Genomic DNA, 115,343 nt, shown 5'->3' with positions numbered 1-115,343 from the left:
TACATTACCAAACCCTATAATCGCAGCCAACTGAGTGCAGCGATTACGCGCTGGGCTCCTTCCCCGCCGGAGTCTCAATAACGCTCAGTAGCGCGTTAAGCTCATTCCGCAGTGCCAGCAATCGCTCCGGGGCGATGTTCAAGCCGCACAAAAGCTTATGCGGCACCCGTTCGGCCAACTCCCTGAGTTCCTCGCCTTGCCGGGTCAACGAAAGAGTGACCACGCGCTCGTCCTCCACGCTGCGCTCCCTGCGAACCAGCCCCCGCATAGCCAGCCGTTTCAGTAGCGGGGTAAGCGTGCCCGAATCAAGACGCAAGCGTGCCCCAAGGTCGGAAACACGGGTCGCCTGACCGGCCTGGGCGCGCTCCCAAAGCACGAGCATCACCAGGTACTGAGGGTATGTCAGTTCCAGCCCGGCAAGCAGCGGGCGATATCGGGCAGTGATCGCCCGGTTAGCCGCATACAGGCTGAAACAGATCTGGTTATCCAGTGCCAGTAAATCGTTCACGGGTCAGCTCGAGAGGAGTTTTTCAATATCGGCCTTGATGTCCTGGGGTTTGGTGGTTGGCGGATAGCGACGCACCACCTTTCCATCACGGCTTATCAGGAATTTGGTGAAGTTCCACTTTACTTTTTCTGAGCCCAGAAGACCTTTTGCCTCCGATTTCAGGAACTGGAACAAAGGATCTGCGTTTTCTCCGTTAACATCCACCTTCGAGAACATGGGGAAGTCCACACCGTAGTTCAGGCTGCAAAACTCGCTGATGGCAGCGTCATCGGCAGGATCCTGATTCATGAACTGGTTGCAGGGAAAGCCCAGAACCTCCAGCCCCCGCTCGCCAAGCTCCTTGTGCAAAGACTGCAACCCTTCAAACTGCGGGGTAAAGCCGCATTTACTGGCCGTATTCACAACCAGCAACACTTGGCCCTGATAGTCGGCCATCTTTTTTTCATTACCTTTGATATCTCGGACGGTGAAGTCGTAAACCGAATTACTGGCCACAGGTTTCTCCTTTTCAAAAACGTGAATGCCTGTCTGTAACAGGCAGACATCAGCATTGTGCACATTTAAATTGTGCACAATTTATTTCAAGACTATACAGCAAAATGGCCGCACGCAATTGGTTTATCGGGCATGAAATAACAGAAGATAGAGCTAACCCGCCATAATTGATCACAATTCCCCTGTTGCCGTTAGCCACGCCTCCGCTAGAATAGTGGTTTGCCCGAAAGGCATGCGCCTGATTTACGTCTACTGACTTAGGAAACCCGGCTCTTATGCAGAACTACTACAAATCCGCCAAACTGGATAACGTGTGTTATGAAATACGTGGCGTAGTGATGCGGGAGGCGCGCCGCCTGGAAGAAGAAGGTCACCGGGTGCTTAAGCTCAACATCGGTAACCCTGCCGCTTTCGAGCTGGATGTTCCCGAAGAGATCCAGCAGGACGTGATTTACAACATGCAACAGGCCCAAGGCTATGTGGAGTCGAAAGGCCTGTTTTCTGCTCGCAAGGCCGTGATGCACTATTGCCAGCAAAGGGGCATCGATAAAGTCGATATTGACGACATTTTCCTGGGCAACGGCGTCAGCGAACTGATCGTGATGACCATGCAGGCCATGCTCAACACTGGCGATGAAGTGCTTATTCCAGCGCCAGACTACCCGCTCTGGACTGCAGCTGTGACGCTCTCGAGTGGAAAGCCTGTGCACTATCGATGCGATGAGGAACAGAACTGGTTCCCGGACATCGACGATATCCGCAAAAAAATAACGAATCGCACCCGTGCGATCGTTCTGATCAACCCTAACAATCCCACCGGTTCAGTTTACAGTCCGGAACTGCTTGAACAGGTCATTGAACTTGCCCGCAAGCATAACCTGATCGTGCTTTCAGACGAGATCTACGACAAGATTCTCTATGACGGCACCCAGCATGTATCCACTGCATCACTGGCGGATGACGTGCTCTTCTTCACCTATAACGGCCTGTCCAAGAATTATCGTGCTGCCGGTTACCGCTCTGGCTGGATGATTATTAGTGGCGCCAAGCATTTGGCCAAAGACCTGATTGAAGGCATAGACATGCTCTCCAACATGCGACTGTGCGCAAATGTCCCTGCCCAGCTGGCTATTCAGACAGCGCTGGGCGGATATCAGTCAATCAACGATCTGGTAGCGCCAGGCGGGCGGTTATACGAGCAAAGGGAAACGGCCTGGCGGATGCTGAACGACATCCCCGGTGTAAGTTGTGTAAAGCCTCAAGGCGCCCTGTATCTTTTCCCGCGACTGGACCCTAAAAAATTCCCGATAGTTAATGATGAAAAATTGGTTCTGGATCTGCTGCTCCAGGAGAGAATCCTGCTGGTTCAGGGCTCTGCGTTCAACATTGATGACAAACAACATCTCCGGGTTGTTTTCCTGCCCCGCAAAGACACACTGGAAGATGCAATGGGCAGGCTGGGCAACTTCTTGACCAAATACCAACAGTAAAGGCACCGGCAAAAAGGATTTCGCTCATGGCCGACATCCACATTGAAGAGTTTTACAAAGATGCAGCCGTGGCTCTGGTACAGCTTTATAGTGCCTTTCCAAGGCGGGTAAACCTGTTTGTGGAAGATATCGCCGGACCGGACGAGCCGGATGAGTTCGGGCTGCACAGCAAGCGCCACATGGCTTGCTTTGGGGCACTGCTCTGGTTGGCAGAAGAAGGCTTTCTTCGATACGTGGACACCATTCGACAGGAGGCTCTCGATCAAGCGGTTCTCACGCAGGAAGCATTTGTCCGCCTGAGCTCCCCCGCACCGGACGTACTTGTTCAGGAGCTCAGAGGGCCAGAGCGCCCGTTAGAAACATCCTTGCCTCCGTCGTTACAGGAGGACCTGTCCAGCCATATACATCTGGTTCGAACTGCGCTCAAAGGCCGCCATTTTTTGCGTATCGGGCATGCTGTAAGAGCGACACTCTTTGCGGACAAGCAAAGTTGTTAAGCCGATCAACAGATCGCGCTCAGATTTTCAGCTTGAACCCGATGGCCCGAAAACTGTCTTGCAGAGATTTACTTGTACCTTTGAGCTGGACTTTCAAGCTGCAACATTCCCGCCGCACAGGGTAATCACGCCGTAAGAGATCAAAAGCTGCACCACGCTCGTCAACCGGGGCTCTCATGGTCTGACGCAAGCGGGCATCGTCCTGTCGTGGATCATAGCAAGCCCGCAACGCTATCCTTACCGCCGCACCCTCATCCGCTGCACTGGTAAACGAGACTTTGCTGAGGGCCGGTTCGGGCAAAAATTGACCTGCCGTCTTACGGGTCGGTAGCCCGAGGAATTTGCTCATCGCCTGGTATATCATCTCCGTTCCCCGAACCTTGCCTTCAAGGCTGTAGCCCGCGATGTGGGGCGTCGCCAGCCAGACCCTGTCCACCAACTCCGGACTGATTCGGGGCTCTTGCTCCCACACATCAAGAGCTACCAGTGGCGCGTTGGCCTGATCCAGCCGCGCACGCAGTGCTGCACCGTCAATGACCTCGCCTCTTCCGGCATTGATCAGAAGTTGATCAGGCGTCAACGCCGCAAGCTCTTGTTCGCCGATCATGTGAAAGGTGGGGTGAGCACAGTCGCGGGTCAGCGGTGTGTGGAGTGAGACGACATCGCACGCAAGCGCCTCGTCCAAGCCAACAAAGATTTGGGTATCGTCCTGTTCCTGCTCCGCCCTGGGCGGATCACAAAGCTTGACCTTGAAGCCGAGTCGAACAAGTTTGTCAGCGAGTTCACGACCGACATTGCCGACACCAACAATGCCTATGGTCTGCCTTGACCAGTCGTCAAGAGCAAGGCGCTCTGCCCGCAGAGACAATACGCTCAGCACATACTCCGCAACACTGTTGGCGTTGCAGCCCGGCGCCGCCGCAAAACGAACGCCCTTTTCCTCGAGCCAGTCCAGGTCGACGTGATCGGTTCCAATTGTCGTGGTTCCGACGAAGCGCACTGCGCTGCCTTCAAGCAAGGCACGATTTACACGGGTTACAGAGCGAACCAGTAGTACATCGGCATCTCGCACATCTTCGGCACTCATGGTCCGACCGGAAACCCGCCGCACTTCACCAACATCGCCAAAAAAGGCTTCCAGCAGCGGAATGTTCTCATCTGCAACGATCAACATAATCAACTCCCGCCGTGTCAGTTCCTGCGTGGACGCGGGCTGCGACCACCAGAACCCCGTCCGCCCTGCCCCTGTGATGGGCGACGACCGCGCTTGCGAGTAATGGGAGGATTATCCATTGCCGCCATCAACTCCTCTTCCGGCACCGCCGTTTTGAGTTTCTGGCTGATGTAGGCCTCGATGGCAGGAAGGCCGAATGAATCATCTTCGCCCGCAAAGCTGACAGCCACGCCGGCTTTGCCCGCTCGACCTGTGCGCCCTATACGATGTACGTAATCTTCAGCACTGTCCGGCAGGTTGTAATTGAACACGTGGGTAACCCCATTTACATGGATGCCACGCCCGGCGACGTCGGTGGCTACCAACACCTGAATGCTGCCCGCCTTGAATTGTTCCAGCGTTTTCAGGCGCTTCGCCTGGGCAATTTCACCGGACATGAGCGCCACCTTAACGCCCTGATTGCGCAGGTCCTCTTCAAGATCCCGGCATTGATCGCGGCGATTGGCAAATACCAGCGCCTTTTCTACGTCCGGGCGCTTCAGGTAATTGACCAGCACTGGCAGCTTCTCATCGTCACCCACCAGATAAACCGTTTGTTCAACCCGCTCCGCAGTTTTTTGCTCCGGCTCGATTTCCACAAATTCAGCGTTGTTGGTCCACATCGAGGCAAGATTGAGAACGTCCTGGTTGAATGTCGCGCTGAACAACAACGTCTGGCGCTCATCCTTTGGCGTGCATTTACGGATAATGCGCTTCACATCCGGAATGAATCCCATATCAAGCATCCGGTCCGCTTCATCGAGGATCAGAATATCGATCTGGTCAAGGAACACATCCTGTGAGCCAAGGAAGTCGATCAGTCGGCCCGGGGTAGCCACCAGAATATCCACAATGCCATTGTGCAATTGTTCGCGTTGTTTATCGTAGTGCATCCCGCCAACAACCGTGACCACTTTGTGGCCAGTATGTTTGCACAGCTCTTCGGCGTCCTTGGCAATTTGCATGGCAAGCTCGCGAGTCGGCGCCAGCGCAAGTACGCGGGGCTCAGAAGCAAAGCGATCGCCTTCCGGAATGGGGGTTTCAAGCAAGCTCTGTATCGCTGTTATAAGAAATGCCGCCGTTTTCCCGGTTCCGGTCTGGGCCTGGCCGATAAGATCTTCACACGCCAGGGTCCAGGGCAGTGTCTCTGCCTGTATCGGCGTGCAATATTCAAAACCAATGGCAGCAATGGCGTCCAGCAGGCGCTTGTCCAGATTCAGATCGCTGAATCTCAGATCGCCGGTGTGCTTTGGGTCAGATGTCATGGAGTCTCAGTTTGCCTCATAGTGTTCTTTTGCGAAATATGATGGAACCACACGCCCAACATCATAGTGCCAGGCTGCTCTGAAGGTATCGCCGGTTCCATAAAACGATTTCAGGGTATCAAAAAAGGACTGTGCCCGCTGCGGCAGACCTCTGTCCAGGTAGCCTTCTGCCTGTTCCAGCACCCTGCACCGAAAGCTGTATTCGTCAGACGCACCTTCTCCGGAAAGGTTATCCACACTGATATGGAAACGCGAGCCGGCAGCGACTGAAAACAACCATTCGATAGCTTGTGGTTTTACTTCAACCTGTTCAAAAGCAAGCTGCTGCGCAGATGTCCGGCCATCCGGACAGTACCAGTAACCGTAGTCGTGAAGTGTGCGCCTGTGCTCACCTGCAACGCACCAATGAGCTATTTCGTGCAAAGCACTGGCATAATAGCCATGGGCAAAAACAATCTGCGCCATATCTCCGGCGCTGCCTGCAGGCAGATATTCGGGTTCTTCGCTGCCTTTGACCAGAGTTGTCCGGAAAGCCTCCCGAAACAGGTCATTAAACAGCATGATAAGATCGTTTGGGCTGTGATTCATTGGGTGGCTATTGTGCGACTTTAATGCGTCCATTGCCAGTGGGAACTTTTGCCCGTCCACTGTGTCCACTGGCTTGCTGAACATTACCGGACAGGCAGTTCATCCAGCACTGTGACCTGTTCTCCAAAATACGACATAAACCGGGAAACTTCGCATTCCATGAGAGCTCTATCCACCACATCCGGCAGCATCCGCCGCGTCACGGGGCCATACAGCCTTCTTCTCATGTTAACGCTGTTGCTCACCGCAGCGAACGCTGCCGGGGCGATTGGTGGCAGCAACTCCCTCTTCGGGGGGCAGGGCAATCAATTTCTCCCGGTGGATGAAGCGCTCCCTTTCAGCCATACCACGGAAGGAAATGCCGTTGTGCTGTTCTGGGACATAACTCCCGGACATTACCTCTACAGGGATCGCATCAGTATCGAGGCTCTGGATGAAGGCGTGAGTGCGGGCCCATTGGAGTTCTCGAGCCCGGGAACTGAAACCGAGGATGATTATTTCGGCAAAACCACCGTTTTTTTCGACCCTGTAGAAGCAAAGATTCCGGTAACGCTACCTGACGGTATTCGCGAGGCCCGGTTCGAGGTCACTTATCAGGGCTGTGCGAAAGCGGGTCTCTGCTATCCGCCGCAGACTCGAGAGGTGCTCTTTTATCAGAGCCAGGATTCTGGCTCACAGCAAGGCGGAGCGGGCAAAAGCAGCCAGAGCAGCACAACTTCCCGAGCAGACACCAACTCAGCCACAGGGCTTGCCGGATTCCTTTCGGAGCAGTCAACTCTGGTGATTGCCGGCGTATTTCTCCTTCTTGGTCTGGGCCTGACCTTCACACCCTGTGTACTTCCAATGGTTCCGATCATTTCTTCCCTGGTATCCGGGCAGAACACACGTACAACGGGGCATGCATTACTGCTCTCAACCAGCTACGTGCTGGGAATGGCTCTTACCTATGCAGGAGCTGGTGTGCTTACCGGGCTTCTGGGCGCAAGCTTCAACCTGCAGGCGCAACTACAATCACCTTGGGTGCTAGGCGTTTTCGCACTGATGTTTGTGGTTTTTGCTCTCTCCATGTTTGATCTGTTCGAGATTCAGCTCCCGCGTTTTATCAGCGAACCCCTGAATGATGCCAGCCAGCGGCTCACAGGCGGCAGAGTTATCAGCATTTTCGGTATCGGCGCCCTCTCAGCATTGATTGTCTCGCCCTGTGTTTCTGCGCCTCTCGCCGGCAGCCTGCTTTATATATCCACGACGCAGGACGCCATGATCGGTGGCATTGCCCTTTTCTCCCTTGGTCTGGGCATGGGCATCCCGCTTATTCTTGTGGCCGTAGGTGGACGAAGACTTCTCCCGACGACCGGTCACTGGATGACCACCGTCAAACACTTTTATGGCGTCATGCTGATTGCCGTCGCTATCTGGTTGATTGAGCGCCTGGTTCCAGGCTGGCTAGGGTTAACACTCTGGGGTGGGCTACTTGCCATAACCGGCGTACAGCTGGGCGCCTTCGACGCAGCCAAAGCTGGCTGGGAACGCACTCGGAAAGGCCTGGGCTTGATCTTCTTTGCCTACGGGCTAGCTCTGCTCGCAGGTGCCGTTGGCGGCGCCAATGACCCTCTGGCTCCGTTAGACCCGTTTATCGCCAAAGCCTACACGGGCGAACAATCAGGCTCGACCACCGGCTCTGTCAACAGCCACGCTGATTTTGCCCGGGTAGAGAGTCCTTCGGAGATTGAGGCTATGCTGTTACAGGCCAGGCAGCAGGGCCGGCCCGTGGTTCTGGATTTTTACGCAGACTGGTGCATTTCCTGCAAAGTCATGGAACGCAACGTATTCAGTGATGCTGGCGTAGTTAATGCGCTCGGCCCCTTCACGCTGCTGCAAATCGATATGACAGATAATACGCCAGCTCAACAGGCCATGCTGGACAGCCTGGGGTTATTCGGGCCTCCGGCCATCCTGTTCTACGACACCAACGGTGAGGAGATGGCGCGCGAACGAGTTCTGGGCGAGATGAACCGGGATCAGTTCCTGAAACACATCAATGACTTGCCCGTATCCATCTAATCAGAGAAACCCGTTTCAATCGCCACGACGTATGAGGTAGATATAGCGATCATCCTGCTCTGCATGGCTCACCAGCTCATGTCCCAAAAACTGGCAGAACCGGGGGACATCGCGGGTCGTTGAAGGATCTGTAGCGGTTACCCTTAGAATTCTTCCCGGCGCCACATCTTTGATGCGCGTGTGAAGCAACATAACGGGCTCGGGACAGAACAGCCCGCAGGCATCAAGCTCGGCATCATACTCGACAGCAGTCACAAAACATCTCCCTCTATTCGACCTGTTTTTTCAGAAATACGTGCTAAATTACTGTTTATACCATTAAAACATCTGGAGGTTTGCATGATCCGGGTTCTGATTGAACGCCACATAGCCGAGTCACTTGAAACTGCTTACGAAGAACGCTCCCGCAAGGTTTTGCAACGGGCAGTTGCTGCCCCGGGATTTATTTCCGGAGAAACGCTGGTTGACAGTCATGACGCCAATCACCGGATTACGCTTGCCAACTGGCGCTCCGAGGCCGACTGGAATCGTTGGTACCAGTCTCAGGACCGCCGCAGCCTGATGGCCGAACTTGTTCCGATGATGGACAAGGATGAAGTCATAACAGTCCTCGAACAGAGCGGTGTTTAAGCGAAATACCCCCAGCCTGTGATCATTCGCATAATTTTAAACAGTTTAACAACATAGATTGTAGACGTTCGCTACACTCCCAGTCCTAATGTCTGTGGAAGCGTCTGATGTCATTTTTCGCACGGCTATTTTTTCTTCTGGCCTGCTGCTTTGCTGCGGCATCAGGGCTTGTGAACGCTGCGGTGCCGGGTTTAACAGCACCGCAGCGTTCAGAGTGTCCGGTGCTGGACGCGACCAACTCTCAGGCGCGCACGGCGATTATGCACTACGTGTGTTTCCACCAGACATCCCCGGGCGACCAGGCTCACAACGCAACCCGCCCTGACGAGCTGCCTGGCGACTTGAATTGGACGCCTTCCCGCGGGCACGAGCTGGTTTTCACCCGAACCAGTTCGGTGTACTGGGTACAGTTGAAACTCCGCAATAATGGAAGTGAACGCCGGCTCTGGTACCTCAACCTCAACTACCCGCTGTTGGATGAAGTCACTTTCTGGCAGGGCGACGAGCCCGCGGACGTTGTTGTCACCGGTGACCAGCACCCTTTTCGTTCAAGAGCAGTAGATTACCGGTATTTCCTTCTGCCGGTCACACTCAACAGCGGCGAAACCCGCACTATTACCATGCGCATACATAGCAGTGGCGCACTGAACATTCCATTACGACTCGAAACACCGGCAGAATTGATAGCCGAAAGCAACCAACTGGCGATTACCCACGGACTGTTCTTCGGAGCTGTTCTGGTGCTCGCCATATTCAATCTGCTTCTGCTTTTCAGCTCAGGAACCCTGTATTACCTGCACAACGCCCTTTATATGTTAGCAATGGGGCTTTTCCTGTTTGCCATGGGCGGTTTTGCCAACCAGTATTTCTGGCCCGAGAACCCCGAGTTCGCAAACACCTCCATCCCGTTGACCCTGGTTCTGTGCACACTGGCAATGACCCTGTTCGGGCGCTCTTTTCTGGATGTAGACAAATACACCCGTGCAGACAAAATGCTGAAAGCTATTATCTGGACCTGCGCCGGCTTTACCGGCCTGACTCTGGTTTTGCCTTACAGCCAGGCTATCCTCTTTAATACCGCTCTCGGGCTTGCCACCATATTCGTTCTTTCGGTCATCGCCATAAGCCGTTGGCGCCAGGGTTACCAACCGGCAAAATGGTATGTTCTTGCCTGGGCGGTCATGGCGGCCGGATCGCTGATCTATGCGGCTGCAGCGTTCGGATACCTGACGGAATTCCTGGCCCGGGAGTCGCTCATGCAAGTGGCGATTGGCGATTGGCGGCCAGATTATCCTTCTCAACTACGCAATGGTTCAACGCTGGCGGCTGCTCAGTGATAAATTGCTGGAAGTGGAGCAGGCCGCCCGTAGCGATCTGGAGTACAGGGTCCACGAACGTACTGCCCAGCTACGGTCAACCATGCGAGAGCTGGAGAATGCCAACCGCAAGCTCGCAACGCTAAGTCTCAACGACCCGCTGACCGGCCTTTATAATCGGCGCCACATGGATAACGTGTTGCCCGAGCTATGCGCCGAAGCCCGCAGAACAGGGCAGCCCTTCACTATTGCCCTGGTGGACGCTGATCATTTCAAGGCTATCAACGACACCTGGGGCCATGGTTTTGGCGATACCTGCCTGCAAATGATTGCGAGCATTCTGACTCGTCATGTGAAGCGCCCGCGGGATATCACCATCAGGTTCGGTGGTGAGGAGTTCGCATTGCTGTTACCCGACACAGACACCGTCGGCGCGCAAAGAGTATGCGAAGCTCTGCTACAGGATCTCCAAACCACCACCGTGAACGGGCCGGACGGCAAGAAAGCCTGCCTTACCTTGAGCGCGGGAATTGCCTCGCTGCTTCCGGACGAAGATCAACAGGCTCTTTTCGAGCGTGCAGACGGCGCGCTCTACGAAGCAAAGGCCCGGGGTCGCAACCAAACCGTTATTGCCGGAATATAAAGCGATTACTTTCCTTTCAATGCTGCATTTATTGTTCTTAGTCAAGTTTACCAAGTTCACCTTGAACGGCTCCGGGGCTATCATAGAACCTCAGCTTGCAAAGCGCTTTGGAAAAGGCGCCATGCTGTTGATTCGGGCGCATTTGACGGATATCAGGAGTTGATCCGTGTCATTGCAAACAGCTAATGGTTTCTCCATACTTGCGCCCGCATAATTCCCCACTCTGAACCCATTGGTAAGGCTATGAGCACACAAAATCCGAACCTGACATATAACTACAAGGTGGTGAGACAGTTCGCCATCATGACAGTGGTATGGGGTATTGTTGGCATGGCGCTGGGCGTGTTGATTGCAGCACAACTGGTTTGGCCATCCCTCAACCTCGATCTGCCATTTACTCACTTCGGTCGCCTGCGACCGCTGCATACCAATGCTGTTATTTTCGGTTTTGGTGGTAGTGCCTTGTTTGCAACATCGTACTACGTTGTTCAGCGCACCTGTCAGACACGACTGATTTCGGACAAACTCGCCGCCTTTACCTTCTGGGGCTGGACCGCAATCATCGTTTCCGCGGCGATTACCCTGCCAATGGGCCTCACCAGCACCAAAGAATACGCTGAGCTGGAATGGCCGATTGACATCGCCATAGCTGTAGTCTGGGTTACTTACGCCCTGGTTTTCTTCGGCACCATTACCAAACGCAGCACTCCACACATATACGTAGCCAACTGGTTTTACGGCGCGTTCATTCTTACCATCGCCGTACTGCATATTGGTAACAACCTGGCACTGCCAGTCAGTGCGTTCAAATCCTACTCGGCCTATGCCGGCGTAACCGACGCGATGATGCAGTGGTGGTACGGCCATAACGCCGTAGGCTTCTTCCTCACTGCCGGCTTCCTGGGCATGATGTACTACTTTGTTCCCAAGCAGGCCGGGCGCCCGGTTTATTCCTACCGCTTGTCCATCGTGCACTTCTGGGCACTGATCGCGACCTACGTATGGGCCGGTGGCCACCACCTGCACTACTCTGCTCTGCCAGATTGGGCTCAGACTGCCAGCATGATTATGTCCCTGATTCTGCTTGCGCCGTCCTGGGGTGGCATGATCAACGGCATGATGACGCTGTCAGGCGCATGGCACAAACTGCGCACAGACCCCATCCTGCGCTTCCTGGTGGTTTCCCTGTCGTTCTACGGCATGTCTACCTTCGAAGGGCCAATGATGTCTATCAAGACCGTGAACGCACTGTCTCACAACACTGACTGGACTGTCGGCCACGTTCACTCCGGCGCTCTGGGTTGGGTTGCAATGATCAGTATTGGTGCAATCTACCACCTGATTCCCAAGCTCTGGGGCCTCAAGGAAATGTACAGCGTTAGCATGATCAACGTGCACTTCTGGCTGGCGACAGTCGGCACCGTACTGTACATCGTCGCCATGTGGGTTAACGGCATCATGCAAGGTTTGATGTGGCGTGCAGTCAACGACGACGGCACCCTGACCTACAGTTTTGTAGAGAGCCTCGAAGCGTCCTACCCCGGCTATTTTGTGCGCTTCCTCGGTGGCGTCATTTTCCTCGCTGGCATGCTGTTCATGGCTTATAACGTCTACATGACCGTGCGTCAGAAAGAAGCGGCTGCCCAGGACAACGCAGCAGTTCAGGCGGCGTAACGGAGAGAGACCAGATGAAACACGAAATTGTAGAAAAGAATATTGGCCTGATGATTGTCTTTATCATCCTGGTCATCAGTGGCGGTTTTCTGGCGGAAGTGCTCCCGCTTTTCTTCCTGAAGAGCGTCAACGAGCCGATAGAAGGCCTTGAGCCGCTGTCGGCGCTGGAACTGGAAGGCCGTGACATCTACATCCGCGAAGGCTGTCACGTCTGCCACACTCAGCAAATCCGCCCGTTCCGCGCAGAAACCGAGCGTTACGGCCACTACTCCGTTGCGGGCGAATTCGTTTACGAGCGCCCGTTCCTATGGGGTTCCAAGCGCACGGGGCCTGATCTGGCCCGTGTTGGCGGCCGTTACTCAGATGCCTGGCAGCGCCAGCATCTGTATAACCCGCGCAGCGTGGTTCCTGAATCCAACATGCCTGCTTTTCCGTGGCTGTTCGAAGATGTTGTAAACCATAACGGCACTGCAGCCAAGCTTTCCGCACTGCAGACGTTGGGTGTGCCCTACACTGACGAACAGATCGCCGGTGCAGCGGATCAACTGGAAGGCAAGTTTGAAATCGAGGCCCTGGTCGCATACCTGCAACAGCTGGGCACCGTACTTTCAGACAAACGGTGATTTGATGGATATTAACGAGTTACGCGGCGTGCATACCCTTTTAATGATGGCCGTCTTTATCGGCATCATCTGGTGGGCCTTCAGCGCCCATCGCAAAAAGGCAAACGAAGAAGCAGCCCATCTGCCGTTCGATGATGACGAGGTGGAAAAGCGTACTCTTGAACAGGAAAAAACGGAGAAAAAACAATGAGTACCTTCTGGAGCATCTGGATCAGTGCGATCGTGCTCGGTACCGTCTTTGGCTGCTGGTGGCTTTTGCATGCCACCCGTAAAAGTCAGACAACCGATGTAGAAACCGACCGCACTGTAGGTCACTCTTTCGATGGTATCGAGGAGTATGATAATCCACTGCCTAAGTGGTGGTTCTACCTGTATGTCGCTACGTGCATTTTCGCACTTGGTTACCTGGCACTTTACCCGGGCCTGGGTAACTACAAGGGCTTACTGAACTGGACGTCGACCAATCAGTGGGAGGCAGAAGTTGCCGACGCTGAAGAGAAGTACGGTCCAATCTACGCGCAGTATGGTCAGACCCCGGTAGAAGAGCTGTCCAAAGACGCTGATGCACTCAAGATTGGCCAGCGTCTGTTCGCAAATAACTGCTCTGTTTGCCATGGCTCTGCCGCTCGCGGCCAGGTGGGCTTTCCCAATCTGACCGACGACGACTGGCTGTGGGGCGGAACACCAGAGGCTATCCTGGAAACCCTGCACAACGGCCGGATGGGTAACATGCCAGCGAAAGGTGTGATGCCGAACATGACCAACGAACAGGTCGACCAAGTGGTCAATTACGTTCTGAGCTTCAGTGGCCGTGAAAAAGACGCTGCTGCAGCCGAGGCAGGCAAAGCTATATTCGCTCAGGGCTGTGTGGCTTGCCACGGACCCGAAGGCAAAGGCATGACAGCTCTTGGCGCGCCCAACCTGACGGACAACGTCTGGCTATACGGCTCAAACTACGAGTGGATCAAAGAGACGGTTCTGCACGGTCGTCAAAACCAGATGCCAGCTCAGAGTGGGCGTCTGTCTGAAGATCAGATCCAGATTCTGGCTGCGTACGTTTACAGCCTGTCCAACTGACTTCCCGGCCGGGCCTTCAGCCCGGCCTGGTCTGCTCAACCCTGTGTCTGCGTGCGGGCACAGGCTTGAGAAGATCAGCAGCCTGAAAAGGCATCGCGCCCGCTTCAAGACTTCATCTGGAGATACCCATGAGTAATGAAATTCCGGTCAAACAGGTCGACCCCTCCTCGGAACCTTCGGGCAAAAACCAGAAAATTGAAACCGTCGACTTGTACGCCAGCCGGAAGAAAATCTATGCGAAGGAAGTAAAAGGCCTGTTCCAACGCATCCGGACTGTCAGCCTTTTAGTACTAATGGGCATGTACTTCCTGTTTGTCTGGTTGACGCTGGACGGCAACCCGCTGATTCATTTTGATCTGCCAGCACGGGAATTCCACCTCTACGGGGCCACATTCTACCCAAAAGACTTTTTCCTGCTCTCCGGCATGCTAATAATCAGCGCCTTCGGCCTGTTTTTCATTACCACTCTGTTTGGTCGCGTCTGGTGCGGCTACACCTGTCCTCAGACAGTGTGGACGTTTATCTTTATGTGGGTTGAAGAGCGAATCGAAGGCAGCCGCAACAAACGTATGAAGCTGGACAAGGCACCCAACTCCACAGAGAAAATTGTAAAGAAAACGGCTAAGCATCTAATATGGCTTGTTATTTCTTTGCTGACCGGGCTCACGTTTATAGGATACTTCTATCCTATAAGGGAGCTTACCGTCGATATATTCACCGTCCAGGCCAACGGTTGGGCCTATTTCTGGGTTGCATTTTTTACCATAGCCACCTACCTGAATGCCGGCTGGATGCGCGAACAGGTGTGCTTGTATATGTGCCCTTACGCCCGCTTCCAGTCGGTCATGTTTGACCCGAATACACGCATTGTGTCCTACGACCCCAATCGGGGCGAGCCCCGCGGAGGACGCAAAAAAGACGTAAAACCGGAAGAAGTCGGCCTTGGCGACTGCATCGATTGTGGGCAGTGTGTTCATGTATGTCCTACCGGCATTGATATCCGGGACGGCCTTCAGTACGAGTGCATCGGTTGTGCATTGTGCATAGACGCCTGCGACGAAATCATGGACAAAATGAACTACCCGCGCGGGCTGATTCGTTACACCACCGAAAACGAGCTTGAAGGCAAGCCGTCGAAATTACTGCGACCTCGTACGTTTGGTTATGGTGCGGTTCTCACAGCCATGATTTCCGCAATCATATTTGTGATCGCCACCCGTGTGCCAGCCCAGATGGATGCACTGAGAGATCGCGGAGCACTGTTCAGTTTTAACGGTGAGGGGCGCATTGAAAACTCCTATACCCTGAAAATAGTGAACATGTCAGAGGTTCCACAGACCTTTACACTGTCGGTAGAGGGCCTTGACGGCATCCGTATTCTGACCGAGACCCAAGTAAGCGTAGACAGCGGTGAGAACCGCTCTTTACCAACGGTTGTGGATGTTCCGCCTGAATCCATTCCACAATCAAATAACGAAATAATCTTCCATGCACAGTCTGAAACGGATACTTCACTGAAGCTGGAAACCGAAAGCCGATTTGTCGGTCCAACGCAGTAACCCTTCGGGGTCACTGTTGGTCACCTGTAAAAGACGAGACTGAGCAATATGAATCAAGACGTACCCGTAGCGCCCTGGTACAAGCAGCCCTGGTTCTGGTTCCTGACCATAGCTCCGCTGTCCGCCATTACCTTCAGCATGTTCATGCTGGTTGTGGCGTCGAACATGAAAGACACGATGGTGAGCGACGATTATTCGAAAGAAGGCCGGGGCATTAATCTTGAGATAGCCCGTGACCGCGCTGCAGCAGAGATGGGACTGAGCGCGGACATGGCGTTCGAAAACCGTAGCATTTTGTTGGATGTTAACACTCAACAGGGCCCGGCTGACTATCCCTACCTGATCCTTAACCTGTTCCACCCGACGCTGGCGCAGAACGACCGTACCATTCAGTTCCAGAGTGACGGCAACGGCCACTATACCGGCACAATGCTGCAGGATATCGAAGGTCGCTGGTATTACGAACTCCGCGGACCAGACAACCAGTGGCGCCTCAAAGGTGAGGCCTGGCTGCCCTCTGATGGCGATCTGCATATGGGTCCGAAAGGCTCTGCAAAAGGGTGACCCCCCTGGATTGCTTCCATTGCGGCGAACCGGCTGACGGTGAGCCGCCGATTACGCTTGAGCTCGATGGGAAACACCGTTTTTTCTGTTGCCAGGGCTGCAAAGCGGTGTGTGAAACCATTCACAGCGAAGGTCTGACCGGTTTTTATCAGCTGCGCACGGAGACGGCCGTCACTCCCCGCCAGCTGACTGACTCTGAGCTTGACCGGCTCAGGGAACTGGATCATCCCCTTGTGCAACAAGCCTTTGTTTCTCCGGTTAAAGGCGGCCAGGAAGCCCAGCTTCTGATTGGTGGCATCACCTGCGCTGCCTGCATCTGGTTGTTGGAAAATCACCTTAAAAAGCAACCGGGCGTGCTCTCCTTCTCCGTTAATCACACAACCCAACGGGCTCGACTGGTCTGGGCTCAGGACAAGGCTGCCCTGAGCGATTTACTGATCGCTATTCATGAACTCGGCTACACTGCCCGCCCTTATCAGTCAGATGCTGTTGAGGATCAACTTAAGGCCGAACACCGCACCATGTTGATCCGGCTAGCCGTCGCTGGCATTGGTAGCTTTCAAAGCATGATGCTGGCGTTTCCGCTTTATTTTGAATTGGTTAGCGGCCTTTCACCGGAGTTTGTGTCGTTTTTCCGCTGGTTCAGCCTGCTCGTGGCCACTCCAGTTGTGCTCTACAGCGCCGGGCCCTTTTTCCGCAATGCACAACGCGATATCAGAACCCGACATCTGACCATGGACGTACCCGTGGCCATCGCCATTGGCCTTGCTTACCTGGCCAGCGCCTGGGTAACCGTTGTGGGCGGCGAAGAGGTGTATTTTGAATCCGTCTGCATGTTCACGTTCTTCCTGTTGCTTGGCCGATATATAGAGGTGCAGGCCAGATATCGTGCAGGCCTTACAGGCAATGCTCTGGCGGGTTTTCATCCTACAGTAGCTACACGCGTAAACGGCGACCAAACCGAAATCATACCCGCCCACCAGGTGAAGCCCGGCGATGTGGTTCGGATCAGGCCCGGCGAAACCTTACCCATTGACGGTGTGATTCTTCGCGGCCAATCTACCCTGAACGAATCGGCGCTGACCGGCGAGTACCTGCCTGAAACCCGGGTGGCTGGTGACACAGTGCATGCGGGAAGTATCAACGGTGAAAACCCACTGGACGTTCAGGTTGTGAAATCCGGCGCCCAGACAAGGCTTTCCGGTATTCTGCGGATACTCGATCGCGTTCAGTCAGAAAAGCCGCCGGTGGCACGAATGGCCGATCGCATTGCCGGCAAGTTTGTCGGACGTGTTCTGATCCTTGCGCCTGTCGTCTGGATCGGGTGGTGGCTGGCAGGGGCAGACAACGCCTTCGATATTACGCTATCAGTTCTTGTCGTGACCTGTCCTTGCGCCCTGTCCCTTGCGACACCTACAGCGATTACCTCCGCGACCATTAAATTACGGCGTCTGGGCTTTCTGCCAACCCGCGGCCACGCACTTGAGTCCATGAACACCATAGACACGGTGATCTTCGATAAAACCGGCACCCTGACCCGGGGTGAGCTGAGCCTGATCGATACCCGGGTGGTCGGCAGCAAAGATAAAGACATCTGCCTGCGGATTGCCGCGGGTCTGGAGCAACATTCGGAGCACCCTATCGCCCGGGTCTTCCATAACCGCCCTGCGGCGTCCATAAACCAAGTGAACAACCATCTGGGCGGAGGGCTATCTGGTCAGTTTGGTGAGTGCGGATTTTTCATAGGCCACAGGGCCTTTGTTGCGCAACACACAAGCGCGCCGGAGCCCGAATCTGAAGCACACTCAGGTATGGAAATATGGCTTGCTTCCGAAGACGAGTGGCTGGCCTGCTTCCGGCTTGATGATCAGCCCCGGGAAGACGCAGCACAAGCGGTCAAAGCCCTGCAGGATGCGGGCATACGTACAATGCTGCTGAGCGGCGACCGCTCCGGCCACGTGCGCCAGATTGCGGACATGTTGGGCATTGACGACGCTATTGGCCAAGCATCTCCGGAAGAGAAACTGAACGTTCTTACCCGACTGCGGTCCGAAGGGCACCAGATAATGATGGTCGGAGACGGACTCAACGATCTCCCGTCGATGGCTGGTGCAGGCATTTCAGTGGCCATGGGCACAGCGGCCGATCTTACACAGCTCAAAGCCGATGCGGTTCTGCTCAATGGGCAACTGATGCAACTGGTAGAAGCATTGAGAACCAGTCGCCGTACACGCAAAATCATTCGCCAGAACATGACCTGGGCACTTGTCTATAACGTCTGTGCCCTGCCTCTTGCGGCCGCCGGCCTGGTTCCGCCCTGGCTTGCAGCCATCGGCATGTCTCTGAGTTCGCTGATTGTTGTACTCAACGCATTACGTCTTGGTTCGAAAACCCGCTCCGTCAATCCCGGCGGAGCACCGGAATTTGGCGTACAAGCCACGCCCTGATACCGTGAACGCTCGGCTTTAACTATGAGGTTTATTCCGTGGAAATCGTAATGTTCCTGGTACCGGTGATGCTGATCCTGGTGGTGATGGGCATTTTGCTGTTTTCCTGGGCCGTGAAAAATGGCCAATACGACGACCTTGAGGGCCCGGCACACCGGATTCTCTATGACGACGACAAAGACATGATCCCGGAAGACGCGCGCACGGATAAACCGGAACCGCCCGAGGGCCCGTCCGGTGAGGAAAAGCAACGTCCTGAGGACGAATCTCGCCGCTCATGAGCCCGGAACTGTATCTCAGCTATCCTAGTGCGTTTCTCATCGGGTTGCTTGGCAGCACCCATTGCCTTGGTATGTGCGGCGGAATAAGTGCATCTCTTTCCATGGCGCTGCCGGTTGGAAAGGGCTTTCGCCTGCGCCAGTCCCTGCTGTTGCTTGCCTTCAATTCCGGACGAATCGCAAGCTATGCGTTGATCGCAACGCTGGTTGCGCTATTAAGCACATCGGCTGCGAATCAATGGGCTGAGCTGGGCGTTGTACTGCGGTCAATCGCGGGCTTGCTACTGATTTTCATGGGGTTATCAATGGGGCAATGGTGGCAGGGCATCCGGTATGTGGAGCGTATCGGGGCACCGCTCTGGAAGCGACTTTCGCCCATTACGCGCAAACTCCTACCCGTCAATAACGCGGGTCAAGCGCTTGCGCTTGGTGCGCTTTGGGGCTGGCTACCCTGTGGGTTGGTATACAGCACGCTGGGCTGGGCCGCCTTGCAACCTACTGTCGGCTCAGCGGCACTCACCATGATGTTTTTCGGGCTGGGAACTCTGCCCTCAATGTTGGCGACCGGTTACGCAGCGAGCTGGATCAGCGGATTAAAAAGTAATCAGATGTTCCGGAAATTCACTGGCGCCCTGCTGATACTGTTCGGGCTGTGGACTCTCCCGATCATGGCATTGGTCGTCCATTAATCCGGCTCCAGGTCGGACTCTCAGAGGTTCAGAACATCCAGGCGTCCAAAATTCTGCTCAGGCTCCTGCGACGGCATGGCTGTCTGTACAACCTGGCCTGAAGCTCCCAAGCGCTTGCCCTCCCGGAAATCATAGATGCTTGTATCTGCAAGATGGGAGGGCTCAACATTGCGCAAAGCCCCGAACATACTTTCAAGCCGACCGGGGTGTTGCTCGTCCCATTGCTGGAACATTTCCTTGATAACCTGGCGCTGCAGGTTTTCCTGAGAACCGCAGAGGTTGCAGGGAATGATGGGGAACTGTCTAAGCTCCGCGTAGCGCGCGATGTCTTTCTCCCGGCTGTATGCAAGCGGGCGAATGACGGTATTGCGACCATCATCACTGTGCAGTACCGGCGGCATGGTTTTGAGCTTTCCGCCGTAAAACATATTCAAAAACAGAGTTTCCAGAAGATCGTCGCGATGGTGCCCAAGTGCAATTTTGGTAACGCCGTGCTCTTCAGCAAAATTGTAGAGAATACCGCGACGCAGCCTGGAGCAAAGCCCACAGGTGGTTTTCCCCTCCGGAACCTTATCCTTGACGATGCTGTAAGTATCCCGCTCAATGATGTGGTATTCGATACCCATCGCAGCAAGATACTCCGGCAGAACTTCTTCCGGAAAGCCAGGCTGTTTCTGGTCAAGATTGACGGCAATCAGCTCAAACGAAACAGGTGCGCTTTTCTGCAAATTGAGCAGAATGTCCAGCATGGCATATGAGTCCTTGCCACCTGATAAACAACACATTACTTTGTCGCCCGCTTTAATCATCGAGAAATCGGCAATAGCTTGGCCGGCTTCCCGGCGCAGACGCTTTTGCAATTTATTTTGCTCTGATTTTTGCGAACGCTCGTATTCTGAACTAAAGGCTTGATTAGAATTGGCAACTGTCGCTTCGGGCATATCAATCATGTTCATTGGGGGAGTGTTCATGAGATTATACGCATCCCATCATTTCAGGGACAGGACGCTGACATGGATATGTTGAGTTCAAACAAAGAACCCATGGGAAAACGGCAGCAGAACAGCCTTCGCAACCGCCAGGCCATTCTGTCGGCAGCACGCACCTGCTTTCAGGAACGAGGCTATGAGAACACAACCATCCGTGACCTCATAAAGCGTACCCATTTGGCTTCAGGTACATTTTATAATTATTTCAACAGTAAACAGGATATTTTTGCAGCCTTGCTGACAGAATTTCTTAGTGGTCTGAATAACAATCTGAGCCGCTCCCGGCGCTCTGCGAAGACCGCAGAAGAGTTTATCTATCGTTCCTATCAGGCACTCTACAGCGCAACAGCAAGGGATCCACTGGTTTATGAACTGGCCCATCGTAACGACCGTGCGCTGAGAGAGCTGTTCGGTTCCGGCATACTCGGGTTGATCATGATTTCGCTTGAAGATGACGTCCGAGACGCGATTGACAAGAACGTTCTGCCAGATGTTGACCAGGACTATCTTTGCGCTGCGTTTTTTGGCGTCGCCTACGAGACCGGCTTGATGGTTGCAGAACGAGTGCACCTGCACCCGGAGCAATGCGACGACGAAGTCGAGATGGCCACCGGTTTTTCAACGGCGCTTTTTATTGGCGGGCTCTCCCGACTGGCAGCCCTTCCCTGTCGGCGGTGACTACCCTAACATTAGCTTCATGAGAAATACGCCAGCGCCCCGGGACTGCCACCCACAACCCAAGCAGGGAACTCAACCTGACGCGATACTGGAACAGCAAATCCAGCATCTGCTCGTGGCTGTAGAGCATGAACTTCGCGATTCGCCGGAGGGCATGGACGAACTTAACCTGATCAAGAGAATGCAAAACCCACCTTGGCGGCTTTTCGGAAAGCTTGATTTTCAAGACCCGCAAAACCTCTATCCAACGCACTTCCTGCTTTTCCACGTGCTGTACCGCCTGAAGGATACCCTTGCAGAGGGTGGTGAAAGCCTGACTATATCTCCCATGCGGATTACCATTGACCGTCAGGACACAATCGGCGGAACCGGACTGCCCGGCGCCCCCGACAACCTTCGCAGTTTCTATCTCGATCTGTCCCAATATGAGCTCCCAAAGGATGCCATTCAGCAGATGATGAACAGGTTCTGGGCAGGCTACCAAAACACCGGGCCGTCCAGACCGGAAACTCTGGCAGCCGCAAACAGGCTCGGGTTCGATGCAGTCCCGGAAAGCTTCATTGTGGCAAAACAGGCGTTTCGTCGCGCGGTGATGCAAGCTCATCCGGATCGCGGTGGTGACAAGGACTCAATCCAGGCGCTTAACGAGGCTTTTGCCATTCTTAAAGCGCATTTCAGTCAGATGATGGAGCAGACATGAGAACACACAAAATCTGGATATCAGTGGCCCTGTCCTGTCTCGTGCTGGCGAGCTTCCCCGCAAGAGCCGATCTTGTGGTGCTTCAGTATCATCACATTAGCGATACTACGCCACCTTCCACCAGCACCTCGGCTTCCCTGTTTCAGGCCCAGATCGATTTAATCACGGAGCTGGGGATCGATGTTGTTGATCTGCATAGCGCCACGGATAACCTGTTTTCTGGCAACCCGTCACAGGGTCAGCGCATTGCCATTACCTTCGATGATGCCTATGAGTCGGTTTACAGCCAAGGCGCAGACATCCTCCGGGAACAGGGTTTGCCTTACACTATTTTTGTAGACACGGCAGCAGTGGGAAACCAAGGCTACATGACCTGGGCGCAACTGAAAGAACTGGCTGCACGTAACGGGGTCAGCATTGCCAACCACAGCGCCGGACACGGACACCTGGCAAGAAAGCCGGGAGAGGCAGAAGCAGATTGGAAACAACGGATAACCCGTAGCCTGGATTCCGCACAGGCGGAGTTGAAACAGCAATTCGGAAACGTCTTGCCCTTGTTTGCATACCCTTATGGCGAGTTTGACGAAGCTCTTGAAGCCGAGGTGGCCAAACGGGGCTGGTACGGGTTCGGGCAGCAATCCGGGGCTATAGGCCCACTTGCCGGGCAAACCCGTCTGCCCAGATTCCCCATGGCCAATGCCTACGGACAGCTCAACGGCCTCAAAGACAAGCTGAATAGCAAGGCGTTTCCCATAGACACCAGCCAGCTGCCTGATGGCATCATGACAGCTAACCCGCCAACACTTGTCTTGCCTCTGACGAAAGAGATTCAGCCCAACCGGCTGACCTGCTTCGCCTCAGGCATGGGCCGCATTGAGTTTGAGGCCGCTGATGACGGAATAAACGTCAAGGCACCGAAACCCTTCGACAGGCGGAGATTCCGGTATAACTGCACGCATCCTGATGACAAGGGCAATTTTTACTGGCTGTCGCAGCAGTGGCTGGACCTTAGCCAACCGGAAGACTGAACTGACTACCTTGCTTTCACAATGGTCAGCCCGAACTCGCCTATTCTGACATGAGGTATTTTTTGGGGGCCACGATCGGTTTCTATAACCGTCTGGCCCTCAAGGTCTTCATCACGAGTGAAGAGCAGCATCCAACGCTCTTTCGTGTTTTCTGGAACCGGAATCCGGGCCTCCAGAAAGCCGCGTCGATGCCAGTTCTCCGGCTCAAAATCCAATACCAGATCGGTTACCAGGCGCACAGGGTTAAGTTCGTTGTCCAGAAACACGACAGAAGGCACAAAAACGCCTTTGCTGGCGAAGGATCGCAGGCGAATAAGCTGCCCTTGGGGTCGATCCCCATCGGGAAAGGCTACCAGCTGATAGGGGCTTTCACCGGTCAGAAACCGATGGACCGGTGAGTCTTCAGTCAGGTAAATACCAAACTCTCGACCTTCCTGCCAACGTTCATGGTTTTTGCTATCCAGCGCCTGGCAACAGGTTTCGGCGAAGCGCTCCAGGTAATTGTCGCCAGCGCCTTCAATTCCAAGAATGGTGAAAACATCGGGGTCGTGCCCGGTCACTGGTTCAGATGGCTCCGCTACATCACCGGTTCGGTAGACACTTGCAGGAGTGGTTCCGGCGGGCGGCGCGACAAACCCTTTTTCCTCGTCCGTTCGAGTATCCGGCTGGTAGTAGGTGGTTCTTACGTTACCGTCGGCATCACGCCAGGTGAAATAAGGTGGTCTATCTGCTTCACGCTGGTATCCCCTGCTTCGTAACTCTTCGGCATCCGGATAATTCGAAGGCGTAAATTCTTCATCAGCAGATTTTTCCGCGGACCTGTCAGGAGATTTACCATTCAGGGCTTCCGGCCCGTCGGAAGCATCTTGCACCGGCGCGTCCTGCCCTGTGGAGGGAACCGCTGCGGGTGATGCTTCGCCTATGGGGGTATAGCGTACCCGGCCCTGTTCATCTACCCAGGTAAAATAACCTTCCCTCTCTGAGACCGTTGAGCCCCCTATCTGACACCCGGAAAAAACGGCCCCCAGAGCGGCAAAAACAACGGCTGTCAGAAATCTCTGTGTAGTCACTGAAGTGCCTTTTTAAGCTCAAAGTGAAATGCGGTCAGAATTTCTTCCGGAAACTGAGGCCTGCCATAACGACCCGAAGTGACGTTTTGACGTCCAATCCGGCGTAGGGATTGTAGATTATGTTGGTAATATTATCGCAGTTCAGGTTGCAGCTGGTATCCGCCGGGATGGATTCCACAGAATGCAGGTAACTGATATTCATATCGATTTCTGTATTCTTATCCCACTTGTACCCCATACCGACGCTGTAAAGGTTGGCGCCGCCAAAGGGCGCCATAACCGAGCGCTGATCATCCGGTATAACTGAATCCCGGATCTCGACACCCGCTCTCAGGTCAAGCCGCGATGAGGCATGAAATTCCATCCCGAAAGCCCAGTTCCATTGGCTTTTAAAACCCAGAGGCAATTTGAGGGTGTTCGGTGTGGCGTTATCCGGAGACAATATGCGCGCTGCGTTAAGGAACTCCAGATTCCGGTCGAACCGAAATAGAAACGCGTCCCATTGCTCGTAGTCCGTCCAGCCAATGTCAGCGTTCAGGGTCAGCTTCGGGTGTACGTCCACACTGATACCGGTCTGGAAATGCTGGGGGTACACCAGATCCATACTGACATTGCCGGCCTCCCGGGGAGCCCCCGATGGCAAGCTCAGAATGGCCGAGGTAATCGCACCCAGAACCGATCCGTTAACACTCTGCCAGAACCCGGACCAGTCATCGGTATACTCGATCTCGAAAGTGCCCTTCATATTCATTTCAGCTTCGGAGGTATAGCTTGCCCCCCAGGTAAACCAGTCCACCGGATCCCACATAACCCCGAGGGTGTAGGTGGGCGACAGTGTTTCCTGAACATTGATACTCAAGGCACCGATATCGTCCCATGGACCCACATTACCGCCGCAGAGCGCCAGCCAGGGTTGCAGTGGTTCATCGCCGCTTTCACAGTTGAATGCGTCCTGAAGAATTTCTGCCACACCCAGCAACAGGTTAGGCGCCCGCATATACTGATCGGCAGCAATACCCATATGGGACAAGTGAATTCCGGCGCCCACCGACCACTCATCATTGATCTTGTAACCAACGGTTGGCGCCAGGTATGTGGTGCGCTGCAACGCGGTCGCCTGAGGCTGATATCGGCCGGGGTCATCTGTATCGCGATAGAAACCCGCAGCTAACGGCAGATAGAAGGCATTACCGAAGGTGAGCTTTGAACCTGGGGGGTTGATGCTGAATCCAGCCGAAGGTGCTACCGCCGGACCCGGAGGCGTGCGCAGGATTCCGAAACCGGGGACATAGAGCGCAACGTTGTTGGTATGGCTGTGGGTGTTGGCAACCGGGTCTCTCTGTTTGCCGGTATTCGGGTCGATTTCGAGACCATCAATGCCAAATATTTCGTATCCATCCGGGGCCGTGAAATCGGCGTCAATATCCAGATAGATACTCATAAGGTTCACTTCGAACTGCCGACCCTCCAGCTTTGTCAGGCCCGCCGGGTTGTAGTGAATGGCCATGATCCCGGGGGGATCTGCTGTGACAGCATTGCCCAAAGCCAGTGCCTTGGGGTGGATAGTCAGGTTCTGCGCTAGCTGGGCCTGAGCGCCACACGAGAATGTCGTGGCGACCATTGCTGCAAGAAGCTGCCGCTGATAGCTGTTATGTCCCATGGAGTCCTTCCCTTCCCGTTAAGTCGTCAGCGGCATCAATCACTCTTTGAGGCCGGAGAAATTAATGGGCAGGGATACACCGAGGGAGAAGTCAGGGGCATCCTCGGTCAAACCAATACCAAGACTGGTGTTCACGATCGTGGTATCACTGATGCGGGTTCCCAGAGACATGCTGAGGAAGCCTGTCATCTGATCCTGAGCCATTGCCTGATCACCATTGGAGAATGTGAGCACGGTTTCATCGCTGTAACTCAGCTGGGCTGAAATACTCAGGGAGATGTCATAGGAGAGCGAATAGGCAAACCCGGCAGAGCCGGAAAGACCAAAACCAGGCTCGACCTCCTGCAATAGCCGAGCACCGCGAACCTGCTGCAGGTCTTCAGCAGGAAGGTTGTAAGTTGCACTGACAGAGCCGAACACAACAACCGGATCCAGCACCTTCGAAAGGCTTACCCCACCGCTGAACGAGTAGTAGCCACTGCCGGTTGAAAGCTGCTCATTAATGTCAATTTCGTAGGGGCTGACACCGGTCTTGCTGGTAAATGTGCCAAACAACGTTGTCGACATTTTACCTGGCACATAAGCAAAAGGTTGCCAGCGGCCAGTAAAGGACACATCACCAAGATCGTAGACGTTCAATTCGTCCTCGGTGTCGTACTTCACTACCAGAGGAATCCGAGCCCCGACGGTGAGGTTATCCAGCAGCCCATAATCGTAGGAAAACGCATTGGTGAAGTTGTGAGTTGCCGAAGGTACCACATCCAGATTGCGCACCGAGCCGTTTGTGATCGCAAGATCCAGGCGCTGATCGGCCGTATAGGAATAATCAAACGAGTAGTTAAGGGAGTGAGTCCCTTTCCTTTGCAACGAGTAATTCTTCTCGGCTGCCTGAAACACTTCCTCAAGCTGGCGCGACGAGTCTTTATCCCCCTCCTGTTTTGCGAGCGCGTCCCTCGCCTGATCTACACTGTCGTCCTGCGCCAGGGCAATGCCCGGAAGCAAACCTGCCACGGAAACAAGGATAAGACCTCGCACAAACCAACGATTCATCCTGACTCCCTTAATTTTTTATTGGTTGTAGTCCTGAGCCGGGCACTCCGCCCGGCAAATATTAATTGCGACGGTAATGCAATTGCTTTCGGGTATTCTCAACACTGCCATCCGGGTTATTTTTCTGCCTTTCAAGCACATTCTGGATGCGTCTGGCTGTGGCCTCATGAAAATCTGGCATGCGTTCCAATGCGAGCAATGTCATGGTCTGGTCGTCTATAAAACGCAGATCTTCTTCTTTGAGTTCCAGGTTATCCAGGGGCTTATCACTGCCCGGAAAAACAATGAAAAGCACGTTGTCGTCCCACTTCTCCTCAAACTGAGCGAGTGTGAAAGACAAGTTACCCACTGCTGGATCGGCCATATAAACCCGACCATCACGAATGGTTCTGAGTACAACAAAGTGCTTGAAGCCCGCGTGCTGGATAGGAACGATGGCCGGGTGATCGAGATCGATAAGGTCATCGATCGTCGCGCGGAAGCCGCCAGAGGGATAACCCAATGCGGTAACAAGGCGCTTCATATCGAGCATGGAGAAGGCACGACGCGAAACAATGCGCTCGCTCTCGCCGTAATGCAGCAGCCCTTCCATGACCTGTCGCTCGGAGAGAGATCGGCCCAAATAGAAATTCAGAACGGTTGTCAGCGCCGCACTGCCGCAACTGTAGTCGTATGCCTGGCGCACAATGTTGCGGAATTTTTGCTCAACCAGAGGCTCAATTCGGAAAACGGTGTTCAACTCTACAGGGCTGGAATCGACTTTTTGCTCAACAACAACCGCACCCTTTTCATAGGGCTCTACCACAGTAGCTTCCTGCACAATGGCGAATGTAAGAATGGACCCAGCGAGCACCAGCAGCATGTCAGACGAAATCCCTGTTATTTTGTAACCCGTGGCATTTATCGGATTACATTTTGTTACGGTAAGATACCGAAATAGCAGGGAGCTTAAAGATAACTGTGCCTCAAATCTGGCGCTGCAGCAGCGTTCGATCTGGTGGATGTTCGCAAAACAGAAAGGTTAATTCTGATACGGGACCAAGGCCCGGATATGCGGAAGTGCAGGCGCGAAAAAGTTCGTGCCTGCACAACAATCAGAGCGTAAAAATCAGGTCCATGAGCAGGTAACAAAGCAGAGTGACCACCACAATGCCGGCGATGTTCAACGCAAACCCCGCGCGAATCATGTCGCCTATCTTCATATGCCCACTGGAGAACACAATGGCGTTGGGCGGTGTCGCAACAGGCATCATGAACGCACAGCTGGCAGCAATGGCGGCCGGGACCGTGAGGAGCAGCGGCGAAGCGTCCTGAGAGAGCGCCAGAGCCCCCAGAAGAGGCAGGAAAGCCGCCGCAGTGGCCGTATTGCTGGTCACTTCCGTAAGGAAAATAATCACCGTAACAACCAGCGTGATCATAATAACGATCGGTAGTGCGCTTGCACCGCCCATGCTTGCGGCAATCCAGTCTGCCAATCCGGAGCTGCTGATAACCCCCGCCATGGCAAGACCTCCCCCAAACAGCAAGAGCACGCCCCAGGGAATGCCCTTGGCTGTATCCCAATCAAGCACAAAGGTCTGCTGACGTATATTGACCGGAATCATGAACATGGCAATGGCGGCCGACACCGCAATGCCAGTATCGGTCAGCCAAGGCGCAATATTAGCCGACAGCAAGGGCCGGAAAACCCATGCGCTGGCGGTCAATGCGAACACCACGGCTACCAGCTTTTCGCCACGGCTCATTTGGCCCATCGCCGTAAGTTCGTCGCGAATAGCCTCGCCAGTGCCTTCCTGAGTCGATAGGCCAAATTCCCTGCGCGTTAGCCACCACCAGACGAGGCCCAGCATAACTATGGCTACAGGCACACCCAGAAGCATCCATTGGGCAAACCCCACTGAAATCCCCTGAGTCTTGCTCAGATAAGCAGCCAACAACGCGTTGGGGGGTGTCCCTATCAGCGTAGCGATGCCGCCAATACTGGCGGAATACGCTATGGCCAGCAGCAGGGCCGTCGCATACCGCTGAACGTTCTCCGGTTGGCCGGAGCCCATCATGCCAATGACCGACAAGCCTATAGGCAACATCATGATTGCCGTCGCCGTATTGCTGACCCACATGCTCAGGAACGCTGTCGCCAGCATAAACCCGGCAATCTGACGTTTGGGCTCGCTACCAACGGCCTTCAGCGTCATCAAGGCAATCCGACGGTGGAGATTCCAGCGCTGCATCGCCAGACCCAGAGTAAAACCACCCAAAAAAAGAAAGATAATCGGGTGTGCGTAGGGCGATGTCGCCTGAGAGATGCTTCCCAGGCCAAGCCCCGGCACCAGCACAATCGGCAACAGAGCAGTCGCGGGAATCGGGATAGCTTCCGTTGACCACCAGGTTGCCATAAGAAGCATCAGACCCATTGCCGACCAGGCCTCCATAGACATGGACTCAGGCGGCGGCAAGAGCACAGTCATCAGAAGAAACCCGGCACCGAGAAACAGGCCAACCAGCCTGCTTTTGGGGTACCCTTGAGAGCCGCCGTCTGCGCACTCCGTCATCGCCCCGTTTTCAGACATGTAAACCCTCCGCTAAGCTCCAGAACGTTAAAGGCCAGGATAATGCCCGAACTCAACCACCGGAGCGAGTGCCTGCCGGCAGGAAACGACCAAACCCAGTACTCTTGCCCAAATCCGGTTCAATATTTCCTTCTGTAACCGCCGGGCGGCCATTAATAAGGACGTGTTTTATGCAGCCAGGCACACGGTTAACCATTCGCTGGAGGCCAAAATTTTCCATGTCAGCCCACTCAATACTTTCCAGGTTCTGATTAAGCCCCTTCGGATCGAGAACGGTAATGTCCGCCCGGTCACCCTCCCGGATATGCCCTGCCTCTATACCAAACCAGTCCGCCTGCTCGCCGGTAAGGCGATACACTGCCCTTTCAAGAGACATCACCGGCTCGCCCTGTTCCTGGCTTTCGAGAACCAACTTGAGAAACCGCAGGGGCAAATTGTAGAAAGCCATGTTACGAATGTGCGCGCCGGCATCCGAAAACGTAATCAACGCGCCAGGATCGGCCACCATTTTGCTCAGCCGATCCTTGCGATGGTTGCCCACAACGGTATACCAGCGAAGCTCGCGACCGTGGGATACGACCATGTCCAGGAAGAAGTCCACCACATGGATGCCACGCTCTAAAGCCAGCTCGGCGAAGTTCTGGCCAACAACAGATTTATCAGGACAGTCAAGAATGATGGCATCACCGAAATCCCGCTGCCAGACCCGGGGCGAAAGCTTCTCCCGATAGAACTTACGGAACTTGCGTCGATATTCTTCATCTTTAAGAAGTTCATTCCGCTCGAGCTGATCGCGAAGATCCAGCGCCATTTCACCGGCGCCAAATTCCTCAAACAACACGATGTCCATGCCATCGGCGTAGACGGTAAAAGGCGTAGGTAACAGTTGCCAACGAAAATTTCCGCCGAAGCTGTTTGCGATCCGGCTCACGAGGCTGGCCATGGGTCTGACCGTCGGGTTGCCCTTTAGGTCAATCATGGCAATGAGGGTTGTTTTCAGCGGTTTGCGCAACCAGCCCAGGGTTTCCCGGAGATACTGGGTCACCTGTAAGGGATTAGCGGCATTGGGCGCGCCCTGGTGCACCCGATCATACCGGCGTAGCAGACGATTAAGACGGCTAACTTCATGCCAGCGGGCATAAGTGCTGGGCAGGCTCTTGGACCATTCCCGGTCTCCATCTACCTTGTCCCACTTCAGACACATGGTCGATAAACCCAGAAAACCTTCTTGTAAGGCTTCCTCCAGCAGCTCTTCCATCTCCTTCTGCTCTTGTGCGGTTGGTTTTACATCCCGGTCTGTTGCACGCTGCAGGCCCATCACCGCAGTTCGCAGATCGCTGTGGCCGAGAAAGCTGATGACGTTGGGGCCAAGCGGATGATCCCGAATAAAGTCGACCCATTGCCTGGGTGTGTTCCAGCGCTTGTGCGCCTGAAGAATCGGCAGCACTTTCTCCCGTGGCACTGTTTCCACCCGAGTGAAGATATCAGAGGCATCTTCCGCCTCTGAACACACCATGCTCAGAGAGCAGCTTCCAATAAGAACGGTTGTTACACCGTGTCGCACAGATTCAGAGAGAGAGGGCGACACAAGTAACTCGGCATCATAATGCGTATGGGTATCAAGAAAGCCCGGCGTTACCCAGCAGCCACTGGCATCAATAACCCTGCGCGCCAGAGCCGGATCCGGCTCTTCGTCAAATACCTGCGCAACCCTGCCCTCTTGTACGGCAACGTGTGCAATGCGCGAGGGGCTACCCGTGCCGTCGAAATAGCGGCCTCCAATAATCAATGTGTCGTACTGGCTCACGGTACCTGAATCCTTTTTTTATTTTTAGTTTATAGACAGTCAAATCAGCTTACTCTTCGGCGCAAGCAACACAAACCGACGTATAAGGCAGTACCTGCAACCTTCTGGGATCAATGGCTTCGCCACAGACTTCACATTCTTCACCCACACCCTGATCAATGCGCTCAAGCGCCACCTTTATCTGAGCCAGCTCAATCCGGGTTTCCTCTTCCAGCGAATCTACAACCTCATCATTCTGTGTCTGTTGCGCCCGCTCTTCAGAGTCTTTGTCCAGAGCACCGTCCTTACGCTGCTGGTGCGCTTCAAAGCGTTCCAGCCGCGAAGCCAAATCCGCTCTCAGGGTTTCAAGTTCCGCCTTTCGATTGCTCATGCAACGCCTCCTCGGTTTTCAGACCGATCATTGGTTCTCTATAAAACACATTAGCGCCTTAGCCTTATGCCGGATTGATGTTCGTCACAATTGTGTCAATGTACCTCGGAGAGAATAGTACTTTACCCGCCGTCTGAACAAAGGAGCTGCTTATGTTGGGTCTGAACAAGCTCGGGAAAACCGCTAATCGGTTGGTCAGCACATTTGAGACGAAGGTACGCGAAGGCCAGCAACAGCTGGAAAAGTTGCTGGGAGATACTGGCGTTATGGATCACGCCAAGATCTCCACGGTGTCTGAAATGTCTGATGCCTATCGCGCCATGGCGAAAGACCTGTTACTGAACCCGTGGCGTTTCGTGGGAGCAGAGATGGACCTGGCCCGCAAACACGCAGCTCTCGGCTCTTATACCATCTCCCGGCTGACCGGGCTCGAGAAAGAGCCGGTTGCGCCGGCGGATATCGATGACCGGCGTTTCAACGCAGAAGAATGGCACAAGTATCTGCCGTTCGATGTATTGCATCAGGCTTATCTGATCAACTCTCGCGCTTTTCTGGACTGGGTAGAGAACATGCAGGGTATTCCCCCGGCCGGTCAGGAACAGATGCTGTTCTATGCTCGTCAGCTCACCAGCGCCCTTGCCCCCTCCAATTTTCTGGCGACAAACCCCGAGGCCCTGAAAATAACCTGGGAGCGCAAGGGTATGAACCTGGTTGATGGCGGGCGACAGTTTATCGATGATTTCCGTCAGAACCCGAAGCTGTTCAACGTCGGCATGACCGACCGTTCCGCATTCGAGGTGGGTAAGAATCTGGCAACAACGCCCGGGAAAGTGGTGTTTCAGAACGAGCTAATACAGCTCATCCAGTATACGCCCAGCACCGAAACCGTCAGCAAACGCCCGTTGCTTATCGTGCCGCCCTGGATAAACAAATTTTACATTCTTGATCTGACCGCCAAGAATTCCTTTATCCAATGGCTTGTGGACCAAGGGCAGACAGTTTTCATCATATCCTGGCGCAACCCGGGGCCAGCGCTACGGGACAAAGGCTGGGACGACTACATGGTCGAAGGGCCACTGGCCGCCATGGACGCCGTAACCGCCGCCACCGGTGAAGAGCAGATGAACCTCCTGGGTTACTGCATCGGCGGCACCCTGCTGGGCTCCACTCTGGCCTGGCTCAAGAAGAAAGGAAAAGACCCGGTCGTCAGCGCCACTTATCTGACCAGCCTGCTGGACTTCTCCGACCCAGGCGGCATTGGCGTGTTCATCAACGAGCACTCAATCCGTGGCATTGAACGCATGCTGGACAAAAAGGGCTACCTGGATGGCCGCGCCATGGCGTTCACATTCAACCTGCTGAGGGAAAACGAGTTGTTCTGGTCTTTCTGGACGAACAGCTACCTCAAGGGGCAGAAGCCCTCCGCGTTTGACCTTTTGTACTGGAATACCGATGGCACCAACCTGCCCGCGAAAATGCACAGCTTTTACCTGCGGGAAATGTATCTCAATAATCGCCTGGTACAACCCGACTCACTTACCTTAGCTGGAGAGAGCATCAACCTCGCTGAAATAGAGGTTCCGTCGTTCTTCCTTTCAGCACGTCAGGATCACATTGCCAAGTGGAAATCCACCTACAAGGGTGCGCTGGTTCATGGCGGTGATGTTCATTTCGTATTGTCCGGTTCTGGCCATATTGCGGGCGTCATAAACCCTCCGTACAAAGAAAAATACGGCTACTGGACGAGTGAGACGATGAATTCGAATCCCGATGAGTGGCTCGAAAGCGCAGAAGAGCATGCCGGGTCCTGGTGGCCGCACTGGCTGGAATGGATTCAACCATACGCCGGCGGGCAGGTTACAGCGAGAGTGCCAGGAGACGGAAAGCTAGCCGCACTGGAGGACGCTCCGGGTAGCTATGTTCGAGTGACGGCGGCCGAAGCCGCCAAGTAAACTGAGAATGAAAACAGTTGCTGTCCGACGCCAGCGGCCTTATCAAGAGCCGTTAGTCGGACAGCAACCGTCAGCCAGAAAGCAATTCAATCGGGTAACGGATCGTAGTCTGGTCGACTCCGGGTCGAGCGCCGAAATCCACAAGCAACAGGCGGCTACAGATCTTGTTCTCAAGGCCGGGCTCGCCAAGCGTTGACTCAACCACAGAGCACCGGGATACAGCGCCACTGGATTCGATCACCAGTTCAGGCGTGATACTGCCCTGCAGCGATGGCTTACGACGGAGTTCACGGTTGTAAATGCTGTAGATGGCCGATTTATTTGCATCCATGGTGCGCCGCAACTCTTCCTTGCTGCGTGTTCGGGAAGCCGTTTCCCGCTTTTCACGCCGGACAGCTTCTTTAACTTCAGCAACCCGTTCGGCTTCTGCCACTTCTGCTCTTTCACGCTCCACCAAATCAACCTGACGACTTTCACGCTCGAACGCTACGTCGTTCACTCCTGAACTGCGCGCATTCGTCGTGGCGCGGGCAGCCAGCGTATCTTCTGTTTTTCGTGTAATGGGGTTGGCTGTGCGCGTAACGGGCGCCTCCAACTTGACCGAGTTGGCCAGCGCACTGAGCTTGGACAACTCATTGCCCATTGCCAGAATGCCGCTGCTCTTGGCTTTTTCACGGGCCTTGGCGACGGCTTCGGGCTTGGGCTCTTCTTTCACCTCGGGCTTCGGCGGCTCTGGCTTTGGTTCAGGCTTGAGCTCTGGCTTCGGTGCAGGCTCTGGCTTGGGCGGCTCAACCGGCTTCTCTTCAGGTTTCATCTCGGGTTCTGGTTCCGGTTCCGGCATAACCGGCTTGGGCGGATCCTTTTTTTCGATCACCAGCTTGGCAAGCTGCGGCGGCAACGCCTCACGCTCTTGCCGATCCCGTTCCGGCAACTCGACCCAACTCACATAACCGGCAAAAACCACAAACAGGGGCGCGACAACCAGCGCCACACAGAGCAAGCGCCTGCGCTCGCCCCGCTCCTGACTCCAGGGTAATCCATACCGGTAATCCATCATGCTCCGGCCCCCGCTTTTGCACGCTGGTTAACCGCCAGAGATATACTGGCGTATCCCGCATCCACACAGGTAGACATGATTTTCTTGAGCAAATCGTAGGGCAGCTCACGGTCTGCCAGAATGGTAATCGCCCGCCCTGCTTCGGGTTCTGGCTGACCTGACCGGCTGGCTTGATAATCCAGCTCCTGCTTCAGACCCGGCTCTATCTGTCCGTCCAGAGCCTGCAATGCTTCCCGCTTGATGACTACGCGCCCGTTTACCAGAATATCCTGGTCGGTTACGGTCAAAGCAAGCACGTCTCCTGGCGGTTGCACCGCTGACGAATCCGGCAATTTGATGGTGCTGCTCTGGTTAAGCACTTGCACGTCAGACGACGAGTTAACCATCAGGAAGAACACCAGAATCGTAAAGATGTCCATCAGAGACACCAGATTCATCTTGCTCTGGCCCTTATTGCGCCGGTGATGGCGTTTCTGACGACGGGCTTTTGCAGATTCTTTCATGATTGCCCCCCGGCTTTCGGCGCCTCGTCAGTATCCGCTACCGGCGCGTCACCCAGTGAAATCTCGGGAAACAGCTCGGCTTCCACAACACTGCCCGCGACCACGGCATCATATGAACGAACCGTATCCATTACGGTAACCAGTGCCTGATACGAGGTTTCCCGTGAGGGCATGATAATCACGTCTTTTTTGTCCGGAACGCGGCTTTTGATCTCTTTCATGACGTCTTTGAGTTGAACGAAATCGTGCTCGCCGTTATCACCCTCGCCGTCAACACGAGCAATGGATTTGATGACCCCGCCCTGGTTATCCGCAACGACCAGCCTGTCGGCATGAATAACCACCTGTATCTGAAGTTCCTCAACGTGATCCGGCGTAAGGCTCTCGCCGGTCGGGAAATTGAGCTCCAGAACGCTGGTGTGGGCAAACACCATATTCAAAAGCAACACCGGCACCAGCACGATCATGAGATTCATGAACGGCGTGATATCGAGATCCGGATCGCTCTGTAATCGACGATGTTTCCGTCTCATAGCCTGAAATCCTTCAGCTGATTATCAGGCCAGGGTGCTGGCGTTAGTGCCTGCGAGAGCGCCGGCCGGTGCCGCCGGGGCAGAAGATGGCGCGCCTTGCGCCTGAGACTGGGCACCGGGGCGTGCGCCGGAACCGTCGCTTAACAGGTTAAGCACCTTGATGCCGGCCATTTCGAAGCTGTCGACAATCTCATTGGTTTTGGTTTGCAAAATGGAATGGATCAACAGCATGGGAATCGCCGACATAAGGCCGAACGCCGTAGTGTTCATAGCCACGGAAATACTCTGCGAAAGCAAGCTGGCTTTTTGTGCCGGGTCAGCTGCAGCAACGGCGGTAAAGGCTGCAATCAAACCGATGATGGTACCCAAAAGACCCAAAAGTGTGGCGATATTTGCGAGCGTTGCGAGATATTGAGTGCGCTTCTCAAGGCGCGGCATGACATCCAGCAGCCCCTCTTCCATGGCGTATTCGATGTCCTCACGACCCTGGCGACGAGCCAGTCGCTGCAGACCGAAAGCAATCATGGTAGACATACCGCTGCCAGATTCCTGAGCGTAGTTGAGCGCACCTTTGAAATCACGTTTCGAAATCATCTGATGCAGACGATTGAAGTCTCTGCGGTTGGTGATTTTCTGGGCAGACAGGTATACGTATCGCTCAATGGCCACAATGAGTCCGACAATCAGCACAATGGCGATCGGAAACATAAAAAAGCCACCTTCCTGGAAAAAGCGAACGGCGGTATCGATCATTTTCTGGGCACTCCATGGTCCGGGTTTTGTTCAGTCTAAGCGTTGCTCTACCCCAAAGGGGTTAAGTTAACGGAAGTCTTTGTTGCGGTTTGTTGTACTTTGCACTGCGGCACAGAAACACTGTGACGCACGTCTCACCGGACACTCTGTTTAGCGGTTGCCGCCTCTCTTATGAACGCATCGTGATAGCGAACAAGCCGTTGAAATTCATAACGCTCCAGAGGCGTAAAGGTTTGCTCTACCATCAATCGCTCATCCGGCGCCTGGAGCTCATCGACCTCCGGCGGCTGCCAAGGCACAAGATACATTACCGTAGGCACCTCCTGATCCCCCCGAATGCGGGTGCCCTCAATGGTGACTATTCCTGTCTCCTGGGCATAAACAGCCTGAAGGTCAACCAATAAAAGAACCGCCAGCAGCGTCGGTTTCACCAGGTGTCTCATGGTCTGCCCCCTACATCAGATTCTGTTTTTCGCATCAAAAATCCAGTCTTTCAGTTTCGGGTCGGGTTCGGCTGCGAGCGCCTTGTATTGTTCATAAAGCGGCAACGCCTGATCTGGTTCACCCAGATAAATATCCAGCAGAAACGCCAGATTGAGAAGTGCTGGCAGGTACTCCGGGTTTGCAGTAAGAGCCTTGCGGTAACGCTGCTCGGCGGTCGAAAAATTCCCGTTATTGCGTGCCATGACACCAAGGTGGTTAAGCGCAACCGGGTGACGCGGGTTCAGCGTAAGAACTTCCTCAAATCGCGCCTGAGCCTTACCGGTTTCACCCGCCTGAAACGCCAACACACCCAGGTTGATCAGAGGACCGGTTCGTTCCGGATGCTCCGCAGCCATCTGCTCAAAGCGTCGCCTGGCCTCATCGGCATCACCGTTTTCCATTAGCACGACAGCTTCGGCAAAGGCTTCCCGCAGAAGAGTGTCCGATTCTCCGCTGGCCACGGCCTTTCCATCTGACGCGTCTGGGCGTTCAGGCCCCAGCGCACAACCAGACAACAACAAAATGCCCAGAACCACTGCGTACAGTTTTTTATCCCAGATCATGAACTGCTCCGGCTGTGATTTCGGTTTTGTTATAGCGACCGGGCAGCAAACGACGTAATGACTCATAGCTGCGCTGCACCCATTCATCGAAGATGCCTTCACGGGCGCGCTGGATATTCTGTTCATGGATATCAATGGCGCTGTCTTCGAATGGATAAGCCTGCTCTTCCAGCAGAAGCTCATATTGGGCAAGTTCCAAATCGCTCAATCCCTCGGGCCGCTCGGAATCCATCAGATCGGCACCAAGACGGCTGTAGATATGGGCAATCTGATAGCCAGCTTCTGTGGCAAACGACGATAGCCCGTAGCTGGCCGTTTTCTGATAAGCCTGCACCGCATCCTCCAGAGCATCGGACTTGGCTATCATGCTCTCATTCAACGGCAATGTGAGGCGGATGCTGTCATAGTTCGCCAACGCCTCCCGAGCCAGGGTCGCAGAGGCAGACGCCGCCAAATAGCGCATGCGATCGTCTGCGGCCTCCGGGCTCTGATCCACTTTTTCCATCTGCCTGTTCAGCCAGAAGTCACGACGCCCGAAATCGCCACGGGTTTCGTAAAGCTCCGCCAGCCGGTTGGCAGCCTCCATGTAAACAGGGGCTGGCTCAGGGTGGCTATTGGCGTATTGGCGCCAAGCATCGATCGCTTTATCATCGTTTCCTGCCTGGTCATAAAGCTCGGCCGCAATTTGCTGGTTTTCCCGGCGCTCTTCCGGCGTAGTCGCCATAGAAACCATGAGGTTAAGCTCGTCCCCGGCCTTCTCCCACTGCCCGGTTTCCCGGTAAGCGAAGGCCAGTTTCGCAGGCACCGTATCGGCCAGTTCATGCTCCGGGAAGTCCATCCGGAAACCATTCAATACTGCGATAGCCTCATCCCAGCGCGTAGCACTTACCAGCAGAGATGCCGCGTCATATTGCGCATTGGCGTTCAGCATAGACGCTGGCGCCACCCCACCTACCCGCAAATACTCGCTAACGGCTGCATCAACATTGCCTGCCTCTGCGAGTTGCTCCGCCTGACGAAATACGGATGCGGCCATGTTTTCCTGTATACCGGGCCGTCGCTGGTCCTCCGGCAACATCATTGCGAGTGCTTCACTATAGGCCTGCTCGGCTTCGCCATAGCGCGCAAGCTCAAACAGGCTATGGCCGGCCATCAGTTGCGCCTCGGTTACCAGAGCAGGGTCCGCGGTCGGCCGCCAGGTCACCAGGCGGGCAACCATGGGAATAACTTCTTCAAGATTCTGTTGATCAAATTGCCGCTGCAACGCAATGTAATAGACACCCGGTGCGCGGGGGTCCTGCGGGTAGGCATTCACAAATCTCAAACGGTTAAGTTGTTGCATTTCCTGCAGTGCAAACAGATCTTCGCTTGTTTCATCCATCCAGGTGCGTGCGTACTCGCGGAATGCCAGAACAGAGGCATACCCTGCTTCAGCGGCTCGCTCCGGCGCCTGGCCATCGGCAGAAAAATCGTAGGCAACCCGTTCAAATGCCTGAATGGCGTCGGGCCACTCCTGCAGTTCGACATAGGTTTCTGCCAACAGGAACAAACGTTCGGGTGTGCGGGGGTGGCCCGGAAAAGTAGCAGCAAATTCGGCATAGTAAGCCGCGGCCTGCCGATAATGCTCTTCCGCAGCAGGGCTTAGCTCTCCGCTGCTATCAGGCTGACGATCCACGCCCGGCTGCATCTGCTTCCTGGCTTCACCTGCCAGCAGATAATGCCGGTCGGCGAGCTCTGGCAGCAGGATCTCGAGCTGGTTTTCGATGTACACCAGGGTTTCGGAATCGGTTTGCGACCAGTAATCACTGTAAATACCGTAGCGCTCTATAAACTCAGCCTTACCATCGGGAATCGCCTGGTCGAAGCCGGCCAGTAACAGGGTATCGATGATCCGCATATGATAGCGCGGCGCCCAGGGGCTTTCCGGATGCTCGTCAATATACGTCTCAAACACATCAACCGCGTCGCTGTAGCGTTCACGCTCAATCAATAATTTACTGTAGCGATCGTAAACCAGAACTTCATAGGGCCGGCTGCCCGTCTGACGGAAAAGCGACCTCAGCGTGTCTGCTCCGTCGAGATAGGATAATGATAAGCCGACAACCCGGAAAAGGTCTTCGGTGAGTGTCTGATAGCGTTGATCCGGCGCTTCTGCGACCTGCTCACCTGGCATGATCAGATCAAGCACGTCAATGTAGCTGAGCAGAGCTTTTTGATAGTCGCCTTGCTTGAATTGACTCCACCCCTTCATATAGTGCGCATTCATCAAAAAGGTCGGATCGGCGCTTTCTTTGGCGCTTGCACGCTCACCACCAGCACGAGCAACCTCATCAAACGCCTGCTCAGCCTCAGCATATTGACCATTGATAAACAGAATATCTGCACGCCGGAACTGGGCTTCAACCCAGTAATCCGAATCGGGATAGGCCGTTACCAGAGTGTCCAGGGCATCCAGTTGTTCATTGGTTCTGCCACGTAGTTCCCAGGCTCTGGATAGCTGATAGTAAATCTGGTCGTTGCCTTTACGCTCGGGGTATTCCGCCAACAGATTGGTGTACGCGGCGATGGCACCGGACAAATCGTCCTCTGCGGTATCCGTCATGATTCGCTCAGCGCGGGCGAACTCGAGATCCGCGAGCCGGTGCCGGATGGTGACCTGCTTAACGGGGTCGTCCACCAGCGGAAGCAGGTCACGATAACTGCGCATTACAGATTCAAGCGAAACGGCGTCCTCTACTGCCCCCTTAGGCCCGCCCTCGAACACTGCAGGGCCTGCGGTAGGTGTCGCACTTGTCGGGCTTAAAGACGCAAGTGTTCCTGGCCGGGCCGCAGGCATTTCGCCATCGCCCTGCCCCCACCACAGGCTCTGACAACCCGTGGCCAGCAATGCTGAGAATACCGGCACCAATAACCGGGAAACGCGCAACGCGGAGTGCCCGTGCCTATGCTGTTTTTCCAGAGGCTGCTTAATCATTGGCAACCTCCGGGTTCTGGCTTGCCCGAAACAACTGATCCGCCAGCCTTGCCTGAGCATGGCGGGATGCTACCAGATAGCGCCTCAGCTCCGTGTTCTGTTGTTCAAGAGCCTGGTCCAGTCGGCTTATCAGAATACGTCGTGCCTGCGCCAATGCTTCTTGAACCTGTGCTTTCAACACCTGAAGCTCGGCAGCTTTGCGAATAAGCCGGCCAGCCAGTTCGTTATGCTCCTCGTCTCCTGCCATCAGAGCTTCTATGACTGTTCTTTGATCTCGGAACTGTTCCATTTCCCTGTCCAGTTCGCGCAGCTGTTTCTGGGCCGCCCAGCGGTTAACGCCATAATCGTTCGCCAAGGTCCAATCGAAATAGGCTTTCATTCGCTGGTATTTTTCCCGCTGGCTGGCAATACTCTGGTCGTCCGGCAGCCGCGCAAGCGTGGCTGCAACTTTATCCAACTGCGTTTTCAGGGCTTTCTGTTCAGTGGTCATGAAGAATTCAGCATCTTCTCTGGCAAGAGCGGCTTCAATATCTGAACGAAACGATTCCTGTGCTTCAACCCAGTCGTCTGCCTGTTGTTGCTCGAGTTCAAAGCGGGCTTCGCGGCTTCGGCGTTCGCGTTGTATTTTTCGGGTTTCCAACATGGTTTCAAAAGTACTGAACTGACTCTCCCTCTGCATCAGCAAAGACTGCATTCGGTAGAGTTCGTTCAGCTCTCCCAGAGCCTGCTGGAAGGGTTCCCCGGCCAACACTTCTGACAGCCCGAAATCGACAGGCGTCACCCGTAAGCGGCCGTAGGAATCGGTAATGATTTCATCGCTATCACGCAGGAAACTCAACCTCGCATTAAGATTCTCTTCGGTCAATGCCTGCCGGGCTGTCACCAGTTCCTCACCCCGGTTTTCGTAGTGTTCCGCCGCTTGGGTAAATGCCGTGAGTGCCTTGCGAGGTTGGTTCATCTGCTCAAGCACATAACCCCGAGCATAGGGAACCTGCTCGCGCCAGGGCAAAAACAGTGTCCGTTGCGAAAGTGCATCAAGCGCATCCAGAGCCCGTTGCATCTGGCCCCGGCCGGCCGCCGCGACCGCGTAATCAAACAGTGCCCTGTCGGAAAACACACCATCCAGAGGCAGGGCACCCAGTAGGGCCAGTGCATCATCAAAACGGGCGTCTCTGAGGTACAACCGGGCAAGGGATAACCTGCTTTTGTCCAGCAACGCGCGTTGCTCGGCAACCAACTCATCCTTTGGTGACTCATCTTCCATGTCTGCAATGAGTTCACTCAGGTTTTGCTGCGCTACCGCAAACTCACCTGCGGCGATTTCCGCCATTGCCACGTTGTAGCTCAGGTAGTGAGCCCAAAGGCCTGACTGTTCAAGCGCTTCACGCAGGCTTTCAATCGAAGTTTCTTCACCCGCTGTGATGCCTTCTTTGCGATCAAAAGCACCAGACATCATTGCCAGCTGCGCTTTCAGGTAAAGCCATTCCGCGTACAGGCCTGAATCGCTATATTCCAGCACGTCTGCGTCAACACGCTGAAGGTTCTCGTAGGCCAACTGATAATCGCCTTCGAGGTAAAAGACTTTGCCCAGATAAAACCATGCCTGAGTGCGCACTTCGGGAGTCAGCGTTACTTGAGTTTCCTCGTTGTCCGAATCATAACTTCCGCGGCTGTTTGTATCCTCAAGCAAGCGGGTGAAAAGCTCTCGGGCTTCGCGAGTCAAGCCGTACGACAGCATAAGGCCGCCTTCGACCAACTCCGGATAGGCACCATGGCCACCAATACCGCCACGCTCCCGGGCCACATCCAGCAGTGTCAGCGCGTCAAAGGCCTCACCCTGGTAGTAGTTGTATAATACCCAGCCGTACATGGGATCTTTGGCCCGCTCCGGTGCATCGCCAGCCGCCATCGCCGGCGCACCGAACATGAGCGGTAAACCGCTGGCAGTTGCAGCTACCAAAAGTGCCGACAGCCTGGAACGAAATACCCTTGCGATGAATGCCACAGGTCGTGTCACTCCCACTCCACGATGGAAACCATGGGCTGATAATCCGAAGAGCGGTCCTTGATGCGGATTTCCAGAGCAGTCGTCTCAGTGCTCTTCTCAAAAGCCAGCGTTGCTGCCTGCTTGTAGGCACGATTATTCGGGCCCATACCCTCTACGAAAACGGTAACCTCATGGGTGCCGGTTTTCAGATTGCCAATGAACAACCGCTGCATGCCACCCCTCTCGAGGGCTGTAACCTGACGTTCCGTATATAGGTGGGATGCGACAATATCGCCATCGACCTTCAGCTTGACTGCATCCAGATTGAGAAATTCGCCCGCATTAACGCTCAGGAAAACCGCAAATTGTGTGCTGGCCGGGAACAACAGGTCTTCTTCCAGAATGAAGAGGTCACGGTTCAGGCGGATGACGTTCTTTTTCAGAGCCTCAACGCGCTCGGCAACGGCTTTGCTGTCTTGTTCAGCCTCGGCCTCGGCTTGCACCGCTGCGCTTGTAAACACAACCATTGCCGCGAGTACACCAGCGAACAGGGTTTTGAATGAATCCGTCATAATCAGGTTTCCTGCAAACTCAGTATTCAAGAATCAACGATGCTCTGGTAACCAGCGCATCGAATGAATAAAGCGGCTCTTCGCCCGGCAGATAACTGCCGGGCGCGGTAACATCCCGGAAGTTGTCATAATCAAAGTTCAGCCAATCCAGCAGCAGGCTGACCTGCACCCGTTTGATGCCAGGCAGGGATGGTTGCTTCCACTCATAAACTGCGCCCGTTGCCAGAGTTGTGCCCGAGAGCGAACTCATTTCTTTGTCCCTTGCCAGGTGGGTCTGTGAGTTTTCAAAGGCGAAAAGGTCGCTGTAGAAATCTGCTTCGCTCTGACGGTAATAGCGAATCGAGCCTTCGAGGGACCAGCGCTCATTCAAAGCGTGTACGTAGCCCAGCTCAACCGTGTGTGCGCTAATTCCCCAGGTGTCACTGAAATACCGGTATTCCCCGTGGATAGAGGCGCGATACGGCAGATGGTAAATAGCCCGGGCAGCCACCGAGGTGCTGGTTCTCGTTTCCGGATAACGCTCTGGCTGATAGAGAAACAATGTTGCGTCGTTAGGATCCAGATAGCGGTTCTTACGGTACGGATTCTGCAAGAAGCCTTCATCCGTAACCACCTCCAGATCAAGCCCTACCAGCATGTTGCGGGTGAGCACCTGGCTAAATCCTAACTGGTAGTTTCTGCGGTCGGCGTCCTCACTGAAATTGTCGTTACCGATCTGGCCGACTTCATCCCAACCACTCGCATAACCAAGGGTGACGGTAGACATACCGCCAAAGAATTCCTGGCTAACCGTGAAATAAACGGTATTGGCTTCGTAATCGTTCTCCGAGCTATTGGTAAAACCAAGGCTCATGATTGCGCGCTCATAGAGATAATCGACACCCAGGGAGTACTCAGTGCGTTCTTCCGTATAAGGGCTTGCGGTTGCCAGCACGTCCACAGAGGCAGCTGACACCATATCCACGTAGTACTGCCCCGTCAGCGACACTTGTGGCCCGGCGCTCTTGCGCACCAGTACGGAGGGGCCATCAATCACCATGCCACCACCATCGTAGCGATGGTAAAGCACATCCACGTTATCGACCGGCAAGGTCGCGGCCTGCGCAAACGAGCACGAAACTGTCAGCACAAGAAACAACCAAGCCGAACGAGCCAGACAGGTGCGATCAGTTACAACCACAACCACCTCCCGAGCCGCCTTCCGCCCCACGGGCAGACTCCCGGGCCTGATAGACGTGATTCATGTAGGAATCTGCTTTGCCATGGCGGTTCTGGCTCATGATCGGATCCGCGAGGCGATCCCGCTCATAGGGCTTCACCCAGGGTTTTACGGAACTGCACCCAGCGGTCGCCGACAGCAACAGCGCCAACAGCAATGGCAGCATGATAGTCAATTTACGCATAACGCCTACCTGCCCTGAAATCACTCTCGCACCAGCGCTCTGATCTGGGTTTCGTATTCGTCTTCATAACCGGGCTTGTAGCCATAATGGATATAGCGGGCATTACCATCACGATCAATCATCAAGGTTGTAGGCATAGCCGGGACTTCGTAGAGCTCGCTAACTGAACTCTCCGGGTCGTACAGGATCGGATAATTCACCGGCACCTTGTCCAGAAAACGCAACGCCTCATCACGGTTTTCGTCAACATTTACCGCCAGAATAGTAAATCCCAGATCCTGATAACGGCTGTAGATGTCGTCCATCAACGGCATTTCCTGCCGGCAAGGCCCGCACCAGGAGGCCCAGAAGTTCAGCATGACCACTTCGCCACGATGATCTTCAAGCCGGATGTTTTCTCCTGAGCGGCTCTCCAACGTGAAATCCGGGGCTGGGACGTTTATAGCGTCCGCCTGTACCGTGAATGCTGCGCCCGAAAGGGCAAGTGCCAATGCAATGGCTGTAACCGGGTTGTTCATTTCAAAGGCTCCTGTACTCAGAAAAAGACCGACAATCCGGAACTGATTTCGGTGTTCATGGACGTCTTCTCGGCACCCACCACATCAATGCGGTAAAAGTGCTGGCGTACGCCCAGATGTATCGCAAGGCTGTCTGTCAGCAGAATCTGATAGCCGGCGCCGGCGTTGAGGGTAAAACGGGTATCGCCAGCAAAGTCCGTAGCACCTGCACCAGCAATCAAGTAGAAGTTGGTGTTAAATGCGTAGTTCTCGGTAAGAAACGCCTGACCGGGCAGAACGTTATAACCCAGGTTGATATTGTAATAGCGGTAGTCACGCTCGCTGTCGGTGAGCACCTGCACGTTGCCTGCCAGATTTTCAAAGCTGGTTTGACCGCCCTCCGCAAAGCCTATTCCCGCCTCGAAGAAAAACGACTCACTCAGGTGATAGGTGAGCTTGCCGCCATATACCAATGAGGACTCGAAATCTTCAATATTCATGATTCCCACAAAGGCCCCGATCTCGAAGTTCTCGGTATCGATCAGGGCTTCGTCTACTGGCACCGGCGTTACATCCGGCTCGATCAAAGGCCGGTCGTCACGCTCGGCCTTTTCCGCAGCAAAAACCTGAGGCGCAAAAGCCATGACTTGTGCCAGGCAGAACCCGGTCAGAAAAAGATACTTAGTCCGATTTTCCATTCTGTCGCTTCTTCGTTGGTTGATCGGCTGGTAAAGACTTTGTAGTCCTTGAACTCGGCCCGGATAAAATAACGGTCGGTGATGTAAACGCGCAGACCAAGGCCCGCATGGCCAATGCTGTTTTCACGCTCCTCTGGCTGAGCGAGTGTCGTTTTCGGGTCTACCCAGATATGGCCTACACCAAGGGTGAAAAACGGTGAAACCCGCCAATGAGGAAACGGTTGATGCACAATATTGGCGTTCACCATGAGTATTTCCGAGGCGCTTCCCAGTACCTGCGAGCCCCAGAGCTCCGCTGCCAGGTTGGGCGTAAACCAGTAGCCTCCATAACCTGACGTTACGGGCGCTCCTTCGAACTCCCCCATCATGATTCCGGCTTCAACATTCCGCTCACGGAACGCTTCGAGGTTCGGCACGTTAAGGTCGACAAACTCACCCGTTGCATCCCGGGTTTGTGCAATAGCAGCCACGGCCACCCAACCTTCGCGACTTTTCCCATCCCGCACTTTCATCCAGCCAGTCTTGCGCTGCAGAAGCGTAAGCCACTCACCCTTTTCGCTGCTGTGAAAAACCGGATACCCCACCGCAGGGCCGGTACGCCAGACAACAAATGGTTCAACAACCTGAACCATGGGGTCGGGTTCATCCTCACCCCACAACCAGCCTGCCCAGGCAGTAACAGGTAAACAGAGCGTCAGTATCAGAATGGCAATGGTCATGGTTCTGGTGTCGGTCCTGATCATCATTCCGGGGCGGCGAAGGGATCGTTGTAATACTGGGCGCCTATATCAAGCCATTCGGCAATCAAACGCAGTTCAGCGGGCGACATAAAATCTTCATGGCTGCCCCCGGGCCTGAATACATTAAGGAATCGGTTGCTAGCCAAAGCGCCATTGGCAGACATGCTTTCTCTAACCGGCACTGGCGCCAGAATGGGGGTTGTCAGACCATTTTCATCGAGTATTGGCGCGCCATCTTCGTCCCGAAGAACCTCACCCGTATCAACCATCGTGTCCACCAAGACGCCGCCAGCATTTAGCTCCTGCGCATTATCCGGAAACAACAACTCGCGATACGACTTGAAGTGCAATGGCTCAGCGGTCGAGGGACCATCCGTGAGATCCAGCTGGCCAGCCGCGACAGCATCAGCGCCCGCCGCATCGCTGCTGACATGACAACTGGTACAGGTGAAGTCATCAACTACCACGTCGTTAATGTCCAGAACCTCCCGGTTCGAACCCCAGAGCGGATGGATATGCGACTCATAGTTGATAACCACACGGCAGTTAGCGGCCCAGTCGTTTTCACACACACTGGAAATCGGCTTCGGAGTAACCAGATTTTCGTACGCCAGAGACAGGTCTGTCACGCTATTGGCGAAATCTGTCCACTCATCGGCCTGGTAAACCGGGTCAGGCGAAGGCTGGCGAATGCCCTTAAGCCGTGCGTAAACCTCGGCCATGGTTTCCCCCATATCCGCGAACAACGTTGAATCCGTGTTAGGAAAAGGCGCGCCAGTTGTGCGTGCACCGGCCCAGACAGACGCGGGGCCCGCGCCCGGCCGGCCATGGGAAACAAGTGATCCGGCTTTGTGGCAGCCCCTGCACTCCAGAGTTTCACCGCGCCGAACCGATAGCCAGTTCTGATGGCGATCGCTGGTTCTGCGCCCCTGATCATCCACAACGCTTACTGCAAAGGCCACATTAGCCGGCACGGCCACTTTTACCGAGCCGTCTGGCTCAATGGGCACGTAGCCCAGAATTTCCCGCATCAGTTGCCCGCGGCTACGGCCAAAGGCGCTGTTGTCAAAATCCAGTACATTCTCACCGGGCATGGAAACCGGCTTTTCAAGGCGCAAAAACCTTGCCGGGCGGCCTGCTGCGGTGGTCAGGCTCGGGTCTGCAACTGTGGTAATACCATTTGGTGCTGTATCTGCGCCATCTACGTCGTACACACTGCGAATGTGCAAAATTCCGTAACCGTCATCCGCCAGCTGGGCGGCTTTTCCGGTAACCTGAGTAGCGGGTACAAAACCCTCCAGAGGCCGCTCCCGCATCAGCATGGCTTCATCAAACTGCTCGCCCTCAGAAGGCTTTACAACCGGCCTCTGGGTTCCGCTTGCCACGTCCAGAAGCCAGAGCCCATATACCGGCGGCGCAGGAACATAGGCATCTGACGCCAACCTGTCATCGGTGCAATTTACAATACGGCTGGAAGACGTTTCCTGGAGCCTGCAGGGGGTCCAGCTTACGAGGTACCTGCCAGTACCATCCATCAGGGGTGAAATGGCGCTGTAGCGGCCTTGCAGTGAGAGCTCGCCATCAAGCGTAATGCCTGAGATCAAGGGGCGTTGACCGCTTCCGGGGGTGCCATCAATGCGCAACCCGGCTTCCACGTAGTTATCAATATCTACCTCTGCCGGAGCCGACGCGTAGTCGTCGCTTTCGAAGGGGCGCAGCTGCACCAACAGTGCTCCTGAGTCTGTCTTGCGGGACTTCAGATACTGCACGTTGCGGGCACCCTCAACAGAATCGTGGGAATTGCGGCCGTACAGATAAGTAAGCCCGGTTCCGTCGGGATTTACCTGGTAGAGATTGACTCCATTGTTTCGGGTCTGCCCGGCATTGTCCCACCGGCTGAATACGATGGCGCCTTCTTCCGTCACCAACGGATCAAGATCGTGGCTCTGGTTAAATGTAATCTGCTGAATGTTCTCGCCATCGTCATCCATGGTGTGAAGCACGAATGCGGGCACATCACGGTTTTCATCAAGGCCTGCATACTGTCCTTTGCCTTCGTCCAGCAAAACCGCTTTGGACGTACGCTGCCGGGTGGATGAAAAAACGATCCTGCCATCCGGAAGATACGCTGGCGCAACATCCTGGCCGGCTTTAGCGGTCACATCCGAGGTTATAATCCTGCGCAAAAGGTCCGTTGTACGATCGTATTCCCAGATGTTCCAGGTGGGCTGATCTTCCTCATCGGCATCTTCAATTTCAGGCGCGCGCATGGCGAACAAAATGCGGTTGCCATCATGTGAGGTGTGCAGGTCTTTTACGTCGTAACGAAGGCGGCCGGCATCATCCAGAAATGCCGAACCGGCAAAGGCCCGGGAAGAAATATCAACGGCACCGGCATCAATCGATGCGCTGGACTTGAGGAACAGGCGTGCTCCTGGACGGAAACCCGAGGGATCCGCCAGATTGTCTTCAATCAAGGCCCCACTGTTGTCGTCGAACAACAAGGGCCGCTTCACATAGGCAACCGGGTTCTCAACCACCACCGGGTCCGCTTGCTGGCTGTCGGCACTGGACAAACAGCCGGTAAGTGCAACGGCCAGGCTAAGGCAAAGCAGTGACCTGATGATCTCGTTTGGTTTGTTAGGCACGCGCCGGGGCTCCGCTGAAAAACCTGTCTATATGCCCTGAGGCGAATAGAATTCATGACATAAATTAAGTCTGTGCGGCCTTCCAGCTCTACGGATTTTGCGTAAGTAAATGTAATTACGTGGCGCAACCCACAAAACACATGCAAATTACAAGTATAAACTATTAACAATTGTCAAATTGGCCTAGTGTGCCAAAGCCAAAATAAAAGCCATCGAGGATAGCGACATGAAAGCCCCAGTAAGAATGCGCCACAGCGCGTTCAAGGCATGCAGTATGTCACTCCTGATTCTGATGACCGTCGCCTATGCCAGCGCTGCTGGTGCGGGACCAAGAGAACAGGCTAAACGGATCCACGACAGGATTGCTGGTGTTCCTCCTGCTGCTGCAATACTCGACAGCATGGCGCAGGACATTTCGGCAGGCAATCCACTCGATGCTGCTTTCACAGCCATGGATGACCCGGCTTTTTACGACGCTACGCTCAAGAATTTTGCGGCGCCCTGGACCAACGAGGCTATGACGCCATTCGTTCCGCTAAATGACTACACGGCAACGGTCATCGGGATGGTAAGGGACGGAGAGGATTTCCGGAAAATCCTGCATGACGATGTGCTCTACATAGGAGATCCGGGGCTCGGATTAACCCCATACTCAACGTCCAATAACGCTCATTACGTAGAGCTAGAAGACAGTGGTGAGCCTCTGAAAGACAGCCTGCGAAAGGTTCCACAATCAACGTATAACGGCCTGCCCTCTTCTGCTACCGCCGGTGTAATCACCTCGCGTGCGGCTGCAAGAGCCTTTTTCAGCGCTGGCACCAACCGCGCAATGTTCCGCTTTACCCTGATCAATCACATGTGCAGCGATCTGGAGCAGGTTGCCGATACTTCCTTACCCCCTGACCGGATTCGCCAGGATGTTTCCCGCAGCCCCGGGGGCGACAGCCGGGTGTTCCTGAACAACTGCGTGGGTTGCCACACGGGCATGGACCCGATGACTCAGGCCTTTGCCTATTACGATTTCGAGTACAACCCCGACAGCGATCCGGATGGTGCGCTTGGCAGACTGGTTTATAACACCGTGAACGACCCTGAGACCCAGTCGCGGGTGCAGGGCAAGTATCTCATCAACTCCAGCACTTTCGAACCGGGCTATGTGACCCCTGATGACCAGTGGGACAACTACTGGCGGCAAGGCGTTAACCGCCGTCTGGGTTGGGATGGAAGCCTGCCCGGCTCCGGGAGCGGCGCAAAAAGTCTTGGTAAAGAGTGGGCCTATTCCGACGCTTTTGCAGAATGTCAGGTGAAAAAAGTGTTCAGGAATGTGTGTCTCCGGCCACCTTCCAACAGCGCCGACTATGCAAAAGTGGACACCATGGTGAGCAACTTCCGGTCTCAGGATTTCAACCTGAAACAGGTGTTCGCCGAGTCCGCTGTTTACTGTGCTGGGGAGTAAGGACGAAATGACAATGATAATCCATCAGCAAATACATTTTCTGCGCAACGCAATGACCTTCATAGCCTTGATGGTCGCAACATTATTCCTCTCGGCCTGCGGGGGAGAATCTACAGAGGCGTTGCCCAACACCTCATCCAACTTGAGCTCCGTAAGCTACAAAGGCCCTTCTCCCGCCAGCGATGACGTCCAGAATTTCAAACTCGCTGTCTGGGACAATCTGGTCCAAGAAGATAAGTGCGGTTCCTGTCACGGCACCGGGGGCCAGTCACCTACGTTCGTTGACAGCCAAAACATCAATACCGCTTATGCCCAGGCCAACACTATTGTTAACTTGTCTGACCCCTCCCAGTCAGCGATGGTTACCAAGGTTGCCGGCGGTCACAATTGCTGGGCGACCAGTGATTCAGTCTGCGTGGATATTCTCACCACCTACATTGCAAACTGGGCAGGCGGCTCATCAAACTCCGCCAAAACTATCGAACTTCGCGCCCCGGCGGAGAAGGACCCCGGAAACACGATTACCCTGCCGGCAGACCCTGCTGGTTTCAGCACGACGGTTTATCCCGTACTCATGGATTATTGCAGTGATTGTCACGGCGACAGTGGTCAGACACCCTATATAGCAAGCAGCACTCTTTCAACTGCCTATGAGCAATCCAAGAGCAGGATCAGCCTGACCACGCCCAGCAATTCCCGCCTTGTAACACGGCTGGAATTCGACGCTCACAATTGCTGGACAGCAGACTGTGGTAGTGACGCAGCCTATATGGAAACAAAAATTCTGGAGCTGGCCGCATTGCAATCACCTCGGCCAGTAGATCCGGATCTGGTCACAAGCAAAGCACTGGTACTTGCCGGCGATAATGGTGACGGCCTTTTGGCCAACTCTGGCGGGCGCTTCGAAGACAACATCATCGCCCTCTACGAGTTCAAGGCCGGTGAAGGTCAGACAGCTTTCGATACCAGCGGTGTATCCCCTGCCCTGAACCTGACGCTCAGCGGAAACGTTGACTGGGTTGGCGGTTGGGGTATAGATATGCGCCCCGCAGTGCAGACTGAGCAGGGCGCCATGGTGCCAGCAGGCAAAGCCCAAGGGTCAACCACAGACAGCCGCAAACTTCATACGCTGCTGACCGGTTCCGGTGAGTATGCGATCGAAGCATGGGTAGCCCCCGGCAATATTAGCCAGGAAGACGCACGGATTGTGACCTACTCCGGCTCCGCAACCACACGAAACATGACGCTGAGCCAGTCCCTGCAGCGTTATGAAGTGTTGCACCGCAGCACCACCAGCGATGAAAACATGCCGTTTGCTACCCAGGATGGCGACAAGCTGCTGCAGGCTACCCTGCAACATGTTGTTGTTAACTATTCCCCAGGTGCGGGGCGGCAGATTTTTGTCAACGGTCAGTACTCCGGCGATATGGATCCGGATAACGCCGGCCTGCTCTCCGAATGGGATGACAGCTTCGCGTTTGTCCTGGGTAATGAAACCGATGGCAACTCCCCGTGGCAGGGCGCCATTCGTATGGTCGCGATTCACAATCGGGCACTGACTCCGGAGCAGATCCAGGCCAACTTCGACGTCGGTGTAGGCCAGAAGTTCTTCCTTCTGTTCGGCGTGTCTGACCTGATCAACGTGCCAGAAAGTTACATCGTTTTCGAAGTCAGCCAGTTCGACAGCTTCAGCTACCGGTTTACCAGCCCCTTCTTCATCAGCCTGGATGAAAGCGCCGAGCCTTCCAATCTACGTATTCAGGGTATGCGCCTGGGTATCAACGGCAAAGAAGCCACGGTAGGCCAGGCTTGGGCCAACCTTGATGTGGTTCTCGATAGCGCAACCTACGAGCCTGGCACAGGCCAGTCATTGTCGCGGCTTGGCACCATCATCGCGCTTGAAAACGGACCGGAATATGACGAGTTCTTCCTGACGTTCGATCTATTCGGCAGCAGCACTTACTCTCGCTCTGAGCCGCCGTTGATCGACAGCGGAACGCCAGCAGATCTGCCTCCATCATCCGATATCGGCCTGAAAACCTTTGACGAAATCAACGAGTCCATGGCACGCATGACCGGTGTTGCGAAAACCCGACCGGCTGTTTTGAATACCTTCAGCACGGTCAAGCAACAGTTACCAACCATTGAAAATATCGGCGGCTTTTTATCGTCTCACCAGATGGCTGTTACCCAGATGGCGATTCAGTATTGCGATGCTCTCATCAAAGATGGGCAAGCCAGAGCGGCTTTCTTCCCGGGCTTTGATTTCACGGCATCTGCCGGGACAGCTTTTGACCACAGCGGAAAAAGCCTGATAACCGGGCCACTGTTAGCACGGTTTGTTGGTGAGAACCTGTCTACACAACCTGCAGCACTGGATATTCAAACGGAGCTCGGCAGCCTGATTGACAAGCTGACACCGTGCAGCGGTGAAGACTGCAACGGCCGCACCGAAACAATTGTTAAAGCTAGTTGTGCCGCTGTGCTTGGCAGCGCCACCACCCTGGTTCAGTAGAGGACACCGCTCATGTTTATTCGCAAATCCCGAAAACGGCCACTGGCCAATGGCGAGCCCCTCTTCCACGATGACCACTCGCGGCCACGTACCCGCAGGGAGTTCATTGCGCAGGGCATGATGGCAGGCACCGCCACCGTTTTTGGCGCCTCGCTGTTCAGCTTGTTCGCTAATCCCAGAATGGCGGCGGCTGCGCTCTCTTCTGACCTGGAAGGCCTCAAGGAAAGCTGTGGAATTGCGGTTCAGGGTGCGGGAAAGATCCCGTTTATTTGTTTTGATCTGGCAGGGGGCGCGAATATTGCCGGCTCCAACGTGCTGATGGGTAAATCTGGCGGACAAATGGATTTTCTGAGCACAGCTGGCTATAGCAAGCTCGGACTGCCCGGTGACATGCTGCCAAACGATCCCTCTTTCGTGAACGAAGAGCTCGGGCTGGCGTTTCACTCAGACAGCGCGTTTTTACGCGGCATTCAGCAAAGCACCAGCGCAGGCACCCGCGCCGGAACGAATGGTGCGATCATCGCAGCACGTTCAGAGAACGACACGGGCAACAACCCGCACAACCCCATGTACGGTATTCACAAAGCCGGAGCGGACGGCTCTCTACTCTCTCTGGTGGGCTCCCAAAGCACGGATTCCGGAGGCAACTCTCTTGCCCCTATGAGCCTGATAAACCCCCAGGTAAGGCCTACCAAGATCGACCGACCATCCGATGTGACCGGCCTGGTGGATGTGGGTGATCTGATCGGTATTCTTGATCAAGGTGATGCGGTGGCCGTTATGGAGTCCATCCAGCGTATCAGCGATAAAAAAATGAACAAGGTCAATACCCGCATTACGACAGACGAAGCGATCAAGGAGCTGGTCAAGTGCGGCTACATCAAAAGCGCAGATCTGGCTGACCGCTTTGGCAACCCGGCAGATCTGGACCCGATGGCAGATCCGGATATTGTCGGGCCCGGAGGGATCTTTTCAAGCACCGAATTCAACGGCAACCGGGAGTTCCGCAAGACTGCCTCTGTCATGAAGCTGGTCCTGAATGGCTATGCGGGCGCCGGCACCATTACCATGGGTGGTTACGACTATCACACCGGGGAGCGGGCGACCGGAGAACGCCGGGATGAGCAGGCTGGCCGGTGCATGGGCGCCTGCCTGGAGTACGCCGCAAGAGTAGGGATGCCGCTGATGCTATATGTGTTCAGCGACGGCTCGGTATCGAGCAATGGCAGCCTCGATGATTCCCAGGATGGCAGAGGCAAAGGTGTGTGGACGGGCGACAATCAGCAGACTGCGGCTTCATTTTTCCTTGTTTACAACCCGAACGGGCGCCCGGTTGCCACACGTAACCAGATCGGCTTCATGCGTGCAGACGCCTCCGTGGAAACCGCTTCCAGCCCAGCTGCGAATAACGTAAACCAGCTGGTTCAAACCGTGTTACTGAACTACATGGCGTTGCACGGTGAGCAAGGCGACTTTGCTTCAAAGTTCATGGGGCATGGCCTTGGAGATACGACGAACCAAGACCGGTTGATCGCATTTTCGGATGTGGTCAACGGGACAATTCCACCCGCGCCCTGAAAAAAGTTCTGCGGGCAAAGCCCCCGTCATCAGCTTCACGATTCCGGGGGCGCCAGCCCCTCAGAAAAGTGCATGATGCGCTTATCATCAATGATAATCGCATCAATGCCGGGTAACTGCTCTATCATTTCCAGGCCTTTTTCCGGGCCCAACACAAAGACCGCGGTAGAAAGCCCATCAGTTGTCAGCGCATCGTTTCCAATAATTGTAACGCTCTGCACGCCGCGCACGGATTTTCCGGTGCCTGGAGAAAGAATATGATGAACGCGTTCACCCTCCTCATTGATAAAGAAACGCTCGTAATCGCCGGAAGTAGATATGGCAACATTTGCCAGTGGCAGCACAACCGCATTGCGCTTCCCGGAACGTGGGTCCCGCACGCCCACAAGCCATGGGCTTCCGCGCTTGTCACCCAAAAGGCGCAAGTCACCACCAGCGCTCAGCCGGGCATGACGAACACCAGCCCGCACAAGACGTTCAATACCAAGATCAACGGCAAAGCCTTTGGCAATGCCCCCCAAGTCAACCAACAGACCTTGTTGACGATAGAATACCGTGTGCTCGGCCTCATTCAGGACAATATCCTGATAATTGATACGGTCAAGCCTTGAACGGATATCTTCAGCGGAAGGCTGTTGGTGCTGCCGGTAATCATAAAGAAACCCGACGGATCCGAAGCTGATATCAAAAGCCCCACCGCTAAGCTCAGCCACGTCGCCCGCTTTTTTAAGCACCTGGAAAAGATCAAAGCTTACCTTGACCGGGCTCTCCGCAGCACGTCGGTTCAGGCCGGAGAGCTCTGAGTCTTCCCGGTAACGACTCATGTTACGATCAACCTGATGAAACACAGCCAGAACGTCTTTCGCGATGGCATCGGCAGCCTTCTGGCCGTCAAACCAGAATTCCAGCTCCACCGGTGTGGTCATCGCGGTATCTGTGTATTTGTGCCATTGCGCATGGGCCGCAGACGGCAGCACGACAAGTAACAAAAGCCAAAGACACCGCAAACCGACAGGATGGCGGCCCGCAAACAGGTCCATGGGTTTAATTTCCACCATCAGCGCTCAGACAACCCTTGCTCGTGACTTAATACTGACTGCTTGCGCTTTACACCCCAGCGGTAGCCCGAAAGGCTACCATCACTTCGAAGTACCCGATGGCACGGCACAACCACGGCCAAAGGGTTGGCGGCACACGCTCCCGCTACAGCCCGTGAAGCCGTTGGCATGCCCATGCGCTGGGCAATCTCGCCATAGCTTGCCGAACTGCCCGACGGTATTTCCTGCAGCGCGCGCCAGACTCTGCATTGGAAGTCTGTGCCCCGGAGGTCGAGTTGCACTGACAGTGGCTTGCGGCTGTCAATCAGATAACTCATCACGTCGGCAAACCACTCTGCCCTCGAGTTGTTTTCATGCTCAAGTGTGGCATCCGGGAATCGACGGGCCAGTTCCGCAACCAGCTCCTCCGGAGACTCCCCTGGTAGCACAGCGCACACTCCACTCGGCGTGCGCGCCACCAGAATCTCACCGAGGTAGCAGTGGCCTGTTTGCCAGGTGATCACTTCGTCCTGTGCGTTGTTACTCGTCACGGAAGCCTCCTCGGTTTCGATTACCCGTTTTTTTAGTCGCTCTCCATACCAGAAGACGCAGTATGACTCATGTCAGTGAGGGTGCAAACGTACAATTTTTTACGCAAATCCCCACTTTAGTCTGATTGCCGGATACAGTTCCGGGAAAGAAACTGACCCTCTGCCTTACCAATACTCAAACCACAACGTTCAGAGTACTGACCTGAGTGCCAAACACTTGGCCGTGCCCTGTAGCAGGAGCCATTATGACAGCCGGAAAAGCACTCTTAACTACTTGCTTGCTATTGCTTGCCGCTAGCACCGTTGCCGCAGAAACACTCAAAATCGGCCTGAATTACCCACAGACCGGCCGGTACAAAGATCAAGGCCTGCAACAGAGACTGGGTGCTTTTCTGGCGGTGGATGAAATAAACAAAGCCGGCGGCGTTATGGGGCAGCCTCTGGAACTGGTTATCCGGAATACTCGCGGAGAACCTTCCAAGGGCGCAGAAAACACCGCCGAAATGATAGATAACGAAGGCGTTCGGATGGTGTTCGGTGGGGTGTCCAGCTCCGTCGCAATCGCCTCTGGCAATGCTGCCCGGGAACGCAACCGAATCTATTTTGGTACCCTCACCTATTCCAACGCGACCACCGGAAGTGCGGCGCACAGCCACATGTTCCGGGAGCCTTATAATGCCTGGATGACGGCCAAGGTTCTCAGCCAGTACCTTAAACGCAACCACGCCGGTGAAGATTATTTCTACATTACTGCGGACTACACATGGGGCTGGTCGGTTGAAGAATCCGTGCGCAAATTTTCCAACACCGAAGACGCACAACGCCATCCTGGTGTAAAAACACCCTTTCCCCGTGCCCTGGTAAACGACTTCCAGGACGCTCTGGAGCAAGCCGACGCAAGCGGTGCAAAAGTGCTAATGCTGGTCCTGTTTGGTGATGACATGGTTCGTGCACTTAATGTGGCTTACGAAATGGGCCTGACCAAGAAAATGCAGGTGGTTGTTCCCAATCTGACTTTGGGTATGGCTCGACAGGTTGGCCCAACCATTATGGAGGGCATTGTCGGAGGCAGCCCGTGGGTATGGAATGTGCCCTATGACATGGACTACCCACGCGGTAAAGAGTTCGTTGAAGCCTTCTCAAAGCGCTATGAAATGCGGCCATCCACCGCTGCGGCATCGGCCTACAGCATCGTGTATCAATACAAGAGCGCAGTGGAGCGCGTCGGTACCACCAATACCCGGGCGGTGATCCGCACACTGGAGGAGCACAGGTACACCTTCCTGAAAGACGAACAGTACTGGCGTGATTTTGACCATCAGAACGTACAGTCTGTGTATGTGGTCAAAGTTAAACCCCGGGACACCATCATGGCCGACGAGTATGGCTCGGACTACTTCAGCATCGTCGAGTCGATGTCTGGCGATGAAGCAGCCCAGACCCGGGAAGAGTGGGAAGCGCGTCGCAGGGAGGCAGGCAAGCCACTGAGTTTGTGAGCCTGCCTGCGACCTGGAGAGCAAAAACAGCAGAAATCAGCTCTCGCGAGCATCTTCCCATGTTTTGAGCAACTCGTTATAGGGAACGGTTTTGCCCTGCACCTTTTCGTTTTCCAGTTTCGGCTTGGGCGAGCCCGGCTGGTCCAGCCAGTACTGCGGATCCCTTGGCTCGTTCAGCTTCGGACCGCAGTTCGGCATGACGTTGGCGCGTTCCAACCGTTCCATGACACGGTCCTGAGCATCAGCAAGGCCGTCCAAGGCTTTTTGCGGTGTTGCTTCGCCGCTCGCGGCCTGGGCAATGTACTGCCACCAGAGCTGAGCCAGTTTCGGATAATCCGGAACGTTGGTACCTGTAGGTGACCACTGAACCCGCGCAGGGCTTCGATAAAACTCAACAAGCCCGCCAAGTTTCGGCGCCATTTCTGTCATCGCATCCGAGTTTATATCGGATTCGCGAATCGGGGTCAGACCTGCAATGGTTTTCTCCAGAGACACGGTTTTCGCCACCGTGAACTGGGCGTACAACCAGGCTGCCAAGCGACGTTTCTCGGGGGTGGAATCCAGAAAGGTCCAGGAGCCCACGTCCTGATAACCCAGTTTCATACCTTCTTCCCAGTAGGGACCACGTGGGGAAGGCGCCATTCGCCACTTCGGAGTGCCATCTTCATTGACGACTGGCAGGCCATCCTCAATCATGCTGGCCGTAAATGCGGTATACCAGAAAATCTGCTGAGCGATATTGCCCTGAGCGGGTACCGGGCCGGATTCGGAAAAGGTCATACCCGTGGCTTCAGGCGGCGCGTATTTTTCCATCCAGTCGACATACTTCGTGGTCGCATAAACAGCAGCTGGGCCATTCGTAGCACCGCCGCGTGAGACGTTGGAACCTACAGGGTGGCAGTCCTCCACGCGAATGCCCCACTCATCTACCGGCAAGCCGTTCGGCAGACCTTTGTCACCCGCGCCCGCCATCGAGAACCATGCGTCGGTGAAGCGCCATCCCAGGGATGGATCTTTCTTGCCGTAATCCATATGGCCGTAGACTTTCTTGCCATCTATCTCTTTCACATGAACCGAGAAGAACTCTGCGATGTCTTCATACGCTGACCAGTTCACCGGAACGCCCAGCTCATAGCCGTAGAGTTCCTTGAACTGCTTTTTCAGATCTTCACGCTCGAACCAATCCGCCCGGAACCAGTAGAGGTTGGCAAATTGCTGGCTCGGCAGCTGATAGAGCTTGCCGTCAGGCCCTGTAGTGAAATCAAGACCAATGAAGTCCTCAAGATCCAGAGTCGGCAGAGTAAGGTCTTTGCCGGAACCGTTCATTATGTCTTCAACGGCAACCACTTTACCGTACCGGAAATGTGTCCCTATGAGGTCGGAGTCGTTCACATAACCGTCGTAGATGTTGCGGCCAGACTGCATCTGGGTCTGCAACTTCTCAATGACATCGCCTTCCTGAATCAGGGTATGGGTCAGCTTGATGCCGGTGATTTCCGAGAAGGCCTTGGCCAGAACACTGGATTCGTATTCGTGGGTGGCAATGGTTTCCGAAACAACATTGATTTCCATGCCCCGGAACTGCTCCGCGGCTTTGGTAAACCACGCCATCTCTTTCATCTGCTGTTCTTTGGTGAGGGTAGACTTTTTGAACGAGTCATTTACCCATTTTTCAGCAGCGTCCGAGTACTGATCAGCGCCGGCCTGCAGGCTCAGCCCCATACTGATCGCACCGATGGCAGCGCTCAGTATCAGGGTCTTCGGATAATTGTTGTTTTTGAACATATCCAACCTCGTTTACTTTGTTGTGAATGGAGCGAAGCAAGACCGCACTCCGTTTGGGCTTGTTATAACGCTTGGACTGTAAAACCTTGTGCGTTCGAGACCGACTTTATGATTGTTTTCGACCATTGATTGAAAATTAGTTCGGTTTCGAATTCTTTACAACCTTTTAAACTCCTTTTTCAAAGGGCCTCTGCAACCGCATATTCAGCTGCATTCAGCCCCACCGCAAAAGAACCAAAAGCCAAACTACAGACACTGCCAAAGCAACCCAGAGCGTAATGCTGCTAACGGCGAGGAACGCCAGATGTATATATGCAGCGGACAGAAAACCGATAAACAACCGGTCTCCCCGTGTCGTTTCGATGGGCAGAAAACCCTTGCGCTCGGTGCAGGGAGAAACGATTTCATAAACGGTCATGGCCGCAAGAATCATTGCGATAGCCGCAAAGAAAACAACAACAGTGGGTGTCCAGTTCATCCAGGCAATCATATGAATTCTCCTTATACCCGTCCGAGAGCGAAGCCTTTGGCCACGTGGTTGCGAACAAACCAGATAACCAGCAGACCGGGAACAATGGTCAAAACGCCGGCGGCCGCCAGTACACCCCAGTCAATACCGCTGGCTCCGATGGTGCGAGTCATAATCGCCCCGATAGGCTGAGCGTCCACAGAGGTGAGTGTTCTGGCCAGAAGCAGTTCAACCCAGGAAAACATAAAAGCGAAGAAGGCTGTCACGCCTATACCCGAACGGATCATCGGCAAAAACACTTTTATAAAGAACCTCGGGAAGCTGTAGCCGTCAATGTAAGCCATCTCATCGTATTCCCGTGGAACGCCCTTCATGAAGCCTTCCAGGATCCACACCGCCAATGGCACGTTGAACAGGCAGTGCGCAAGCGCAACGGCAATATGGGTGTCAAAAAGACCAATTGATGAATACAGTTGAAAGAACGGCAGCAGGAAAACCGCAGGCGGCGCCATCCGGTTACTGAGCAGCCAGAAGAACAGGTGTTTGTCGCCCAGAAACTTGTATCGGCTGAACGCATAGGCTGCCGGCAACGCAACCGACAGCGTAATGACCACGTTGATCGATACATACAACATGGAGTTGAGGTAGCCGTTATACCAACTGGGGTCGGTAAAGATCACTGCGTAGTTATCAAACGTGAAGGTTTGCGGCCATAACGTAAGACCTCCGAGGATTTCCTGGTTGGTTTTGAACGACATGTTCAGCAACCAGTAAACCGGTGTCAGAAGCAGCAGGATAAAAAGGGTAATCCCGACATTCTTGGAACGCGTCTGTCTCATCTCACTCTCCTTATTTTTCTTTGTCGGCGTGAGTAATAGCGGTGAAGAACAACCAGGAAATAAGCAATACAATCAGGAAGTAGATCAGTGAGAATGCCGCAGCACGCCCCAGGTCGAACTGCCCTATTGCCATGGTGGTCAGCGTCTGGCTCAGGAACGTCGTGGAGCTTCCCGGGCCGCCACCAGTGAGAACAAATGGCTCGATATAGATCATGAAGCTATCCATGAATCGCAACAGCACAGCAATAATCAGCACACTTTTCAGACGCGGGAGCTGGATATACCGGAATACCGCCCATTTCGAAGCGCGGTCGATTTCCGCCGCCTGATAAAAGGCCTCGGGAATGGCACGCAGACCGGAATAGCAAAGCAGAGCAACCAGCGGCGTCCAGTGCCAGACGTCCATAAGAAGCACTGTCAGCCAGGCGTCCAGGGTGTCGCCGGTGTAGTTATAGTCAATACCAAGCTGATTGATACCCCAGCCGAACAAACCGATATCACCGCGAGCAAAAATTTGCCAGATGGTGCCAACGACGTTCCAGGGAATCAGCAACGGAATGGCAATGAGGATAAGGCAAAGGGAGCCCTTGATGCCGGATTTCGGCATCATCAGGGCCACACCGATACCCAGTGGAATCTGAATCAGCAACACAAAACCGGAGAACACGAACTGCCGGATCAGTGAGTCCTGAAGCCGTTCATCCGCAAGAACTTCTTTGAACCATTCCGCGCCAACATAATAGGCCTGGCCTGGCCCGAAGATATCCTGAACCGAGTAGTTAACCACGGTCATCAGGGGTATCAGCGCCGAAAAGGCAACAAGAAGAAACACTGGCAGTACGAGCCACCAGGCGCGGTTATCAGGGATTTTGTCCATCACTGTTGCTCCTGAACCAGGAATTCATCCACGTACAGCATCAACCACTGTTTCGGGAATGAAAGGTGTACGGGGCTGTCGATGCTGGCTTCAAATTCCTCATTCTGGCGCACCTTCAACTCCTGCTCGCCAAGCTGCACCGTCACGATTTTATAGGTGCCCAGATCTTCTATATCCTGGACATTTGCCTCGTAGGTATCGTCAGACGCTATAGGCGAGATCTCGATGAACTCCGGGCGTATGCCGATCTTCAGGTTCCCGGATGTCATGCGTTTGAGAATATCGACTTGCCAGCTCTCAAGTGGCAGCACAGTGGAGCCAAAACAGACGCCATCTGAACACCGCTCGACCTCCACAATGTTCATTCCCGGGCTTCCGATAAAGTAACCAACGAACGTATGATTGGGCGCCTCGAAGAGTTCCGTAGGCGTACCGAACTGAACAACCTGACCGTCGTACATCACGGCAATTCTGTCGGCAAATGTAGAGGCCTCAAGCTGGTCGTGGGTGACGTACACCATGGTGATATCAAACTGTTCATGGATCTGCTTGAGTTTCCGACGCAGCTTCCATTTGAGCTGGGGGTCGATAACGGTTAGCGGCTCGTCGAACAGAATCGCCGAGACGTCTTCCCGCACCAGCCCCCGCCCCATGGACACCTTCTGCTTTTCATCAGCGGTCAGATTCCTGGCCTTTTTATGAAGCTTGTCTTCAATCTCAAGAACCTCTGCAATCTCCTGCACGCGAACCTTGATTCTGGAGGCGGGAACCTTGTTGTTCTTAAGCGGGAACGCCAGGTTTTCGTATACCGTCATCGAGTCGTAAATAACCGGGAACTGAAATACCTGTGCGATATTTCTGTCCCGCGGAGAGAGTTCGTTCACCCGCTTGCCATCAAACAACACCTCCCCTTCCGACGGTTGAATCAACCCGGAGATAATATTCAGCATGGTGCTCTTGCCACATCCCGAAGGCCCAAGCAGCGCATAGGCACCGCCTTTGTGCCAGACATGGTCTAGCTGGCGAATGGCATAGTCATCCGGGCCTGTTGGTGTATCACTGTAACTGTGCGCCAAGGCTTTCAATTGAATTTCAGCCATCAGACAGCTCCTCCGGCAACCCGGGATGGTGTGTGCACCAATTGCTCATCCTTATCGAAGACGAACAGTTTGTTGATCGGCAGATAAACCTTGACCGGCGCGCCGGTGTGGTACTGGTGAACGCCCATGAGCTGCATCACCATCTCGAAATGACTGTTCTCAACGTGCATGAAGGTTTCAGAACCGCTGATCTCACTCAGAGCGACTTCCATGGACATCTCGAGATCGTCATCGTTGGTTGGAACCAGCGCAATATGGCTGGGGCGAATACCGAACCAGTAATCACCGGGCGTCAGCTTTTCCAGTTCCTGGGTCAGCGCGTGGTGGGAATATTCATCAAAGGTAACTTCAGTGTCCGTCACACGTCCGCGAACCATGTTCATTGGAGGCTCACTGAACAATTGCGCGGCCAGGGTATTAACCGGCGCACGGTAAACCTCCATGACCGGCCCGGTCTGAACCACACCGCCTTCATGTAAAAGCGTTGTTGTGCCACCCAGTGCCAGAGCTTCGTTTGCCTCTGTTGTTGCGTAAACCGCAATACACTGGCGCTCCCGGAACAGGTCCCTGAGTTCCGCCCGGAGCTCTTCCCTCAGCTTGTAATCAAGATTCACCAGCGGCTCATCAAACAGCACCAGGGTGGCATCCTTAACCAGCGCGCGAGCCATAGCGGTACGCTGCTGCTGGCCGCCGGACAACTCAAGTGGGTAGCGCTTGAGCAAGGGTTCAATCTGCAACATCGACGCCGTTTCTTTTACCCTGCGATCAATTTCAGACTCTGCCATTTTGGCCAGGCGCAGCGGTGACGCAATATTTTCGTAGACGGTAAGCGTGGGATAGTTGATGAACTGCTGATAGATCATCGAGATGTTACGGCGCTGCACGTTTTGCCCGGTAACATCCTCGCCGTTATACAACAGACGGCCTTGCGACGGTTTATCGAGGCCGGCCATCAGTCGCATCATTGAGGTTTTACCGGCCAACGTCCGGCCAAGCAAGACATTGAAGGAGCCAGCCTCAAAAGTGAGATTGGCATCCCGTACGTAGTCGACTCCGTCGACCGTGCGGGAGAGGTTCTCCAGCGTTAAGGACATAAGCATTCCTTGTTGTTCTTATGGAAGCGCATCCGGATCCTGAAACGAACGTCCGGAAATTCTATTTGGAATCTTTGAACGCAAGGCCTGTACCAGTTTTCTGAAACTTGTACGTGAAAACCATTACAACTCTGATTTTAAAAGCTTTTAGTTTTCTCTATATTTCTCATCCGAAAATAACAATGTTCGTTTAACAACACCTTGCTCAAGTTGAACGTTGACGTGAACACTGTTTGCACAGATGATTGAACAGCTCCCGGGTCTCAACTGAACACACGGCTCCGATTACCAATACCGAAAAACATAAAAACGAACACAGAGATGCCGCCCGATGAAGAAGAACAAACACCTGGATAACCGAAGTGACGTTGCGAAATCCTGGGAACGCTGCATCGCGTGGGGCCTCGACCATGAATACGAACCGGCTCCACCCGCGCCAGAAGCTTTTCAACAGCAAGATCTGGAGCGCCAATACCACGAATTGCTTTCGAGTACCGAGGCGGAGGTGCTTCCCTATTACCGGAACGTGCTCTCCAATAGCCGCTGCCTGATCCTTCTGGCGAATCAGCACGCCACCGTATTAAAAAGCTGGGGCGACACGCGCATCACGGAGCCCCGTCTCAAACCCTGGTTTCAGGAAGGCGCGAACTGGCAGGAGCAACAGTGCGGCACCAACGCCATAGGGACCGCTATTGCCGCCGGGAAAGCGATTCAGATACAGCGAAACGAACACTTTCTCAAGCTCCACCGGAGCATCATCGGCTCCGCCGCTCCCATATTCGATGCCCGGAAGCAGCTTACCGGTGTATTGAGCGTGTTCAGCGATGCCTACCTGCCGCAGGCGCACACCCTCGGCATGGTGCGACTGCTTACCCAGTCCGTAGAAAACCGATTGCTCAACCGGGAGTTTGAGTCGGATCACTTTCAGATCACACTCAACACCACCGCAGACAACTTCGACAGCCCTTGGTCCGGCATTCTCGTCTGTAATGATTCAGGCCAGATAGTTGCCAGCAATCAGCGCGCGGATCAGTTGCTGGGCACCCAAACCGCCGACACCAGGCTTGATGATCTGTTTACAACTCACCGTAACCACATCCTGGGTCATCCGGAACACACGGCAATACAACTTACGACCAGAAGCAAGGTAAGACTGAGCGCTCGCCTCAAGCGACCTTCTTCAACACGAAAGGCGCCTTTGGATAAGGATGCGGGCATTCGGGAGCCTTCAGCACAAAACACGCCATCCGGCTTTAGCAGCCTGGAGTACGGTGACGCATCGGTTCGTCGCTGTGCCGAGCAGAGCCTGAAAGTTCTCAATCGGGGCGTTCCGCTTTTGATAACCGGCGAAACCGGCGTTGGCAAGGAAGTGCTGGTAAAGGTTTTGCACGAAGCGACTCAACGCAGGGATCAGCCTCTGGTTGCAGTGAATTGCGCGGCCATCCCGCCGGAGCTGGTGGAATCCGAATTGTTTGGTTACGAGGCGGGAGCTTTTACCGGCGCGCGGGCTCGAGGCTCCCTTGGTTTGATCCGCAAGGCCCACAAAGGCATATTGTTTCTCGATGAAATTGGCGAGATGCCGTTATCCGCGCAGTCACGGCTGCTTCGTGTACTTCAGGAGCGGGTGGTCACACCCGTAGGAGCCTCAGAAAGTGTTCCGGTCGATATTCTGCTGATCACCGCAACCAACCGCTCACCTTCATCGAGCATTGAATCCGGGCAGTTCCGCGCAGACCTTTACTATCGGATCAACGGGCTGTGTATTGAACTGCCCGCACTTCGAAACCGCACTGACAAACGCAATCTTATTGAGCACATCTACCGAGAGCACCGGGACCCGGCGCAGAGCGAAGCGCTAACCCCAAGGGTACTATCAGCCCTGGAAAATCACCCTTGGCCGGGTAACATCCGCCAACTCGTAAATGTCTTGAGGGTGGCCATAGCCATTGCCGATGGGGAGGATGTACAAATCTGGCATTTGCCAACAGACTTCCTCGCCGAATTTGAGGCCACGGCCTTCGCCTCTGCTAATAAGCCAGCAAAGATGGCGTCTTTCGATGCGGCACCGAAGCCACCCAGCAAGCTGCGAGATCAGCCCGAAAACGGCGAACACAACAAGCTCGCCTATACACTTCACGTTTACCACCGGTGTAAAGGCAACGTATCGAGCGCTGCAAAAGAGTTGTCTATCAGCCGAAATACGCTTTACAAGCGGTTGCGGGAACTGGGGGTCCGTTAAACCACTCTGCACTGCTGGGCTGTCCCCCAACAAGCTGCTCAGAGCTTATGAACAGCCTGAATCCAGCCGTCGTACAACTGATCACGCTTTTCCTTTGTCATGACCGGCTCGAAGCTCCGGTCACATCGCCACAAACTCGCTAGCTCGTCCAGCGATCCATACACGCCGGCTTGAAGCCCGGCCAGATACGCGACGCCAAGTGCTGTTGTTTCCACAATTGACGGCCTGTCCACTCGCGCGCCAAGAATATCCGCAAGGAACTGAAGCACCCAATTATTCGTTACCATTCCGCCATCAACCCGCAAGTTGATCGGGCGGCTACCGTCCTTTTCCATCGCTTTTTGCAGGTCTTTGGTCTGATAGCACACCGACTGCAGGCCGGCGGTCACAATTTCCTTGATGCCCGTGTCCCGGGTCAGGCCAAAAATTGCCCCGCGCGCATCGGGATCCCAGTAGGGTGCGCCCAGGCCTGTAAACGCCGGTACAAGATAAACGCCGTGATCTACCGGCGTGCCTTCTGCCAATGGCTCTGTGTCACAAGCGTTCTGAATCAAACGGAGGCCGTCGCGTAACCATTGAATCGTTGCACCGGCGATAAAGATGCTGCCCTCCATGGCGTAGGTAGGCTTGCCTTTCAGGCGATAGGCAACGGTTGTTAAGAGTCTGTGCTCGGATTTCAGAGCCTTGTCACCGGTATTCAGCATCAAAAAGCAGCCCGTGCCATAGGTGCTCTTTGCCATCCCTACATTGAAACAGGTCTGGCCAAACAGGGCTGCCTGCTGGTCACCCGCTATACCGAGCACGGGCACGCCATTAAGGGCTCCACCCTCAGAGATGATTCCGAAATCGTCGGCTGAGTCCATCACCTCGGGCAGCATGGATTCGGGAATGCCGAACAGCTCCAGCAACTCTGAATCCCACTGCTGGGTATGTATATTGAACAGCAGGGTCCGGCTCGCGTTGGTGGCGTCGGTTCGGTGCTCCTGTCCTCCGGTGAGATGCCAGAGCAGAAAGCTGTCAACCGTTCCGAATGCCAGCTCTCCGCGCTCGGCACGCTCACGGGTACCAGGCACATTCTCCAGTATCCACCGGATTTTGGTGGCCGAAAAATATGGATCGATCAACAATCCGGTTTTGCTATGAACCCAGGGTTCATGACTGGCACTTTTGAGTGATTTGCAATAGGAGGCTGTTCGCCGATCCTGCCATACAATCGCATTATAAACCGGCTTGCCGCTCGCCCTGTCCCAAACGATGGTGGTTTCCCGCTGATTGGTGATGCCGACAGCAATCACCTCGTCATCGTCTGTGCACTCTTCCGACATCACCGCGTCGCACGTCTGTTTCACAGACGACCAGATATCATCAGGGTCGTGCTCTACCCAACCACTGTCCGGAAACTGTTGGGGAAACTCCTGCTGCCGCACTGCATGTATATTCCCTTTGAGATCAAAGAGCATGGCCCGGGAACTTGTTGTCCCCTGGTCAATGGAAAGTAAATACTGGCTCATTTAGCGTCTCCCCCGCTTTCTTATTTGTTCGCATTTTTGCTCTTTTGAACATGAATGCCAAGGTGTTTCGAAAACAACGCCGACCAACCAAAACGCAACCCATTCAATAGGCTGTATAAAATACTGAAAAAGACTAAACTTTATTTGCACCGTGTTTACGGACGCTCATTATTTCGCATTAGAACAACGACAGGTTGGAGGGCTATTGAATGGCACAGCGACGGCGGCAGGATCTGATCATGGAACTGATCCAGCAGAACGGCTTTGTAACGACCGAGCAGCTTGTCGACCAGTTCAGAGTAACGCCCCAGACAATCCGAAGGGATCTGAATGAGCTTGCAAAAGATAAAAAGCTCCGCCGGCATCACGGCGGCGCCGGTATTGACTCAAGCACGGTGAACACGGCCTACCAGGCCAGAAAGATCATGGATCTGGAAGCCAAAGAGCGTATCGCCGAAGCCATGGTCAAGTTGATCCCGGATAACTCTTCGATGTTCATCAACATCGGCACCACCACCGAAACCATCGCCAAAGCGCTGCTCGAAAAAAACAATTTGCAGATTGTGACCAACAATTTGCATGTCGCCTCCATTCTCTCCGCAAAAGAGGACTTCCACGTGATCATCGCCGGTGGAGAAGTGCGGAGCCGCGATGGAGGCATTGTAGGCGAAGCCACGCGCGATTTTATCAACCAATTCAAAATGGACTTCGGCATCATCGGCATCAGTGGTATCCATACGGACGGCTCGCTGCTTGACTTCGACTATCGCGAAGTCCGTGTGGCGCAGGCGATCATCGCCAATTCCAGCCAGGTATTGCTCGCCGCCGACCATTCAAAATTCGGCCGCAATGCAATGGTAAGACTGGGCAGCATTACCCAGGCAGACCATGTGTTTACCGACCAGCAACCACCGGCCGAGATCTCTCAGCTCCTGAACGAACACAGTATCAAGCTCCACCTGGTCTGACGGCCTCTTCGAACGCAGGAGGCACCCGACAATTCTTCTTCATCTTGCCATTTTCGTTTATTTTCTATATTTTCCTTTACGAATATTCTTGTCTTTCGCATAATGCGTTTATTGCGCGTTTTTGCGCCGGAAAGCTTGCGTAGCGAAACTGTTCTTTTCCCATGGCATCAGGAGATATCCAACAATGACTACGGACCACGAACAATATGACGTTGTCGTTGTTGGCGGCGGTGTCAACGGAACAGGAATAGCAATGGATGCAGCCGGGCGGGGCCTCAAGGTGTTGCTCTGTGAAATGAATGACCTGGCCTCTGCTACCTCCTCAAACAGCAGCAAGCTGATCCATGGCGGTCTGCGCTACCTCGAGCATTACGAGTTCCGGTTGGTCCAGAAAGCGCTCGCTGAACGTGAATCCCTTCTCAGAAACTCACCGCACATCATGTGGCCAATGCGCTTTCGCCTCCCGCACCAGCCGCACCTGAGACCTGCGTGGATGATACGCACCGGCCTGTTTCTTTATGATCATCTGGCCAAGCGTGAAATCCTGCCGGGCTCCCGCTCCATACGCTTTGGCGCATCAGGTCCGCTTAAACCTGAGATTACCAAAGGTTTCGAGTACTCCGACGGCTGGGTGGATGACGCCAGGCTCGTTATCCTAACCGCAAAAAAAGCACAGCAGTCCGGCGCTAAAATCCTGACCAGAACCAAGTGCGTCAAAGCCGAGCGTGGACAAAAGGATTGGAAAATCACACTTCGCGACATGTCGAGCAATGGCGAGAAAACCGTTTCAGCCAAAGTGATTGTGAATGCCTCAGGTCCCTGGGTGAGCAAGCTGTTTAGTGAAACACTCTCCATGCCGGCACCCAGAACGATCAGAATGGTCAAAGGCAGCCACATTGTCGTGCCACGGCTCAATCAGGAAGAGGAAGCCTATATTCTGCAGAATGAAGACGAGCGCATTGTATTTGTGATCCCCTATGAGGACGAGTTCTCACTGGTAGGCACCACAGACGTGGAATACGAAGGTGACCCGAGAAAAGCCAGGATATCACCGGAAGAAACCGATTATTTGCTGAACATCGTCAATTCGCACTTCATCCGGCAGCTCAAACCGTCCGATGTCGTATGGTCGTACTCAGGCGTCAGGCCGCTTATGGATGGCGAAGAGGAAAACGCCCAGAAGGCGTCCCGTGATTACTCGTTTGAAGTCAATCAGGAGAAAGGCAAGGCGCCCCTGATTTCAGTGTTCGGAGGCAAAATCACTACCTACCGAAAACTGGCAGAGGCCGCTACGGACAAACTGTGCCATTTCTTTCCGAAAGCGGGCGGCCACTGGACAAAAACAGCGATTCTGCCTGGCGGCGATTTCGACAATCAGGACAACCTTGCCGCAGCGCTCAAGCAAGAGTTTCCCTGGCTGCCAGAGGCCGTTCTTAGCCGATATGTGCGGACTTACGGTACAACGTCTCGTGATATTCTGCAGGGCTGCACCTCGGTGGATGACCTGGGTCAGCATTTCGCAGGCACCCTGTTCGAAAAAGAAGTTCAGCATCTTGTGAAGAACGAGTGGGCCATGACGTCCGAGGACATTCTTTGGCGCCGGACCAAACAGGGACTTCACGCATCTACCAGCGGTACCGAGTCTCTCGATTTCTATCTGGCGGATAAAATTACGACATCCAGTCCCGGCCCCCTACTCCACCAAAGTGTCTGATGCCAATAGACTGGCTATACGCTTCTGAAGCTCGGGAATCACCTGCTCTTCAAACCAGGAATTCCGGCGCAACCAGAGGTTGTTCCGCGGGCTGGGATGGGGCATTGGCAGCACGTCTGGCCAATATCGCTGCCAGTTTCTGACATTTTCGGTGACCGATTTTTTCCCGTCCTTCAGGTGCCAGGCGTGAGCGTACTGGCCGATAACCAGCGTGAGCTTGATACCAGGCAATCGCTCAAGTAACGCATTACGCCAAGCAGGCGCGCACTCCGGTCTGGGCGGCAAATCACCAGACTTACCTTTGCCCGGATAACAGAACCCCATGGGAAGAATGGCCAGCTTGCGGTCATCGTAAAACACCTCCCGCGTTATGCCCATCCACTGCCGGAGACGGTCGCCGCTGAGGTCGTTAAACGGCAACCCCGTTTCATGTACGCGTCGTCCCGGAGCCTGGCCAACCACAAGGATGCGCGACTCCGGTGATAGCTGCACAACCGGCCGCGGACCCAGGGGCAAGGCTTCAGCACATATCGAGCAGGCGCGTACCTGGCGGATCAATTCATCAAAAGGCAGCTGCGCAAGAGTATCCTTCATTGGCTCGTCGTCATCCCGGCGATTGCATCACAAGCGTTTTACCGTAACCATATAGCTCAAAAAACCATGCGGCAAGCCGTCATCGTACTTTCATACTGCGGCCTATTCAGGGATTAATCATGAACGCAAAAACAGGCCCTCTTCCTCTTCCGAAGATTGATGTTGAAGAATTCCGCAAGGTTGTTCGCAGCCGTCGTTCTGTAAGGCGATTCACGGACGAACCCATTCCCGATGCGGTGCTTGAAGATTGCCTGGAACTGGCCACGCTGGCACCAAATTCCAGCAACTTGCAGCCGTGGGAGTTTTTTGTGGTCAGAACACCGGAACTTCGAAGCAAACTTGCCGAGGCATGCCTGGGCCAGAACGCCGCCACCACTGCACCGGTATTGATCGCGATTGTTGCGCGCCCGGACACCTGGCGGGAGCATGCACGCTTGGCGCTGGAAGACTGGCCAGAGGAGGAAAAGCTGCCTTCAATTGTTGAGAAGTACTACAAAAAGATCGCACCCGTTCATTATAACCAAGGCCCGTTGGGCCTTCTGGGCGTGGCCAAGAAAACGGCCGGGCTAGTGGTAGGTTTGTCTCGCCCTGTGCCGCGTGGGCCCTATTCGGTGAATGAAATGAAGGTGAGGGCGACCAAATCCACGGCATTGGCGGCTGAAAACCTGATGCTCGCGCTACGCGCCCATGGATACGACTCTTGCCCGATGGAAGGGTTTGACGAGTGCCGGGTAAGAAAGCTCCTCAAGCTTCCGCGCAAAGGGCTGGTGACTATGGTGCTGGCCGCCGGGCGACGTGCTGAAAACGGTGTGTACAACCGCCAGTATCGGTTCGACCAGCAAAATCTGATCCATTACCTGTGATAAAGCTGGGGACGATCAGCCGCCCTTATCCGGGCGGTTGATCGCCAAAGACACTGGCGCCCTCCTCGGGCGTGCTGACAACTCGTCGCATCCAGCCAAACAGCTCTCTGCCATAGCCCTTGTGATACGCGGACAGATCCGGCTTCGCCGGCTCTCGCGCCGTAAACTCAGCCTCATCCAAAATGATCGATAACACCCCCTTATCCGCATCCAGGCATATCAAGTCGCCGTTTTGTACTCGCGCAAGTGCGCCGCCTTCAAACGCCTCCGGATAAACGTGAATCGCCGCCGGAACCTTGCCAGACGCGCCCGACATTCTGCCATCGGTCACCAGGCCGACCTTGAACCCTCGATCCTGAAGCACACCCAGATAGGGCGTCAGCTTGTGAAGCTCAGGCATGCCGTTCGACCTGGGCCCCTGAAAACGAACCACCACGATGCAATCCATATTCAGTTCACCAGCATCGAAAGCCGTTTTCAGTTCATTCTGATCGTTGAAGACCACCGCAGGCGCTTCAATTCTGTGATGCTCACGGGCAACTGCAGATACCTTGATAACGCCTCTGCCCAGGTTGCCATCCAGAACCTTGAGCCCGCCATCAGGCGCGAAGGCCTCCGCCGCGTTACTCAATACGTCTGGATACAGGCTTTTCTCTCGCGCGGGTTGCCATACCAGCTTTTCCCCCTCCAATTCGGGCATGAGGGTATAACGCTCAAGGCCATGCCCGACAACGGTCTCCACATCGTTATGCAGGTAGCCTCCCTCAAGCAGTTCACGAATGAGGAACGGCGTGCCACCGGCGTCGTGGAAAGCATTTACATCTTCCTCGCCATTGGGGTAAATGCGAGTCATGGACGGCACAACGGTTGAAAGCTCCGCGTAATCATTCCAATCGATGATAATGCCCGCGGCCCGGGCGATGGCAACCCAGTGCAACGTGTGATTGGTGGAGCCTCCGGTTACCAGAAGCGCCACTAATGCGTTAACAATGCTTTTTTCGTCAACCATGTCACCCAGACCAAGCTCGCCATTGTGAGGCCTGGATATCCGGATAACCTGTTCCGTTGCCGTGCGAGTCAACTGATCACGCAAGGGGGTGTTGGGATGCACAAAGGCGGCGCCAGGCAAATGCAGCCCCATGACTTCCACCAACAGCTGATTGCTGTTGGCCGTCCCGTAAAACGTGCAGGTTCCCGGGCTGTGATAGGACTTGCTCTCAGCTTCCAGGAGTTCGTCTTTGCCAATTTTCCCCTCTGCATACAGCTGGCGTATACGCTGCTTTTCCTTGTTCGGCAGACCCGATGGCATAGGGCCCGCAGGTATCAGAATGGTTGGCAGGTACCCGAAGCTGAGCGCGCCGATCAGCAGTCCCGGAACAATCTTGTCGCAGATGCCCAACAACAGCGTGGCATCAAACATGTTGTGACTCAGAGCTATCGCAGTACTCATAGCGATGGTATCCCGCGAAAACAGGCTGAGCTCCATACCCGGCTGGCCTTGAGTTACGCCGTCACACATGGCGGGAGTGCCACCGGCAAACTGCGCCACCGAGCCCATGCCATGAGCGGCCTCGCGGATGATATCCGGAAAGGTAGCATAGGGCTGATGTGCTGAGAGCATGTCGTTGTAAGCCGACACCATGGCCACATTGGCTTTGTTCATCAGCTTCAGGGTGTTTTTGTCGCTCTGGTTGCAGGCGGCAAAGCCATGGGCAAGATTACCGCAGGAGAGCGAACTTCTGTGCGGCGAGCGGGCTGAGAGCTCATTCATGCGGCCGAGATAATCCTGCCGGGTCGCACGACTGCGTTCGGTAATTCGCTGGGTAACTGTGTGGATAGTCGGATGCATAATGGGGCTCCAGTACCGGTCAAGTATTCAATAGCACGCAATAATCCGTAATTTTACCTTCTTTTTTCGATTTAGCTCGCTAAATCATACAAATACGAACGCTATTTTGTTATATTTACTACATCGCAGAGCAAATTCGAACAAAAAACACCCAGATCAGGAATCAGAATATGACAATTCGTATCGCGATCAATGGTTTTGGGCGGATTGGCCGCAACACACTCCGCGCGCTTTATGAAAACAACTATCGTGAGCAACTTCGTGTGGTCGCCATTAACGACCTGGGCGACGCTGAAACTAATGCCCACCTCCTCAAGTATGACAGCGTCCACGGGTGTTTTAATGCAGACGTCAGCCACGGCCCCGAATCTCTCAGCGTAAACGGCGACCGGATTGCCATCACGGCTATTCGCAACCCGGAAGATTTGCCCTGGAAGGATCTGAACATCGACGTTGTCTTTGAGTGCACCGGGTTATTTACCGAGCGAACCAAAGCAGAAGCTCACCTTACGGCCGGAGCCCGAAAAGTCATTATCTCGGCGCCAAGCCCGGATGCTGATATCATGGTAGTTTACGGCGTTAACCATAGCGCTCTTACGGCGAAGCACAATATTATTTCCAATGCGTCCTGCACGACCAACTGCCTTGCACCAGTTGCTGAAGCGCTGCATAGAGCCATCGGTATAGAAAGCGGGCTGATGACAACCATACATTCTTACACCAACGATCAGAATTTAAGTGACGTATACCACTCCGACCTGTACCGAGCCCGCTCCGCAACCCAATCAATGATCCCGACCAAAACCGGTGCCGCCGCAGCCATTGGCAAGATTATCCCAGAGCTTGACGGAAAGCTCGACGGGCTGGCGGTTCGCGTACCGACCATTAACGTATCGCTGGTCGATTTCAGCTTTATTGCCACTCGGGAAACATCCGTGGAAGAAGTCAATGCAGCAGTAAAAGCTGCTGCAGAATCAAATCCTGTACTTGGCTACAACCGGGAAAAACTGGTCAGCGTAGACTTCAATCACAATGCGCTCTCCAGCGTTTTTGACGCTAATCACACTCGTGTGTTGGGCCGTCATGTAAAGGTAATGTCCTGGTACGATAATGAGTGGGGATTCTCAAACCGGATGCTGGACAATGCACTCGCGCTGATGAAAGCCAGTCGATAAATCCGGCTAACCCGAAATTGATCGCAAACTTGCACAATGCAAATCCGACTAACCAAAGGACACGAAATATGCTCAGGCGTACCAAGATTGTCGCCACCCTAGGCCCCGCAACAGACTCACCCGAATCCCTGGCGGCCATTATAGCCGCAGGCGTTGACGTTACCCGGCTTAACTTTTCCCACGGCAGCGCCGCTGAACATATTGAACGTGCGCAACAGGTGCGCAAAACGGCTGCTGCACAAGGCCGCTTTGTTGCCCTGCTTGCCGACCTCCAGGGCCCCAAACTTCGGATTGCACGCTTTGCCGAGAACAAGGTCATTCTGACCGCAGGTCAAACCTTCGTTCTGGATGCATCAATGGACAAGGAAGCGGGCACGCAGGAGCGTGTGGGCATCGACTATGAGCAACTGATTGATGATGTGCAGCCGGACGACATCCTGGTGCTGGACGATGGCCGCATCGAAATGAAAGTGCAGTCTGTTGACGACCACAGCATCACATCGTCGGTTCTGATTGGTGGGCCGCTGTCGAATAACAAAGGCCTGAACAAACGTGGTGGCGGCCTGTCTGCCGACGCGCTGACCGAAAAAGACAAGCAGGATATCGTGACGGCCGCTCGCCTCGGCGCCGATTTCGTTGCTGTGTCTTTCGTTCGCACCGCCGAGGATATGCACACCGCTCGCCGCTTGCTCAAGGAAGCCGGCTCTGATGCCGGCCTGGTTGCGAAAATCGAGCGTGCTGAGCTGGCGCATAATATGGAAGCACTCGACGCGGTAATTGAGGCCTCTGATGCGGTGATGGTGGCTCGCGGTGATCTTGCCGTTGAGATTGGCGATGCAGAGCTTGTGGGTGTGCAAAAGCACATCATTTCACGCGCCAGGGTGCTTGATCGCGCTGTGATTACGGCTACCCAGATGATGGAGTCGATGATTACCAGCCCCATGCCCACACGCGCTGAAGTATCTGATGTCGCAAACGCCGTCATGGACTACACAGATGCCGTTATGCTGTCAGCAGAAACGGCAGTAGGCGACTACCCGGTAGAAGCTGTAGAGGCTATGGTGCGTATCTGCATAGGTGCGGAGAAGCATCCAACAATGCACCAGTCTCAGCACCGGATTCACGAAAGCATGGAGCAAGTCGATGAGGCTGTTGCGCTCTCTGCGATGTATGCAGCTAACCACCTGAAAGGCGTGTCGGCTATTATCTGCATGACTGAGACGGGAGCGACGCCGAGGCTTATGTCCCGCATCAAGTCCAGCCTGCCGATCTTCGCTTTTTCCCGACATCATTCCACACAACATCGGGTTGTGATGTATCGCGGTGTGCAGACGGTTCCGTTTGATTCCGCAAAGATTCCGAATGAACGAACCAATGCGCTGGCTATTTCGGAGCTTGTTAACCGGAAGGTGGTGGCCCAAGGCGATCTGGTGGTCATAACCAAGGGGGATTACATCAACGCCCAGGGCGGCACCAATACCATGAAGATCGTGCGGGTTGGCTCTGAAATCAGCTAACGTCAGCGAGGCTTCCGCGAGCAATTTCGGTGATCTTCGCCCAGTCTTTATTCGCAACAACCTCTGCTGGCGTCAGCCAGCTACCCCCTACCGTTTGCACGTTGCCCGAGGCCAGGTAATCCCTGGCCATATCCCGGCGTATGCCTCCGGTCGGGCAGAAGACGGCATCGGGAAAAGGGCCTCTCAAGGCTTTCAGCGCCGGGATTCCACCCGCCACTTCTGCAGGGAAAAACTTGAACTCTCGATAGCCCAGGCCATAACCAAGCATCAGCTCGGAAGCGGTTGAAACACCGGGTAAAAGCGGCGCCTCAGAGGTTAAAGCGAACTCCAGAAGAGCCTCAGTGACGCCGGGTGTGACGATGAACTGGGCACCTGCGTCTTCTGCCTGACGGTACTGGGCAAGGCAAGTCACCGTTCCCGCGCCGACCCAGGCTTGCGGGAGGGCTTCGCGTACGTTTTTGATCGCTTTTAACCCATGTTCCGTGCGCAGGGTTATTTCCATCACACAAATTCCGCCATCGAAGAGTGCTTGGCAAAGAGGTATCGCATCGGCCAAGCGGTTTATGGTGATAACGGGCATCAGCAAGGACGAGCCCAGAACCGACCTGATGCGCTCGCGATGAAAACCGGATACTTGGCTCATGATGTTCTCCACACGGGGTTTAAAGAGGCTCAGGGGCTCCAGAAAACCTGCAAGCCAGGTTTCATGAATCCGCGCACAGGCATAGCGAGCAGATCTTCCGGCTGGCTTATCGCCAGTTTTAATGTTTCCAGCTTATCATCGCCCCTGAGGTGCAATGCGGTAAAGCGGGCATTGTCCATCAAGGCGTATGTCAGCGTTATGCGCTGCTGTTCCAGCGATGGCGATGACATAGCAGCAACAAGGTGCTGACATTGTGTATCCATAGCACAAACAAGTTCCGGTGCGTCCGGGAACAGAGACGCGGTGTGGCCATCGTTACCCATGCCCAGAATCAGCACGTCCAGCGGGAGTGTTAGCGCTTCAAGCTCGGCTTTGACCGCATCCAGCCCCTCCTCGGGCGTATTGCCATTCTGTTTGAGGGCGAAATATCGGGCGGCTGCAGCATTATTCCGGAGCAAGTTCTCTTTCACGAGCCTGGTGTTACTGGCCAAATCGGCTTCATCCACCCAGCGTTCATCTGCCAGTAAGATATCCACCCTGCCCCAGTCCAGCTGCTTCAGAGACAAAGCCTGAAAAAATGGCACGGGCGTAAAGCCACCTGAAACGGCAAGACTTACACGCTCAGCTTTCAGAAGCCTGCCTTCGAGGAATTTCGCAACCGTGTCGGCAAGATCCAGCGCAACCTGCTGAGCAGAGTCACCAAAGTGTGCCACCACGCCAGGCGGCAGAACTATGTCAGGCGTCCTCATACCAGCTCCTGCCATCACGGGTGATCATGGCAATGGACGCCACGGGGCCCCAGGTGCCGGCAGCATATCGCTTGGGCGGATCGCCACCGTCGTTCCAGTTACGGATAACCTGATCAACCCAGCGCCAGGCATGCTCTACCTCGTCGCGGCGCACAAACAGGTACTGGTTACCTTTCATGACCTCCCAAAGGAGCCGCTCATAAGCATCGGGAATACGCTCAGATTCAAAGGTCTCGGAGAACGTCAATTCAAGCGGCCCCTGTCGCAGCCGCATGCCTTTGTGCAGACCCTGGTCTTTGGTCAGGATCTTGAGTGACATGCCTTCATCCGGCTGCAACCGGATGATCAACTTGTTATTGGCCAGATGCCTCTGGTCAGGATCAAAAATGTAGTGAGGAGCTGGTTTGAAGTGGATGATAATCTGGGACAACTTTTCCGGAAGGCGTTTACCCGTGCGAATATAAAACGGCACACCCGACCAGCGCCAGTTGTCGATTTCCACTTTCAGTGCCACGAAGGTTTCTGTTTCACTTCTTTTGTTAGCGCTCTCTTCTTCCAGGTATCCGGGTACCGGCTTCCCGGTACTGGTTCCTGCAGTGTACTGGCCACGAACGACATAGCTTTCCATCATGTCCGGCGTGATTGCCCGCAGGGCTTTCAGCACTTTGACCTTTTCATCGCGGATACTGTCGGCTGACAGGTCTGAGGGCGGGTCCATGGCAATCAGACACAACAGCTGCAACATGTGATTCTGAATCATGTCCCGGATCTGGCCAGCCTTGTCAAAGTAACCCCAACGGCCTTCAATGCCCACACTCTCGGCCACGGTTATTTCCACATGGGAAATATGATTCTGATCCCATTGGGATGCAAAAAGATTGTTGGCAAAGCGCAGTGCGATGAGATTCTGGACGGTCTCCTTACCCAGATAGTGATCGATCCGGAAAAGCTGGCTTTCCCTGTAAACTTCACCCAGTTCGTCATTGATTACTTGCGAAGACTCAAGGTCATGGCCAATAGGCTTTTCGACTACGACCCGCGTCTTTTCCGTACAACAACTGGCGGACCGAAGGTTACGCGCAATAACACCATACATCGCGGGCGGGCTAGCCATGTAAACGATCAGCTCGCTGCTTTTTTCATCGCGCCAGGTGTTGAGTATCCCGTAGCCTTCCTCGTCGTGAAAATCCAGAACCTGATATTCAACCCTTTGCAAAAAGGCTTCGGCCAAGGAGCGGTCAAACTCTTCAGGCTTCACATACTGCTCCAGCTTTTCAAGTAGCTGCTTGCGAACAGTCGCAGTAACCGTATCCCGGCGGGCAAGTGCCAGTATCCTGCTGCCATCGGCAAGCAGCCCTGCTCTCTCCAGGTGGTAAAATGCGGGGAACAGCTTGCGCTGAGCGAGATCGCCGAGCGCCCCGAACAGCATAATGTCGCAACGATTGGTGATCCTGTTGATCATCGGGCATGCCTCTCCGGTGAACCAGGCCCAAAAAACGAACCTGCTCTCACGCTTGAATGTAGTAATTTTATCCAAATAATGACAGTGCTCCCGGATGATTCCAAGGGTACTATCGGGAAATTGATACGTTTACTACCCAAAACCCTTTAAAATCCCGGTACAATCAGGCTGTTTTGAATAACCATCCTACCAGGGATACAGGGAGTAGCTTTGATGGCTGTAAGCCAGACACATCGTGACGAAAACCTATTGGCAGACATCCAGTCCCGGCTGGATACTCTGAACAAATCGGAACGCAAGGTAGCTGAGGCCATCCTTCGGGATCCCAGCGCAGCCACCCGTTACAGCATTGCTGCCTTGGCCCGGGCCTCAAACGTCAGCGAGCCGACGGTTAACCGGTTTTGCCGGGGCTTTTCGGCAACAGGTTTTCCGGATTTCAAGATCCGTCTCGCACAGAGCATCGCCACTGGCACACCCTATATCGGCCAGGACATAGAGCCTGACGATACGGTTGCAGAGTTCGCCGACAAAATCATGCTGAGCACCATTGCCAACCTCGACAAGGCCCGCCAGGCACTGGACCCTCGATCACTGGCAACTGCCATTGATTATCTGATCCAGGCTCGACAAATCAACTTCTTTGGCATGGGAGGCTCAGCTTCTGTCGCGCTCGATGCGCAACACAAGTTCTTCCGCTTTAATATTCCCGTCATGTCTTATGACGACGCTCTTATGCAGCGAATGGTAGCGGCAGGCGCCAGTGTCGGCGATGTCATTGTGCTCATATCCTATACCGGGCGCACCAGAGAAACCGTTGACATTGCCCGGATTGCCCGGGACAACGGCGCGACCGTTATTGGCATCACAACCCCGGGTTCTCCCCTGGCAGACGTATGTACGACCACTCTTGAGGTTACCGCTCCTGAAGACATAGAAGTCTATATGCCCATGTCGTCAAGAATCATCCACCTCACCGTTATCGACATTCTGGCCACCGGCGTTACGCTCAAGCGCGGCAAGGATTTTCTGGGGCACCTCAAAAAAATCAAAGACAGCCTGAGGCCTACGCGCTTTCCTTCCAGTCCTGAGTGAGTTGATCTCGATTTCAGGCATAAAAAAACCCGGACAACGCGTCGTCCGGGTTTTTTAATTACTTCGCTACCTTATGGCCGCGAGACCTCGGCACTGTTTCTCAGGAACTGCTGATACGCTGCGTATTCACGCTGCCCCTCAAGGGAAGCCAGAAACTCACGCAACTGATCCAGGTCTGCACTGTTTTCTTCTGCGCCACCCTCATTAACAGTGTCCAATGCGATCACCGCAACACCGTTTCGTGTCATCGCTGTACCGTAACTTGCGCCGCCCTCTTCCGCGGGCCTTGCCAGAGAGAAAACAGCCTGCATAACCTGTGGATCCACGCCGGAAGCATTCCGGGCCTGATCATCAAACTGTTCCCAGTCACCCACATTCAGAGCTTCCAGAGACTCACCCTCGCCAAGGCTGGCAACGATGGCTTCAGCACGCTCACTGAGCATTTCCCGTGTTTTGAGAGCCTCCAGATTGCCAAGAATGCTGTCTTTCACATCTTCAAGAGCACGCTGCTGGGCCTCACGATACTCACGGACACGGGCGACTACGGAAACATTATCGCCAACATCGATCAGTTCGGTGTTATACCCACCCTCGAGAACATCCTCCGAGAAAAGCTGACGAACCAGCCCTGCGTGATCAAACGGTGCCCGCCCACCCTCTCTGGTAACACCGCTGGCCTCGCGAATTTCCAGACCAAGTTCCTTGGCAGGCCCGGCCAGATCATCTGCTGCGTATGCTGAATCCGCAAGCTCTGAGCGCACCTCTGCATACTTTTCCTGGACTCGCTCGCGGGCAAGCTCCGTACGCAGTTGTTGCTCAATATCTGCCAGTGCAGGCACATCCGAACGGCGAACGTCATCAAGGCGAATCAGGTGCACGCCAAAACTGGTCGATACCGCGTCGGAAACCTCGCCTTCTTGCAATTCAAACAACGCCTTTTCAAAGGCTTCGTCATAAACGCCGCGACCAGCAAAGCCCAGATCACCGCCCTCTTTGGCGGATACCGTATCAACAGAGAACTCTTGCGCCAGCTCCTCAAAGCTCTCACCGGCCTCCAGGCGCTCCTGAATGGCCGTGATGGTCTGCTCTGCATCGGCCCCATCCTCAATCAGAATATGGGACGCACGGCGCTCCTCACGGGCCAGATCGCCAGCACGCTGCTCATAATAGGCCTCAAGCTCTTCCTGACTGATTTCGATATTCTCTGCCAGAGCGCCAAGCGATAAGGTTATATAGGATGCATCAACCTGTTCCGGCTGCTTGAACGCGCTTTTGTTTTCCTGATAGAAGGCTTCAATATCCGCATCTGTAATCTCGATCTTGTCAGAGACCGCGTCTGCGGAAATCTGAACAACCCGGAAGCTACGCGTCTGATTCTGGATTCGCAAAAGCTGGGAGGCATTCGCGTCAGCAACCAGGCCACTCTGCATGATGCCACCACGGATCTGATTAACCACATACTGCTTGCGCATGGCTTCGCGGAACTCGCCGACGCCCATGCCCAGGTTGCGAACAGATGCTACGAAGCGATCCCGGCTAAATTGTCCATCAACCTGAAACTGCGGCATTTGGGTAATCAGGGCATCTATATCCGCGTCACTGAGCGCAAGGCCCTGAGCACTGGCATCCTGAATAAGGACCTGTTCCTGAATCAGGGAATCAAGTACGTCTTTGCGGATTTGATCCTCATTCAGCATGGCCGGGTCGGGGCGCTCCATACTGGAAAGGCGGCGCTGGCTTTCCATCTGGACAACGCGCAGGAAATCCCGCTCGGTAATGTCTTCACCGTTCACTGTTGCCACTTCCGGCTCACCAGAGAAGCCGCCAACAATGGCATCCATTCCCCAGATTGAGAGGGACACGACCAACAGACCGATAATGATCTTGGCAATCGTTCCTTGGGAATTTTCCCGTATATCTTGAAGCATGTTTCTCCCGAACCCCTGTTCAAGGTCGTGCAGTTTTTTCATTTGGCGGCGGTATCAAACCCTGCTGCCGGTGCACTTAACGTAAAAAGGCGCACCCTGTCGGAATGCGCCTTGAATTCTTCTTGGCGGCTCCCTTTGACAGAAGCCGCCGGAGAAAGAACCGTTACTTAACGGCGTCTTTCAGAGCCTTACCTGCTTTGAACCCGGGCACTTTAGAGGCCGCAATCTTGATCTCGGCACCTGTCTGCGGGTTACGACCAGTGCGCGCTGCACGATCTTTCACAGAGAAAGTACCAAAGCCGATCAGAGTAACCTGATCGCCTTTTTTGAGGGCACCGGTAATAGAGTTGGTCATTGCGTCCAGAGCGCGCCCAGCGGCTGCTTTGGAAATATCTGCTGATTCTGCAATTGCATCGATTAGTTCGGACTTGTTCACACTAAACCCCTTCGCTATCAGGTTGAAGATGTTCTAGGTCGGATTGTTTTTTCTCGGACGTTCTCGACTATCGCATAAGCGGTCGGAGAATTCCATTCTTCGGTTTTCTTATTCCTTTCGGTATTCAACCGGTGTTCGGAATAGGCACATACTGCGCGGGAGCCCTTGGTATTGGCTGCTTCACGGCGAAACAGTTATACCAATGGGTTCTCCGGCATGTCAACAACTCATCCAGGGTTTAATGTGTTTTTATGCGTTCTGCACCATCGTTTTCTTCGTCACGCGACTTACCTGAACTCGCCTCGGACGACTTGTTAACCGCGTGCGGCTCGGGTGCATAGGCCAGTGCAATATCCAGAACTTCATCAATCCATTTGACCGGAAGAATCTCCAGTGACTCCTTGATATTATCAGGTATCTCCTTGAGATCTCTCACATTTTCATCAGGTATGAGAATGGTCTTGATACCACCACGATGAGCCGCAAGGAGCTTTTCCTTGAGCCCGCCAATGGGTAGAACCCGACCTCTGAGAGTAATTTCACCGGTCATCGCAACGTCTGCCCGAACCGGAATTTTGGTCAATGCAGAAACCAGAGCTGTGCACATACCAATACCGGCGCTGGGACCATCTTTGGGCGTTGCTCCTTCGGGTACGTGAACATGCAAATCGTGCTTTTCATGAAAATCGTCTGCAATACCCAGACCCTCAGCACGGCTTCTGACAACCGTAAGCGCCGTCTGGATAGACTCCTGCATTACGTCGCCGAGAGACCCGGTTTTAACAACCCTGCCCTTACCAGGCGTAAGAGCGCACTCGATCGTGAGCAATTCACCGCCCACCTGAGTCCATGCAAGGCCCGTTACCTGGCCTATCTGATTGGTCTCCTCTGCCAGCCCGTAGTTGAATTTACGCACGCCAGAGTAGTGCTCAAGCATATCGGGCTCGATAACGATGACGGCTTTGTCATTGGCTTCTACATGCTCGCGCACAACCTTTCGGCAGATCTTTGCGATTTCCCGCTCAAGACCACGAACGCCAGCCTCGCGAGTGTAGTAACGGACGATGTCGCGCAGAGTGTCTTCGGGTAGCGTCAACTCATCCTTACGCAATCCGTTCGCCTTGATCTGCTTCGGCAACAGGTAACGCAACGCGATGTTCACCTTCTCGTCTTCGGTGTACCCCGGAATCCGGATAACCTCCATGCGATCCAGCAGCGCAGACGGGATGTCCATGGAATTGGACGTACACACGAACATGACATCGGAAAGATCGTAGTCCACTTCCAGATAGTGATCGTTGAACGTGTGGTTCTGCTCAGGGTCAAGAACTTCCAATAGCGCAGATGCAGGGTCACCACGGTGATCCATGCCCATCTTGTCGATTTCATCGAACAGGAACAGCGGGTTTTTAACACCCACTTTGGCAAGTTTTTGAAGCAGCTTGCCGGGTAGCGCACCAATATAGGTTTTACGGTGGCCGCGAATTTCAGCCTCATCGCGAACACCACCCAGAGCCATCCGCGTATACTTGCGGTTGGTGGCCCGAGCGATAGATTGTCCAAGCGATGTCTTACCCACACCAGGAGGACCCACCAGACAAAGAACAGGACCTTTAACCTTTTTCACTCGGCTCTGCACCGCAAGGTATTCAAGAATGCGCTTCTTGACCTCGTCAAGCCCGTAATGGTCCTGGTCAAGAATCTCCCGGGCTTTCTCAATGTCGTGGCGAACGCGACTGCGTTTTTTCCAGGGCACGGCAAGCATCCAGTCGATATAACCACGAACAACCGTGGCTTCAGCGGACATGGGCGACATCATCTTGAGCTTGTTCAGCTCTGATTCCGTTTTTTTCCGAGCCTCTTCCGGCAAGCCGGCTTCCTCGAGCTTCTGCTCCAGCTCTTCAAAATCGTTATTACCTTCGCCCAGGTTACCCATTTCTTTCTGGATAGCCTTCATCTGCTCATTCAGGTAATACTCGCGCTGACTGCGCTCCATCTGCTTCTTTACGCGGCCGCGAATGCGCTTCTCAACCTCGATCAGGTCGATCTCCCCATCCAGCTTGCCCAGCAGAAGCTCCACACGGCGATTAACATCAAGCGCTTCCAGCAGCTCCTGCTTTTCCGGAATGCTCATTTCAAGATGGGCCGCCATGGTGTCGGCAAGGCGGTCCAGCTCTTCGATGCCGGCCAAAGCATTGGAAACTTCCGAGGGAACTTTTCTGGAGAGCTTCACAAACTTTTCAAACTCGTCCATCAGGGTTTTCAGGAGCACCTCTTCCTCGCGATCAGGCAACCCTTCGTCGTCCATGAGCGCAGCACCACCGGACAGGTAATCGGCTTCAGTAATATTACTGATCGCAGCCCGGGCATTACCCTCAACCAGCACTTTAACCGTGCCGTCAGGGAGCCGCAGCATTTGCAGGACAGTTGCAAGCGTGCCCACCTCAAATACATCATTGGGGCCGGGCTCATCAGTGGAGGCGTCCCGTTGGGCCACTAGCAGGATTTCCTTGCTTCCTTCCATCGCGGCTTCCAGAGCCTGAATGGATTTTTCGCGGCCCACAAACAGGGGGACCACCATGTGCGGAAACACCACCACATCACGGAGCGGAAGCAGCGGGTATTCTTGCACGATATCTTCGGGTATCCGGGTCATAAGGAATCCTCTGACGGTGTTTCATTCAGCATAACACCCTTCATTGGGGCGGCCGTTGAAATTGCAATCTCTTTACCAAACAACACAGCACGGGACGCTGCTGATACAAACCAACAAAAAAGGGGCGTTCCCGCCCCTTTTTATTTATCGTCCAGCAGTGAAAGACTAATCAATCATCTGGAACAGCTTTGGCGTGATCCGTGTTTGCGTATATTTTGAACGGTTCCGAGTCGCCCAGAATAACGCTTTCATCAATCACAACCTTGGAAATATCATGCTCCGACGGAATCTGGTACATGGTATCAAGCAGGGTGGCTTCCATGATCGAACGTAGACCACGAGCACCGGTTTTACGTTCCAGAGCCTTACTGGCAACTGCACGCAACGCCTCGTCCCGGAAATCCAACTCCACGCCTTCCATGTCGAACAACTTCTGATACTGTTTCGTCAGGGAGTTTTTCGGTTCCGTGAGAATCTGCACAAGTGCATCTTCATCAAGCTCGTTGAGTGTTGCAACCACTGGCAGGCGGCCAACAAACTCCGGGATCAGGCCGTACTTGACCAGATCTTCCGTTTCCACGTTCTTGATGACATCTCCGGTATTTTTGGAGTCGTCGCGGGTAGCTACGGCCGCTGAAAAGCCGATGCTGCTCTTTTCGGTGCGATCGCGGATCACCTTGTCCAGGCCCGCAAATGCACCGCCACAGATGAACAGCATGTTGCCGGTATCGACCTGCAGAAACTCCTGCTGCGGGTGCTTGCGTCCGCCTTGGGGGGGCACGGAGGCAACGGTGCCCTCGATCAATTTCAACAGGGCTTGCTGAACACCCTCACCCGACACATCGCGAGTAATCGACGGGTTGTCCGACTTGCGTGAAATCTTGTCGATCTCATCTATGTAGACGATGCCCCGTTGAGCCTTGTCGACATCGTAATCACACTTCTGCAGCAGCTTCTGGATGATATTCTCGACATCCTCACCCACGTAGCCCGCTTCAGTGAGCGTTGTGGCGTCCGCGATGGTAAAGGGAACATTGAGCATCCGCGCCAGAGTCTCTGCAAGCAACGTCTTGCCGCTACCCGTCGGGCCAATCAGCAGAATATTACTTTTGCCAAGCTCGACATCGCCCTTGCCTTCACCGTACCGGAGGCGTTTATAGTGGTTGTAGACCGCGACCGCGAGTACGACCTTGGCGCGATCCTGACCGATGACATACTCATCCAGCGTATTGCGGATTTCAGCCGGCGTCGGAAGGCGATCACTCGGCTCCTCCTGTGCATTTTCCTGAATCTCTTCACGGATAATATCGTTGCACAGGTCGACGCACTCGTCGCAGATGAACACCGAGGGCCCTGCAATGAGCTTACGGACTTCATGCTGGCTCTTTCCGCAAAACGAGCAGTAAAGCAACTTGCCGTTATCGTCGCCTCTGCCGTTTCTTTCATCTGCCATTGAAATACCTCTGATCTCGTTTTGCCGGCGCTTCAGATACCCGTGCGCCGGCCAAGGGTGACGCTATTACCACCAGTATTATTTATTCGGTACGCGCTTATCAAGTATCGAGTCAATCAGCCCGTACTCTTTAGCTTGGTCCGGATCCATAAAATAGTCACGATCTGTATCCTTCGAGATCGTTTCCAGATCCTGGCCGGTGTGATGGGCCAGAATGGAGTTCAGGGTGTGACGGATCTTGAGAATCTCACGTGTGTGGATCTCAATATCCGTTGCTTGCCCCTGATAACCACCCAGAGGCTGGTGAATCATAACGCGCGAGTTAGGCAGGCAGGCCCGCTTGCCAGCAGCACCACCAGCCAAAAGGAAGGCGCCCATACTGGCCGCTTGCCCTACGCACAACGTCGAAACGTCGGGCTTGATGAACTGCATGGTGTCGTAGATGGACATACCCGCAGTCACAGAACCGCCGGGGCTATTAATATACAAGTGAATATCTTTATCCGGATTTTCGGATTCCAGGAACAGAAGCTGCGCCACGATCAGGTTGGCCATGTGATCTTCCACTTGCCCAACCATGAAGATCACCCGCTCCTTAAGCAGACGGGAATAAATGTCGAACGAGCGCTCCCCGCGGGCAGTCTGCTCGATAACCATCGGCACCAGGGCTGACCTGGCATCCATTGCGAGACCATCGATTGGTTTCTGCGTCATGATGCGCCTGAACTCCTTATGGACAAATGGGACGTGGCGACGAGCCACGGCATCTTCGGTATTCTTGCATCCTGTACTTTGCCAGCCGCAAGCCAAGATGAAAACAGCCGGGCATGCCGGCTGCTAACTCTGTTCGGCCAGCGGGGCCGGAAACTAACCCGACCCCGGCACTTTCACGCCGCCTGATCAGCGCTGGGGCTGCCCAGCCTGGATGGCTTCTTCGTACTTGACCTTCTTTTCCGTAACCTTTGCCTGAGAAAGCACATGGTCAACAACCTGATCTTCCAACACGCTGGACTCGATCTGGTTCTTCTGCTCAGGATTGCCGCTGAAGTGGGCAATAACCTCTTCTGGCTGTTCATACGTTGACGCGATCTCCTGGATCTTTTCGTCAACTTTAGCCGGATCTACTTTCAGATCATTCGCCTTCACAACTTCCTGGAAAAGCAGACCGGTTTTAACACGACGCTCAGCCTGCTCCTGGAAGATTTCTTTTGGCAACTGCTGGAAATCCACTTGGCCACCGAAGCGCTGAACCGCTTCCTGCCTCAGGCGGTCAATTTCCTGATCTGCCAGTGACGCGGGAATGTCGACCTGCGTTGTTTCCAGAAGACCGTCTACAACGTCATTCTTGACCTTGTTAGACACAGCCTGTTTGAGCTCGCGCTCCATGTTCTTTTTCACTTCTTCACGAAACGCAGCTTCGTCTTCAGCTTCAATACCAAACTTGGCAAAGAACTCAGTATTCAGCTCAGGCAACTGAGGCTCTTCGACTTCGTGAATCTTGATATCGAACTTCGCCGGCTTACCTTTGAGATCTTCGTTGTGGTAGTCCTCCGGGAAGGTCACTTCAATTTCAAGCTCCTCGCCGGCTTTACCACCAACGATGGCTTTTTCGAAGCCAGGGATCATCTGATCCGAACCCAGGGTCAGCTTATGGCCTTCAGCGGCACCGCCCTCAAACTCTTCCCCATCGATAGAGCCCTTGAAATCAATCGTCAACACGTCCTTGTTCTTGGACTTGCGCTTGACGGACTTCATGGTGGCCTGCTGACGGCGCAGGTTATCGATCATGGTATCGATATCTTTGTCGGTAATTTCAGAAGTCAGCTTTTCGATGGAAACCTGGCTCAGATCACCCAGCTCGATTTCTGGCATAACTTCGAAAACGGCGACGAACTCAAGGTCTTTGCCGGCTTCCATGGTTTTCGGCTCAAGCTTGGGCCAGCCCGCAGGGTTAATATCCTGCTCCTGCAGTGCCTTGATGTAGTTGTCGCGCATGATCTCGCCGACAATTTCCTGGCGCACGCTATCACCGAACCGACGTTTGACCACGCTCATGGGCACCTTGCCGGGGCGGAAACCATTAAGGCGCACAGTACGCGCAGTTTCCTGCAGGCGTTTCTGAACCGCCTGTTCAATTTCCTGGGCGGGCACACCAATCGTCATGCGACGCTCGATGTTGGAGGTCGTTTCTACAGACACTTGCATGGAAGATCCTCAAATTTCGGGTTCGGTATATGAATGAAATTAAAACCAAAAGTCCATTCCTGAGCAGCTTCCCCGGAAAGGACCCAAAATTAAAAGCCGGTAGTTTATCACGGTTTACCATGACGAGAGAATCATCTGCCACGGGTAGTTTCACGATTAGTGATTACAGCGACGACTACACAGGAGAGTTGGGGACAAAAAGAGAAAAACAAAGGGGCACTTCTGTTCTTTCGAACTAAAAAAGGCCCTTGGCGTAATTCCAAGAGCCTTCAAATATGGTACTCCGGGAGGGACTTGAACCCCCACACCTTGCGGCAACAGGACCTAAACCTATCGTGTCTACCAATTCCACCACCGGAGCAGAAAAATCGTCAATTCAAAATCACCACACAAGCTGAAAACTCAAAACGATAACCTGGAAAAGGTCACATCACTCAGCAGGGTGGAAAACGCCTCAAAGAAAAGTGGGGTGGACGAAGGGGATCGAACCCTCGACCGCAGGAGTCACAATCCTGAGCTCTACCAACTGAGCTACGTCCACCACATCGGTATATAACCTTAAGACGCTTAACTTTGCCGCTTGCGGTGGCCTGGTACCGGTCAAGCCGACGGCTGAAATGGCGCGCCCGGCAGGACTCGAACCTGCGACCCTCGGCTTAGAAGGCCGATGCTCTATCCAGCTGAGCTACGGGCGCTTGACCGTTCGCCCACCTGAACATCCAGAAAATGGTCGGGGTAGAGAGATTCGAACTCCCGACATCCTGCTCCCAAAGCAGGCGCGCTACCAGACTGCGCTATACCCCGTCTGAACTGAACAATATGTGCATCAGCAAAGTTGGTGCGGATATTACTGTCGCCAAATGCTTCCGTCAACAGGGAAAGTGAAATTCTCTGAAAAATCCGCTGTTTCTCTCCAAATTTTTCTGCCCCACCCAACGACATAGACCGGCTCCCCAATTGGAGTTGGGCGGCAAGCATGAGACAATAACTGCCCTTTTATTCTATCAATGCCCAACCGACAAGACGAACCATGAGCGCCAAACTGATCAATGGAAAAGAAATTGCAGCCGCAGTCCGACAACAGGTCGCTTCAGGAGTTGAAGCCCGCACCAGCCAAGGACTAAGAGCCCCCGGTCTGGCCGTTGTGCTGGTAGGGAACGACCCGGCCTCTGAGGTATATGTTGGCAACAAGCGCAAGGCCTGCGACGCCGCGGGCATTCTCTCGCTTTCCTATGACCTGCCTGGAGATACCTCACAGCAGGCCCTTGAAGCACTGATTGATGAGCTGAACGAGAACCCCCTCGTCGATGGCATACTGGTGCAGCTTCCACTACCAAAGCATCTGGACGCAGACCCTATCTTGCTGAAAATTCGTCCCGATAAGGATGTCGATGGCTTTCACCCATACAACATCGGTCGCCTGGTGCAGCGTAAGCCTGCACTCAGGCCCTGCACACCAGCGGGCGTCATAACCCTGCTGGATAGCATTAACACCCCCTACAAAGGCCAGCACGCCGTGGTTGTGGGCGCATCCAACATCGTAGGTCGCCCCATGATCATGGAACTGCTGCTCAAAGGCGCAACCACCACAGTATGTCATCGCTTCACCCCGAATCTGGAAAAGTACGTTCGTGAAGCCGACATTCTGATCGCCGCTGTCGGCAAACCCGGGCTGATCAAGGGCGAGTGGGTAAAACCCGGCGCCACCGTGATTGATGTGGGTATCAATCGCATGGAGAACGGCAAGCTGCAGGGCGACGTGGATTTTGATGAAGCATCAGCTCGTGCTGCGTACATAACGCCGGTGCCGGGCGGTGTTGGCCCGATGACGATTGCCACCCTTTTGCAGAACACCTTGTATGCGGCAAACGAACTGCACAACGAGTAATCAATTCGTACACCAGGGTATAATGCAACCATAAAAAAACCCGCCGAAGCGGGTTTTTTTATGGTCTCAGCCGATATTACTGGCCGAATTTCTCTTTCGCCTTCAGGCGATATGCGTGCAGCAACGGCTCTGTGTAGCCGTTCGGCTGCTCGCGACCTTTCAGAACCAGATCCATGGCGGCCTGGAACGCTACGCTGTCTGCAAAGTTCGGCGCCATTGCCCGGTACGTCGGGTCATTGGCATTTTGCTTATCGACAACCTGCGCCATGCGCTTCATGGTTTCTTCAACCTGCGCCTCGGTGCAAATACCGTGATACAGCCAGTTGGTCAGATGCTGTGATGATATTCGCAACGTAGCACGGTCTTCCATCAGGCCCACATCATTGATATCCGGGACCTTGGAGCAGCCAACACCGCTGTCAATCCACCGCACCACATAACCGAGAATACCCTGGGCGTTGTTATCCAGCTCCTGTTGAATCTCGGCCGCTGTCAACTTCGACGGCCCATCCATCACCGGCACAGTGAGGATGTCATCCAGGTTGGCACGGGTGCGGCTTTCCAGATCTTTCTGGATATCCGCAACAGACACCTGGTGATAGTGAGTTGCATGCAGGGTTGCTGCTGTGGGCGAAGGGACCCATGCTGTATTGGCACCCGCTTTCGGGTGACCGATTTTCTGTACAAGCATGTCAGCCATCAGGTCCGGCATGGCCCACATGCCCTTGCCAATCTGGGCAACGCCTCGGAAGCCGGTTTCCAGACCAATATCAACGTTCCACTGCTCGTAAGCGCCAATCCATGCAGCCTGCTTCATCTCGCCTTTGCGAATGAACGGCCCAAGTTCCATGGACGTGTGCATCTCATCGCCGGTGCGATCCAGGAAGCCGGTATTGATGAACACAGCACGATCTTTTGCGGCGTGGATACAGGCTTTCAGGTTCACCGTAGTGCGACGCTCTTCGTCCATAATGCCTACTTTCAGGGTAAAACGCGGCAGACCAAGAGCATCTTCAACGCGACCAAAGAAATCGTTGGTAAACGCTACTTCTTCGGGGCCGTGCATTTTCGGCTTCACGATATACACAGAGCCGGAAGTGCTGTTCTGAAAACGACTGGCACCCTTGAGATCATGAATGGCAATCAGCCCGGTAAGGAGGCCGTCCATCAAGCCTTCAGGCACTTCAGCACCATCTTTCAGCAGAACAGCCGGGTTGGTCATCAGATGACCCACGTTACGGATAAACATCAGGCTACGGCCTTTCAGCTTAAGCTCGCTGCCATCGGCTGCGGTGTATTCGCGATCCGCATTCATTTTGCGGGTCAGACGCTCGCCGCCTTTTTCGAAGGATTCTTCCAGGTCGCCTTTCATCAGGCCCAGCCAGTTGCTGTAAGCCAGTGTCTTGTCGTCGGCATCTACTGCGGCAACTGAGTCTTCGCAATCCATGATGGTGGTCAGTGCAGATTCCATCAGTACGTCTTTTACATGGGCTCCGTCGTCCTTGCCGATCGGATGGCTGGCATCGATCTGGATCTCGAAGTGCATGCCGTTTTTGACCAACAGAATGCCGGTAGGTGCATCGGCAGCTCCGGTGTAACCTACAAAACCCGATTCGTCTTTCAGGCCGGTAACCTCGCCGCTCTGCAGCTTGACGACCAGCTTGCCTCCGGCAACCTGATACAGAGCTGCATCCTTGTGACTGCCCGCAGCCAAAGGCGCGGAGCTGTCCAGCAGGTTGCGTGCAAATTCAATAACCTTGGCGCCGCGCACCGGGTTGTAACCACGGCCCTTTTCAGCGCCGTTCTCTTCAGAGATGGCGTCGGTGCCGTAGAGCGCATCGTACAGGCTGCCCCAGCGCGCATTCGCTGCGTTCAGCGCGAAGCGGGCGTTCATGATCGGCACCACAAGCTGCGGGCCTGCCATGGTCGCGACTTCGGGATCAACGTTGGTCGTGGAGATACGGAAGTCCGCCGGCTCATCTACCAGGTAGCCGATATCCTTGAGGAAAGATTTATAGGCGGCCATGTCCAGCTTCTGACCTTTGTGGTCGCGGTTCCAGCTGTCCATTTTTTCCTGAATTGCATCGCGCTTGGCGAGCAGTTCCCGGTTGCGCGGCGCCAGATCGTTGACGATCTTGTCGAATTCCGCCCAGAATTTTTCGGCATCTATTCCGGTGCCCGGGATTGCTTCGTTGTTCACGAAGTCATACAAATTCTTTGCGACCTGAATGCCGCCGAGTTGTACGCGCTCTGTCATCGTTCTTAGCCTCAGTGGGTTAGCCCTGTCCCGAAAGCCGCTCAGCGGTCGGGCTCGAAAAATCGAAGGCCGCATTATACGGGAAGTTCCCTATAAGGTCATTTCCCTGAATACAACACGACCTTGGTAACAACCTTAGCTGCGCCGCCAGCTTGTTCCCTCACGGGAATCGTCCAGAATAACGCCCTGTTCTGCCAGCTCATCACGAATACGGTCAGCGCCAGCAAAGTCTTTGGCTTTGCGTGCATCAGCGCGAGCCTGAATTTTTGCTTCGATATCTTCTGCACTCAGCTCGCTGCCGGAATCGGCCTGGAAAAACGCATCCGGATCTTGTTGCAAAAGACCAAGAATAGCGCCTAGCCTGACCATGACAGTCGCCGCCTCTTTTGCCCTACCATCCCGGCCTTCGCGGCGGTGCTGGTTGATGTCGTTGGCCAGCGCGTGCAGAACCGAGATCGCGCCCGGGCAATTGAAGTCATCGTCCATCAGTTCAACAAAACGCCGGTCATGATCTGTCTCAGACACGTCGACGGACTTTTCCGGCACGATGCCGCGCAGAGCATGATAGAGCCTTGCAAGCGATCGCCCCGCCTCAGAGAGGTTATCTTCGGAATAATCGACCTGGCTGCGATAGTGGCTGGAAACCAGGAAGAAACGCACCACTTCGGGCGGATAGGTTTCCAGAATTTCCCGGATGGTGAAAAAATTGCCCAAAGACTTGGACATCTTTTCCTTGTTCACGCGAATCGCGCCCGCGTGCATCCAGGTATTTACAAAGGTGTGCCCTGTCGCGCATTCGGACTGGGCAATTTCGTTTTCATGGTGTGGGAACAGCAGGTCCGGCCCACCACCATGAATGTCGAAGGTATCACCCAGGCAGCGGGTCGACATAGCGGAACACTCAATGTGCCATCCGGGACGACCATCACCCCAAGGCGACGACCAGCTCACTTCGCCTTCGCCGGCGGCTTTCCACAATGCAAAATCCGCTGGGCTGCGCTTGGCCTCCTGCACGTCTATGCGCGCGCCGGCAAGCAGGTCTTCAAGCTTTTTCTTGCTGAGTTTTCCATAGCCTTCGAAAGACTCTACGGAAAAATACACGTCGCCGTTATCGGCGGCATATGCATGATCAGACTCAATAAGCGTGGTGATCATGGCAATGATCTCAGCGATGTAATCCGTTGCACGGGGCTCTGCGCTGGGTGGCAGCACGCCAAGCCTGGCCTCATCCTCATGCATTGCGGCGATCATGCGCTCTGTGAGATCGGTAAACGGTTCCCCGTTTTCCTCAGCCCGCCGGAGAATCTTGTCATCAATATCGGTTATGTTGCGCACATAGGTCACATCGTACCCGCGGTCGCGCAGATAGCGTGTTACCACGTCAAAGGCCACCAGCACCCGGGCATGGCCCAGGTGGCAGTAGTCATAAACCGTCATCCCACACACATACATCCGAACCTTTCCCGGTTCGATGGGCGTGAAGTTTTCTTTTTGCTGGGTGAGCGTGTTGTAAATCCTGATCACAGCTGGTCTCCCTAATGCTTACCCCTCATTTACCCCAGGAATCCCGCAAGGTAACGGTGCGATTGAATACCGGCTTGCCGGCTTTGGCCGTCAGCTCCTGATCACAGAAGAAGTACCCTTCGCGCTCGAACTGGTATGGCAGGTCCGTCAGCGGCGTTGCCAGGCTTTGCTCTACCCGCGCGCCCTTGAGCACCACGAGCGATTGCGGATTAATGTGATCGACGAAGTCGCCTTCCTTGTCGCTGTCCGGTGATTCGTGATTGAACAGGCGATCGTACAGATTGATATCACAGTCCACGCTGTTGCTCTCGGACACCCAGTGGATAACGCCGTTGGGCTTATAACCCTCGGGGTTCACACCCAGCGTGGCCGGGTCATATTCGCAACGCAGCTCGACGATCTCGCCGCTGGCATCCCGCACAACTTCCTTACAGGTCATCACATAGCCGCCGCGCAGGCGGACCGCCTGCTCCGGCGCCAGGCGCTTCCACTTGCGCGGCGCCTCTTCAACGAAGTCTTCCCGGTCGATATAAAGAGTCTGACTCCAGGTAACTTCACGCTGCCCCATGTCCGGGTTCTGCGGGTGTACCGGCAACACCAGGGTTTCCGTCTTGTCCGCAGGGTAATTGGTCAATATCACCTTTAACGGGCGCATCACACACATGGCACGGGGCGACCGTGTGTTCAGGTCTTCCCGGATGGCAAACTCCAGCATGCCCATATCCACAGTACCGCCGGCCTTGTTCACACCGATCATATCGCAGAACGTGCGCAGGGATTCCGGAGTGTAGCCCCGGCGACGCATACCGGAAATGGTGGGCATGCGTGGGTCGTCCCACCCATCTACCAGGTGTTCATCCACCAGGCGCTTGAGCTTGCGCTTGCTGGTAATTGTGTAATTCAGGTTCAGGCGGGCGAACTCGATTTGCCGCGGCTGGCAGGGCGCACTGATGTTTTCCAGCACCCAGTCATAAAGGGGGCGGTGGTCTTCAAACTCCAGAGTGCACAGCGAGTGCGTAATTCCCTCCATGGCATCGGAGATGGGGTGAGTGAAATCGTACATCGGATAGATGCACCATTTATCGCCCGTCTGGTGATGCTCAGCGTAACGAATGCGGTAGAGAATGGGGTCTCGCATATTGATGTTAGGGGACGCCATATCTATTTTCGCCCGCAACACCAGCTCGCCATTTTTGAATTTACCATCTCGCATGTCACGGAAAAGCGAGAGACTTTCATCCGCCGGGCGATCGCGGTACGGGCTGTTTCTGCCGGGTTCTTTCAGGCTGCCACGATATTCCGCCATTTCGTCAGCAGATAACGCACACACATAGGCCTTGCCCTTCTCAATCAGCTCTTCAGCAAAGCCATAGATCGAATCAAAGTAGTCGGAGGCATAACGCACCTCTCCGGACCATGTGAAGCCCAGCCATTCCACATCCTTCTTGATGGCGTCGATATACTCCTGGCTCTCCTTCTCCGGGTTGGTATCGTCAAACCGCAGAGTACATTCGCCGTCAAATGTCTCGGCGATACCAAAATTGAGGCAGATGGATTTGGCATGGCCGACGTGCAGGTAGCCATTGGGCTCAGGCGGGAAACGGGTCACCACCTGACCGGTATGTTCGCCTTTGGATACGGCGTCTTCGATCAGGCTCTGAATAAAATTATGGGCTTTCTTCGACTCGGCGCTCATACAATCTCTGCTAAAAGAAGTGGGTCGTAAACCGGCTATTATACTCATAAATCAGTGCCGGACTCATGCATCGCTGGAAACTCTTGAGTACAATACCGGCTTTAACCGATTCAAACCCAACGAACAGGAAACCCTGATGATTCTGCTGACAACCAATCACGGCGATATCAAGCTCGAACTGGATTACGAAAAGGCGCCTGAAACCGCCAAAAACTTTGAACAATATGTTCGCGACGGTTTCTACGACGGCCTGATTTTTCACAGGGTAATCAGCAACTTCATGGTTCAGGGCGGCGGCTTTGAGCCCGGCATGACTGCACGAAAGACCCGTGAGCCCATCAAGAACGAAGCCGATAACGGCCTGAGCAACATGAAAGGCACCGTCGCCATGGCCCGCACCATGGATCCTCACTCCGCCTCCGCTCAGTTCTTTATCAACGTTGAGAACAACGGCTTTCTGGATCACACCGCCAAGAATGCAGAAGGCTGGGGCTACTGTGTATTCGGCAAGGTAGTAGAAGGTATGGATACCGTCGACGCCATACGCGCTGTACGCACCACTATGGACGCAGGTCACCAGGACGTCCCCCACGAGGACGTGGTAATCGAGAAAGCCAGCGTTATAGAGGACGGAGGCGCAGCGTGACCACGCTGTTTATTTCCGATCTCCATCTGGAAGAGTCACGCCCCGACATAACCGGGGCGTTTCTCCGCTTTTTGAAGGAAAAAGCGCCGGGAGCAGAGCAACTGTACATCCTGGGTGATTTTTTTGAAGCCTGGATTGGTGACGATGAGCACACGCCGTTGCAGGAGCAGGTAGCAGCCGCGCTGCGCACCTTGAGCGACAACGGCACTCGTATTTTTCTGATGCACGGCAACCGGGATTTTTTGCTGGGCGAAGACTTTTGCGCCCGCGCAGGTGCGACATTGCTGGACGACCCCACGCTTATTGACCTGTACGGCACCCCTACCCTGTTGATGCACGGTGACAGCCTGTGTACGGCCGACGTCGAATATCAGAAATTTCGTGCCAACATGCGCAACCCGAAAACTCAGAAGCTCATTCTTGCCCGACCTCTCAAAGACCGCCAGCAAATGGCCCGACAGCTTCGGGAAATGAGCATGGCCACAAACCGTGACAAAGCCGAGGGCATAATGGATGTGACGCCAGACGAAGTCGTGCGCGTTATGGAAGCCCATGATGTGCCACGACTTATCCATGGCCACACCCACAGGCCCGCCGAGCACGCCCTGAAAGTGAACAACAAAACCGCTAAACGGATTGTTCTCGGCGACTGGGATACGAACCTTTGGTGGCTGGAAGCGAATCCGGGGCTGGAGCCTGAGCTGAAAAAAGCTCCGCTGTAACAGCTCAGCACGCAACCTTTCCCATGGATTAAATCTGCGACACAGAGGCCTCCATATAGGGTGTAGCGGTTGAATGCCCGATCCACGAACGCGTACTGTATAAAGACACTGTACACGGGACTGCAATCGCCATGAGACTCGCTGCGACCCTCGGGGATCGCCGTTTTTTACTGACCGTTCTGCTCGCATGGGGCTGGCTTCTGCTGATCCGTGCTGGTCTGATCCTGCAAAGCGGCGTCTGGCCAAGCACGGTCGGAATGATTGGGAGCGATTTGGTCGGCGCGTTTGTTCTCGCCATACTGCTGACAATAACGCGAGGCCCCCTGCGAGCGGCGCTGGTCGTATTGCTCGGTTTTGCCGCCTACGTCGCCGGGATGCATCTGACGGCACACGGCACCTTGTTTCAACTGGCGTTCGCGAGCAAGGGCATGGATCCTACCTTTATAAGCGGCAGCCTGCTTAATGTCCATCTTGCCCTGCTGCCCTTCTATCTGCTCCTCGCATGGGGGCTACATCGACTGCACCGGTCACTGGTTCCGAGCCCGCCACGGGGATCCATCGGACTGCTCGCCGCCGGTGCAGCGATGCTGGCGGTATACGCCATGTCATTCCCAAGCTTGACCACCCCGGCCAACAACGTGGTGGCAAGCACACTGGCTCAGGTTCCTGCCACCGCCATAAACCCACTGGGTACAGCAATTGGCGATGAAGCGGTTGAGATTGCCGGAACGCCCACTGATAACAACGAGGAAGAAACCAATTTCTTCTACCAGCGCGTTGAAGCCAACTCCGTAGACAAGCCGCCAAATGTACTACTTATCATGATTGAAGGCTTGTCGGCCGGCTACTTTCCGGAGGTCAGCCAGTACCACGACCTGCAGCCACTGATCACACTGGACAGCCTGGAAAGCGTACTGAAAGCGCAGGGGTTCCGGATGTACCGCAACCACCTCAGCCTGGAACGTCAAACGGATCGCGGCACTTTTTCAATTGTCTGTGGGCGCTATCCGGATTTCCGTAGAGTCTCCAGAAAACTGCTCGACGTAGCTGAGGAACGCGCCACCCCAGACTGCCTGCCCGCCAAGCTCCGCGATGCTGGTTATCACACCGCTTACTGGCAGGCAGCGCCAACCAGCTACATGCAAAAAGATGAGTTCATGCCGAAAGCGGGCTTCCTGGACGTAACGGGAGCGGAGGCGTTCAATAACGCCGAAGACATAGAAGGCTGGGGCCCGGCCGACCCGGTGTACTTTCCCAATGTTGCCCGGCGCCTGAAAGAACTGGACCGGAGCAACTCACCCTGGTTTGTTACGCTTCTCAACATCGGCACCCATCACCCTTTCGATATTGGCGAAAAGGCAGAGCAGGATCTGGAGAAAACAGCGTCGAACAGTGAGGAAGCTGCAACTGAGGTCCCTTTATTGCAGCCCCAGCAGGCTCGACGCGACGCCATGAAGGTCATGGAGAAATCCCTCGGACACTTTCTTGAGGACTTGGCAGCAAACGGAACACTGGACGACACCCTTGTCATACTGACGTCCGATGAGTCGGGAGGCTTTGTGCGAGCAGACCATGAAACCTTGCCACTGAACAGCAATCTGGGAATGCTCGCGGTTCGCCCGCCAGACCCGAAGGACCTTCAGGGATATGCAGACCCAAACACGATCACCGCACAACTGGATATTCCTCTGACCATCCTGGACGCCACCGGTCGTGGCGAATACGCAGGCGATATGATTGGCCGCAGCCTGCTGGTCCAAATCGATCAGACGCCCAGAGACATACTCCTTGCAGACACCTATACCGGGCTCAAGTACTTTCTCAGGGAAAAAGGAGAATTGTTGGCTTGCACAGAGCTGCTTACTCGTTGCACTTCATGGATGTTCAATCCTGACCGGGTCTTCGGCTCTTTCAGGGAAGCAGACAAGCCGCCCTTTCTCTCGCTGGAAGAACGCATGGCCCTGTTTAAAAACGCAACCATGCTGACACCGACTAATTAGTACCTGATACACACCAAACGGCATTCAGACCTCTGAAATCCCTGATCTATGAGAACGTTGATAGCCAGCACATTGAACATTCTTCGGCTCCATCGCAGGGCGCTCCTGACGTTCTATCTGTTTTTTTCCGGCCTCGCACTGGCTGTTATTACGCCAACGCTTTCATGGGCACTGGCGTCATTGCGCCCTGTAACGGGAGAAGGGGCCATCAGCACGGGTGGGATCATCGAGTTCCTGATATCTCCTGGCGGCATCCTCTGGGTGGTGGTCAGCCTTAATTTAGCGGCACTGACATTCGTGCTGCAACAGGCCGGCATCACGCTCATTGCGGCAGCGCCACATCGTCAGCCCTACCGGACGGCACTTCGCGCTCTCTGGGGAACGACCCGCAGCCTCCTGCCGCTGATAAAGTTGACCCTGCTTCAGGTGTTCACACATCTGATGATCGCCCTGCCCTTCCTTGCTATAACCGGGCTGGCATGGTCATGGCTACTTAACCTGTACGACCCCTATCTGCTGCGAGTTGAAAAGCCACCCGAGCTCTGGTGGTTTATCGCCTGTGCGACGCTTTCAGGCCTTGGCATTCTTCTATGCAACGGTTTTCTCTACTTGCGCTGGATATTGGCTGTGCCTTGCCTGATGTTACAGAGCCGCTCGCCCACTGAGGCGCTAAAGGAAAGCACACGGCTGACCCGGGGGCAGAAAGGGCAAGCCAGCGGTTTGCTGCTCTGCGGGCTGATAGCTCTGATGCTATTGCCTGTTCTGGTGGCGTTCGCGTTCGATCAGATCGCCACAGGCATGTTTGCTGCCCTGCAAGCTCATAAAGACATGCTTGCGACAGTGGTGCTTGTGTTTATCGCTGCCTATATTTTTATAGGCATTGCAGTGACGTTTCTGGGCGCCTCGGTTTACGGTGCATTCATTGTCAGCCTGCACCAAAGGGCAAGCGGTGTCGTGTCAGCTAAGCGCATCGCTGAACGCCTCACCATACCAGAGCATGCCGGATTCAAAGCTTGGGCGGCCGAACTGTTCGTGGTCGTACTTGCACTCAGCCAGGCCTGGCTGGTGTTTGGTGCACTTGAGCAAAGGGAAGATGTCACAATAACAGCGCACCGAGGCAGTTCGCTGGCAGCACCGGAGAATACTCTTAGCTCCATCGAGCAAGCTATAGAGGGTGGCGCAGACTATGTCGAAATCGATGTGCAATTGACGGCGGACGGTGTACCGGTTCTTTGGCACGACGCAGACATGAGCCGGATTTTTGGTTTAAAAGAGCGAGTCAGCGATGTCCGCTATGAGGACATCCGGGATCTTGATGCCGGGAGTTGGTTCAGCATCGATTTTTCGGAAGACAGGATTGCAACGCTGGCCCAGGCTCTGGAGACTGCCAATGGTCGGGCAAAGCTTTTTATCGAGCTGAAGCCTGACCGCAACACACCGCATCTGACGCAAACTGTCGTCGAGCTTCTCCAGCACATGGAAGCCGTAGATGGAACAATCGTTGCTGCCTCAGACTGGCTGACCCTTCAGGAGGCAAAAAGACGGGAACCTCGACTGAAAACAGCACTGATCGCACAGTTTGTGATGGGGCCTTTGTGGACAGATAACTACGACATACTGGCACTGCGTGCAAACCGGGTAACGCCGGCAACCATTGCAAGAGCCCACAGGGCAGAAAACGAGCTGCATGTATGGACCGTTAACCATCCGGATGAGATGTCACGCTTTATCGACATGGGTGTGGATAACATTATTACGGACCGCCCAGAGATGCTTGCCGACATCCTTCAGGAACGGAAAAACCTTTCTGATACCGAATTGCTGGCAACCAAGCTCCACAACTGGTTGCGTTGATGCGCAGATGAAATAGTCTAACCTTGAATCAACACTCAGCTGCAACCGACCAGGCAAGGAACGCAAACACATGAAGCAACGCCCAACCCGTTATGCATTTTTAACAACATGGCTGGCCGGGGTTCTTCTGCTCTGCTTTTCCACCTTCGCTGCCTTGGCCGAAGACACCAGCGAGAAGGATCCCGAGCAACCGGAGGAAGCACGCCCGGCGGTACAACCTGAATTGGAGGAAAACACAGACACGCCTCCGGAAATCAAACTGCCCGATGCGATCAATGCCGACATACAGCAACAGGTTCGTGCGCTGCAGGCGGCGCTCGAACAACGCCAGGCTGCGGTTCGGGAAAGCCGGGAGAGGTTGACCTATGCCGAGTCCATTCTGACCCGCCTGCAGGATGAGTACAAAAGCTTTGAGCTGAGGCTTGAGAAAGCTGGGCTCAATCTGACCGCCAGCTATGCCGACCTTTTGAAACAGAGGCTTGAGCGCCTGCAAAGACAGAGTATTGCCAGCGAGCTTATTGAGGGCATTGAGGACAAGCTCTCTACTGCAAGAGAAGAACAGCTGAGGCTGGAGGAATTTGAAGCGATAGCAGAACCGGGTGACGATGCCCGCGGCCAACTGCGCAACCAGCGTGCAGAATTGCTGCGTGGGTTGCACAAAGCCGTGACGGAGCACATCGATGTGCTCAATGAATACTACAGCACTGTGACGACCCTTCAGGATCAGGTTCAGGAATACCAGAAACTTTTGCAGCAACGTCTGTTCTGGCTCCCCAGCGCGGCCGCAGTCAGTATGAAAACCGCAGGGGAGCTTTACCAATCCGCCAGATGGTTTTTCTCCCAACTAAGTATTGATGTGCTGAGTGACAGCCTCACCCGCTCTGTAAACGAACGCGGCGCGCGCATGGGGCTTGTCACGCTATTCCTTATCGTTTTGCTGATAAAGCGCAAAGCGATCAAGAACAATCTTCGGGGCAACAGCCAACATATCGGAAACGTTGGGCAGGACCGGACCATTTTTACATTGCAGGCACTGATCAACAGCATTCTGCTGTCGCTACCGGGCGTACTATTGTTCTCTCTCGCGGCCTTGTTGCTGATGGAAGGAAATGCTTTTTACGCGGCGCTCTCAAAAGGCTTCACGGCCGCCGCCTTTATCATGTTTTTGCTCGCTTTTGTGCGTAACGTTGCCCGCAAACAAGGGCTTGGAGAAAGCCACTTTCACTGGAACACCAACACCCTGCTGGTTATCCGTCGCAAATTGCCCGTGCTGATGGCGTTTGTTGTACCGGTGACCGTGATCACCACGTCGACAAACTCGACGCCTGAAGGCGCACAATTTGATGACAGCCTTGGCCGCCTGCTTTTTACTCTGGTTTCCATCGTATTATCCTTGTTCGCGCACCGGATCATGGAGGCGGTGCGTGCTGGCAAACTCGACAGTAATTTTTTAATGCTGCTTCATGTGACGGCGGTAGCAGGCCCCCTTGTCCTGGCCGCAGCGTCGCTGATCGGTTATCACTACACGGCCCTGCAACTTGAACGCAACCTGTTCGTTACCATCTGTTGGTTGGCCTTTAACACACTTATTTACTATGTAGGCTTGAGAGCGCTGTCTGTGCGTGAGCGCAGACTCACCCTTGAGCGTCTGCGAGAACAACGCGCTGCTGAGCGCAGGGCAGCGGAAGCCCGGGAGTCAGCAGATACGTCCGGCGAAGGCGTGCTTCAGAACCTCGACATGCCCGAGATGAATCTCAAGGACATCAGCCAACAGAGCTCTTCGTTACTGAGAATAATTGTCTCTGCTCTTGCCATCACCGGCCTGCTGTTTCTGTGGGCGAGTGTCATACCGGCATTGCAACTGTTCAATGATATTACTCTGTGGACCATTGCCACTGACCTGCAGGGTGGCGACCCACTGCCCATCACGCTTGCAGATTTGCTGCTCGCTCTGCTCGTAGCCGCCGGTACTGTTCTTGCAGCAAAAAACCTCCCCGGAACCATGGAGGTGACCCTGCTGAGCCGAATGAATCTGGAGCCGGGCACAGGTTATGCCATTACAACCATTACCACCTACATTCTTGTTCTTCTGGGAGTGGTTATCTGTCTTGGCGTGATCGGGGTTCAGTGGTCCAAGCTCCAGTGGCTGATTGCCGCCCTTGGGGTGGGGCTTGGCTTTGGCTTGCAGGAAATCGTCGCCAACTTTGTATCCGGCATCATCCTGCTGTTTGAACGCCCGATCCGGGTAGGCGATACGGTGACCATTGATGGCATAACCGGCACGGTTTCCCGCATACGCATCCGTGCTACCACACTGGTGGACTGGGACAGGAAAGAACAGATTATTCCCAACAAAACCTTCGTAACCCAGGATCTGACCAACTGGACGCTGTCGGATTCGATTACCCGCGTTATTCTCTATGCCAACGTCGCTTTCGGATCCGATGTGGACAAGGTTCAGGAACTGCTCACCCAGGTCGCACATGACAATGCTCGGGTGGTGGACGATCCCGCACCTGCGGTTTTCTGTGTTGGCCTTGCGGGCGGCAGCATCAATTTCGAAGTTTGGGTTTTTGTCAAAGACCTGCCCGACATCATGCCGCTATCCCATGAAATACATGCGTCCATCACAAGAGCAATGGCAGAGGCCGGCATCAACATCCCCTTCCCGCAACGGGATATCCATATTCGCACCCTGCCGGAAACCCGTTAGGGTGCATCTCGCCCAAGTTCCTGTTCGTTAATGCTGCAGAATCTGTTGCAGAAACTTTTGGGTGCGAGGTTCTTTGGGGTTGCTGAAAAATTCCGTAGGCGGAGCCTCTTCGACAATCTCGCCGGCGTCCATGAAGATCACGCGGTCCGCAACCGTTTTGGCAAAACCCATTTCATGGGTCACACAGATCATGGTCATGCCGCTACCGGCGAGCTCGATCATAACGTCGAGAACTTCTTTGATCATCTCCGGGTCGAGCGCCGACGTGGGCTCATCAAACAACATGATTTTGGGCTTCATACATAAAGCCCTGGCAATGGCCACACGCTGTTGCTGGCCACCTGATAGCTGCCCGGGATACTTGGTAGCCTGATCCGGTATCTTTACCCGCTCAAGGTACTCCATGGCAGCTGCTTCAGCTTCCCGACGAGGCAGCTTGCGCACCCATATCGGCGAAAGACAGCAGTTTTCAAGCACGGTGAGGTGAGGAAACAGATTAAAGTGTTGAAACACCATGCCCACTTCCCGGCGCACGCTGTCTATGTGACGGACATCATCGGTAAGCTCAACGTCATCTACAATGATCTTACCCTGTTGATGCTCTTCAAGGCGATTGATGCACCGGATAAACGTCGATTTCCCTGAGCCGGATGGGCCACAGATTACGATTCGCTCGCCCTGATCAACAGCCAGGTTGAGGTCTTTGAGCACGTGAAAGTCGCCGTACCACTTGTGCATACCTTCCACACGGATAATGCCCGGCTTTTTTTCAGCCTGAGTTTCTGCAGATTCGAATTGTTGTGTCATAGTTTTACCATCAGGTTTTGTGGCCGGTATCGAGTTTGCGTTCGAGGTTCTGGCTGTAGCGGGAAATCCCGAAACAGAACACCCAGAAACAGAAGGCCACGAAGACATAGCCCTCTATCGCGACGTTTTGCCAGGCCGGGTCTGCAATCGTTGACTGAACCGCGCCGAGAATATCGAACAGGCCAATAATCAGCACCAGGGTGGTGTCCTTGAACAGCGATATGAAGGTATTCACGATCCCGGGAATAACCAGCTTCAATGCCTGGGGCAGAATAACCAACCCCATCTTGCGCCAATAGCCAAGGCCCAAGGCGCCAGCCGCCTCATACTGCCCTCTAGGGATAGCCTGAAGCCCGCCCCTTATTACCTCTGCCATGTAAGCCGACTGCCATAAAGTAATGCCGATCAATGCCCGTACGAGCTTCTCGAAGCTTATCCCCTCCGGAAGAAACAATGGCAGCATTACTGAGGCCATGAACAACACCGTAATCAGCGGTACGGCCCGCCAGACTTCGATGAACACCACGCAGAGGCCGCGAATAATAGGCATGTCCGATCGGCGCCCGATGGCAAGCAGAATCCCGATAGGCAGGGAGGCCAGGATTCCGATATAGGCCAGGATGAGTGTGAGCATGAGGCCGCCCCACTTTGAGCTTTCCACCTCTTCCAGCCCCAGAATGCCTCCCGGGATCAGCACGTAGCCGATTATCGGCAAGCCGGTCATACCGAAAATTCCTAGCCATTTACGACCGGGGAACCCCTCTATAAATTGAGGCACGAACGCGAGAGCCAACAGTGCAAACATGATATCGACCCGCCATTGGAGCTCGTCGGGGTAGAAACCATAGATAAAGAAATTCAGGCGTTGATTTACAAACAGCCAGCAAGCGCCCTCCCCCACACAATCCCCCGGGCCGGAGCCCTGGAAGGTGGCGTCCAGAAACACCCAACTCACCAAAGGCCCAACACTGGTGACCAGCAGGTAGCCAACTACCAGGGTCAGCAAGGTGTTGTACCAGCTGGAAAACAGGTGCGTACGCATCCACTTGACCGGCCCAAGGTTCTTTTTGGGTGGTTTAATCGTCGATTCAGTCATCATCGCTCCTTGATCTCCGCAGCTCGGTTATACACGTTCATGAGCAGTGAAATCAGTAGACTGATCGTCAGGTATACACCCATCGTAATGGCAACAACCTCCACCGCCTGGCCCGTCTGATTCAGGGTGGTGCCCATAAATACAGAAACCAGATCCGGGTAACCGATAGCTGTCGCCAGTGAGGAATTTTTGACGAGGTTCAGGTACTGGCTGGTGAGCGGAGGAATAATTACCCGCATCGCCTGGGGGATAACAATCAGCCTCAGAGTCAGGCCATTTGGCAGGCCAAGGGCCTTGGATGCCTCTGTTTGCCCCTTGCTAACCGCCAGAATGCCCGAGCGAACGATTTCCGCAATAAAGCTCGCTGTGTAAAGCGAGAGCGCAACCCACAGGGCGGCCAACTCAGGGATCAGCGAAATGCCCCCTCCAAAATTGAACCCTTTCAATGCAGGCAAGTCCCATTCCAGAGGTTGGCCCGCCATAAGGAACGCGACGAGCGGTAAAAGGACCAAAACCGCGATGCTCACCTTGACTGTCGGAAAGATCTGGCCGCTCGCTTTCTGACGTTTTTTGGCCCAGTTCCGCAGACCGAAAACCGCCGCAATGGCCACCAGAACTGCTCCCCAAACCAACCCAAAGCCGTCCTGGGTTACCGGCCCGGGCAAATACAGTCCCCGGTTATTCAGGAAGAATGCACCGCCAATCTCCACACTCTGTCGTGGCGCTGGCAGGCTGGCGAGCACAGCGAAGTACCAAAAAAATATTTGCAGCAAAAGCGGGATATTGCGAATGACTTCGATATAGACCAGCGCGATTTTCGCCACCAGCCAGTTACTCGACAGGCGTGCAACGCCAACCAGGAACCCAATGATGGTCGCAGCAACGACACCCATGGCCGACACCAAGAGAGTATTGGTCAAACCCACCCAGAATGTGCGTCCGTAAGACATGGTTGCGTCAAAAGGCACCAGGTGCATGATGATGCCGAAGCCCGCAGTCTCATCAAGGAATCCGAAACCGGTGCTGATGCCACGGCTTTCCATATTCGAGAGAGTATTGTCAATCAGAACCCAGCCCGCCCAGAACACGACAGCCAGTGTAATAACCTGGAAAAACAGCGCTCGGACGCGGGGGTCGTACCAGGGTTTAGGCCTGGCGGATTTGGAATCAATCGATTGTTTTTTCATGCCTTGTCCTGAAAAGCTTCCCTGCATTAAACAGCTTCAGAGTAAACACCGGGACCCATTTGGGCGCCCCGGCATAGCTTTTCAGATATCAGCGTACTGGCGGCGCGTAGAGGATACCGCCGTTTGTCCAGAGGGCGTTGATCCCTCGCTCTAGACCAAGCGCCGTATCAGGTCCCACGTTGCGGTCGTACATTTCGCCGTAGTTGCCAACCTGCTTCACAATGGCAAGACCGAAATCATCCGGCAGCCCCAGCTTAGCGCCCATGTCGCCATCCGTTCCCAACAAGCGCTGGACGTTCGGGTTATCCGACTTCAGCATCTCGCCTGCGTTATCCATGGTAATTCCCAGTTCCTCAGCGTTGATCTGGGCAAACAACACCCATTTGACGATGTTGAACCACTGATCATCACCTTGACGAACAACAGGGCCGAGGGGCTCCTTTGAAATCGTATTGGGCAGAATCTTCGCGGAGCTGGGATCGGCAAGCTTGGAGCGCAAAGCCGCGAGCTGGGAACGATCGGACGTCAGCACATCACAGCGACCCGCAGCAAAACCCTGGACAGTCTGCTCAGATGTATCAAACACGATCGGCTTGAATTCCATGCCCTTGGCCCGGAAATAATCCGCGAGGTTCAGTTCGGACGTCGTGCCTGACTGGATGCACACGGTGGCGCCGTCGAGCTGCTCTGCATCGTCTACGCCAATGTCATTGTTAACCAGAAACCCTTGCCCGTCGTAATAATTTACGCCAGCGAAGTTAAGCCCAAGGGAAACATCGCGTGTGAGCGTCCAGGTCGTGTTTCTGGACAGAACGTCAATTTCGCCTGACTGCAGCGCGGTAAAACGCTCCTTGGCGGTCAGGGGTGTAAACTCAACCGCTTTGGCGTCTCCGAAGACAGCTGCGGCTACTGCCCGACAGGTGTCCACATCAATACCCGTCCAGCTGCCTTTTTCATCTGGCTGCGAGAACCCGGGGAGACCACTGGTCACACCACACTGCAGGTGGCCTTTTGCTTTCACGCTTTCCAGAGTTGTGGCCGCGTGAACGCTTGTGGTCGAGAGTGCACCCGCAACAAACGCGATGCCAATGGCTGCCGATATCATTCTTTTCATTGTTGTTTCTCCGAACGATTTTTAGTTGTTTACCTGAAACCATGAGCCCACGCCAAAATTTTGTATGTATTGCAACGCAACACACCACAGATAAAGCAGCACAGTTACATGTCACTACAAGATAGACAAGGTTCAGAAAAACAACTAATTTTCATCAGCTATTTTTTACGGAACTGAATTCACCAGCCGGTTGCTTATAAGTTTCCAGGCGCTTGAGCCAACCTTTCAGCCAACGGTTTTTTTCGATCGGATTCACGGCATTTTCGGCCCTTCTGGTGAGGACCCTTGCGGCCGCATCCCGGAACCGGTCCAAAGCGGACACCTCGGGGTTTTGCTCCATGGCCAGAAGTACTTGCCGGAGTCCCCAGCCCTCCCCGTTATAGCGTTCTGAATCTGAAAGGCCCTCCCCCTTGAAATTTACGTAGTCTAACAAGGCGTAAACTCCTCCAGGAGAAGAACCCAGGGCCTGAAGATCGGTTTTCATTTGTGCCCTGCGATTTTCCGGTACAGATTCGACAATCTCGGCAAGTGAGGATTGCGCGCGTCGAACAATAAACTCCGCCTGAATTCCCTGGGTCCCCGCTAAAAACTCGCGAAGCTCGGCGACTCTGACAGAATTTTCAACCGTCTCGAAAGCTGACTTGTCTGGCCAAGGAGAATCAAATGGCTCCAGCTCCCTTAACCACAGGGGGATATTCATCTGACGCTGCTTCATGTATTCAATCAGCGCAGGAAAGCTTTCTGTAAATCGTTCGTTTACGCCTTCCGGATACCAGATAAAATGGCCAATGCCCAGAGACGGGAACGCTTCACCATCGTTCCAGTGGACAAGACACTGAAACTGTCCCGCACATTCGTTCTGAAATATTTTCTGGCCAACCCAATCCAGCTGCGCAGGTTTCAGAACAAGGGAAATATCACTGGCAGTTTTTTTCTGTGCGCTGGAGGTCTCGCCCGAACTGCCGGAATCGCTTCCGGAATAACACCCTGAAAACAACCAGATACTCGCCAGTAAAGCCAGCAGAAATATTTTGTTAACCAATGCATCACCTCATCAAAAACGTCGATTGTGGTTACTCATGGCGACGAGCGCCGGCAAGGTAAAATCTTCATGAGATATAGCCATCAAGCCGATCAAGCCTTCATAAACACATCATGAGATATCATTGCCTACTTATGATCAACAACATTCCGCTCGTCAATGTGCGTAACCCACCTATCATGATCTCCGGAAGTGTCCGGGTTCCGATCTCTCTTCCCATATATAATTTATACTGGCGCTACGAAAAACCCCCGGCACTGGCCAGGGGAATGTCGTCATAGCACTAAAACCAGCGCACGTTTTATAAGGTCAGTTGATTCCTCAACATATGCTTTTGCAATTTTCCGGTCGATGTCTTCGGTAAATCATCCACAAAAAGGATTTTTCTGGGTACCTTGAAGCCCGCAAGGTTTGCTCTGCAATGCGCCACAATATCGGCTTCCGTCAGGCCATCATTGCCGGGTTTAAGCGTAATGAATGCACAGGGAACTTCGCCCCAGTGATCATCAGGCGCTGCCACGACAGCGGTTTCCAGTACCGCAGGATGATCGTAGAGTGTACTTTCAACTTCGAGGGTCGAAATGTTCTCTCCACCGGAAATGATGATGTCTTTAGAGCGGTCTTTTATTTCCACATAACCATCGCTATGCCACACGCCCAAGTCGCCGGTACGGAACCATCCACCACTAAACGCTTTAGCGGTTTCTTCCGGGTTATTGAGGTACCCCTTCATCACAGAGTTACCACGGACAAACAGCTCACCAATCGTCATGCCGTTTTTAGGTACGGGCTCAGACGTTACAGGGTCGGCCACCATCATGTCCGTCATGGACAATGAAAGGATTCCCTGACGAGCCATCTTGGCGGCTTTGTTTTTGGCATCCATGGACGTCCATTCGTCCTGGAATTCACAAATCAGGCTTGGACCATAGGTTTCCGTCAAACCGTATAGGTGAACCACCTCAACACCCATAGCTTCCATCGCTTCAATCGTGGCAGCTGGGGGCGCCGCACCACCAGTTGCCGCCGTAACATGCTGGCTGAATGGCTTCTTATGCTCATCAGGCGCATTAATCATCATGTTCATCACAACCGGTGCGGCACAGAAGTGCGTCACGCCATACTCTGCCAGGGCTTCATAGATATCCCTCGGTTGTGGCGAGCGCAGGCACACATGCGTCCCCGCCACAGCCGTGACCGCCCAGGGGTAGCACCAGCCGTTGCAATGGAACATCGGTAACGTCCACAGATAAACTGCCCCTGATGGCAGGCCGAAGCCAATAATGTTACTCATGGCATTCAGATTGGCACCGCGGTGGTGGTACACAACGCCTTTAGGGTTGCCAGTTGTACCTGATGTGTAATTCAGGGCAATGGCCTGCCACTCATCGTCTGGCATATCCCATTGAAAGTCGTCATCGCCGGTTGCCAACAAAGTGTCATACGTCATCTTGCCAATCAGCTCACCGCCGTCGAAGTTGGGATCATCAACGTCAATGACAATCGGCCTGGCGTCACAACCGATAAGGGCAGCACGGGAACGGTCGCTGTATTCTTTATCGGTAAAAAATACCTTGGCTCTACCGTGATTAAGCATGAACGTCATGGTGTTTGAATCAAGCCGGGTGTTCTGAGCATTCAAGACGGCGCCGATCATCGGAACCGCAAAATGCAACTCCAGCATTTCAGGGATGTTCGGCAACAGCGCTGCAACCGTGTCCCCTTTACGAACACCGAGTTTTCGCAGAGCGGATGCCATTTTCAGACAGCGCTCATAGGTTTCAGCCCAATTGCGACGGATGCTACCGTGGATAACCGCTGTGCGCGTTGGGTGCGCCAGGGCTGTCCGCTGAATAAAGGTGATTGGTGTCAAAGGCGTATAGTTCGCCTCTACCTTATCGAGCCCAAGCTCAAACATATTTTCCATTGGGTTTAACCTCTTGTTGTTCTCTCAGACAAGCTCTGCCGGCGTTAACTTCGCTCAGCTACTGCTTCAGAGTCAGCCGCTGGCTCATCATCGTTATGGTGCGTTGCCACATAGGCTTCTGCAAACCAGTTCTTCTCCAGGAAGAGCCACAGGACCAAGCCAATACCAAGCCCCCAAGCCGCTCCTTTAACCGCGAGAACAGAGCCAACAATGACTGCAACACCGCGCTCAAGGTTGGTCTGGCGATCCAGCATTTCGATAGCCAAATAGCCACACAAGTAACCCTGAATCAACAAAGTCAATGCCATTCCGATATTGAGGCCGGGCTTGAACAGGGTAACCACGGGCACCAACACGATTGCGATGGTCATCCCCCAGTAAATACTGGTTGCACCACCCCAGTAGCTGTCCATGACAGAGCGCGGGTTGTTCATATATCGGTTGATGACCAAAGCCTGGCCACCCGTCCATGCGGGCCCGGATAAACTGATAAATGGTGCAAACAGGCCATGAAGTGTATTGCGAATACCCACAATGATGCTGTTACGACGCGGGCTAAAAACCAGCTTCTCGTCCTTACGTGCACTGTCGGCATTTTTGAACAGCGAATCCATAACCAGAATATCGCCAAAAGCAATAATGTAGGCTGCCAGAGCCAGCGGGATAGCATCAATGAAGTATTGCAGTGGTGGCATACCCAGCCCGATCACACTGTATTCCTGGATGATGGTGCCCAACGGAATGGAAGTGAACCCCCACTCAATGACCGGCATCTCAACCTCACCAATAAGCAGGCCAAACACATAAGCGATCAGGAACGGCACGGCGATGCCGTACTGAGCCACAAAGCGGAAGAAACCGTAGCGCGCTCGCAACGGGCCCGCCGTTTCAGAAAACAGCATGAAGAAGCCGAGAACCGCTCCGGTCAGAATGGTGACCGGCATGGTCCAAACACGGCCGTCGGCAGCGAACTCACCCATCACCGCAGAAATACCTGCGCCGATAAGAATGCCCGCCTTGAGTGACATAGGCATCTTGCGCACCAAAGCGTCGGCACCTTTGAAGACCCCCAACCCCAAGAAAATCACAGCAACGGTTAACTGCAATGCGATGAGCGCCAGTATTCGGGCTTCCCTCTCGGGGTAGCCCATCAAAAACGCGATATACAGGGGAATACCTGCGGTGATCCAGCCGGCAACGGTTGGGTCACCAAAGTGCGTGTGCACCAGGTAAAGCATGTTGTTCAGTAGTACAAATGCAACCGCAATCTCGAACGGAATCCCCAGCACAGAAGTCATAAGCGCCGTGATGCTCAAAGGGACAACGCACAGAATTGCACCCTGTAAAATATCCGGGATTTCTACTTTATAGTGCACGAAGGGTACGCGTAAATTTAACGCCCCCAACGCCGACGGCTGCTCTCCGCCTGTTGGTCTTTTTTTCAAGGACATTGTTCTTATTCTCCATCCAACTGAATTTAAAAATATGAAGGGAAGAATTACCCCCAGCCCAATACTAGGTCTTAGAAGTTACTTAATCAATGGTTTTTACTTGGTTTTATGAGTAGTTGTACTTGATTTACTTTTAAGTGCTATCAGCATAGCGCTCATATCGCTTTACCGCGGCTTACGTCGCGGAGACGCAGGACATAAATCGCCCCTTAGCCTTCATTGCTGATTACAGGGGGCGAGAAGGCGTCCGAAGCGATAATCTCTCCACTGTAACGTTCAATTTCGACGAGACATGACAACGCACTTGGCCCTTGAGCCAGGCGTGATGTTCCTTCGTCCCGAGTCAGAACATTCGGGTTACCGTGCCGGCAGGACACACCTGAAACACCTGGTGGGGGCGGGTCAAACCAAGCGCCCGTGCTCAACTGCAATACTCCAGGCCGCACTTCGTCGCTCACCACAGCTGAACACAGACAGGCACCTCGTCCGTTAAAAAGGCGAACCAGACTGTTGTCTTTGATGTTCCGGGCCTTCGCGTCCTCTGGATGAATAACCACCGGCTCCCGCCCGTTGATCTTCGATTTTCGGCTATGGGATCCATGGTCCAACTGGGAGTGCAGCTTGTTTTTCGGCTGATTGGAAATCAGGTGCATGGGGTATCCAGGGTTTTCCTGCCCCAGCCATTCCTTAGGGTCATTCCAGAACGGAAAGCCCGGACATTCTTCATAGCCAAAGCCCGCGACCGTCTCAGAGAAAATCTCTATTTTCCCGCTGGGCGTTCGAAGAGCATTGCCTGCAGGGTCCTCGCGGAAGGCTTTCATCAGAATCTGGGGTTCTTTCGGCATCGAGTTTTCGAACCAGCCCTTTGCCTTGAAGTCCTCAAAGTTTGGCAGGTCAATGCCGCTATCACCGGCCTTTTCCCGGGTTTCGTCGTAAAATACTTTAAGCCACTGGTTTTCATCACGACCCTCAGTGAACGCTTCCCGTGCACCAAGTTCCTCCGCCAACTTGCTGAAAATCTCATAGTCGGACAGGCTCTGACCCGCCGGCTCGGCAGCTTTTTGCATGTAGATGAGGAAGGGATCCCGGCTGGATGAAGCGATATCGTTACGCTCCAAAAAGGTCGCCGCGGGCAGCACAATGTCAGCGTGTTTAGCCTGAGCATTCCAGCACCACTCATGAACAATCACCGTATCCGGTTTCTGCCAGGCCGCCCTCATACGAACGAGATCCTGATGGTGATGAAAAGGGTTTCCCCCCGCCCAATAAACCAACTTGATATCAGGGTAGGTTCCGGTCATTCCGTTGTATTCGAATTGCTTACCGGAGTTCAGCAGCAGATCAGTAATCCTGGCAACGGGAATGAAACTTTTTACCGGGTTCTTGCCCTGAGGCAGAGCGGCCCCGGGAATGCCCTGATAGTTGGCACCAATAGCGTTCATGGCACTGTATCCAAACCCTATACCACCGCCAGGTAAACCCAGCTGCCCCAGCATCGACGCAACCGCAATGGCAGCCCAGTAGGGTTGCTCGCCATTATCCTGACGAGTCAGAGACCAGCTCACGGAAATCATCGTGCGCTGGCGAGCCATATTCCGCGCCAGATTACGAATGCGGGCAGCAGCCATGCCTGTTTTTCTCTCGGCCCAGGCGCAGTCTTTCACGACGCCATCAGTCTCGCCCAAAAAATACTGCCGAAAACGCTCGTAGCCCACCGTATAGGTCGAAAGAAACTCTGCATCTGCGAGTTTTTCGTCGTGAAGGGTGTGGGCGATGCCAAGCAGAAGCGCTACATCACTGCCCGGGTAAATCGCGAGCCAGTCTGCATCCATCTCTTCCAGCACATCGGAGCGCAGGGGGCTAACGTTAACAACCTGCATGCCATTAGCAGCGGCCTCCAGCATGCCCTGCCTCTGCACATGGCGGCCAACACCACCATTAGTAACCTGGCCGTTCCTGACCGGCGCCCCGCCAAAGGCCACGAACAGGCCTGTATTTTCTTTAATAACGTCCCAGCTGGTTGCGCCGTTCACCATGGAATAAAAGTCGCCGAGCACGTAAGGCAAAGTGACTTCCGCCGCCGCATAGCTGTAGGTGTTCAGTGAATAGGTGTAACCGCCAATCGAGTTGAGGAATCTTTTCAACTGACTCTGGGCGTGGTGAAAACGCCCGGCACTGGACCAGCCATAAGAGCCGCCATAAATGGCCTGATTACCGTAACAGCCGCGCACACGATTTAACTCGTCCACCACCAACTTGATCACTCTGGGCCAGGAAACCTCAACAAACTCTTCGGTTCCCCGACCGCCCTCCGCATGTCCCGGCCCGTTTTCCAGCCATCCGCGGCGAACCATAGGTTTTTTGATACGCGTTGGCCCGTCAAGTACGTCAACGATACCTTGACCAATCGGGGACGGATCTTCATCCCTCTCAAATCGCTCTAGCTCGGTAACACGTCCGTTCTTGGTATGAACCCGATAGGTTCCCCAGTGGCTGCTGGTAAGCGTCGCTCTTGACGCGTGCTCAGATGTCATAGGTTGAGCCTCTTACTTTTGTTATTTGAAAAAAACAGCATAGACCAAAATCGAGTACTATTACTTGGTTTTTTAAAACTTAATCAATTATTTTTACTCATGTAAAGAGGGAATCCACCTAACCAAAGCCAC

Annotated in this window: 97 protein-coding genes and 4 tRNA genes (1 of these 101 only partly in view); 37 read left to right on the top strand and 64 right to left on the bottom strand. The window is 54.3% G+C overall.

Going from position 1 to position 115,343, the window contains the following annotated elements; translation table 11 throughout:
* Positions 1 to 81, top strand: the final stretch of a protein-coding gene (locus FFI90_RS03400; RefSeq protein ID WP_186317902.1) for an ATP-binding protein. The gene continues 1,995 nt to the left of window position 1, outside the view; 81 of the gene's 2,076 nt are visible here — the last part of the coding sequence; the start codon falls outside the window, past its left edge; the stop codon is at positions 79 to 81.
* Here the strand turns inward: FFI90_RS03400 and FFI90_RS03395 are convergent.
* Both FFI90_RS03395 and FFI90_RS03390 read right to left on the bottom strand, forming a co-directional pair.
* Entirely contained in the window at positions 44 to 508 is a 465-nt protein-coding gene (locus tag FFI90_RS03395; RefSeq protein ID WP_246123309.1) for a MarR family winged helix-turn-helix transcriptional regulator, read from the bottom strand. The genes FFI90_RS03400 and FFI90_RS03395 overlap by 38 nt on opposite strands.
* A 3-nt stretch (positions 509 to 511) precedes the next feature.
* Entirely contained in the window at positions 512 to 1,003 is a 492-nt protein-coding gene (locus tag FFI90_RS03390) for a glutathione peroxidase (RefSeq protein WP_144776511.1), read from the bottom strand.
* Between the two features lie 275 nt (positions 1,004 to 1,278).
* Here FFI90_RS03390 and FFI90_RS03385 point away from each other — a divergent pair, with 275 nt between their 5' ends.
* On the top strand, positions 1,279 to 2,493 hold the full coding sequence (locus FFI90_RS03385) for a pyridoxal phosphate-dependent aminotransferase (protein WP_144776510.1): 1,215 nt from the start codon (positions 1,279 to 1,281) through the stop codon (positions 2,491 to 2,493).
* Between the two features lie 26 nt (positions 2,494 to 2,519).
* Positions 2,520 to 2,990, top strand: a complete 471-nt coding sequence (locus tag FFI90_RS03380) for a hypothetical protein (protein WP_144776509.1) — start codon at positions 2,520 to 2,522, stop codon at positions 2,988 to 2,990.
* 19 nt (positions 2,991 to 3,009) lie between these two features.
* On the opposite strand, the gene pdxB is transcribed toward FFI90_RS03380, so the two are convergent.
* Genes pdxB through FFI90_RS03365 form a run of 3 tightly spaced genes read right to left on the bottom strand, consistent with a single transcriptional unit; the run spans position 3,010 to position 6,056 of the window.
* On the bottom strand, positions 3,010 to 4,164 hold the full coding sequence (gene pdxB / locus FFI90_RS03375) for a 4-phosphoerythronate dehydrogenase PdxB (RefSeq protein WP_144776508.1): 1,155 nt from the start codon (positions 4,162 to 4,164) through the stop codon (positions 3,010 to 3,012).
* Between the two features lie 17 nt (positions 4,165 to 4,181).
* Positions 4,182 to 5,468 (bottom strand): DEAD/DEAH box helicase, encoded by a 1,287-nt coding sequence (locus tag FFI90_RS03370; RefSeq protein WP_144776507.1) that lies wholly within the window; start codon positions 5,466 to 5,468, stop codon positions 4,182 to 4,184.
* A gap of 6 nt (positions 5,469 to 5,474) precedes the next feature.
* Positions 5,475 to 6,056, bottom strand: coding sequence for an elongation factor P hydroxylase (locus FFI90_RS03365; protein WP_144776506.1), 582 nt, complete (start codon positions 6,054 to 6,056; stop codon positions 5,475 to 5,477).
* A gap of 159 nt (positions 6,057 to 6,215) precedes the next feature.
* On the opposite strand from FFI90_RS03365, the gene dsbD reads away from it, so the two are divergent.
* Entirely contained in the window at positions 6,216 to 8,117 is a 1,902-nt protein-coding gene (gene dsbD, locus FFI90_RS03360; protein ID WP_144776505.1) for a protein-disulfide reductase DsbD, read from the top strand.
* Positions 8,118 to 8,132: 15 nt separating this feature from the next.
* On the opposite strand, the gene tusA is transcribed toward dsbD, so the two are convergent.
* The gene (tusA, locus tag FFI90_RS03355; protein ID WP_144776504.1) at positions 8,133 to 8,372 is read right to left on the bottom strand and encodes a sulfurtransferase TusA; all 240 of its coding nucleotides are present in this window, start codon (positions 8,370 to 8,372) and stop codon (positions 8,133 to 8,135) included.
* Between the two features lie 84 nt (positions 8,373 to 8,456).
* On the opposite strand from tusA, the gene FFI90_RS03350 reads away from it, so the two are divergent.
* The 12 genes from FFI90_RS03350 (at position 8,457) to FFI90_RS03300 (ending at position 19,617) form a co-directional block, all read left to right on the top strand.
* A complete protein-coding gene (locus tag FFI90_RS03350; RefSeq protein ID WP_144776503.1) occupies positions 8,457 to 8,747 on the top strand; it encodes an antibiotic biosynthesis monooxygenase family protein in 291 nt (96 codons plus the stop codon).
* Positions 8,748 to 8,854: 107 nt separating this feature from the next.
* Positions 8,855 to 10,084 carry a 7TMR-DISM family protein gene (locus FFI90_RS03345; protein WP_246123307.1) on the top strand — a complete coding sequence of 410 codons (1,230 nt, stop codon included), beginning with the start codon at positions 8,855 to 8,857 and terminating at the stop codon, positions 10,082 to 10,084.
* Positions 10,056 to 10,706: a GGDEF domain-containing protein gene (locus FFI90_RS20275; protein WP_246123305.1), complete on the top strand. Its 651-nt coding sequence runs from the start codon at positions 10,056 to 10,058 to the stop codon at positions 10,704 to 10,706. The genes FFI90_RS03345 and FFI90_RS20275 overlap by 29 nt, the downstream gene beginning before the upstream one ends.
* A gap of 243 nt (positions 10,707 to 10,949) precedes the next feature.
* Positions 10,950 to 12,380, top strand: coding sequence for a cytochrome-c oxidase, cbb3-type subunit I (gene ccoN, locus FFI90_RS03340; protein ID WP_144776502.1), 1,431 nt, complete (start codon positions 10,950 to 10,952; stop codon positions 12,378 to 12,380).
* 14 nt (positions 12,381 to 12,394) lie between these two features.
* Positions 12,395 to 13,003 carry a cytochrome-c oxidase, cbb3-type subunit II gene (ccoO, locus tag FFI90_RS03335; RefSeq protein ID WP_144776501.1) on the top strand — a complete coding sequence of 203 codons (609 nt, stop codon included), beginning with the start codon at positions 12,395 to 12,397 and terminating at the stop codon, positions 13,001 to 13,003.
* Positions 13,004 to 13,007: 4 nt separating this feature from the next.
* The gene (locus FFI90_RS03330) at positions 13,008 to 13,193 is read left to right on the top strand and encodes a cbb3-type cytochrome oxidase subunit 3 (protein WP_144776500.1); all 186 of its coding nucleotides are present in this window, start codon (positions 13,008 to 13,010) and stop codon (positions 13,191 to 13,193) included.
* Positions 13,190 to 14,080, top strand: a complete 891-nt coding sequence (ccoP, locus tag FFI90_RS03325) for a cytochrome-c oxidase, cbb3-type subunit III (protein WP_144776499.1) — start codon at positions 13,190 to 13,192, stop codon at positions 14,078 to 14,080. The genes FFI90_RS03330 and ccoP overlap by 4 nt, the downstream gene beginning before the upstream one ends.
* Before the next feature lie 128 nt (positions 14,081 to 14,208).
* A complete protein-coding gene (ccoG, locus tag FFI90_RS03320; protein ID WP_144776497.1) occupies positions 14,209 to 15,639 on the top strand; it encodes a cytochrome c oxidase accessory protein CcoG in 1,431 nt (476 codons plus the stop codon).
* A 48-nt stretch (positions 15,640 to 15,687) separates the two neighbouring features.
* Entirely contained in the window at positions 15,688 to 16,203 is a 516-nt protein-coding gene (locus FFI90_RS03315; RefSeq protein WP_144776495.1) for a FixH family protein, read from the top strand.
* The gene (locus tag FFI90_RS03310; RefSeq protein ID WP_144776493.1) at positions 16,200 to 18,650 is read left to right on the top strand and encodes a heavy metal translocating P-type ATPase; all 2,451 of its coding nucleotides are present in this window, start codon (positions 16,200 to 16,202) and stop codon (positions 18,648 to 18,650) included. The genes FFI90_RS03315 and FFI90_RS03310 overlap by 4 nt, the downstream gene beginning before the upstream one ends.
* A 50-nt stretch (positions 18,651 to 18,700) precedes the next feature.
* Positions 18,701 to 18,931, top strand: coding sequence for a cbb3-type cytochrome oxidase assembly protein CcoS (ccoS, locus tag FFI90_RS03305; protein ID WP_425463075.1), 231 nt, complete (start codon positions 18,701 to 18,703; stop codon positions 18,929 to 18,931).
* Positions 18,928 to 19,617 (top strand): sulfite exporter TauE/SafE family protein, encoded by a 690-nt coding sequence (locus FFI90_RS03300; protein WP_144776489.1) that lies wholly within the window; start codon positions 18,928 to 18,930, stop codon positions 19,615 to 19,617. The genes ccoS and FFI90_RS03300 overlap by 4 nt, the downstream gene beginning before the upstream one ends.
* Before the next feature lie 20 nt (positions 19,618 to 19,637).
* On the opposite strand, the gene ttcA is transcribed toward FFI90_RS03300, so the two are convergent.
* Positions 19,638 to 20,558 carry a tRNA 2-thiocytidine(32) synthetase TtcA gene (ttcA, locus tag FFI90_RS03295; RefSeq protein ID WP_144777202.1) on the bottom strand — a complete coding sequence of 307 codons (921 nt, stop codon included), beginning with the start codon at positions 20,556 to 20,558 and terminating at the stop codon, positions 19,638 to 19,640.
* A gap of 72 nt (positions 20,559 to 20,630) precedes the next feature.
* Between ttcA and FFI90_RS03290 the strand changes: the two genes are divergently transcribed.
* From FFI90_RS03290 to FFI90_RS03280, 3 genes are read left to right on the top strand one after another with little or no spacing between them, the layout of a single operon-like run.
* The gene (locus tag FFI90_RS03290) at positions 20,631 to 21,284 is read left to right on the top strand and encodes a TetR/AcrR family transcriptional regulator (RefSeq protein WP_144776487.1); all 654 of its coding nucleotides are present in this window, start codon (positions 20,631 to 20,633) and stop codon (positions 21,282 to 21,284) included.
* Positions 21,241 to 21,984 carry a DNA-J related domain-containing protein gene (locus FFI90_RS03285; RefSeq protein ID WP_246123304.1) on the top strand — a complete coding sequence of 248 codons (744 nt, stop codon included), beginning with the start codon at positions 21,241 to 21,243 and terminating at the stop codon, positions 21,982 to 21,984. Before FFI90_RS03290 ends, FFI90_RS03285 begins: the two co-directional genes overlap by 44 nt.
* Positions 21,981 to 23,012: a polysaccharide deacetylase family protein gene (locus tag FFI90_RS03280; protein WP_144776485.1), complete on the top strand. Its 1,032-nt coding sequence runs from the start codon at positions 21,981 to 21,983 to the stop codon at positions 23,010 to 23,012. Before FFI90_RS03285 ends, FFI90_RS03280 begins: the two co-directional genes overlap by 4 nt.
* Before the next feature lie 5 nt (positions 23,013 to 23,017).
* On the opposite strand, the gene FFI90_RS03275 is transcribed toward FFI90_RS03280, so the two are convergent.
* The 7 genes from FFI90_RS03275 to FFI90_RS03245 form a co-directional block, all read right to left on the bottom strand.
* Positions 23,018 to 24,082: a MalM family protein gene (locus FFI90_RS03275; protein ID WP_144776483.1), complete on the bottom strand. Its 1,065-nt coding sequence runs from the start codon at positions 24,080 to 24,082 to the stop codon at positions 23,018 to 23,020.
* Positions 24,083 to 24,116: 34 nt separating this feature from the next.
* On the bottom strand, positions 24,117 to 25,742 hold the full coding sequence (locus FFI90_RS03270) for an OmpP1/FadL family transporter (RefSeq protein WP_144776481.1): 1,626 nt from the start codon (positions 25,740 to 25,742) through the stop codon (positions 24,117 to 24,119).
* A 39-nt stretch (positions 25,743 to 25,781) separates the two neighbouring features.
* Entirely contained in the window at positions 25,782 to 26,792 is a 1,011-nt protein-coding gene (locus tag FFI90_RS03265) for a transporter (RefSeq protein ID WP_144776480.1), read from the bottom strand.
* Between the two features lie 61 nt (positions 26,793 to 26,853).
* The gene (locus FFI90_RS03260) at positions 26,854 to 27,654 is read right to left on the bottom strand and encodes a C39 family peptidase (protein WP_144776478.1); all 801 of its coding nucleotides are present in this window, start codon (positions 27,652 to 27,654) and stop codon (positions 26,854 to 26,856) included.
* A gap of 232 nt (positions 27,655 to 27,886) precedes the next feature.
* Positions 27,887 to 29,362, bottom strand: a complete 1,476-nt coding sequence (locus FFI90_RS03255; protein ID WP_425463074.1) for an SLC13 family permease — start codon at positions 29,360 to 29,362, stop codon at positions 27,887 to 27,889.
* 52 nt (positions 29,363 to 29,414) lie between these two features.
* The gene (locus FFI90_RS03250; protein ID WP_144776476.1) at positions 29,415 to 31,169 is read right to left on the bottom strand and encodes an N-acyl-D-amino-acid deacylase family protein; all 1,755 of its coding nucleotides are present in this window, start codon (positions 31,167 to 31,169) and stop codon (positions 29,415 to 29,417) included.
* A 49-nt stretch (positions 31,170 to 31,218) separates the two neighbouring features.
* Positions 31,219 to 31,539 carry a TraR/DksA family transcriptional regulator gene (locus FFI90_RS03245; protein ID WP_144776474.1) on the bottom strand — a complete coding sequence of 107 codons (321 nt, stop codon included), beginning with the start codon at positions 31,537 to 31,539 and terminating at the stop codon, positions 31,219 to 31,221.
* 152 nt (positions 31,540 to 31,691) lie between these two features.
* Between FFI90_RS03245 and FFI90_RS03240 the strand changes: the two genes are divergently transcribed.
* On the top strand, positions 31,692 to 33,491 hold the full coding sequence (locus tag FFI90_RS03240) for a PHA/PHB synthase family protein (protein WP_144776472.1): 1,800 nt from the start codon (positions 31,692 to 31,694) through the stop codon (positions 33,489 to 33,491).
* A gap of 70 nt (positions 33,492 to 33,561) precedes the next feature.
* Here FFI90_RS03240 and FFI90_RS03235 read toward each other — a convergent pair whose 3' ends face one another.
* From FFI90_RS03235 to FFI90_RS03165, 15 genes are all read right to left on the bottom strand, one after another.
* Positions 33,562 to 34,548 (bottom strand): AgmX/PglI C-terminal domain-containing protein, encoded by a 987-nt coding sequence (locus tag FFI90_RS03235; protein ID WP_144776470.1) that lies wholly within the window; start codon positions 34,546 to 34,548, stop codon positions 33,562 to 33,564.
* Positions 34,545 to 35,051, bottom strand: coding sequence for an ExbD/TolR family protein (locus FFI90_RS03230; protein WP_144776469.1), 507 nt, complete (start codon positions 35,049 to 35,051; stop codon positions 34,545 to 34,547). The genes FFI90_RS03235 and FFI90_RS03230 overlap by 4 nt, the downstream gene beginning before the upstream one ends.
* Positions 35,048 to 35,584 (bottom strand): ExbD/TolR family protein, encoded by a 537-nt coding sequence (locus FFI90_RS03225; RefSeq protein ID WP_144776467.1) that lies wholly within the window; start codon positions 35,582 to 35,584, stop codon positions 35,048 to 35,050. Before FFI90_RS03225 ends, FFI90_RS03230 begins: the two co-directional genes overlap by 4 nt.
* A gap of 24 nt (positions 35,585 to 35,608) precedes the next feature.
* A complete protein-coding gene (locus FFI90_RS03220) occupies positions 35,609 to 36,337 on the bottom strand; it encodes a MotA/TolQ/ExbB proton channel family protein (protein ID WP_144776465.1) in 729 nt (242 codons plus the stop codon).
* Between the two features lie 134 nt (positions 36,338 to 36,471).
* On the bottom strand, positions 36,472 to 36,780 hold the full coding sequence (locus tag FFI90_RS03215) for a hypothetical protein (protein WP_144776463.1): 309 nt from the start codon (positions 36,778 to 36,780) through the stop codon (positions 36,472 to 36,474).
* 15 nt (positions 36,781 to 36,795) lie between these two features.
* A complete protein-coding gene (locus tag FFI90_RS03210) occupies positions 36,796 to 37,383 on the bottom strand; it encodes a tetratricopeptide repeat protein (RefSeq protein ID WP_144776461.1) in 588 nt (195 codons plus the stop codon).
* Positions 37,370 to 40,357, bottom strand: coding sequence for a tetratricopeptide repeat protein (locus tag FFI90_RS03205; protein WP_144776459.1), 2,988 nt, complete (start codon positions 40,355 to 40,357; stop codon positions 37,370 to 37,372). The genes FFI90_RS03210 and FFI90_RS03205 overlap by 14 nt, the downstream gene beginning before the upstream one ends.
* Complete coding sequence (locus FFI90_RS03200) at positions 40,350 to 42,374, bottom strand: coiled-coil domain-containing protein (protein WP_246123303.1); 2,025 nt, start codon at positions 42,372 to 42,374, stop codon at positions 40,350 to 40,352. The genes FFI90_RS03205 and FFI90_RS03200 overlap by 8 nt, the downstream gene beginning before the upstream one ends.
* The gene (locus FFI90_RS03195; protein WP_246123302.1) at positions 42,371 to 42,916 is read right to left on the bottom strand and encodes an AraC family transcriptional regulator; all 546 of its coding nucleotides are present in this window, start codon (positions 42,914 to 42,916) and stop codon (positions 42,371 to 42,373) included. Before FFI90_RS03195 ends, FFI90_RS03200 begins: the two co-directional genes overlap by 4 nt.
* Positions 42,917 to 42,935: 19 nt before the next feature.
* The gene (locus FFI90_RS03190; RefSeq protein WP_425463073.1) at positions 42,936 to 44,096 is read right to left on the bottom strand and encodes a DUF3570 domain-containing protein; all 1,161 of its coding nucleotides are present in this window, start codon (positions 44,094 to 44,096) and stop codon (positions 42,936 to 42,938) included.
* Entirely contained in the window at positions 44,083 to 44,319 is a 237-nt protein-coding gene (locus tag FFI90_RS03185) for a DUF4266 domain-containing protein (protein ID WP_144776457.1), read from the bottom strand. The genes FFI90_RS03190 and FFI90_RS03185 overlap by 14 nt, the downstream gene beginning before the upstream one ends.
* A 20-nt stretch (positions 44,320 to 44,339) precedes the next feature.
* Complete coding sequence (locus FFI90_RS03180) at positions 44,340 to 44,837, bottom strand: TlpA family protein disulfide reductase (RefSeq protein WP_144776455.1); 498 nt, start codon at positions 44,835 to 44,837, stop codon at positions 44,340 to 44,342.
* Positions 44,838 to 44,854: 17 nt separating this feature from the next.
* Positions 44,855 to 45,514 carry an outer membrane beta-barrel domain-containing protein gene (locus FFI90_RS03175; RefSeq protein WP_144776453.1) on the bottom strand — a complete coding sequence of 220 codons (660 nt, stop codon included), beginning with the start codon at positions 45,512 to 45,514 and terminating at the stop codon, positions 44,855 to 44,857.
* Positions 45,484 to 46,233, bottom strand: a complete 750-nt coding sequence (locus tag FFI90_RS03170; RefSeq protein ID WP_144776451.1) for an SH3 domain-containing protein — start codon at positions 46,231 to 46,233, stop codon at positions 45,484 to 45,486. The genes FFI90_RS03175 and FFI90_RS03170 overlap by 31 nt, the downstream gene beginning before the upstream one ends.
* A 23-nt stretch (positions 46,234 to 46,256) precedes the next feature.
* Positions 46,257 to 48,902, bottom strand: a complete 2,646-nt coding sequence (locus FFI90_RS03165) for an HzsA-related protein (RefSeq protein ID WP_186317901.1) — start codon at positions 48,900 to 48,902, stop codon at positions 46,257 to 46,259.
* A 226-nt stretch (positions 48,903 to 49,128) separates the two neighbouring features.
* On the opposite strand from FFI90_RS03165, the gene FFI90_RS03160 reads away from it, so the two are divergent.
* Genes FFI90_RS03160 through FFI90_RS03150 form a run of 3 tightly spaced genes read left to right on the top strand, consistent with a single transcriptional unit; the run spans position 49,129 to position 54,451 of the window.
* Entirely contained in the window at positions 49,129 to 50,358 is a 1,230-nt protein-coding gene (locus FFI90_RS03160; protein WP_144776449.1) for a hypothetical protein, read from the top strand.
* 7 nt (positions 50,359 to 50,365) lie between these two features.
* Entirely contained in the window at positions 50,366 to 52,873 is a 2,508-nt protein-coding gene (locus FFI90_RS03155; protein WP_246123301.1) for a LamG domain-containing protein, read from the top strand.
* A gap of 12 nt (positions 52,874 to 52,885) precedes the next feature.
* The gene (locus tag FFI90_RS03150) at positions 52,886 to 54,451 is read left to right on the top strand and encodes a general secretion pathway protein GspF (protein ID WP_144776447.1); all 1,566 of its coding nucleotides are present in this window, start codon (positions 52,886 to 52,888) and stop codon (positions 54,449 to 54,451) included.
* 35 nt (positions 54,452 to 54,486) lie between these two features.
* Here FFI90_RS03150 and FFI90_RS03145 read toward each other — a convergent pair whose 3' ends face one another.
* Positions 54,487 to 55,509 carry an FAD:protein FMN transferase gene (locus FFI90_RS03145; protein ID WP_246123299.1) on the bottom strand — a complete coding sequence of 341 codons (1,023 nt, stop codon included), beginning with the start codon at positions 55,507 to 55,509 and terminating at the stop codon, positions 54,487 to 54,489.
* Positions 55,509 to 56,039, bottom strand: coding sequence for a methylated-DNA--[protein]-cysteine S-methyltransferase (locus FFI90_RS03140; RefSeq protein ID WP_144776445.1), 531 nt, complete (start codon positions 56,037 to 56,039; stop codon positions 55,509 to 55,511). The genes FFI90_RS03145 and FFI90_RS03140 overlap by 1 nt, the downstream gene beginning before the upstream one ends.
* A 245-nt stretch (positions 56,040 to 56,284) precedes the next feature.
* Here FFI90_RS03140 and FFI90_RS03135 point away from each other — a divergent pair, with 245 nt between their 5' ends.
* Positions 56,285 to 57,535 carry an ABC transporter substrate-binding protein gene (locus tag FFI90_RS03135; protein WP_144776443.1) on the top strand — a complete coding sequence of 417 codons (1,251 nt, stop codon included), beginning with the start codon at positions 56,285 to 56,287 and terminating at the stop codon, positions 57,533 to 57,535.
* Between the two features lie 36 nt (positions 57,536 to 57,571).
* On the opposite strand, the gene FFI90_RS03130 is transcribed toward FFI90_RS03135, so the two are convergent.
* The 6 genes from FFI90_RS03130 to FFI90_RS03105 form a co-directional block, all read right to left on the bottom strand.
* On the bottom strand, positions 57,572 to 59,320 hold the full coding sequence (locus tag FFI90_RS03130) for an ABC transporter substrate-binding protein (RefSeq protein ID WP_144776441.1): 1,749 nt from the start codon (positions 59,318 to 59,320) through the stop codon (positions 57,572 to 57,574).
* 214 nt (positions 59,321 to 59,534) lie between these two features.
* Positions 59,535 to 59,810: a DUF2160 domain-containing protein gene (locus FFI90_RS03125; RefSeq protein ID WP_144776439.1), complete on the bottom strand. Its 276-nt coding sequence runs from the start codon at positions 59,808 to 59,810 to the stop codon at positions 59,535 to 59,537.
* An 11-nt stretch (positions 59,811 to 59,821) separates the two neighbouring features.
* Positions 59,822 to 60,628: a carbohydrate ABC transporter permease gene (locus FFI90_RS03120; protein ID WP_144776437.1), complete on the bottom strand. Its 807-nt coding sequence runs from the start codon at positions 60,626 to 60,628 to the stop codon at positions 59,822 to 59,824.
* Positions 60,629 to 60,638: 10 nt separating this feature from the next.
* Positions 60,639 to 61,505 (bottom strand): carbohydrate ABC transporter permease, encoded by an 867-nt coding sequence (locus tag FFI90_RS03115; protein WP_144776436.1) that lies wholly within the window; start codon positions 61,503 to 61,505, stop codon positions 60,639 to 60,641.
* The gene (locus FFI90_RS03110; RefSeq protein WP_144776433.1) at positions 61,505 to 62,605 is read right to left on the bottom strand and encodes an ABC transporter ATP-binding protein; all 1,101 of its coding nucleotides are present in this window, start codon (positions 62,603 to 62,605) and stop codon (positions 61,505 to 61,507) included. The genes FFI90_RS03115 and FFI90_RS03110 overlap by 1 nt, the downstream gene beginning before the upstream one ends.
* Positions 62,605 to 63,699, bottom strand: coding sequence for an ABC transporter ATP-binding protein (locus FFI90_RS03105; protein WP_144776432.1), 1,095 nt, complete (start codon positions 63,697 to 63,699; stop codon positions 62,605 to 62,607). The genes FFI90_RS03110 and FFI90_RS03105 overlap by 1 nt, the downstream gene beginning before the upstream one ends.
* Positions 63,700 to 64,030: 331 nt before the next feature.
* Here FFI90_RS03105 and FFI90_RS03100 point away from each other — a divergent pair, with 331 nt between their 5' ends.
* Positions 64,031 to 65,938 carry a sigma-54-dependent Fis family transcriptional regulator gene (locus FFI90_RS03100; protein ID WP_144776430.1) on the top strand — a complete coding sequence of 636 codons (1,908 nt, stop codon included), beginning with the start codon at positions 64,031 to 64,033 and terminating at the stop codon, positions 65,936 to 65,938.
* 38 nt (positions 65,939 to 65,976) lie between these two features.
* On the opposite strand, the gene glpK is transcribed toward FFI90_RS03100, so the two are convergent.
* Positions 65,977 to 67,449 (bottom strand): glycerol kinase GlpK, encoded by a 1,473-nt coding sequence (gene glpK / locus FFI90_RS03095; RefSeq protein ID WP_144776428.1) that lies wholly within the window; start codon positions 67,447 to 67,449, stop codon positions 65,977 to 65,979.
* Between the two features lie 209 nt (positions 67,450 to 67,658).
* Between glpK and FFI90_RS03090 the strand changes: the two genes are divergently transcribed.
* Both FFI90_RS03090 and glpD read left to right on the top strand, forming a co-directional pair.
* Positions 67,659 to 68,417 (top strand): DeoR/GlpR family transcriptional regulator, encoded by a 759-nt coding sequence (locus tag FFI90_RS03090; RefSeq protein WP_144776426.1) that lies wholly within the window; start codon positions 67,659 to 67,661, stop codon positions 68,415 to 68,417.
* A 184-nt stretch (positions 68,418 to 68,601) separates the two neighbouring features.
* The gene (gene glpD / locus FFI90_RS03085) at positions 68,602 to 70,131 is read left to right on the top strand and encodes a glycerol-3-phosphate dehydrogenase (protein ID WP_144776424.1); all 1,530 of its coding nucleotides are present in this window, start codon (positions 68,602 to 68,604) and stop codon (positions 70,129 to 70,131) included.
* On the opposite strand, the gene FFI90_RS03080 is transcribed toward glpD, so the two are convergent.
* The gene (locus FFI90_RS03080; protein WP_144776422.1) at positions 70,111 to 70,725 is read right to left on the bottom strand and encodes a uracil-DNA glycosylase family protein; all 615 of its coding nucleotides are present in this window, start codon (positions 70,723 to 70,725) and stop codon (positions 70,111 to 70,113) included. The genes glpD and FFI90_RS03080 overlap by 21 nt on opposite strands.
* Before the next feature lie 119 nt (positions 70,726 to 70,844).
* Between FFI90_RS03080 and FFI90_RS03075 the strand changes: the two genes are divergently transcribed.
* On the top strand, positions 70,845 to 71,588 hold the full coding sequence (locus tag FFI90_RS03075) for a nitroreductase family protein (protein ID WP_144776420.1): 744 nt from the start codon (positions 70,845 to 70,847) through the stop codon (positions 71,586 to 71,588).
* A 25-nt stretch (positions 71,589 to 71,613) separates the two neighbouring features.
* Here the strand turns inward: FFI90_RS03075 and edd are convergent, their stop codons facing one another.
* Complete coding sequence (gene edd / locus FFI90_RS03070) at positions 71,614 to 73,437, bottom strand: phosphogluconate dehydratase (protein WP_144776418.1); 1,824 nt, start codon at positions 73,435 to 73,437, stop codon at positions 71,614 to 71,616.
* Between the two features lie 170 nt (positions 73,438 to 73,607).
* Between edd and gap the strand changes: the two genes are divergently transcribed.
* On the top strand, positions 73,608 to 74,612 hold the full coding sequence (gene gap / locus FFI90_RS03065) for a type I glyceraldehyde-3-phosphate dehydrogenase (RefSeq protein WP_144776416.1): 1,005 nt from the start codon (positions 73,608 to 73,610) through the stop codon (positions 74,610 to 74,612).
* Between the two features lie 68 nt (positions 74,613 to 74,680).
* Complete coding sequence (pyk, locus tag FFI90_RS03060) at positions 74,681 to 76,129, top strand: pyruvate kinase (RefSeq protein ID WP_144776414.1); 1,449 nt, start codon at positions 74,681 to 74,683, stop codon at positions 76,127 to 76,129.
* Here the strand turns inward: pyk and FFI90_RS03055 are convergent.
* Genes FFI90_RS03055 through zwf form a run of 3 tightly spaced genes read right to left on the bottom strand, consistent with a single transcriptional unit; the run spans position 76,122 to position 78,983 of the window.
* Positions 76,122 to 76,772: a bifunctional 4-hydroxy-2-oxoglutarate aldolase/2-dehydro-3-deoxy-phosphogluconate aldolase gene (locus FFI90_RS03055; protein WP_144776412.1), complete on the bottom strand. Its 651-nt coding sequence runs from the start codon at positions 76,770 to 76,772 to the stop codon at positions 76,122 to 76,124. The two genes, pyk and FFI90_RS03055, sit on opposite strands and share 8 nt — an antisense overlap.
* A gap of 29 nt (positions 76,773 to 76,801) precedes the next feature.
* Positions 76,802 to 77,521, bottom strand: a complete 720-nt coding sequence (gene pgl, locus FFI90_RS03050) for a 6-phosphogluconolactonase (RefSeq protein ID WP_144776410.1) — start codon at positions 77,519 to 77,521, stop codon at positions 76,802 to 76,804.
* The gene (gene zwf / locus FFI90_RS03045) at positions 77,508 to 78,983 is read right to left on the bottom strand and encodes a glucose-6-phosphate dehydrogenase (protein ID WP_144776407.1); all 1,476 of its coding nucleotides are present in this window, start codon (positions 78,981 to 78,983) and stop codon (positions 77,508 to 77,510) included. Before zwf ends, pgl begins: the two co-directional genes overlap by 14 nt.
* Before the next feature lie 213 nt (positions 78,984 to 79,196).
* Here zwf and hexR point away from each other — a divergent pair, with 213 nt between their 5' ends.
* Positions 79,197 to 80,075, top strand: a complete 879-nt coding sequence (hexR, locus tag FFI90_RS03040) for a transcriptional regulator HexR (RefSeq protein ID WP_144776405.1) — start codon at positions 79,197 to 79,199, stop codon at positions 80,073 to 80,075.
* A 71-nt stretch (positions 80,076 to 80,146) separates the two neighbouring features.
* Here hexR and FFI90_RS03035 read toward each other — a convergent pair whose 3' ends face one another.
* The 10 genes from FFI90_RS03035 to FFI90_RS02990 all read right to left on the bottom strand — a co-directional run bounded on the left by FFI90_RS03035 (position 80,147) and on the right by FFI90_RS02990 (position 89,557).
* A complete protein-coding gene (locus FFI90_RS03035) occupies positions 80,147 to 82,003 on the bottom strand; it encodes a SurA N-terminal domain-containing protein (protein ID WP_144776403.1) in 1,857 nt (618 codons plus the stop codon).
* Between the two features lie 163 nt (positions 82,004 to 82,166).
* On the bottom strand, positions 82,167 to 82,439 hold the full coding sequence (locus FFI90_RS03030) for an HU family DNA-binding protein (RefSeq protein WP_044386154.1): 273 nt from the start codon (positions 82,437 to 82,439) through the stop codon (positions 82,167 to 82,169).
* A gap of 238 nt (positions 82,440 to 82,677) precedes the next feature.
* Positions 82,678 to 85,095: an endopeptidase La gene (gene lon, locus FFI90_RS03025; protein ID WP_144776401.1), complete on the bottom strand. Its 2,418-nt coding sequence runs from the start codon at positions 85,093 to 85,095 to the stop codon at positions 82,678 to 82,680.
* A gap of 169 nt (positions 85,096 to 85,264) precedes the next feature.
* Complete coding sequence (clpX, locus tag FFI90_RS03020; RefSeq protein ID WP_144776399.1) at positions 85,265 to 86,548, bottom strand: ATP-dependent Clp protease ATP-binding subunit ClpX; 1,284 nt, start codon at positions 86,546 to 86,548, stop codon at positions 85,265 to 85,267.
* Between the two features lie 78 nt (positions 86,549 to 86,626).
* Positions 86,627 to 87,262, bottom strand: coding sequence for an ATP-dependent Clp endopeptidase proteolytic subunit ClpP (gene clpP / locus FFI90_RS03015; protein ID WP_144776397.1), 636 nt, complete (start codon positions 87,260 to 87,262; stop codon positions 86,627 to 86,629).
* A 186-nt stretch (positions 87,263 to 87,448) separates the two neighbouring features.
* Positions 87,449 to 88,753 carry a trigger factor gene (tig, locus tag FFI90_RS03010; RefSeq protein ID WP_144776395.1) on the bottom strand — a complete coding sequence of 435 codons (1,305 nt, stop codon included), beginning with the start codon at positions 88,751 to 88,753 and terminating at the stop codon, positions 87,449 to 87,451.
* Positions 88,754 to 89,029: 276 nt separating this feature from the next.
* A tRNA-Leu gene (locus tag FFI90_RS03005) sits at positions 89,030 to 89,114 on the bottom strand.
* Positions 89,115 to 89,218: 104 nt separating this feature from the next.
* Positions 89,219 to 89,294: transfer RNA gene (locus FFI90_RS03000), tRNA-His, on the bottom strand.
* Positions 89,295 to 89,371: 77 nt separating this feature from the next.
* Positions 89,372 to 89,448 (bottom strand) — tRNA-Arg (locus FFI90_RS02995).
* Positions 89,449 to 89,480: 32 nt separating this feature from the next.
* A tRNA-Pro gene (locus tag FFI90_RS02990) sits at positions 89,481 to 89,557 on the bottom strand.
* A 226-nt stretch (positions 89,558 to 89,783) separates the two neighbouring features.
* On the opposite strand from FFI90_RS02990, the gene folD reads away from it, so the two are divergent.
* Positions 89,784 to 90,641, top strand: a complete 858-nt coding sequence (gene folD, locus FFI90_RS02985; RefSeq protein ID WP_144776393.1) for a bifunctional methylenetetrahydrofolate dehydrogenase/methenyltetrahydrofolate cyclohydrolase FolD — start codon at positions 89,784 to 89,786, stop codon at positions 90,639 to 90,641.
* A gap of 76 nt (positions 90,642 to 90,717) precedes the next feature.
* Here the strand turns inward: folD and FFI90_RS02980 are convergent, their stop codons facing one another.
* The 3 genes from FFI90_RS02980 to FFI90_RS02970 form a co-directional block, all read right to left on the bottom strand.
* A complete protein-coding gene (locus FFI90_RS02980) occupies positions 90,718 to 92,898 on the bottom strand; it encodes a malate synthase G (RefSeq protein WP_144776391.1) in 2,181 nt (726 codons plus the stop codon).
* A 135-nt stretch (positions 92,899 to 93,033) separates the two neighbouring features.
* A complete protein-coding gene (gene cysS / locus FFI90_RS02975; protein WP_144776389.1) occupies positions 93,034 to 94,422 on the bottom strand; it encodes a cysteine--tRNA ligase in 1,389 nt (462 codons plus the stop codon).
* Between the two features lie 25 nt (positions 94,423 to 94,447).
* Positions 94,448 to 96,118 carry a glutamine--tRNA ligase/YqeY domain fusion protein gene (locus FFI90_RS02970; protein ID WP_144776386.1) on the bottom strand — a complete coding sequence of 557 codons (1,671 nt, stop codon included), beginning with the start codon at positions 96,116 to 96,118 and terminating at the stop codon, positions 94,448 to 94,450.
* 136 nt (positions 96,119 to 96,254) lie between these two features.
* Between FFI90_RS02970 and FFI90_RS02965 the strand changes: the two genes are divergently transcribed.
* The 5 genes from FFI90_RS02965 to FFI90_RS02945 all read left to right on the top strand — a co-directional run bounded on the left by FFI90_RS02965 (position 96,255) and on the right by FFI90_RS02945 (position 104,053).
* Positions 96,255 to 96,764 (top strand): peptidylprolyl isomerase, encoded by a 510-nt coding sequence (locus FFI90_RS02965; protein ID WP_144776384.1) that lies wholly within the window; start codon positions 96,255 to 96,257, stop codon positions 96,762 to 96,764.
* On the top strand, positions 96,761 to 97,486 hold the full coding sequence (gene lpxH, locus FFI90_RS02960; protein ID WP_144776382.1) for a UDP-2,3-diacylglucosamine diphosphatase: 726 nt from the start codon (positions 96,761 to 96,763) through the stop codon (positions 97,484 to 97,486). Before FFI90_RS02965 ends, lpxH begins: the two co-directional genes overlap by 4 nt.
* Positions 97,487 to 97,617: 131 nt before the next feature.
* The gene (locus tag FFI90_RS02955) at positions 97,618 to 99,486 is read left to right on the top strand and encodes a sulfatase-like hydrolase/transferase (RefSeq protein WP_144776379.1); all 1,869 of its coding nucleotides are present in this window, start codon (positions 97,618 to 97,620) and stop codon (positions 99,484 to 99,486) included.
* A 48-nt stretch (positions 99,487 to 99,534) separates the two neighbouring features.
* Entirely contained in the window at positions 99,535 to 101,340 is a 1,806-nt protein-coding gene (locus FFI90_RS02950; protein ID WP_144776377.1) for a glycerophosphodiester phosphodiesterase family protein, read from the top strand.
* Positions 101,341 to 101,410: 70 nt separating this feature from the next.
* A complete protein-coding gene (locus FFI90_RS02945; RefSeq protein WP_144776375.1) occupies positions 101,411 to 104,053 on the top strand; it encodes a mechanosensitive ion channel domain-containing protein in 2,643 nt (880 codons plus the stop codon).
* A 27-nt stretch (positions 104,054 to 104,080) separates the two neighbouring features.
* On the opposite strand, the gene FFI90_RS02940 is transcribed toward FFI90_RS02945, so the two are convergent.
* From FFI90_RS02940 to FFI90_RS02905, 8 genes are all read right to left on the bottom strand, one after another.
* Entirely contained in the window at positions 104,081 to 104,860 is a 780-nt protein-coding gene (locus FFI90_RS02940; protein ID WP_186317900.1) for an amino acid ABC transporter ATP-binding protein, read from the bottom strand.
* A 10-nt stretch (positions 104,861 to 104,870) separates the two neighbouring features.
* On the bottom strand, positions 104,871 to 105,956 hold the full coding sequence (locus FFI90_RS02935; RefSeq protein WP_144776373.1) for an amino acid ABC transporter permease: 1,086 nt from the start codon (positions 105,954 to 105,956) through the stop codon (positions 104,871 to 104,873).
* Complete coding sequence (locus FFI90_RS02930; RefSeq protein WP_144776371.1) at positions 105,956 to 107,143, bottom strand: amino acid ABC transporter permease; 1,188 nt, start codon at positions 107,141 to 107,143, stop codon at positions 105,956 to 105,958. The genes FFI90_RS02935 and FFI90_RS02930 overlap by 1 nt, the downstream gene beginning before the upstream one ends.
* Positions 107,144 to 107,231: 88 nt before the next feature.
* On the bottom strand, positions 107,232 to 108,257 hold the full coding sequence (locus FFI90_RS02925; RefSeq protein ID WP_144776369.1) for an amino acid ABC transporter substrate-binding protein: 1,026 nt from the start codon (positions 108,255 to 108,257) through the stop codon (positions 107,232 to 107,234).
* A gap of 154 nt (positions 108,258 to 108,411) precedes the next feature.
* On the bottom strand, positions 108,412 to 109,299 hold the full coding sequence (locus FFI90_RS02920) for a hypothetical protein (protein ID WP_144776367.1): 888 nt from the start codon (positions 109,297 to 109,299) through the stop codon (positions 108,412 to 108,414).
* Between the two features lie 301 nt (positions 109,300 to 109,600).
* Entirely contained in the window at positions 109,601 to 111,226 is a 1,626-nt protein-coding gene (locus FFI90_RS02915; RefSeq protein ID WP_144776365.1) for an AMP-binding protein, read from the bottom strand.
* 44 nt (positions 111,227 to 111,270) lie between these two features.
* Positions 111,271 to 112,677, bottom strand: a complete 1,407-nt coding sequence (locus tag FFI90_RS02910) for a hypothetical protein (protein ID WP_144776363.1) — start codon at positions 112,675 to 112,677, stop codon at positions 111,271 to 111,273.
* A 209-nt stretch (positions 112,678 to 112,886) separates the two neighbouring features.
* Positions 112,887 to 115,211 carry a molybdopterin-dependent oxidoreductase gene (locus tag FFI90_RS02905; RefSeq protein ID WP_144776361.1) on the bottom strand — a complete coding sequence of 775 codons (2,325 nt, stop codon included), beginning with the start codon at positions 115,209 to 115,211 and terminating at the stop codon, positions 112,887 to 112,889.
* Positions 115,212 to 115,343 lie beyond the last annotated feature (132 nt).

Source organism: Marinobacter maritimus (genome assembly GCF_007671675.1).
GTDB lineage: Bacteria > Pseudomonadota > Gammaproteobacteria > Pseudomonadales > Oleiphilaceae > Marinobacter > Marinobacter maritimus.
The sequence above is the reverse complement of the archived record's forward strand: the minus strand, read 5'-3'. Positions and strand labels throughout refer to the sequence as shown.

Excerpts from the sequence above, each read along its gene's own strand:
- FFI90_RS03385 (WP_144776510.1), top strand. The coding sequence starts at position 1,279 with ATGCAGAACTACTACAAATCCGCCAAACTGGATAACGTGTGTTATGAA.
- FFI90_RS03380 (WP_144776509.1), top strand. The coding sequence starts at position 2,520 with ATGGCCGACATCCACATTGAAGAGTTTTACAAAGATGCAGCCGTGGCT.
- pdxB (WP_144776508.1), bottom strand. The coding sequence starts at position 4,164 with ATGTTGATCGTTGCAGATGAGAACATTCCGCTGCTGGAAGCCTTTTTT.
- FFI90_RS03370 (WP_144776507.1), bottom strand. The coding sequence starts at position 5,468 with ATGACATCTGACCCAAAGCACACCGGCGATCTGAGATTCAGCGATCTG.
- FFI90_RS03365 (WP_144776506.1), bottom strand. The coding sequence starts at position 6,056 with ATGAATCACAGCCCAAACGATCTTATCATGCTGTTTAATGACCTGTTT.
- dsbD (WP_144776505.1), top strand. The coding sequence starts at position 6,216 with ATGAGAGCTCTATCCACCACATCCGGCAGCATCCGCCGCGTCACGGGG.
- FFI90_RS03350 (WP_144776503.1), top strand. The coding sequence starts at position 8,457 with ATGATCCGGGTTCTGATTGAACGCCACATAGCCGAGTCACTTGAAACT.
- FFI90_RS03345 (WP_246123307.1), top strand. The coding sequence starts at position 8,855 with ATGTCATTTTTCGCACGGCTATTTTTTCTTCTGGCCTGCTGCTTTGCT.
- FFI90_RS20275 (WP_246123305.1), top strand. The coding sequence starts at position 10,056 with ATGGTTCAACGCTGGCGGCTGCTCAGTGATAAATTGCTGGAAGTGGAG.
- ccoN (WP_144776502.1), top strand. The coding sequence starts at position 10,950 with ATGAGCACACAAAATCCGAACCTGACATATAACTACAAGGTGGTGAGA.
- ccoO (WP_144776501.1), top strand. The coding sequence starts at position 12,395 with ATGAAACACGAAATTGTAGAAAAGAATATTGGCCTGATGATTGTCTTT.
- FFI90_RS03330 (WP_144776500.1), top strand. The coding sequence starts at position 13,008 with ATGGATATTAACGAGTTACGCGGCGTGCATACCCTTTTAATGATGGCC.
- ccoP (WP_144776499.1), top strand. The coding sequence starts at position 13,190 with ATGAGTACCTTCTGGAGCATCTGGATCAGTGCGATCGTGCTCGGTACC.
- ccoG (WP_144776497.1), top strand. The coding sequence starts at position 14,209 with ATGAGTAATGAAATTCCGGTCAAACAGGTCGACCCCTCCTCGGAACCT.
- FFI90_RS03315 (WP_144776495.1), top strand. The coding sequence starts at position 15,688 with ATGAATCAAGACGTACCCGTAGCGCCCTGGTACAAGCAGCCCTGGTTC.
- ccoS (WP_425463075.1), top strand. The coding sequence starts at position 18,701 with ATGTTCCTGGTACCGGTGATGCTGATCCTGGTGGTGATGGGCATTTTG.
- FFI90_RS03300 (WP_144776489.1), top strand. The coding sequence starts at position 18,928 with ATGAGCCCGGAACTGTATCTCAGCTATCCTAGTGCGTTTCTCATCGGG.
- ttcA (WP_144777202.1), bottom strand. The coding sequence starts at position 20,558 with ATGCCCGAAGCGACAGTTGCCAATTCTAATCAAGCCTTTAGTTCAGAA.
- FFI90_RS03290 (WP_144776487.1), top strand. The coding sequence starts at position 20,631 with ATGGATATGTTGAGTTCAAACAAAGAACCCATGGGAAAACGGCAGCAG.
- FFI90_RS03280 (WP_144776485.1), top strand. The coding sequence starts at position 21,981 with ATGAGAACACACAAAATCTGGATATCAGTGGCCCTGTCCTGTCTCGTG.
- FFI90_RS03270 (WP_144776481.1), bottom strand. The coding sequence starts at position 25,742 with ATGGGACATAACAGCTATCAGCGGCAGCTTCTTGCAGCAATGGTCGCC.
- FFI90_RS03265 (WP_144776480.1), bottom strand. The coding sequence starts at position 26,792 with ATGAATCGTTGGTTTGTGCGAGGTCTTATCCTTGTTTCCGTGGCAGGT.
- FFI90_RS03260 (WP_144776478.1), bottom strand. The coding sequence starts at position 27,654 with ATGCTGCTGGTGCTCGCTGGGTCCATTCTTACATTCGCCATTGTGCAG.
- FFI90_RS03255 (WP_425463074.1), bottom strand. The coding sequence starts at position 29,362 with ATGTCTGAAAACGGGGCGATGACGGAGTGCGCAGACGGCGGCTCTCAA.
- FFI90_RS03245 (WP_144776474.1), bottom strand. The coding sequence starts at position 31,539 with ATGAGCAATCGAAAGGCGGAACTTGAAACCCTGAGAGCGGATTTGGCT.
- FFI90_RS03240 (WP_144776472.1), top strand. The coding sequence starts at position 31,692 with ATGTTGGGTCTGAACAAGCTCGGGAAAACCGCTAATCGGTTGGTCAGC.
- FFI90_RS03235 (WP_144776470.1), bottom strand. The coding sequence starts at position 34,548 with ATGATGGATTACCGGTATGGATTACCCTGGAGTCAGGAGCGGGGCGAG.
- FFI90_RS03230 (WP_144776469.1), bottom strand. The coding sequence starts at position 35,051 with ATGAAAGAATCTGCAAAAGCCCGTCGTCAGAAACGCCATCACCGGCGC.
- FFI90_RS03225 (WP_144776467.1), bottom strand. The coding sequence starts at position 35,584 with ATGAGACGGAAACATCGTCGATTACAGAGCGATCCGGATCTCGATATC.
- FFI90_RS03220 (WP_144776465.1), bottom strand. The coding sequence starts at position 36,337 with ATGATCGATACCGCCGTTCGCTTTTTCCAGGAAGGTGGCTTTTTTATG.
- FFI90_RS03215 (WP_144776463.1), bottom strand. The coding sequence starts at position 36,780 with ATGAGACACCTGGTGAAACCGACGCTGCTGGCGGTTCTTTTATTGGTT.
- FFI90_RS03210 (WP_144776461.1), bottom strand. The coding sequence starts at position 37,383 with ATGATCTGGGATAAAAAACTGTACGCAGTGGTTCTGGGCATTTTGTTG.
- FFI90_RS03205 (WP_144776459.1), bottom strand. The coding sequence starts at position 40,357 with ATGATTAAGCAGCCTCTGGAAAAACAGCATAGGCACGGGCACTCCGCG.
- FFI90_RS03195 (WP_246123302.1), bottom strand. The coding sequence starts at position 42,916 with ATGACGGATTCATTCAAAACCCTGTTCGCTGGTGTACTCGCGGCAATG.
- FFI90_RS03185 (WP_144776457.1), bottom strand. The coding sequence starts at position 44,319 with ATGCGTAAATTGACTATCATGCTGCCATTGCTGTTGGCGCTGTTGCTG.
- FFI90_RS03180 (WP_144776455.1), bottom strand. The coding sequence starts at position 44,837 with ATGAACAACCCGGTTACAGCCATTGCATTGGCACTTGCCCTTTCGGGC.
- FFI90_RS03175 (WP_144776453.1), bottom strand. The coding sequence starts at position 45,514 with ATGGAAAATCGGACTAAGTATCTTTTTCTGACCGGGTTCTGCCTGGCA.
- FFI90_RS03170 (WP_144776451.1), bottom strand. The coding sequence starts at position 46,233 with ATGACCATTGCCATTCTGATACTGACGCTCTGTTTACCTGTTACTGCC.
- FFI90_RS03160 (WP_144776449.1), top strand. The coding sequence starts at position 49,129 with ATGAAAGCCCCAGTAAGAATGCGCCACAGCGCGTTCAAGGCATGCAGT.
- FFI90_RS03155 (WP_246123301.1), top strand. The coding sequence starts at position 50,366 with ATGACAATGATAATCCATCAGCAAATACATTTTCTGCGCAACGCAATG.
- FFI90_RS03150 (WP_144776447.1), top strand. The coding sequence starts at position 52,886 with ATGTTTATTCGCAAATCCCGAAAACGGCCACTGGCCAATGGCGAGCCC.
- FFI90_RS03145 (WP_246123299.1), bottom strand. The coding sequence starts at position 55,509 with ATGGTGGAAATTAAACCCATGGACCTGTTTGCGGGCCGCCATCCTGTC.
- FFI90_RS03135 (WP_144776443.1), top strand. The coding sequence starts at position 56,285 with ATGACAGCCGGAAAAGCACTCTTAACTACTTGCTTGCTATTGCTTGCC.
- FFI90_RS03130 (WP_144776441.1), bottom strand. The coding sequence starts at position 59,320 with ATGTTCAAAAACAACAATTATCCGAAGACCCTGATACTGAGCGCTGCC.
- FFI90_RS03125 (WP_144776439.1), bottom strand. The coding sequence starts at position 59,810 with ATGATTGCCTGGATGAACTGGACACCCACTGTTGTTGTTTTCTTTGCG.
- FFI90_RS03120 (WP_144776437.1), bottom strand. The coding sequence starts at position 60,628 with ATGAGACAGACGCGTTCCAAGAATGTCGGGATTACCCTTTTTATCCTG.
- FFI90_RS03115 (WP_144776436.1), bottom strand. The coding sequence starts at position 61,505 with ATGGACAAAATCCCTGATAACCGCGCCTGGTGGCTCGTACTGCCAGTG.
- FFI90_RS03110 (WP_144776433.1), bottom strand. The coding sequence starts at position 62,605 with ATGGCTGAAATTCAATTGAAAGCCTTGGCGCACAGTTACAGTGATACA.
- FFI90_RS03105 (WP_144776432.1), bottom strand. The coding sequence starts at position 63,699 with ATGTCCTTAACGCTGGAGAACCTCTCCCGCACGGTCGACGGAGTCGAC.
- FFI90_RS03100 (WP_144776430.1), top strand. The coding sequence starts at position 64,031 with ATGAAGAAGAACAAACACCTGGATAACCGAAGTGACGTTGCGAAATCC.
- glpK (WP_144776428.1), bottom strand. The coding sequence starts at position 67,449 with ATGAGCCAGTATTTACTTTCCATTGACCAGGGGACAACAAGTTCCCGG.
- FFI90_RS03090 (WP_144776426.1), top strand. The coding sequence starts at position 67,659 with ATGGCACAGCGACGGCGGCAGGATCTGATCATGGAACTGATCCAGCAG.
- glpD (WP_144776424.1), top strand. The coding sequence starts at position 68,602 with ATGACTACGGACCACGAACAATATGACGTTGTCGTTGTTGGCGGCGGT.
- FFI90_RS03080 (WP_144776422.1), bottom strand. The coding sequence starts at position 70,725 with ATGAAGGATACTCTTGCGCAGCTGCCTTTTGATGAATTGATCCGCCAG.
- FFI90_RS03075 (WP_144776420.1), top strand. The coding sequence starts at position 70,845 with ATGAACGCAAAAACAGGCCCTCTTCCTCTTCCGAAGATTGATGTTGAA.
- edd (WP_144776418.1), bottom strand. The coding sequence starts at position 73,437 with ATGCATCCGACTATCCACACAGTTACCCAGCGAATTACCGAACGCAGT.
- gap (WP_144776416.1), top strand. The coding sequence starts at position 73,608 with ATGACAATTCGTATCGCGATCAATGGTTTTGGGCGGATTGGCCGCAAC.
- pyk (WP_144776414.1), top strand. The coding sequence starts at position 74,681 with ATGCTCAGGCGTACCAAGATTGTCGCCACCCTAGGCCCCGCAACAGAC.
- FFI90_RS03055 (WP_144776412.1), bottom strand. The coding sequence starts at position 76,772 with ATGAGCCAAGTATCCGGTTTTCATCGCGAGCGCATCAGGTCGGTTCTG.
- pgl (WP_144776410.1), bottom strand. The coding sequence starts at position 77,521 with ATGAGGACGCCTGACATAGTTCTGCCGCCTGGCGTGGTGGCACACTTT.
- zwf (WP_144776407.1), bottom strand. The coding sequence starts at position 78,983 with ATGATCAACAGGATCACCAATCGTTGCGACATTATGCTGTTCGGGGCG.
- hexR (WP_144776405.1), top strand. The coding sequence starts at position 79,197 with ATGGCTGTAAGCCAGACACATCGTGACGAAAACCTATTGGCAGACATC.
- FFI90_RS03035 (WP_144776403.1), bottom strand. The coding sequence starts at position 82,003 with ATGCTTCAAGATATACGGGAAAATTCCCAAGGAACGATTGCCAAGATC.
- lon (WP_144776401.1), bottom strand. The coding sequence starts at position 85,095 with ATGACCCGGATACCCGAAGATATCGTGCAAGAATACCCGCTGCTTCCG.
- clpX (WP_144776399.1), bottom strand. The coding sequence starts at position 86,548 with ATGGCAGATGAAAGAAACGGCAGAGGCGACGATAACGGCAAGTTGCTT.
- clpP (WP_144776397.1), bottom strand. The coding sequence starts at position 87,262 with ATGACGCAGAAACCAATCGATGGTCTCGCAATGGATGCCAGGTCAGCC.
- tig (WP_144776395.1), bottom strand. The coding sequence starts at position 88,753 with ATGCAAGTGTCTGTAGAAACGACCTCCAACATCGAGCGTCGCATGACG.
- folD (WP_144776393.1), top strand. The coding sequence starts at position 89,784 with ATGAGCGCCAAACTGATCAATGGAAAAGAAATTGCAGCCGCAGTCCGA.
- FFI90_RS02980 (WP_144776391.1), bottom strand. The coding sequence starts at position 92,898 with ATGACAGAGCGCGTACAACTCGGCGGCATTCAGGTCGCAAAGAATTTG.
- FFI90_RS02970 (WP_144776386.1), bottom strand. The coding sequence starts at position 96,118 with ATGAGCGCCGAGTCGAAGAAAGCCCATAATTTTATTCAGAGCCTGATC.
- FFI90_RS02965 (WP_144776384.1), top strand. The coding sequence starts at position 96,255 with ATGATTCTGCTGACAACCAATCACGGCGATATCAAGCTCGAACTGGAT.
- FFI90_RS02955 (WP_144776379.1), top strand. The coding sequence starts at position 97,618 with ATGAGACTCGCTGCGACCCTCGGGGATCGCCGTTTTTTACTGACCGTT.
- FFI90_RS02950 (WP_144776377.1), top strand. The coding sequence starts at position 99,535 with ATGAGAACGTTGATAGCCAGCACATTGAACATTCTTCGGCTCCATCGC.
- FFI90_RS02945 (WP_144776375.1), top strand. The coding sequence starts at position 101,411 with ATGAAGCAACGCCCAACCCGTTATGCATTTTTAACAACATGGCTGGCC.
- FFI90_RS02940 (WP_186317900.1), bottom strand. The coding sequence starts at position 104,860 with ATGACACAACAATTCGAATCTGCAGAAACTCAGGCTGAAAAAAAGCCG.
- FFI90_RS02935 (WP_144776373.1), bottom strand. The coding sequence starts at position 105,956 with ATGACTGAATCGACGATTAAACCACCCAAAAAGAACCTTGGGCCGGTC.
- FFI90_RS02930 (WP_144776371.1), bottom strand. The coding sequence starts at position 107,143 with ATGAAAAAACAATCGATTGATTCCAAATCCGCCAGGCCTAAACCCTGG.
- FFI90_RS02925 (WP_144776369.1), bottom strand. The coding sequence starts at position 108,257 with ATGAAAAGAATGATATCGGCAGCCATTGGCATCGCGTTTGTTGCGGGT.
- FFI90_RS02915 (WP_144776365.1), bottom strand. The coding sequence starts at position 111,226 with ATGGAAAATATGTTTGAGCTTGGGCTCGATAAGGTAGAGGCGAACTAT.
- FFI90_RS02910 (WP_144776363.1), bottom strand. The coding sequence starts at position 112,677 with ATGTCCTTGAAAAAAAGACCAACAGGCGGAGAGCAGCCGTCGGCGTTG.
- FFI90_RS02905 (WP_144776361.1), bottom strand. The coding sequence starts at position 115,211 with ATGACATCTGAGCACGCGTCAAGAGCGACGCTTACCAGCAGCCACTGG.